Genomic DNA, 115343 nt, shown 5'->3' with positions numbered 1-115343 from the left:
AAACGCATCACAATATAATAAATAAAATATTTTTGGTTATCATTTTTAAAATTTATTATATTTTTAAGTCATTGATATTTAATGTTTATGTGTATTTTATGAATGTTTTTGCATTTATTTTTAGTTGGAAATATAAATAGATCATCATTAGTTTTAAACTGAAGGTGATTATGAAAAATATAACTATTTTAATGATGGCTTTGGTTTTTATCTTAATTTCAGCTTGTGCAAATACCACGAATTTAGGGACAGCAGGTGCAGAGCGTAAACAGTTTTTTATCGTTCCTCAAAAGTTATTAACTAAACAGGCGGATAGAACCTATCAACAATTTATTCATCAAGCGAAAGACAAGCAACTTTTGATCATAGATCCGAAATTGGATCAAATTTTAAATAAACTCAAGCAAAATGCGGAGTTTTACCGCCATGGTTCGAGTCAATGGGATTGGCAAGTCAGTGGGAATCTCAATAAAGATTTAAATGCACATGGTTTCCCGAGTGGGAAAATTGTTATTAACACGGGTTTGTATTGGAGTCTAAAGCTGACTGAAGATGAATTGGCATTTGTGATGGCGCATGAAATGGCACATGCATTGCGTGATCATCATCGTGAGAAGATTTCCTTGCTGTTTGCTAGTCAGGTGGCGATGATTTCTTCAACTGCAGGTATCGGCGCGCTTGCTACTGCGGCCAGTAGTGTGACTGGGCAAGCTGTTTTTTTGCCTAAAGTTTCAAAATTTGAACTGGAAGCAGATGTCCTTGCACTTGATCTGATGTCGAAAGCGGGTTTTGATCCAAATGCAGCATTGAGTTTTTGGCAGAAATATCAGCAGGAAACGACACGCCGTCAAATGCTTGATGTAAAACCATTAATGACTCAAGACAGTATAGATAAGCGTAAGATTTATATTGAAAAATATTTACCTGAAATGCACATTCAATTTCAACAGGCGCAGGCTTTAATGTTGAATAAAAATGCGATAACTCATGGCACATTCTAGGTTGATTTAAACTAAAGCAAAGTTACAAATGATTTATTTAAATCTTGTTTTATAGTCGTGCTACAGCACGATTACATCTGATGTCTATATAAAACAATTCAATGATTCTGTAGCTGTTGTATAAATTATAATCAAGCATGATGAATGGAATTCATGGTAAAATGATCGGCTTTCATCTTCTTTGATCTTTTTTCAGATCATTCCATCTGCCAGCCGAGAATTGCTAGCCATGTCTACTGCTTATACTATGCAGACTGCGCCAAAAGCGTTGTTTGATTACGACAAATATTGGGCGTCTTGTTTTGACCCTGCGCCATTTTTGCCGATGTCACGCGAAGAAATGGATCAACTCGGTTGGGATAGCTGCGACTTTATTTTGGTTTGCGGTGATGCCTATATTGACCATCCATCATTCTGCTCAGGCATTATTGGTCGTACTTTAGAAGCGCAAGGCTTCCGTGTCGGTATTATTGCACAGCCGGATTGGACAGATGTTGAAGCTTTCCGTGTGTTAGGTAAGCCGAATATCGCTTGGGGCGTGACTGCCGGCAACATGGATTCTATGATCAACCGCTATACGGCAGACCGTAAAATCCGTTCGGATGATGCGTATTCTCCAGATAATCAACCGAATAAACGTCCAGACCGTGCAGCAACGGTATATTGCCAGCGTGTGCGTGAAGCATATCCAGATGTGCCTGTATTATTGGGCGGTATTGAAGCCTCGCTGCGCCGTATTGCGCATTATGATTATTGGTCAGATAAAGTCCGCCGTTCAGTATTGATGGACTCGAAAGCCGACCTATTGATGTATGGTAATGGTGAACGTTCAATCACGGAAATCATGCATCGTTTGGCCCGTGGTGAAAAAATCCAAGAGATTACGGATGTCCGCGGTACCGCATTTATTGTGAATAAAAATAACCGGGCTTCAAAAGCGAAGTTTGTTGAAATCGCATCAAATGATGTCGATGCGATTGGCCGTGTCGATCCGATCATTAACCCGTACGTGATGACTGAAGACCTTGAAGGCTGTGAAATCGAGAAAGGCAAAGACAGCGTTACGCAATATCAGGGCTTCCAAAAAGAGGCGGTAGCAAATCCGATTGTTCGTGAAGGCGATAATTTAGACGCCGACACGCAAATCGTGCAGCTGCAACCTGCATCAAAAGCCATTAAGCATAAATTGCCGCCGCGTGAATTGGCGGTGATTCGTTTGCCTGCCTATGAAGATGTGGCGAATGATCCTGTGCTGTATGCACATGCCAACCGTATTTTGCATTTGGAAACCAATCCGGGCAATGCGCGCGCGATGGTACAAAAGCATGGTGAACGTGATGTCTGGTTAAATCCACCGCCGATTCCATTGACTACAGAGGAAATGGATTATGTGTTTGACTTGCCGTATGCACGTCTGCCGCATCCAGCTTATGGTGAAGCGCGTTTTCCTGCTTTTGACATGATTAAGTTCTCTGTAAACATTATGCGTGGCTGTTTTGGCGGCTGTACCTTCTGCTCAATTACAGAGCATGAAGGGCGTATCATTCAAAACCGTTCTGAAGAATCGATTTTGCGTGAAGTTGAAAAAATTCGTGATACCGCACCGGGATTTACTGGGATCATTTCTGACTTAGGCGGCCCAACGGCCAATATGTACCGTTTGGCATGTAAAGATCCTGAGATTGAAAAGAACTGCCGTAAGCCGTCGTGTGTATTCCCGGGTGTATGTCAAAACTTACATACCGATCATGCACCTTTAACGCAGTTATACCGTAAAGCACGTTCATTGCCGGGGATTAAAAAGATTCTGATCGGTTCTGGTTTACGCTATGACCTTGCGGTGTTAAACCCAGAATATGTCAAAGAATTGGTGACACATCACGTCGGCGGTTACCTGAAGATTGCGCCTGAACATACCGAAAAAGGTCCATTATCGAAGATGATGAAACCGGGGATCGGGACCTATGACCGTTTCAAACAAATGTTTGATCGTTTCAGTAAGGAAGCAGGGAAAGAGCAGTATCTCATTCCTTACTTTATTGCAGCGCATCCGGGTACGACGGACTATGACATGATGAACTTAGCGATTTGGCTGAAGAAGAATGGTTTCCGTGCCGATCAGGTGCAAACCTTCTATCCATCACCAATGGCGACTGCAACGACCATGTATTACACCGGTAAAAACCCGCTGGCTAAAGTGGCGCGTTATACCGAAAATGTCGATATCGTGAAAGGTGAAAAACGCCGCCGTTTGCATAAAGCCTTCTTGCGTTATCATGATCCAAACAACTGGCCATTGCTACGTGAAGCGCTCAAAGAAATGGGGCGTCAGGATCTGATCGGGAACTCAAAACAGCATTTGATTCCGACGTATCAGCCTGCGGGTAGTGCTGAGGGCCAATACCAATCTGCACGTAAAAAGAACTCAAGCATTGCGGGTGATTCACAAAAACGTACAGGCGAACAAGGTAATCGGACGAAGGCTGCTCAATCGCGTCCTTCAAATACCAAGAAGCGTCCTGAGCGCGGTCAAATCTTGACGCAGCATACTGGTCTGCCGCCGCGTGAAACGGGTGAAGCGAAAAAACCTTTTGGCGGTTCGAAACCCAAAGGAAAATCGAAGCCTAAATCACGCGCTTAAAATGATGAAATAAAAAAAGACACTTCGGTGTCTTTTTTTATGGCTGATATGCTCGGCAGCATCAGACAGTTTGCATTTTTATATGTTGTTACAAGCTCAATGCCATATGTGCGTCGGTTATCTCAATGAAATACGAGCAAAATTTGACAGCTTATCGGAATTGTCAGACAGTGAGAGGAAATGCACTTGCTGTCGTTTTAGCGAATGATCTAAAGTATCAATATATAGCAATGGATGCTATTACTCTGAACGAAGTGGCATGTGATGTTTGACGCTTTAAGTTTGCAACTTTTTGTCAGTTTAAATACGTATTGTGTGAAAGTTAGAGTTATTTTTTTTAATAGGAAATTAAAAAAATAATACTGGTTGTATACTTCGTATTCATAAGAAGTATGTCAAAAACCAAAAATATAAGAAATATAAAGGATTATGAGATGACTATATACATAGTAATAGGGAGTATTTTACTCTTCTGTGTGCTCATAATGGCTTGGAAAAGTTTAGAAGGTGATTCTAAGCAACAAGATAGCGCATTGAAACAACGTGCTATTTTCAACATTAATGAGCAATTAACCTACACGCGTTTAAAAGAAATTTTGCCTAAGCATACAATCCTTGCGCATGTGTCTTTTGATGCACTGTTGACCACGAAATATTATCGGACGCGGAACAAGTATCGAAATATGGTGGCGGACTTTGTTGTCCTCGATGAACAGCACCAAATCTTAGCGATCGTCGCTTTAGATGATCCAATGGTACTCAAACGGATGCAGCAGTCGCAATATCAAGATGCTTTGCTCGCTTTGGCAGGCTATCGTGTCATTCGTTATGATGATGTGCCTGAGTACGTTCAATTACGCGAAGATTTCTTAAATGAGCAGCGTGTACAAGCGCCATTTGTACCGGTTAATGATTTGAAAAAATATCATTTATATTCAGATTTGGAACGTAAAAAGATCAAAATTATTGGATCTTAGGGATTCAAAGAGCAAAGCCTTTTGCAAAAAAAAGCGTGTCTTTAGACATGCTTTTTTTTAATGGTTATTTAGGCTTAATGATTATTCAGGCTTAACGGCTACGACGGTTAATTCTACCAGTACACGCGGGTCGTATAATTTGGCTTCAACACAAGTTCTGGGTAATGCTTCAATGTCTGACACCCACGCATCCCATACTTCATTAAATGCTGCATAATCCTGTTCAATATCTTTCAGATAAATGGTCACTGACATAATCTGGCTTTTATCTGTACCGGCATCTGCAAGGAACTGATCAATAAGCTCAAATGTTTGCTGTGTTTGTCCTTTGATGTCTAAATCAAGGTCTGTTGCCAATTGACCTGCTAAATGGACCAATTGACCTGAAATAGCGATTTCGGAAAAGCGTTTTGAAACATGCAGGCGTTGGATGGTCATGCGGAATATCCTGAAAGCAAAAAGGTCACTTAATCTTGAGTTTTAGGCATTGTAGCTGCAACTAAGGCCGTCAATAAACAGCCGACAGCAAGGTAAATTGCCACATAATGCCATGAACCATCACCCCAAATCACCAAAGCTGCTGCAATCATTGGGGTAAAGCCACCACCGATAATACTGGCCACTTGATAGCCGACACCTGCGCCACTGTAGCGATAGGCGGTACCAAACAAGGAGGTAAAAATCGGCTGGTGTACACTCACCACCATATCATGGGCAATATTGGCAAGGAAAATTGCACCGACAATAATCAGCCAAGTATTTTGAGCATCAAGGGCCATGAAGAATGGAAAGGCAGAAAGCGCACCAATCAATCCACCCAGAACACACATTTTACGATGATCAAATCGATCTGCTAGCCACGCAAAGAGGGGAATGCTGAAGCAGCTAATGGCACCAACCATTAAGGTGATATTGAGGAAGAACTGTTTGTCCATGCCCAATTGAGCGGTGGAATAATTCAGTGCAAAGTTCGTCACCAAATACATGGTGAGTAACTCGGTCAGGCGCAGCGCAATAATGTAGAAAAAGGCTTTTGGGTGTTGGCTAATCGCTTGCAGAATCGGTAATTTTTGTAGCGTTTGTTGAGCTTTGACCACATTGTCGACGAATTCTTGTGATTCGTCTTGATCACGTCGAATCCACATCGCGATAGCCAGCAAGATAATACTGGCAATAAAGGGAATTCGCCATGCCCAATCAGCAAAAGCATCTTCGCCCAAAGTGGCAATAATCAAAGACACAGCGCCTGTTGCAAGAACAAGTCCTACGCCATAGCCAATTTGTACACCACTGCTGTAAAAGGCTTTTTTGCCTTTCGGGGCATTTTCTACAGCCATCAGGGCAGCGCCGCCCCATTCTCCACCAACCGCAAAACCCTGTATTGCTCGAAGTGTCACGAGCAGGATCGGGGCCCACCAACCGATGGCCGCAAAATTGGGTAATAAACCAATGCCGACCGTCGAAATACCCATCAGGATGACGGTGAGCACCAACATTTTCTTACGACCCAGCTTGTCACCAAAATGTCCAAACACAATGCCGCCTAAGGGGCGGAACAAGAAGCCAACGCCAAAGGTCGCCAAGGCAGCAAGTGTGCCCATATTGTTGCCAATACTGGGGAAAAACTGATCTTTGAAAATGAGTGCGGCAACAATGCCATAAAGTAAAAAATCGTACCAATCGACTACGGCACCAATGAAGCTACTTAATGCGGCTTTACGAGCGCGTTGTTCTTGATTTTGTGAAATATTTTGAGGATTTGGAGCAGATTTTTCAGAAGGCATACAGCGGGGTATTCCATGATTGACAACAGAGTTGCCCTGTAATATTCGGATTTGATCGTCACGCCAATCACAGGACAGCATGCTGAAAGTAAAGGTGATTTTCAGCATCTCAGCGCATACACGGATAATGTAGTGCGCTGATAGAGTACTCTAATTTTAGGCTTTGTGAATAGCTAATTGCTTTAATTTTGTTCTTCTGCCTAAATCTTAAGCAAATACGATCTTCTTGAAGTTTTTAGAGCAGCGAAAGTTGTGCTTCTTGGTTTTGCGCACTTAATTGATAGACCCCTACGCCAATCAGGCGAAATTGATCTTCCTCAGAAATATGCATTTCATGCAGTAATTGCTGTAACACCTGCGCAAGGTCTTCACGATGATTCAGTGACGTTTTAAAACTCTTACTGTGCTGTAGCACTTGGAAATTCTTCAGTTTTAATTTGGCCGATACACCACGTGCGCTTAACTGCTTTTTTTCTAAACTAGACCAAACTTGGTCAATCAGTTTGGGCCAATAGGGCCGACATTGGCTCAGGGTGAGATCATCATCAAAAGTGGTTTCTTTGGAAATCTGTTGACGCTCGCGGCTAGATTGGACCGGTCGTTCATCAATGCCTTGTGCATACAGATAGAGTTGCCGTCCATATTTACCGAAATGATGAATCAGAACGGCTTCTTCAATTTGTTGTAAATCACCTAATGTATTGAGTTGCATGGCTTTTAATTTTTCTTGAGTGACTTTTCCCACGCCAGGAATTTTTTTCAGTGCCAAGTCATGGATGAAATGCAGAACTTGTGAAGGTTTGATAATACAAATGCCATTGGGTTTGTTCCAATCAGAAGCGACTTTAGCCAAAAATTTGTTGGGCGCGACACCTGCGGAGGCAGTTAAACCAGTGCTTTGTAAAATCTCTGCCTGAATTCGCATAGCGACTTCGGTGGCGCTCGGGATGTGTTGTAAATTTTCTGTGACGTCCAAATAAGCTTCGTCTAAAGATAGTGGTTCAATCTGCGACGTATAGCGTTGAAAAATGGCATGAATTTGTGCCGAAACGGCACGATATTTTTCAAAATTAGGTTCAATCACCACGACCTGTGGGCAGAGTTTACGGGCCTGTGCCATCGACATTGCAGAGCGTAAACCAAACTCACGTGCAGGATAGGACGCGGCACAGATGACTGCACGAGGGTGATGTGAAGACACAACAACAGGAAGCTGCTTGAGTTCTGGACGTTCCCGCAGCTCTACAGATGCAAAAAATGCATCCATGTCGATATGTATGATTTTCCTCATGCCTAGTTAGATCAGTGCCTAAAAATTGAATGTCAGTATCGCACAGTCAATCCATCGCTTTCCTCAATTTTTTAACTCGAACGACACAGGTTGACTGAGTAAAACCACCTTGGTGTTTTGAGTTGCTGCCGACTGTATTAATAGATTTAGGCTTTGAGGGGTGTCATCGGCAAAGCGGGGCAAAAATTCGAGCTCTGGATTCAGTGGTTTGAAAAAATTATCCCAATGAATTGGAATCACGGTGCTGGGTTGAAGAGTCGCTAAGGTTTCTTTGAAATATTGCTGTTGAAATGCTGCCGTTTGCTTGGAAAGCTGGGCGATGCCTAAAAATAAGGTATCGACTTTTAGTTTTTGCAACAGTTTGGGCACAGCACCTGTACTGGCTTTGACTAAACTGTAATGCGGCCCATGTTGGATGAGATAGTCATATGATCCACCTTCTTTAAACTGACTAAAATGTGCAGGGAGTTGCAATGGCTGTGAAATTTGTTCCCCCAAATCATCATTAACGGCCGTTGGCGGAGTATGTTGCGCGGGGATCGCAGTAATGGTGAATTTACCGATTTGCATCGGTTGCCAAGCTTGAACTTCGTGTAGTTGTGATTCATTGATTGGCATCGCCCGTGCGATATTTAAGGTGCTTTTAGAGCCGACAATCATGGCCTTGGGGAGTTGGTGGGCCAACATTGGAATATCGAGCGCATGATCATAATGTGAATGAGTCACGAAAATAGCACGTGTACGTTTTAAGTCGTATTGGTCGATATAGCTTTTTAATAAAGGCTGATCACTTTGAATCTGAGTGAATATGGTCTGACTAAGCGATGGACGAGTAAAGAAGCCATCGATGAGGATTTGCTCTTGGCCATCGTCAAAAAGTAAGGTGGAAACGCCAAAGAATTTGACGTGATAGGGCGCCGCTGAGTGAGTATCTGTAGTGCTTTGTGCGGGATGTTGATAATGCCACGTTTTAAACGCTGCCAAGGTCCCTGAAGGTTGGATCAAATATGCCAATATCCCGATGGCGAGGATCATAAAGACTGAAAATATAATAAGAAAAGTTTTTAAAATACGCATCCTGCGACTCAGTTTTCATGGATTATTTGCTTCGATGTTGTCCTGAGTCGGAGAATAAATCAACGGGGTTTGATCGGGGAAACGCCATTTTTGTCTAAAAAATCAGTCCATGCCTTGGCATCACCTGAAAATACATTTAAATCGACAGTGGTCGAGATACCTTGAATTTGTCCTTGATTGGTATGTTGCCAAATCAGCCATTTCGGATTGTTTTTTAGATCGGGTGGGCCTTTATATTCACGGACCCACAGCGGCGTCTGTTTAAACTCGCCAGCTAAGACAATATTATAAAAAGACTTCGAGGTATAAAAAATCGGTTGTTTGCCATAATGGTGGTGCAAGCGATCATGCATATAAGTGATTTCTTTGAGTAACTGCTCTTTGCTGTAGGTGTTAATGCAGTTGGTGTCATATTCCAAATCAATCACTGGGGGAAGGGCATCGGCTTTTTTCGGCACGGAAGCAATAAAATTTTCTGCCTGAATCCTGCCATCACGGCACAGACGGTAAAAATGATAGGCCCCAACTAAAAAGCCGTTTTCCCGCGCTTGCAGCCAGTTATCTTGAAATTTCCGATCTTTAAAATCACCACCTTCTGTGGCTTTGAGATAAACGAATTGGTATTTTTTAGGTGAAATTTTTGACCATTGAATATCTTTTTGATGATGGGAAACATCAAAACCTTTGACGGGATATTCTTCTGCAGATGCAGGGCGATGCGGCATAACGGCTAAATAACCCAGTCCTGCCACCACCAAGACGCCGCTGATAGCGCTGAGTGCAATAATCGGGCTGTATTTTTTGAGTGAACTTTTTGTGGTACGTGATTTGGCTTTTTTAGGCATGAAAATGTATCCAAGTATCTCTTTTATCATAACCCTTTAATGGCTGAACTGTCATAGATTTGCCCGATGACACGGATTTAGACATCCACATGTTTAGGAATCTGCCAAAAAATCGCTGCGGTAATCAGGTTAATGCAGCCGAGTAAAATCAAGGTGCTATGGAATGCTGTTTCGATTTGTGCAGCACCATCATAATAGGCCGTAAACACGTTGACTAAAGTCCCAGCCAAAGCCACACCGATACTCATCGACACCATCATAATCATCGACAAGAAACTGTTGCCACTGCTGGCATCTTGTTGGGGTAAATCTTTGAGGGTTAAGGTATTCATCGAAACGAATTGCAGCGAATTTAAAATACCAAAAATAAAAAAGTGTAAGGCACGTAACCACGTGGGGGTCTCAGCCGTAGAGAGCGCAAAACTGCAAATACAAGCGCCGACCAAGAAGGTATTTACCAATAACACTTTGCGATAGCCAAAGCGTTGAATAATTTGACGAATAATCGGTTTAGATGCCAATGAGCCGAGTACAGTCGGTATCATCAATAACCCTGTGATAAATGGCTCAAAGCCAAAAGCCACTTGTAGCATTAAGGGAATCAAAAATGGCATGGCATTGCCGCCAAGGCGGGCAAAGAAGTTGCCGATAATGCCGATGGCATAGATCCGATTTTGAAATAATTTACTGCGAAACAGCGCATTGGCGTGGGTATGTGCATGAAAGGCATAGATCAAACTGGCGATGATCCCCGCAGCGACTAATAGCAGGCTCCACCATAGCGGCAGATGCGGGCTAGCAAAGTTTTCAATGCCTAACGATAAACCCACCATGGCGATGACCAATAAGAAAAAACCCATAAAGTCGAAGCGTTGTACGCTCGGTTCGGTCACATTGGGCATGGCTTTAAAGGTAATAAGTACTCCTAACAGTCCCATTGGAATGTTTATTAAAAAGATCCAATGCCATGTTGCGACTTCCACCATCCAACCGCCAAGGGTAGGACCAATTAAGGGGCCCATTAAACCAGCAAGGCTCATCAGACTCATAGCCGATAAAAACTGTGTCCGAGGAATCACTTTGAGCATCGCCAAACGCCCAACAGGCAGCAGTAATGCGCCACCTATACCTTGAATTACCCGATAAACCAGCAGCTCATTCAGGCTATTGGCCATGCCGCAGCCTAGCGATGCTAACGTAAAAATAATAATGGCTGTGAAATACGTATTTCGTACACCAAAACGATCGGCCAACCAACCACTTAAAGGAATACACGCCGCAACGGACAAGACATAGGCCACGACCACACTATGCATTTGTAGCGGGTCTTCGCCCAAACTTCTTGCCATCGCTGGGATTGCTGTATTGACGATGGTCGTATCCAGCCCTTGCATAAAAAAGCCAATAGAGACCAATAGCACTAGAAGTCTAAATTCGGGTTGTAAAGCCTGATGCGTTGGCGTGCTATTCATAAGTCAATAAAGCTGAGATTTTTAAACAGTTTAAATGAATATTGCCATTCGGATGTAGTAAAAGCTTTGCATAATTGAGCCAAAAAATTGCAAGAAAAATGCAATGAAAGTTTCATCTCTATGCAACCTAATGTTTATAAATTGGTCATATTTAAATAAAAGACGAATGAAAACATGAAACTACAAATTTCGGCGCTGATGTGTGCCATGTTGTCTGTGGGGCTAGTGGCGTGTAATGACAGCAATGATGATGCGCAAGTGCAAACACCTCCTCCAGTGGTCGAAGAAGTCACGCCAAACACTATCGTGTTGGAACAGATTGGGCGTTATGAATCGGGTATTTTTGGCGCGAGTGCAGCAGAAATTCCTGCTTATGATGCTCAAAGTCAGCGCGTATTTGTGGTCAATGCCAAAGCTGGTGTGGTTGATGTACTGGATTTAAAACAACCAGCACAGCCTACATATTTACAATCTTTAGATGCTAAAAAATATTTGGCCGATTCTGAGGTGAACAGCGTTGCTGTACACAATGGCATCGTGGCACTCGCGGTGCAAGCGGCCGATAAAACGCAGCCGGGCATCGTGGCCTTTTTTAAAGCACAAGATTTAAGTTTTATCAGTCAGGTCGAGGTTGGGGCTTTGCCAGACATGCTGACCTTTAGCCCAGATGGCAAAAAAGTATTGGTCGCTAATGAAGGCGAACCAAATGAAGGTTATGCAGTCGACCCTGAAGGTTCAGTCAGTATTATTGATCTAACTCAGATTGAAAAGCCAACGGCGAAATTGGTGGATTTCCGTGCGTGGAATGCTCGTAAACAAGAGCTAATTGATGCTGGCGTTCGCATTTTTGGACCCGACACCGCACAATATGCCGATGTGAAGACGCAAGGTGTACAAACCACGAGTGTGGCTCAAGACCTAGAACCTGAGTACATTGCGGTGAGCCAAGATGGTCAAACGGCATGGGTGAGCTTACAAGAGAACAATGCGATTGCCGTGCTCGATCTAGTGAAAGCGGAATTTATTGATATCTTTCCGATGGGCTATAAAGATCACAGCTTGCCTGAAAATGCACTCGATGGCAGTGATCGTGATTGTGTGGTTGGTGCGACGGACAGCGTAGGCCGTCAGGTCGAGAGCTGTGCAAAAGATGCAGGGATGATCAATATTCAGGCATGGCCTGAGCTGTATGGTATGTATATGCCTGATGCCATTGCACATTATCAAGCGGATGGAAAAAGTTATTTGGTCACTGCCAATGAAGGCGATGCCCGAGAGTGGTTAAAAGACGAAACGCAGTATTTTACGGGCGATGATTTAAGCCAAGGCTATACCGAAGAAATTCGAGTTAAGCATCTGTTTAAAAAAGCCGGTTTTGATGCAAAAGGGGATTATGCAGCCCATTTACGTCATTTGGTGCCTGGTGTCGTTGGTGCAAAACTCGATCCGAGCGTCTTTAAAGCTTGTACCACCACAGCGTCGACAGAAATTTGTGCGGATAACTTGATCAAAGATGCACAGATTGGCCGTTTAACCATCAGTTGGACACAAGGTTTTAAACGTGATGCTGCCGGAAAACCTGTATTGGAAGACGGTAAGTTGGTTTATGACAAACTGTATACCTATGGTGGGCGCTCGTTCAGTATCGTCGATCCAATCAGTCGAAAAATTGTTTGGGATTCGGGCAGTGAGTTCGAACGCAAAATTGCTGAATTGTTCCCAGCCCAATTTAATAGTAATCATGAAGCCTTTAAATTTGATGACCGCAGTGACAATAAAGGCCCTGAACCTGAAGGCATCACACTGGGTAAAATTGGTCAAAAAACCTATGCTTTTATCGGACTAGAGCGAGCTAGCGGGATCATGGTGTATGACATCACACAGCCGCAACAGGCGAAATTTGTTCAGTATTTTAATACACGGGATATTGCGCAAACCGATATAACTAAGCAGGGCGATTTAGGGCCCGAAGGTCTGATTTTTATTGCGGCCAAAGATTCACCTAATGCTCAACCTTTGTTGGTGGTTGGAAATGAAGTGAGCGGTAGCACGGCGGTTTATCAGATTAAATTGAAATAATTAAAGTTTAAAGCAATTGTTTTATTTGAGGTTTTTATTTTAGTGTCGAGAAAAGCACGGCACGAAATTGTATGAACGCCAGATAAACTGTCATAATGCGCTCAAGTCCTTCATTTATTGGAGGGCTTTTTCTTTATGGCAAAGGTGTTTTGTTTTTATGACAATCGAAATTCTGATGGTCATAGGCTTCTGTCTCGCGGCCTATTCTATTGTCGGTAATGATGTGCCACAGACATTGGGAACCTTTATTTCATCCAATGCGCATCGCCCTTGGTGGCTGTTGTGGATCTATGTCAGCAGTATTCTAGCCATTGTATTGGTTTATGGTTGGTACAGTTCTGGCGTGGGGGATGCATCTTATGGTCGTTTAGAAACGATTCCATTTCCCGCAGAAGGGGTCACGTGGCTCTATATTGTGCCACCGATCTTACTGATCATTTTGACTCGCTACGGAATCCCGGTCAGCACCACATTCTTAGTGTTAACGATTTTCTCTCCGAGTAGTCTTGGCTCGATGTTAACCAAGTCCATGATGGGTTATGCGGTAGCTTTTGTTGTTGCGATTATTGTTTATCGTTTTGTGATTAAAGGCATCTCGGTTTATTTCAGTAAAACACGTGATGAAACACCCTCGAATATTTGGGTGGGACTACAGTGGGTTTCGACGGCATTTTTATGGAGTCAGTGGCTGATTCAGGATTTGGCCAATATTTTTGTCTACGTCCCTCGTCAGGTGCCGCTGGAGTTCCTGATTTTTGCAATTGTGGTGTTTATCGTACTGCTTGGGATCATTTTGTACCAACGTGGTGGGGCGATTCAGGGCATTATCGACACCAAAACGGGTGTGGCTGATATCCGCTCGGCAACCATTATCGACTTTATGTATGCCTTGATTTTATTGGTGTTCAAAGAGTGGAGTAATATTCCAATGAGTACCACTTGGGTGTTCTTGGGCTTACTTGCAGGACGTGAATTTGCCATGTCCATGCATTTACATGAAGTGAATAAATATCGAACTTCACGAAATGTCAGCAAAGATGCGATGAAGTTGATGCTTGGTTTATTGATGAGTATTTTCTTAGCGACAACATTGCCATGGTTCTATCGTGTGGTGTCGGGTTAAGTCGGCACGATCTCGATTTGAATTAGGACATCGAGCAATAAAAAAAGGGGAATAATTTATTCCCCTTTTTGACATCTAAAATACAGTTAAACCACGAAATTTTTCGGGCAATCTAAATTTTTCAGTGCACTAAAGATCTGCTTCGAAGAATTACATACGATCAGTTTGGCACGATGCTGCGGCGGCAAGAAACCTTCAGCGACCGCATGGTCTAATTGTGCAATCAGTGCATCATAGAAGCCATTGACGTTATAAAGCATCATCGGCTTTTGGTGTTGATTCAACTGTCCCCAAGTGGCGATTTCTAAAATTTCTTCGAATGTGCCGAGACCACCGGGCAGGGCAACAAAGGCACTGGCACGTTCTGCCATCATGGCTTTACGCTCATGCATACTGCGCACGACGTGTAATTCAGTCAAATGATTATGTGCAATTTCATAATCCAACATAAACTCAGGAATCACACCAACGGCTTCGCCGCCATGTTCGACCACAGCGTCAGCGACTTGACCCATCAGGCCAATACTGGCGCCACCATAGACCAGACCAAAACCATGTTCAGCCAAGCCTTGCGCCAACGCGATGGCTTTTTCTTGATAAATTTGATTGTTTCCAGAGCGGGAGCCGCAATACAGTGCGATTAAAGGTTGTGTTGTAGCAGGAGAAGGATTACCACGTTTTTCTGTCATTTTTAATCCGCTATTCATTACGTTTTAATTTTACCTTAGCATGTTATTTTTTATGACACTACATTGGCAGCTAAATATGACAATTTAATGTCATCACTGGGTTTAAATTCTTCCATACTGAGATTGTACTTTGGTAAAAAAGGGTGAATTTTTACCTTAACTTGCTATACTTAAAACTTCATTTCAAGCTAAAGAACCGTCATGGGTAGTGGTTGTTGTCACTCAGCACACATCAAAATATTAGAAAGAACGCCATTAAAAGCGTTTGCGCATGTCCAATGCATATCATCTTCAAATCAGCATGATCCACGTGTGAATAACATTCAGGAGATACAACCATGATCTTTGAATGGATGTCCGATCCTTCTGCATGGGTGGGTTTATTGACACTGGTGGTGCTTGAGATTGTTTTAGGTATCGATAACCTGGTTTTTATTGCGATTCTTGCGGAAAAATTACCGCCAGAACAGCGTAATACCGCACGGATTGTCGGCTTATTGCTTGCACTGTGTATGCGATTGGTCTTACTGGCCTCAATTGCATGGGTGGTGACTCTAACCAATCCACTGTTCCATATTTTCGACCATCCATTCTCCGGTCGAGACCTAATCTTACTGTTTGGTGGGGTGTTCTTGCTATTTAAAGGCACCATGGAACTGCGTGAACGTCTTGAAAACAAGCCTATGCTCAAGGAAGAAAATCCTGTGCATGCGACGTTTTGGATGGTGATTGTGCAGATTGTGGTGCTCGATGCTGTGTTCTCGCTCGACAGCGTGATTACCGCTGTCGGGATGGTGAAACACCTGTCAGTCATGATGATTGCGGTCATTATTGCTGTCGGCATCATGCTGTGGGCATCTAAGCCTCTGATGAACTTCGTGAACCGTCATCCAACGGTAGTGATTCTGTGCCTGTGTTTCTTGATGATGATCGGTTTCTCGCTCTTAGTCGAAGGCTTTGGTTTCCATATTCCAAAAGGCTACTTATATGCAGCCATTGGTTTCTCCGTACTGATTGAGTTTTTGAACCAAACCATGCGTCATAATCAGGAAAAAATGGTGACAACCACAGACTTACGTTATCGCACAGCCTCAGCGGTGATGCGTATGCTTGGTGGGAGAAATGTTGCAGACAATCAAAATGAAAATGAAGATGTGCTTGCAACACGTGCCTTTGCCGATGAAGTCTTTGATGAAGACAACGGGGTTTACCACAGTGTCATGGTACAAGGGGTACTGGGTTTATCTGAACGTCCAGTGAAGTCAGTGATGACACCTCGTCCTGAACTAGAATGGATTGACTTGGATGAAGCGCCTGAGGCGATTCGTGCTCAATTACTCAGTACCACGCATTCACGTTTGATTGTGGCACACGGCGAGTTAGACAATATCGCGGGTGCGGTACTGACTCATAAAGTCATGAATGACTATATTGAAACAGGCGTACTTGATTTTGAAAAGCATCTCCGTGAGCCTGTAGTGGTGCATGAAAATGCACAAGTCTTGATGGTGATGGAACAACTGCGTCAAGCGCCGTTGCAAATGGCCTTGGTGTTGAACGAATACGGTTCAATTGAAGGGATTGCAACACCAATTGATGTCTTAGAAGCGATTGCTGGTGAGTTTCCCGATGAAGATGAACCGGAGACAGCAGCAGAAAGTCTCGATGATGGTTCATTGTTACTCGATGGCTCAACTGACATTCGTCATGTGTCTTTATTGTTGGGTCGTGACTTGGTGGATGATGCTGAACAGTATTCGACATTGTCCGGATATATCTTATTTCATTTGGGCCGTTTACCAGCCAATGGTGAAAAATTCAAAGCGGATGAACACATCTTTGAAGTGGTCACAATGGATGGTCATAAGATCGAAAAAGTGCATGTCATTCCCATGCCAACTGAAGATTAAGTTGCGTATCGGGGGGTAATCTATATAGATCACTGATGTTACGCACGTAAAAGTAATTACGCATTTTTAAAATGATTTTTAAGTCTATTCGACGGAGTCTTACATCTAGGGTTTAAATAAAGGGATTAGCCTTCGGCTGGAGGTACTTTTGTTTCGGCAAAAGTACCCAAAACCATTGTCATCCGCAAAACTCGTTCACTACCGTCAAATTATTCAAAGCATTGCAAAAACATTTTTGATTAGAAGTAGTCCTGTCTCAAACACTTGCGGATGACCTTACCGTGTATCATTCTTTTATTTGAATCGATACGGATCTACTGATGAAAATTGTGTGGAAAGATCCGTTAAAATAGCCTGCATTGTCAGGCTATTTTTTTATGGAAACAAACATGTCACAAGTCCAGTGTCCGTGTGGCAAAGGTGAATATGGTAGCTGTTGTCAGCCCTTACATACGGGGCGTGAAAATGCACAGACTGCAGAGCAGTTGATGCGTTCACGTTATAGTGCTTTTGCACTGCATAAGATTGATTATATTGTACAAACAACTGCGTTTGGACAGCAGCAAGCCTTGGATGTCAGTGCCATTGCAGCGTGGAGTCAGGCCAATCAGTGGTTAAAACTTGAGGTGGTACAGGCTCAAGAAAAACTCGATAAAAACCATGCTCAAGTTGAATTTAAAGCCCATTATCACGATGGGCAGCAAGCGCAGGTACATCATGAAATTTCACACTTTGTGAAGTTCGAGCAGCGCTGGTATTTCCTTGATCCGACCACAGAGATGCAAATCACCATGAAGCAGCCCTGTATTTGTGGTTCTGGACGAAAATTTAAACAATGTTGTGCGCAATTTTTATAACATTTGAGCAGATTTAGCTTAGAATAGCGCGCATCTCAACCCTCAGTGGAAGAAGGGCGATGTTACTTACCGTTATTTATATTATCGCAATCACGGCAGAAGCAATGACAGGTGCATTGTCTGCGGGTCGGCGGAGTATGGACTGGTTTGGGGTAACATTGATTGCCTGTGTCACGGCACTGGGGGGCGGTTCGGTTCGTGATGTGCTACTTGGGCACTATCCACTGACATGGGTTAAGCATCCCGAATACCTCATGCTGACCTGCTTTGCTGCATTTGTCACCATCCTGATTGCAAAGTGGATGCGTCATCTTCGTAATATCTTCTTAGTTCTCGATGCCCTTGGTCTCATTGGCTTTACCATTATTGGCTGTCAAATCGCTTTAGAAATGGGACATGGTTTTGTGGTTTCTGCGGTAGCAGGGGTACTAACGGGCGTCTCTGGCGGTATTTTACGAGACATCCTTTGTAACGATGTCCCGCTGGTGTTCCGTCGTGAACTTTATGCCAGTATTTCTTTTGTGTCCGTGATTTGTTATTGGCTCTGCATTGAGATTGGCTTATCGCTAGAATTGACCGTCATTGCGACGCTCATTTTCGGTTTCACCTTACGTCTGATCGCCATTTACTTTGGCTTAGAAATGCCTAAATTTATTTATAAAGATGATGATGATCAGTCGGTATCTTCAAAAGATTTGTCATAGCCGCGTTGCTATAACATCACATTAAAATGCTGAAAAGACGGATCAATGGTCGGTCTTTTGCATGGATCTATACTAAAAAACGCAAAATCATACATCCTGTTGGGAAAGCAGTGTTCATCCTTCCACCAGTTCAGAGATCTTGTTATGGACTTAGTCTCACGTATACAACGCTTACCCATCGGTAAGTTTCACTACACTTTACTTTGGGTTATTGGCCTTGGCTGGATGTTTGATGCCATGGATACGGGACTCATTTCCTTTATCTTAGCGAAAATGGCTGAAGATTGGGCCATGACGCCAAATGATAAAAGTTGGGTGGTTTCGATTGGTTTTGTTGGGATGGCGATCGGCGCGGTGTTTTCTGGAGGACTGGCAGATCGCTTCGGCCGAAAAACAGTCTTTGCATGGACATTGGTGATTTATAGCTTAGCCACCGCTGCATGTGCGTTTGCACCTAATCTAACTTGGTTGTTGGTATTTCGTTTTATTGTCGGCTTAGGTTTAGGTGGACAACTCCCAGTCGCGGTGACTTTGGTCAGTGAATATATTCCAGCGCATGTGCGTGGCCGTTTTATTGTCTTACTAGAAAGTTTTTGGGGACTGGGCTGGTTGGTTGCAGCGTTGGTCTCACGCTTTATTATTCCTGATTTTGGTTGGCATGCAGCGTTCCTGATTGGCGGTATTCCTGCGTTATATGCGATCGTGATTTGGAAAATGGTGCCCGAATCGGTGCCTTATTTAATCAACCGTGGACGTTTTGATGAAGCACATGCATTGGTGAAAAAGATTGAAGCCAAATGTGGTGTAGAAGTTGTTGAAATCTTTGAAGTCAAACCAGTTGCAGAAAAGCACAACATCAGTTTTTCACAGCTTTGGTCAGGCATTTTTGCACGTCGTACTTTAATGCTTTGGCTCATTTGGTTCGGTATCGTTTTTTCTTACTACGGTATTTTTACGTGGTTACCAAGTTTATTGGTCAAAGAAGGCTACACCATTGTTCAATCCTTTGAATATGTCTTGGTCATGATTTTGGCACAATTGCCGGGTTATATTGCAGCGGCATGGTTGGTCGAAAAATTGGGTCGTAAAGCTACTTTGGCGGGCTTCATTGGGATGTGTGCCATTTCGGCATATTTCTTCGGTCAGTCTGGCAGTGTGACAGAGATTGTGATTTGGGGCTGTTTAATGTCCTTCTTTAATCTCGGTGCTTGGGGCGTACTTTATACCTATACACCAGAACAATATCCGGCCAATATTCGTGCCTTTGGTTCGGGCTGGGCGGGTGCCATTGGTCGGATTGGGGGCATTGCAGCACCTTTTGCCGTGACACATATGATGGATATGGATCATGGTTTTAGCTATGTCTTTATGATGTTTACAGCAGTCTTAATTGCAGTTGCCGTGGTGATTTTGGTTTTAGGTGAAGAAACTAAGGGCAAAACTTTAGAATCCATCGGTCTATAAAGACTGTTGAATTTTTAGTTGATCATGGTGAATAAAATGGATATTTTTACGCCATAAGACACAATTTGTCGCAGAGTGTTAGATCATCCCCTTGTATAGGGGACACCTGCGACATAGCATAAGAACCCAATAAAGAACGAACAATTTAGGATTACAGGTTGTTATGACAAGCCTTGCGCATCATGCGACAGAAAACCGTTCCGTAGCAGAATTTACCGAACAAGCATATCTCAACTACGCCATGTACGTGATTATGGATCGTGCATTGCCACATATCAGTGATGGTTTAAAACCCGTTCAGCGTCGTATCGTTTATGCGATGAGCGAGCTCGGGTTAAAGCCAACGGGTAAGCCAAAAAAATCTGCACGTACGGTTGGTGATGTACTGGGTAAATACCATCCTCACGGTGACTTAGCTTGTTATGAAGCCATGGTCCTCATGGCGCAGCCGTTTAGTTATCGCTATCCATTTATTGAAGGTCAGGGAAACTGGGGCTCACCAGATGATCCGAAATCCTTCGCAGCGATGCGATATACCGAAGCAAAACTGTCTGCGTATAGTGATTTATTATTGTCTGAGTTAGGACAAGGAACCTGTGATTGGCAGGATAACTTTGATGGTTCGATGAAAGAGCCAGTGAATTTACCGGCACGTGTTCCGAATATTTTACTCAACGGCACAACGGGTATTGCTGTGGGTATGGCAACGGATATTCCACCGCATAACTTACGTGAAGTGGTGAAGGGCACCATCGCCTTAATTCGCAATCCAAACTTAACCGATGAGAAAGTCGCAGAATATATTCCTGCACCTGATTTGCCGACACGTGCGGAAATTATTACCTCTCCAGAAGAATTACTCAAAATACAAACCACGGGTCGCGGTAGTTATCGAACTCGTGCGGTGTACAGCATTGAGAAAAATGAAATCGTGATTACGGAGCTGCCGTATCAGGTTTCAGGTTCAAAAGTGATCACGCAGATTGCAGATCAAATGCAGGCGAAGAAGTTGCCATTGGTCACGGATTTACGTGATGAGTCAGATCATAAAAACCCAACACGTTTAGTGATTGTCCTGCGCTCGAATCGTATTGATGCTGAATCGGTGATGAGTCATTTATTTGCAACCACTGACTTAGAGTCGAGCTATCGTGTCAATATGAACATGATTGGCGCTGACGGTCGTCCGCAAGTGAAATCGATCCGCCGTATTTTGTTGGAATGGATCGAAATCCGTAAAAATACCGTGACACGTCGTTTGACTTATCATCTGAATAAAATTGAAAAACGGTTACATATACTTGCAGGCTTGATCATTGCCTATCTGAATATTGATGAAGTGATTCGTATTATTCGCGAAGAAGATCAGCCTAAACCGGTGTTGATGACGCATTTTAATATCGATGAAATTCAAGCCGAAGCGATTTTAGAACTCAAGTTACGTCATTTGGCAAAACTTGAAGAAATGGAAATGCGCCGTGAACAAGAAGAATTGGAAGCCAAAGCTGCCATTATTCGTGAACAATTGGCGAATCCTGAATCATTAAAAGCCTTGATCATTAATGAACTGAAAGAAGATGCGAAGAAATTTGGTGATGACCGCCGTTCTCCAATTGTGAAACGTGCAGAAGCCCATGCGATTAATGAACAAGATATGCTTCCTGCAGATCCTGTGACTGTGGTGTTGTCTGAAGCGGGTTGGATTCGCTCGGCGAAAGGTCATGAAGTCGATGCTGAGAACTTAAATTTCCGTGCAGGTGACCAATATCTCAGCCATGCGCAAGGTAAATCAAATCAACGTGTGTATGTATTAGATGATGCCGGTCGTAGCTATGCTTTGGGCATCAATACCTTGCCATCTGCGCGTGGTTTAGGTGAGCCTCTGAGTTCTAAGCTTGCACCTGCAAGTGGTGTTGGCTTTAAACAAGTGTTTATTGCTGAAGATGAAACAGAAGTCTTGGCAATGAGCAGTAAAGGCTATGGCTTTAAAACCCAAGCGAAAAATCTCGATACCAATGCCAAAGCGGGTAAAGCCTTCCTTAGCTTGTCTGAAGGGGCGGCGGTTATGAATTTAACGGCAATTGAGAATGCAACACATCTTGCACTCCTCAGTTCTGCGGGGCGTTTGCTGTTGGTTGAGCTTGATGAATTACCAGTGCTGAATAAGGGTAAAGGTAATAAATTGATACAACTTGAGGCAAAAGATCAAATTGTATCCATGACAACTTTGAATTTAGATGAAATAATTCAAGTGCTTGCAGGTAATCAACAATTAAAGCTTAAAGGCGACGATCTGCAAAAATATGTGGGCAAACGCGCATCGAAAGGCGTGTTGTTACCACGTGGATATCAAAAAGCAAATAAACTGTTCATTCAAAGATAATACTAGCATCCATGGAACGAAATACGTTATATATGCTGTTATTCGTGAAATGGATGCAATATTAAGCACAAACAAGTTAAATAATGACCGCTTAATATTGAAAAAAAACAGTTGGATTATTAAGGATTACGACAGGAGAATTGGGCGTTATGGAAAAGATTTGGTTCGCTGAATACCAAAAGACAGGGATTCCAGAAACTGTAGAATTACCCGCAGAAAATACCTCATTGGTCGATATTTTTGAGCGTAATTTTCAGAAGTTTGGCTCAAGAGATGCCTTTATCTTCATGGATAAAGTCTTAACTTTTAAAGAACTTGATGAAGCAAGCCGTAAATTTGCAACCTATTTGCAAAGTTTAGGTTTGGCACAAGGTTCACGCGTTGCAGTTATGATGCCGAACGTTCTTCAATATCCTGTTGTTGCATTAGGTGTATTCCGTGCTGGACTGGTATTGGTCAACGTGAATCCATTGTATACCTCTCGTGAGCTTGAACATCAATTAAATGACTCTGGTTCAGAGGCATTGGTTATCATTGAAAACTTTGCATCTGTTTACCAAGCGATTATTGGTAAAACCCCAGTAAAACATGTGATCGTGGCATCTGTGGGTGACATGCTTGGTACGCTGAAAGGCACATTGGTTAACTTTGTATTACGTTCAGTACGTAAACAAATTCCAGCTTGGAACATTCCAGGTCATATTCGCTTTAATGCAGCAATGTCTAAAGTGAGTGCAAATAATTACAAGCGTCCAAACCTAACTTTAAGTGATACTGCAGTACTTCAGTATACTGGTGGTACAACTGGCGTATCTAAAGGCGCAGAATTGACACATCGTAACCTTGTGTCAAACATGTTGCAGTGTGATGGTATTTTCCAAAGTAAATTTGGTCAGCAAGATGGTCAGCCAGATGATCGTATCTTCTGTGCATTACCGCTGTATCACATCTTTGCATTTATGGTGTGTGCACTTTACGGTATGTACAAAGGTCAGGCAAACGTATTGATTCCTAACCCGCGTGATCTACCTGCGGTAATGAAAGAATTACGTAAATACCAACCTTCATTCTTCCCAGCAGTGAATACATTATTCAACGCTTTGGTGAACAATGAAGAGTTCAAGCAACTTGACCACAGCAAGCTAAAAATGGCGATGGGTGGTGGTATGGCAGTGCTTCCTTCGACTGCAGAAGCATGGAAGAAAGTTACCGGTACCAATATCATCGAAGGTTATGGTTTATCAGAAACTTCACCTGTTGCAACCGCAAACCCTCCAGCATCAATGGAATTTAGCGGTACGATTGGTATTCCATTGCCACTGACTGAAGTTGCTATTCTAGATGATGATGGCAATGAAGTTGCTCAAGGTGAGCAAGGTGAAATTTCGATTCGTGGTCCTCAAGTCATGAAAGGCTATTGGAACCGTCCAGATGAAACTGCCAAAGTAATGACGGCGGACGGTTTCTTCCGTACAGGTGACATTGGTGTCATGGATCCACGCGGTTATGTGAAGATTGTAGACCGTAAAAAAGACATGATTTTGGTGTCTGGCTTCAATGTTTATCCTTCTGAAATTGAAGAAGTTGTTGCAAAACATCCAAAAGTACTAGAAGTTGCTGCGATTGGTGTTCCTGATGAAAAATCAGGTGAAGTACCTAAATTATTCGTTGTGAAAAAAGATCCATCTTTAACGACTGAAGAAGTTTTGGCATTCGCAAAAGAAAACTTAACTGGCTATAAACGCCCACGTTATGTTGAATTTATGGATGAATTACCAAAATCGAATGTTGGTAAGATTCTACGTAAAGATTTGCGTAAAACAGCATAATATAATGCATAAAAAAAGCGCCTTCGGGCGCTTTTTTTATCGCTTTTAATTTAGATCATTAAAGCTTGCCTTTATTCATCGACCAGCGATCAAAGTAGCGACGTCCTACACCAAAAACACCTAAGAAAATAAACATCGCTCCGAACTGACGACTAAAGCCAGATTGGTTATAGCTGCCATAGGTTAAAATATTGTCGACTAAACAATATAGGGCAATGACAATGACCCAATGCCAAAGGGGAAGTTGCTTGATGGAAACTGCATAGAATGCAATCCACATGATGACAAAGCTGAAAACAGTCGACCATACATTTAAGTTGGCACAGATCACAGCAAGTAAAAATGCAGTCACAGGAATGACAATTTTTAAAACACGATCGACGCGAAGCTGATGGCGTTTTTGCTCTTCAAGAACTTCAAATAATTGATCTTGATCAGAAGTACTCATAGAGGATCCTTTCATCTGCCGATTATAAAAACACTATATTTAACAAAAATTATTCACGAAATGCCATGGTATTATAGCAGCCATAAAAATCTTCCTGAGAAAAAACACATGCACAGCATCAGTGGGATCATCTATCTCATTTTGGCCGCTTGTTTATTGCCATATGTATTTACATTTATTGCGAAGCGAGCTGCAGGTTTTAAGTCGAGTGATAATCAAAATCCACGTGAAGTTTTAGCGCGCTCTACAGGATTGGCGAGCCGCGCACATGCAGTGCAGCAAAATAGTTTTGAAAGTTTACCTTTATTTATTGCGGCTATTCTAATGGCCGAATACATGGTGATTCATCAACAATACATCATGACCTTTGGGATTGCCTATCTCGTTTTACGCGTTATTTATGGGCTATGTTATTTAGCGAATTGGGCAACTTTACGTTCAATCATTTGGACCTTGTCGATGTTATGCCCAATTTGCCTGATGTTATTGGTCATTAAATTAAGCTAAATGTTCAGCTTGATGATTAAATTATCAGCATGATCGCTAAAATCACAAAAAAAGCGATAAAACCGTTATAATTGTGCCGGATTAAAAGATTTAACTTGTTTAAAGAGTGATGCTATGAGCTACAGCAATATCCCAGCGGGTAAAGATGCACCAAACGACATCTATGTCATTATTGAAATTCCTGCAAATGCAGCACCAATCAAATACGAAATCGATAAAGATTCTGATGCGTTATTTGTAGACCGTTTCATGGGTACTGCAATGTTCTACCCAGCAAACTATGGTTATGTTCCAAATACATTATCTTTGGATGGTGACCCACTAGACGTACTTGTGGTAACTCCACATCCAGTAGAGCCAGGTTCTGTAATTCGTTGCCGTCCTGTTGGTAAATTGAACATGGAAGATGACGGTGGTGTTGACGCAAAACTGGTTGCTGTTCCACACGACAAATTGACTCCGCTTTATAAAGATGTTCAAGAATATACAGATCTTCCTGCATTATTGATCAATCAAATTGAACATTTCTTCCAACACTACAAAGACTTAGAACCTGGTAAATGGGTTAAGTTAAGTGGTTGGGAAGGTGCTGATGTTGCGAAACAAGAAGTACTTAGCTCAATTGAAGCTTACAAAGCTGCGAACAAATAATATTTATTGTTTTAAGCTGAGCATCGTTTTTAGATGAAATCGATGCTCATAAAAAAAACCTGCACAGTGTGCAGGTTTTTTTTCGCTATCTTAGAGTAGCTGCGAAATTAAAATAATTTCACAGGGATGTCTAACCAAATACGCCATTCATTGGTATCACCAATATAGTTGTTTTGGTAGTTATTACTAGCGCGGTAGTAAGAATGACGAAGGCGTAAGCTTGCATCTTTGGCAAAACCAGATTGAACGGTATATTTCACTTGGTTAAAGAATTCGCGTTCTTCTTCATTGTCGCTAATCATTGTGCCAGCATTATTAGTGGCTTTAATATCCCAACCGTAAACAAATGCTGAAGTCCAAGATAGGCCTGGAACATTTAATGCGCCAAAGTCATAGGTATATTGAAGTTGTACAGACTTTTCATCATTACCAATAAAGTCAGATAGATACGAGTTTGGCATGTAAATAGATTGTTTACCATCACCAACGTTTGTACCTAAGCCATAGTCGTAACCGGTATTACCAAAGTTTTGTTGGTAAGCAACCATGACATTGTGTGGACCACGATTATATGTTGTAGAAAGGGCAGCGATTGAGTTATCGAATGAGTCGTTGCTTTCACCAATTTGAGAATATAAGTATTGATTAGCATCTTTATCCCATTTTGTGTGATAAGCGCTTAAATCATAAGTCAATGAGCTTTTATCAGCTAAACCTTGAGTAAAATTTGCATTGATATAATGACGATCTAAACGATCTTTAATATCTGTACCATAGTAAGCAAGATTTAATTGATCATTTGCTTTATATTTTGCACCCCAAACAATTGCGCGGTCTAACTTAGCACCATCAGAATTAATTTGATTTGATAATTGATTTTCAGTGAATTTACCAGCGATCAGGTTAAGATTATTAATCTCATTACTTTCAACCAAAACACCTGTGTAGTATTCAGGTACTAGTCGTGCAGTATTACTTGCTAAAACAGGGATGTCGAGAAGTTGTGTACCGTAAGTTGCAGTCGTATTTGAAATACGTGCTTTTACATATGCACCGCCACGCGCCCAGTGATCATAAGCATCAACTTTACCATTCGCATCTTTGCTACCATGCGTTGGAATCATATCGTTACCGGTATGAGCATTTTCACCAAGTTTGATTGATGCATCGCCTATGATACCCGCTGCAAAACCAACAGTGCCTTTGGTAAAACCTGAATCAAGATTTACGATAGCAGTTTGCGCAAAAGAGCTAGTATCATCTACGCCATTTTTTTTATCACGATGTAAATAACCTGTACGGAACAATACAGAGCCTTCGGCATCTTCCACAAAGCCTTTAGATTCACTTTGTTCGCTAGCAAAAGCAGTAGAAATAAGAGCAGCGTTTACTAAGACTGCAAGTGTTAGTTGTTGAGCTTTAAGCATTGGGAGAGAGCCTCATGCAAATTTGGTTAATATGTAGTGCGATTGTATATTTTTTCTTAAAAAAATCACTATTTTTAATGCGCTTATTACACTAAAGTTAGAAAACCTTCAGATCATCGGTCAATCTGTAATAAGCAAATTTTTCGTATGTTATTGTTGTTTAACAAATAGTTTATTTAAATTGAATGTATATTAATCTAAAGAGAAGTTTATTCATTGCTTATCATAAAAAAATATAAAAAATGGTAAAAACTTTCATTTAACTTGCTGATTTATCATCACTCTTTGCGACAAATTGTGCTGAATCTAAATTCGTATTTTGATCAAAAAGTATAAAAACTGCTGAGGTGCATGGCATCAATGTTCAGGCTAAGTAAGCACTGTTGGCGTGTTTTTTTGTAAATAGAGAATGACTTTTAGCGAAGTCGTCAGAAATGTTTTCCTTAAAATCTAGCTCAATAAAAGATGATAATAATCGTGATAAATACATATAAATGAAAACATTAAATCATTGTTAAAGACTGGAACACGATAAAAGACATTTTATGAATCAAAAGCTTAGTTTTTACTGTTTTATATAATCTTACCTTTGTTTTTAAATGATTTAATTTATCAAAATAAGAAAAAAGGGGCTATACAGTGCGGTAAAATCGATTAAAATCGGCGCTAAATTTTACTCAACCCAATCCACGATCGATCCGATGTGGGGACTAAACATGATTCAATTTTATAAAATAGCAATTTTAAGTATTTTAGTGACCCTAGGTACAATCCCTGCATTTGCAGAACAAACTGAACAAGCCACAACTGCACAAGGGAATTGGTCTGGAAGTTTGGGCGTGGTAAACAAATATGTGTACCGTGCGAGTGAAGAAAATGATCAAGCTGCATTACAAGCCGGACTTGAATATGCACACAACAGTGGGCTGTTCGCGGGCTATTGGGGGTCTACACTCAACTATGACCCTACGGACGACAGTCAGTCACATGGTTTTGAACATGATTTCTATGTTGGATATGGACGTGAACTGAATGAAGATTGGAGCTATAAGTCACAAGTGATGGCTTATGTCTATCAAGGTGGCGGTTCAGTGTATAACGATGACCGCTCTGAAAAGCGTCGCACAACGGGCGTCGAATTTATTCAGGACATAAGTTATAAAGATTTAACTGCAAGCATGGCTGTATTGTTGTCTGATGTTAATTATGGCAACGCAGGAGATGTATATCTGAATGCTGCTTATAGCTATGCATTACCTTATGATGTTTCATTAAATTCATCGCTTGGTGTTTCTGTTTTTAATGACAGTCGTGATGATAGCCTATTAACAACCACAGAAGATGTGGTGTTCACTGAAGCACGTCTGGGCTTAAGTAAACCGATTGCAGATACTGGATTTGAAATTGCTGCTGACTATGTATGGGGCGGTAAAGATCGTGAAGGCGAGCAATTAGATGATAACGTTGTGGTTGGATTGACCTATTCTTTCTAACATTAACGAGTTGACCTTATTCGGTCATATTCTTGAAAGTGCATAATGGTGATTGTGCACTTTTTTTATGCATTTTTGAGATCGGTGTTGAAAAAATATACTCAAAAAAGCGCATTTTTAAAATCCTGTTACATCTATCAACCCGAAGATTTAAATAATCTATATAGATGAAAATCTGCATTCTAAAATAAATTAAAGAGAAAAAAGGCCAAATAGGATAATTAAAAAATAATAAATAAAAACAGTAATATATTGGTTTTTGATAAACCAAAATGGTGGCTTCTATAAAAAAAATATGCGCTTATTTTTAAACATGGCACAGCGCTTGCTAATACATCATTGAGTTCAACGAAATAACCAAAAAATACGTCGTCGCACGATGTGGGGGAACAAACCATGAAATTTGCACTTAAAGCTTTATCAATCGCTGTACTTGGAGCAGCATCGACGTTTACATTTGCTGAAGCACCTGCTTCAGAGCATTCTGTATCTGGAAATATCGGCGTACTGTCTAGCTATAATTTACGTGGTATTACCAATGTGCCTGAAAATAAAGATGCGACAATCCAAGGTGGTTTGGATTATAGCCATGCATCAGGCTTCTATGCAGGTTGGTGGGGTTCAACATTAAACTATGGTGATGACCTACCGAATGGTTTTGAAAATGATTTTTATGCGGGCTATAACGGTTCAATTAATGATGATCTTGGTTACACAGCAGGTCTAACTTACTACTATTACTATGATATTGATACAAGTGATGCAAACGGTTTAGAAACAATGCTTGGGCTAAGCTATAAAGATTTTGGCTTAACAGCGCAAACTTTGCTTGAAGATGTTTCATGGGGTAATGCAGGTGATACTTATATCAAAGCATCATATAGCTATGCACTTCCTAAAGACTTCAGTCTAGATACCGCGCTTGGTTTATATGCATATCAAGATTCAGGTGATTTTGAAGATAATTTAGGAACAACAGAAAGCTTTGGTTTCCGTCACTTTGATATTGGTCTAAGCAAGCCTTTAGCAGATACAGGTGTTACCGCAAGCATGAATTACACAGTTGGTGGTTATGACCGTCTGGATGAAAAACAAAAGAATAAAGTCGTATTTGGTTTGAAATACGAATTCTAATTTTAAAGAGCATTAAAAATGGCGACCTAGGGTCGCCATTTTTTTAAGCATTGAGTTGGCTTCGATAGGACAGCGCTTCAGAAACGTGTTGAGCTTTAATGTGTTCACTTTGAGCCAAGTCGGCAATGGTTCTGGCAACACGTAACACCCGATGATAGGCACGCGCAGATAAATTCATTCTCTGCTGGGCTAACTGTAAAATATTCTGTGCAGTAGCATCCAAAACTGCTTGTTGCTCCAATTGCGTCGGCGTCAGTGCCATATTAGATTTTTGCTGGCGATCTATTTGTAATTCATAGGCACGAATGACACGTTGCCTAACCGTACTTGAGCTTTCAACCTCTTGCGAACTTTGTAATTCATGTGCTGCTAGTGGCGGGACATCTATATGTAAGTCAATACGATCTAATAATGGACCTGAAATACGGTTTTGATAGCGTTTAATACTTTCAGCACTACATTGACAGCGGCTGTCTTGATTAAAGGCATAGCCACATGGGCAAGGATTCATTGCCGCGATCAATTGAAAATTTGCGGGGAAGGTGATTTGACGAGAAGCCCGTGAAATCACAATTTCTTTGGATTCGAGTGGTTGCCGTAACACCTCCAATACCTTTCGATCAAATTCAGGCAGCTCATCTAAAAATAAAACCCCTAAATGTGCCAAGGTGATTTCACCCGGTTTAGGATTTGATCCTCTGTCATTTACAATAATAGAAGCTAGTGGCATTATATAAATTCAGCTAGTTGCATGTCGTTTTGTACAGAAATAAAAGCTAGTTTTTACAATAATAAGGGCTAGTAGATTACAAAACTACAATAATAGGGGCTAGTAGATTACTCTTGAGGTCTGATATGAAAAGAATAAGTGATGAATATAGTCCCGTTAGAAAAGCCCAAACCGTTTACGGAAGTATTTCGGGGAATTACTCTTTTAGGGGAGAAAAAACGATTTGGTTTGAATCCACTTTGGAGCGTGATTTTCTTTTTAAGCAAGAATATAACAGTAATGTTATTGATGTGGTTGAACAGCCTATTTCTATTCCTTATATAACTGAATTAGGAAATGAATCGGTATATACCCCTGATTATTTGGTGCAATTTTCAAGTGCAATTTATAATGATATTGATTTCTTTCCTGCACCATTATTGATTGAAATTAAGCCTAGAAAAAAATTAAAGGAAGATTGGAATACCCTTAGACCAAAATTTAGGGCAGCTTATGCTTTAGCTTCTGAAAAGGCATGGAAATTCAAAATTATTGATGAGTCTCGTTTGTATGATCAATATTGGGAAAATATCAATTTTTTAAAAAGATTCAGACGTTCTCATGTTGATGAGGTAGATCAGAGAGTATTAATTGAAACTTTATTAAAACTAGGCTTTTCAACAGTTAATCAATTGCCTGCTTATATTTTTAAAGATGAAAAAAATGTATTAAAGGCTATTCGCCAAATATGGGTTTTAATTTCAAAAAATATACTTGCTTGCGATCTATATAACCCTTTTACTACTGAAACTGTTATTTGGGTAAATGATGGCTCTAAAGCACAAGGAGTTATTTAAATGATACAGGATGATTCAGTAAAGATTGATAGAAAACGCCTAGTTATTAAACCAAATGCAATTGTTGGTTATAAAGGTAATAAATATAAAATTATCAATATTTTAAATGCAAAAGATGTCGTGATTGCAAATTTGGAATCTGCTCGAAGTTTACAAGTGAACATAAGGGAATTATCTGTTTTAAGTGAAGATAATTCTAAGCTTAACCAAGGTGAGGATATTTCTGCTGAGTCATGGCAAATCGCTTTAGATCATTATGAAATTATTAGGGAACTCATTGACTATTCCACAGTTGAGGCGGTTAAGAAGACTGCAAGTGAACATAATCTTCATGTAAATACTATTTGGAAATGGCTTAAAGCTTACCGAGAAAACAAGTCTATCTTAGCTTTAGTCCCAAAAAAACGTGGTTGGACAACAGAAAAAACAAGGTTGTCGCCTGAATTAAATCATATTATTCAACAAGCGATCCATACTAAGTATTTAACAAGTTTAAAGCCAAGTGTTGCCAAAACAATTTTGGAAGTGAAGCTTGAGTGCTTCAAAAGAAAAATTGAACCACCTCATGACAATACGATTCGCTATAGAATTGAAGCCCTTAATGGCTATGAAGTGACTAAGGCAAGATACGGAAAAAAGGCTGCTAAAGATAAGTATGAAGCATCAGCAGGGACTTTTCCGAATGCAGACTATCCTTTGGCGTATGTGCAGATTGATCACACTCCTTTAGATATAGAAATCGTTGATGAACAATACCGTGAAACAATAGGCAAGGCATATTTGACATTAGCAATTGATGTTTTTAGTAGAATGATTGTTGGTTATTACCTTTCTTTAGAAGCTCCAAGTGCAACATCGGTAGCAATGTGTATTTCATCAGCCATTATTTCAAAGAAAAGAAAACTGCTTGAGTTAGATGTGGATGGTGAGTGGGATATCGAAGGTATTATGGATTCAGTCCATTCTGATAATGGTTCTGATTTTAGAACAAACCATCTGCATAAAGCATGTCTAAAGTACGATATTAATTGGGAGTATCGACCTATTGGTGGTGCAAAATATGGTGGGCATATTGAGCGTTTACTTGGAATCGTAAATCTTGAAATGCATGTTTTAGATGGAACGACTAAATCTAATATTTTTGAAAAAGGAACTTATGATTCCGCTAAGAATGCTTGTTTAACACTTCGTGAATTAGAACATTACATCGTCTATTGGATTGTAAATGTTTATCATAAAAGCAAGCATTCAATACTTGAAATTCCGCCACAACAAATGTGGGAAGAGGGTATTTGGGGAACAAAATTTAAAGTTGGTACTGGTTTAAAAGAAAGGGTTGCGGATGAAGCAACACTATTTTTGGATTTCGCCCCTGAATTTGAATCAACCATTCAAAGAACGGGCGTAAAAAAAGATAAACTTTTTTATTTTGCTGATTGTTTAAGACCTTGGATCAATGCGATTGATCCAACTGACGATGAGAAAAAGCGTAAAAGAAAGTTTATTTTTAAAAGAGATCCTCGTGATATTTCAATGATTTGGTTTTATGAACCGAATACAAATACATATTTTAAAGTACCTACAGCCAAACGTGAAATTCCATCAATCGGATTGCATGAATATAGACAAGTCCAAGCATATCTTAAGAGTGAGCGATTAGATACAGTTGATCAAGATGCTATTTACAGAGCAATTATTTATCTCCGTGAAAAAGTAGATCAAGCCGTGACTTTAACTAAAAAGCAACGCCGAATGAATCAAAGAAAAAAAGAGAATGGTAAGATAGTTGCTGCACTACACCATGAAAATAAAAATAATTCAGTTATCCATACAAATGTAGATGCTCCAAAGTCACAAAATAGTTTATGGGATCAAAATTTAACTGCTTTTGACGATTTGAGGTAAGACCATGAAACAATATGATTACCTTGCTGAGCATGTCCTTGACACTATGATTCTTAGTGATGCTGAAAGAATTAATATTCTTTATGAGGATCGGTGGATTGGTTATCAGAAAGCAATTGCAGTTTTGAATACACTGACTGATATTTTGAAACGACCTAGAAAATTAAGACCAGAATGTCTTTTAATTGTTGGTGATTCAAATATGGGAAAAACTAAGATTATTCATGAGTTTGCAAAAGAATACTATACTAAGAGAGTTGATGATATGGACATGCAGCTTATGTCATTGACTAAACCAGTCATTCCTATTCAAGCCCCTGCTAGGGCAAATGTAAAAGATTTATATATTAATATCTTAGATCATTTTTTTGTCCCTTTTCGTGTCACTGATCCTGAAAGCAAATTAAGGTATCAAGCAACCCATCTACTGCGTAAATATGAAACCAAAATGTTAATTATTGATGAGTTGCATAATTGTTTAAGTGGGAGTGCTAGGCAACGGCAAGAAGTGATGAATACACTTAAAACGCTAAGCAATGAACTTAGTATGAATATCATTGGTGTTGGTACTCGTGATGCATCTCTTATTCTTCATACGGATACTCAGTATGCCAGTCGCTTTGAAATTATAGATTTGCCTTTATGGAAATTGGATGCGGATTTTTTAAGACTTCTTTTAAGTTATGTTCGCTTACTTCCCCTAAAAAAATTATCAAACTTGGCATCACAAGAAATTGCGACCTTACTCTATGAAATTTCAGGTGGTAATTTTGGTGATTTAAATCGTTTATTGGTGGAATGTGCAAAAGAAGCAATATTGACTGGTAAAGAAGAAATTACCCTCGAAATTGTTAAAAAATTCAAGTGGCTTAAACCAACAGAGGGTGCTCGTAATATTCGCACTATTCAGCTTAATTCTATTTAGTATTATTGAGGGTGTAATATGCCTAATTATGCTCAAAATTGGTTTATACATACCCCCATTGAACAAGGTGAAGTATTATCATCATGGCTCATTCGTTCAGCCTTAGACATGGGATGTTCCCCTTTAACACTTATAGAAGCATTGTGGGGTAGATGGAGAGCATTAACGATTGATCTTGATCGAGGTATGACGGAAGATCGGCTTGAATTATTATTTGTACATTCTTTTGATGATAAACAAAAAATTTTGAAAACAATGCTAACTAATGTGGCTCCCTATCTAGTTAAGAGTTCAAATAGTGGATGGGTTTTAAGTTTAGGTCAGCGTAGTAGATCAAATTTTTCAGGTCGGCAGGTGTGTACTCAATGTTTTGAAAGTGATGGTAGATCAGCTTATTTACGGTTAATGTGGCGAATGGGGTGGCATTGTTGTTGTGAAAAACATCAAATAAATTTAATTGATCATTGTCCGAATTGCGGTGTAGTCATTCAGCCATTTAAAATAGATTTAGAGCATGGATCATTAGCAGTATGTTTCTCATGCCATTTTAATTTGACTTTATATCAGCCACAACCTAGCAATATTCAAATTTTAGATTTTCAAAAAAATGCAGATAACGTTTTAAAACAAGGCTCAGGTTTATATAATAATCAAAATATTTCAGCTACCGAATGGTTTGCGATTGCTCGTGCATGGATAAGTGAAATCAGATTACTTGTAGATACAGATAATATTCAACTTATTGAAATGTTTAAGAGCTTTGGTATAAATTTAAATACCATAACTCCTTTCACACCAATTGCTTTCGAATATTTAAATACAAACGAACGTATAATTTTGCTTTCCATCTTGAATGAAATTATGAAAATCCCATGTGAGTTGATTATTGACCGCTCTTATGAGTACGGGATTAGTAGTGCAAATTTTTGGGATAAGCGTAAAAAACTACCGATTCAACTTCAACAAATGAAATCAGCAATGATCAAGCCTATAAGAGTATATGCTTTACAACGTGTGAGTTCTCATAATGGAAAACCAAAAGCAAAAAAAACCGTGCAACGTAAGTGGCTTAATTTGTTAAGAAAATCAAGAAAGAAACGGAGTCATAAGCTTGGCGGAGATTAATATTGAGCAGTTATGTAATGGGTGTGAAAAATCAGTTACCCAACTAAAAAAAAGATATAAAGGGAAAAAATATTGCTCAACTTGTTATGCTCGAATTTTTAAAAAATGTCTTTGCCCAAAATGTGGGTTATCTGCTCGATTACCTAAAAATGATGATCAAGCGATCTGTAATGAATGTATTAAAAAACAACCTTGTATAAGATGCAATCAAGTTAACAGACCGATAGGAACGCTTACAGAGTATGGGGTCGTTTGTAATAGTTGTTCTGTTTATTTTAGAGAGGTTGAACGATGTGAGCGATGCAATGTTCAATCGCAAAAATTAACGAAAATATCACGCTTTAATGATGACCTCAGAGTTTGTCCGAAATGTTCAACAAGGGATTATGAAACATGTCCTTCATGTCATAAATATCGCTTGTTAGAGTTAGATGAAAAAGGAAATAAAGTTTGTAAAAAATGTATAACTCAACCGAATAAACCTTGTATTGAATGTAAAACGATGATCTCAGCAGGATGCGGTGATCTATGTGATGATTGCTACTGGATTAAAAATCTATGGTCAAAGTTCCATCAAAATATTTATTTGTTCGAGTCATCTTTTTTAAAAAAACAATATGAAAACTACGTGCTTTGGTTGGTCGATTTAGTTGGAGCACATCAAGCAGCTTTGTATTTGAATAAACATACTCATTTTTTTATTAAAACAGAAATGTTATGGGAGAGTAATATTCCTGATGCAGACCAATTATTGTTGACTTTACGGACGAGTGGACTTAGAAAGTTTGAATTAGTAACACAGTGGCTCGATCAAATGCATGGGGTAAAAATCTCAACTATAAATAAAAATGAATGTTCTGAGATAGATCAAGCCAATAAGTTGATTGATCAGTTACCGCAGCCCTCATTGGCTTTTGATGTTGTATTTGCTTATAAGCAAAAGCTCGATGAAAAAATGCATCAAGGAAAAACATCTGCTCGATCTGTAAGGCTTGCAATGAAGCCTGCTGTTGCATTGATGTTATCTATTCAGGATAAGCAATTACTGCCAGATTTGGCAAAAGTAAAAGCTTATTTAAATGAGTATTCAGGTCAGGCTGCTGCATTAACAGGGTTTATTAATTTCTTAAACGATCAATATGATACGGATATTGATTATATTTCCTTAAAGCATTCTAACTTCATAAAAGAAGCAAGTAAGCGGAAATTGGAAAAAGAATTGATCTCGATGCTCAGCCCAAATACTGATTTCAATGTCATGGTATGGGTGAAAAATGGCTTACAACTATTCCATGAGATGAGTTATCAGGATTCATTGAAGATCAAGTTGGAAATGATCGTTGAAATAAAAGATGGCTATAATGTTTTGTACAATAACCAAAATTATTGGTTGCCTAAGAACATTGATCCATCTTTTAAAAAGTAAGTCTAAAGTTTCAATACTTCGATATATAATTTAGTTTAATATTTTGATAATTCATTAATTAAGAGAAAAAAATGGGCTTAAAGGATTTGCTTGGTCTGAAAGAAAGTGATGAAAAAAAACTACGTGAAGGATTAGCACAACTTAGGGCTTTAAATGATCATTTATCATCCATGTATTCTTTGAGGTCTGACTTAAGAGATTTAACAGATAATCGGCATACTGTTAGTTCACTTTTACAAGGTGAATTAGATAAGATTAAAGCTCACCAACAAAGTTTAATTAATAAAACGAATGAGTTATCTCAACTAAAAGCCAAATTAGATGAGTCTCTAATTGCTATTGAAAAAATTCAATCTGTTTTAGCTAATGATGAAAATGGTAGTTCTATTTATTCTCGTATATTAGAAGTAACCAATGAAGATAATCTAGATATTTTGGAAGTTGAGTCCGAAAAAATTCACACAGCTTATAGTCAATTATTTGATCGAAATGGTGAGGATACTTCTAAAGTTGATCGAGTAAATTATGTAATTGATAAAATTTTAGATCAATATGACAAATTGTTTGATGAACTAAATGATAATGGTGAAACGAAAGTTAAAGAATACGAAAGAAAAATTAATGAGTTAGTTGCATACTATGACGATTTATTTATTTCTGATGATCCTGATAATAAAAGTAAAAATGAGCAGATAAATTTTCAGTTATCGAGAGTCCAAAATTTTTATGACAAAATTTATGGTAATGAAGAAAAAAACATTACTGCATTAAGTGAAGATTTGGATAAAAGGTTAGAAAATTTAAAAAATGTTGAGGAGCGAGCAAAATCAGTTATTGGATTATCAAGTGAAGCAGGGCTTGCAGGTGGTTTTGTTGTAAAAGGACAAGAAGCCAAAAAAGGACAATTCATCAGTATTATTGTATTTGTATTAGTTGTATTAGCAATTTTTGGATTTAATTTTTATTTGTTTGATAAATCAGATTTTTTGAATATGAAGTGGGATACATTCTTATTCAAATTATTGATCAACGCACCTTTGATTTGGATTGCAACAATTGCGAATATAAATTTAAATCGTTTTTCTAAATTAGAGCAAGAATATTCTCATAAAGAAGCATTGGCTAAATCTTATGAACGGTACAAAACAGAAATTCAAGAGCTTGAAAAGTTAGGAGTTACTGGTTCAGAGGAGCTTAAATTAAAACTTTTAGAAATCAATCTTGAAGCATTTAAAGTTAACCCTGCGGAACATTCTGATAAAGCTAAGCCTGATTTCTCTATATGGGATTTGATTCAGAAGAAAAAAGATGAGAAACCTAGTGAGTAATTGAAGCTCAGGTACATTTTTCTCAATGTATTGGGTAAGCAGAAGTAGAATTCAGTTATTCTGAAATTTACAATTCAAACTGTTAAACTATTTACTTACCAAGATTTTATCCGAATAACTTGTATGTATCAGAACTTACAACATAGCTTTGAAAATAGCGTAATTCTCGTTGTAGAAGATGATTATGATATTGGTGACATTCTTGAAAAATACATAAAAAATGAAAACATGAAGGTCATCCGTGCATTGGATGGACAACAAGCTTTAGAGTGCTTAAAAGCCAACTCTATAGACCTGATTCTCCTTGATATTAAATTACCCAAACTAAATGGCTGGGAAATTCTACAAATCATCCGTCAAACAAGTCATTTACCTGTCATTATGCTGACTGCCTTAGATGATCAAGTGAATAAGATCATGGGGCTAAAAATGGGTGCTGATGATTTTATTATTAAACCATTTAACCCAAATGAAGTGATTGCGCGAATACAAGCCGTACTTAGACGAAGTACAAGCCAAAATACGGAAATAACTAATATTATTCGTTATAAAAATATTGAAATTAATCCAGATCATCATCAAGTTTACATTTCAAATGGTCAAAGAAATCAGCTGCTCAACCTTACGTTAACTGAGTATAAGATACTGGTTTTGATGGCAAAAACACCAAATAAAGTCTTTACACGCAATGAATTGATCCAAAACTGTATGCCTGAAAGTGATGCTTTAGATCGCACTGTAGATAGCCATATCAGCAAATTACGCAAAAAACTTGAAGAAAATTATGTAAATGGTTTATTAATCAATGTCCGTGGCGTGGGGTATCGCTTAGATCAAAATCATGAAATTTAACTTTTTTAAAAATTCAGTTGGAATTAACTTCCAGTTTATTATCATGATGAGCCTACTCAATTTAGGCATTACGCTGTTATCTTTCATGATTGGCTATTTTGTTTATAGCTGGGCGATAAAAATAGGTTTTCTAAATACGCAAGTTATTAATTCAAATGAATTTTCAGTTACCTATGTTGACTTTATCTGGCTGTTTTTAGTGCTATTAACAGGCTTTTTTCTTTCTACTATCCTCGCCTTTAAATATGGAAAACGCTATACACAGCCAATTAGTGATTTAGCAGATGTTATTCAACAAATTCAACAAGGTAATTTAGCACTCAGAATTAAACAGCCACATCATGATATTCCACATGAAATCAAGTCCCTTATTGAGAACTTCAATGAAATGGCAAACCAACTTGAAGTATCAGTTAAGAATTCAACTGTTTGGAATGCTGCAATTGCACATGAATTACGAACACCTGTGACAATATTACAAGGTCGCTTGCAAGGTATTGTCGATGGTATATTTATTGCCGATCAAGCTTTACACCTAAGCTTATTGAACCAAGTCGAAGGCTTATCTTACCTTGTGGAAGATTTACGGACACTGACACTTATTGAAAATAAACAATTACGTTTAGAACTAGAAAAGACCAATTTAAAAGATAGTATTGAAAAATGTCTGCAGATGTTTAATGAACGGTTTCAGGTTAAAGGTTTAACTATTATTTTAAATTTGACGGATAAATTGGTTTGCGTTGATATAAGAAGGATGGAACAAGTCTTTATTGCATTATTTTCTAATTTTCTAAGATATTCGAATGCTGGACAAATCAATATTACAACGATGGCCACAGCAGAACATTGGCTATTAATGTTTGAAGATGAAGGTCCTGGTATTGATGAATCGCATCTTGCACATCTGTTCAAGCCATTCTATCGTCTGGAAGACTCTAGATCACGTCTAGATGGCGGTACTGGATTAGGCTTGGCAGTGATTGATGCAATTATTGAAGCACACCAAGGTCATATTTATTATTCTAAATCCAAAAACTTAGGTGGCAGCTGTTTTACTATTCAACTAAATCGTATAAATCGTAAGACATCAACTCATTTATAATGTGTTAAGTTCAGATCAATACGGCTTCATTTAAACCATAAATTTAAGATAAATTGATGTCTGAACTTAACCATTCTGTTTGATGATCCTCAAATAAATTTCATTACAATGAATTCTCATCTCGATATTTCGCTAGCATAAAAAATACCACAATGGAGAGTATGCCGATGATAATCCCTGCTGTTAATAATAAATTAACATGAGCTGAACTGAAGGCAATTTTACCTGCGTTAATCAATGCTGTACCTTGTTCAACGGGTAACTGGCTCGCCACTAAATAGGTATCACCAATCGATAGTCTGGCTTTTTCTGCTAAAACAGCAGTTAAATCTGACGGCACTTGAAGATGACTGCCAAATATATAGGCCATGAAAACACCAAATAAAGTAATACCTAGTCCTGTACCCAGTTCATAACCTGTACTTTCAAGTGAACCTGCCGCACCGCCCTTTTCTGCAGGTACTGAGCCCATGATCGCAATGGATGAAGCTGTTAAACCGATACTTAGAGTGAGTCCAATTGAAGCTAAAATAAAGGGAACAATAATTCCCGGATGATGAAAATCTGAATAACTCAAACTGATCAACGCAATTGCTGCCAATATTAATGAAAATGTTGCAACTAGACGCAGTCCGAATTTATTAGATAAAAATCCAGCAATAGGCCCACCAATAGCAGCAGCAACCATAATCGGAACCATAAAAAGACCAGCTTGTAGTGGTGTTAAACGAATGACATATTGCAGCTCCATCGCTAAGGTTAATTCCACACCTGCCAAAGCGCCTGCAGCAACCATTGCCATAATAATGCCTGCTAAAATAGCAGGGCGTGAAAATAGTGAAAGATCTAGCATCGGTTGAGGAGAATTCAGCTGTTTGCGTACAAATATGGTTAATAATCCAATAGAAAAAATGACTAAAGGAAGGACAATTAACAACGACTGTTTACCGCCTAAGCCTGCTTTGAGCGCATATACAAATGAAACCAAACCGAAAATTAGCAATAGCGCCTGACCAAATGCCCAATGTCCAGAGGTTACAGCTTCATTTTTGGATAATAAGAAATAGCACATTGGGGCGACAACTAACATGATTGGGACATTAATGAGGAAAACTGAACCCCACCAGAAATATTCTAACAATCCACCACCAATGAGCGGTCCAATGGCGGCACCGGCTGATCCGATTGTGCCCCAAATACCCAGCGCAATGGCACGTTCGCGACTGTCTTCGAAGGTTCTGCGAATAATACCCAATACACAGGGCATAATCATGGCACCGCCTAATGCTAATAAAGCACGTGCGGCAATCAGCATAGAAGCCGTTTGGGAAAATGCCGCAAGGACTGAGGCAATTCCAAATATAACCAAGCCAATCAGCAGAATCTTACGATTGCCGACACGATCAGCCAAAGTTCCCATCGGAACTAAAAGTCCAGCCATAAGTAATGGATAAATATCAATAATCCATAAGACTTGGTTGCTTGAGGCACTCAATGATTGGGTTAATGATGGAACCGCAACATGCAGTACAGTCATATCAATCACAATCGGCAGAAATGCAAGCACGACAGCGAGCAATATCCACCAGCGTTTCGGATCAAGATTCGTAGCTTTCATGATCAAACCTATATTGATGGTTTATTAAATCAATTCTGAAATAAAGATGTAAATGAAAGATTTGTTGTGGGCTAAACTCGTTAACCCACAGCTTTTATATTTAGCTTTTATTCTCAGTTTTGATGCTTAATGTGCCGCTTTACGTTTCGAGAATTTCTCAACCATGCTCATGACGACAATAAAGAAAATCGGTACAAAAATAACAGCTAGAATTGTTGCGCTGATCATGCCGCCAAAGACGCCTGTACCAATCGCTTTTTGAGTTTCAGAACTAGCGCCACTGGCAATGACTAAAGGAATAACGCCACAGGTAAATGCCAAAGATGTCATTAGGATTGGACGTAAGCGCAATTTAGCGGCTGCAACGGTTGCCTCCACTAAACCCATTCCTTCTTCTCTTAATGCTTTTGCAAACTCAACAATCAAAATGGCATTCTTTGCAGATAGACCAATAATCGTGATCATGCCGACCTTAAAGAAAATATCATTTGGCATACCACGTAACATTACTGCTAAAAAGGCGCCAATCAACCCTAGAGGGACAACTAGCATCACAGAGAATGGAATTGACCAGCTTTCATAAAGTGCTGCCAAGACAAGGAAAACGACTAACATCGACAACAGTAATAAAAACAAGGTTTGTGATTCCGACTGTTTTTCTTCTAGAGAAATCCCAGTCCACTCATAACCCACACCTTTCGGAAGCTGTTTAATCAAATTTTCCATCTCAGTCATGGCTTGTCCTGAAGATACACCTGCTGCTGGACTGCCAGAAATACTCAATGATGGACGACCGTTGTAACGATTGTATTGTTGTGGTGAATGTTGCCAAATGGGTGTAATTATTTCAGACATTGAAACCAATTTACCGCTTTGACTGTTCACTTTAATCTGAAGAATATCTTCAATACTCATGCGTGATTTGGAATCAAGCTGCACTATGACTTGCTGCATGCGGTCTTGATTTGGAAAGTCATTGATGTACATCGAACCCATTGAGGTTGAAATAATATCGGTCACATCACTGAAATTAACACCTAATGCCTGCAATTTATCTCTATCAATTTTAAGCTGTACAGAACTGCCATCTGGCAAACCTTCAGGATAGACCTCCGCCACGATTTTACTTTGTGCTGCTAATGCTAAAAGCTGATCTTGCGCTTCTCTTAAAGCAGGCATGCCAATATTGCCACGATCTAATAATCTCAGTGAAAAACCAGATGAGTTACCTAATTCATCAATGGCTGGTGGTAACACAGACATGGTTTGACCTTCTGAACTTTCAGCCATCGCTATATTTGCATTATTCACGACTTCTTGTGCCGTAATAGTACGCTCTTCGAATGGCAATAGATTAGTAAAATACATCGCTGTATTCTGACCAGAACCACTAAAACCAAAACCTAAGACTGCCATATTGTCTTTAATACCCGTTTCTTGGTCTAAATGATTTTGAAACTCAGCAACGACTTTACGGGTACGTTCTTGAGTTGCATCCGCAGGAAGCTGAATTGAAGTCATAAACCACCCCTGATCTTCTTCTGGCATAAACGCAGTCGGAACGTGTTTAAAACTAAAAATCAGCACAATGACAATGCCTAAGAAACATAACATTGCGAGGGTTTTATGTTTAATTACTTTAAATAAACTACGTTCGTAGCGATTGTTCAGCTTCTCAAAACTGCGATCAAACCATGCAAAAACACCTTTTTTCTGATGGTCTTGATCAATCGGTTTTAACATTGTTGCACATAACGCAGGGGTTAATGTCAATGCAAGGAAAGCTGAGAATAAAATGGAAACTGACATGGTAATGGTGAATTGGCGATAGATAATCCCCACCGAGCCTGACGCCAATGCCATCGGCAAGAATACAGCGGCTAACACTAAGGTAATACCAATAATCGGATTGGTAATTTCCTTCATGGCTTTAGATGTGGCTTCAACTGGAGATAAACTTTCTGTCGCCATAATTCGTTCAACATTCTCAATGACCACAATCGCATCATCGACAATAATCCCAATCGCAAGCACCATGCCGAACATGGTCAGCACATTAATCGAAAAACCTGCAAGTAGCATGACTGAAAATGTGCCAAGCAATGCAATCGGTGCAACGATCGCTGGAATTAAGGTGTATCGAACATTATGTAAGAAAATAAACATGACAATAAAAACTAAAGCCATAGCTTCAAGCAATGTCATGATTACTTTTTCAATCGAAACTTTTACAAAAGGTGCAGTGTCGTAAGGTATAGAGAATTTCATACCATCAGGCAATGCTAGACTTAATTGTTCAATTTTTGCTTTTACACCCTCTGCAGTCTTAACAGCATTGGCACCAGGACTCATTTGTATCGCCACAGCTGTAGAGGCTTTACCATTTTCTAAAATCGCAAAGTTATACATTTGCGCACCAATTTCGACACGAGCAACATCCGATAATCGAACAATGGCACCATTTTGTTGAGCACGTAAACTAATGTTCTTGAATTGCTCTACAGTTTCTAATTGACCTTGAGCAGTCAAAGGAATGGTGATTTGTTGCCCCTTCAACGCAGGAACATCACCAATACGACCCGGTGATATCGGCAAGTTTTGGTTTTGGATGGCTGTATTCACATCTTGAATACTCAATCCATAAGAGACCAAGCGGTCTGGATCGACCCAAATTCGCATGGCTTTCTCAGCACCAAAGTTTTGGACTTTACCAACACCTTCGACCCGTTTTAATTCTTCAATTACATAGCGAGTCATATAGTCACTGACATCAATTTCACTATATTTGCCATTTGGTGAACTCAACCCCACCATCATTAAAAAACCAGATGATGCAGCATCAACCATCAGCCCCTGTTGTCGAACTGTTTGGGGTAGGCGCGACTCAATGGCTTTAATTTTGTTTTGTACATCAACTTGTGCCAGTTCTACATCTGTGCCTGGTTTAAAGGTTGCGGTGATTGTTGCTGTTCCAGAACTATCCGAACTTGAACTGTAATACAGTAAGTTCTTGACACCTGACATTTCCCGCTCAATCAATGTCACAACACTATCATTCAGTGTCTTTGGGGTAGCACCTGGATAGATTGCAGTAATACTGATCTGTGGTGGCGCAACACTCGGAAATCTTGCAATAGGTAACTTGGGAATACTGAGTACACCTAACAAAATAATAAATAAAGCGATCACCCATGCAAAAACAGGACGCTTAATGAAAAATTGAGACATTATTTCTTGCCTCCACTTTCCTGAGTATTTGTAGGTTGCCACTGCTTAATTTTTAGTTTTTGCTCAGGCTGTATACGATCAGCGCCTTCAACAATAACTTTTTCGCCTGCTTGTAATCCTTGTGTTACTACATAGCTATTTTGATAACGTTGACCAAGCTGAATAGGCTTGCTTTGCGCTAAACCTTTTTGATTAACAATCGTAACATTGGCTTTACCATTAATATCATGTTGAATCGCTTGTTCAGGTACTAACAGCGCATTTTCAACTTGAGCTCGGCTCATATTGACTCGAACATACATGCCTGGCAAAAGTTTTTGATTTTGATTATTGACTAGAATACGAATCGTGACATCACCCGTGTCAGGATCAACTTTAGTATCTGAAAATAGGATTGCACCTGTGACATTATAAGGTTTACCCTGACTATTCAGGATTTCAACCGTATGTTTGATGTTTGACACGTCACCTTGCTGCAAAGCTTCCTGTAGCTTTTCATAATCACTAATTGATTGCTTTACATCGACGTAGACTTTATTAATCTGTTGTATTACGGCCATCGCATTGCTATCGCCTTGACCAACCAATGCACCTTCAGTCACTAAGATTTCACCAATCGTTCCTGAGATGGGTGCTGTGACAGTGGCATATTTAAGATTGAGCTGCTGTCTACTTAACATAGCTTGCATTTGCGCCACATCGGCTTTTGCTTTTTTATAATCTGCTTCCGTATTGTTGTATTCCTGCTGACTAACCGCATTTACTTTTACCAATTCAGTGTAGCGTTTTAACAGCACCTGCAAACGTGTCACCTCAGCTTGTGCACGGTTTAAAGTAGCTTGATTGCTTTTTACATCTGCCTGAAAGATTTCAGAATTTAATTTAAAAAGTGGTTGACCTGCTTGCACATAAGAGCCTTGTTTAAAAAGCACTTTATCAACAATTCCACCTACTTGCGGACGAATTTCAGCAATCCGGTAAGCTGTAACACGGCCGGGAAGATTTTCAATTAAATTCATAGATTGCGGTAATACAGTGATGGTACTGACCACCACCGGCGGCATTTCTGCTGCGGACTGTTCAGCATCTTTGGATTGTGTACAGCCGATCAAAAGTACAGTTGTAATAAGTATTGAACTTATTAAATGATGACATGTTTGCATGTTTTTTCAGAGAGAGTTTTAGATGCTACTATTTTGAAATAGCAGTGTTTATGAATTGCTAATGTTATGTGGAGATTGTGTGGAGAAAACTGTTAAATGGGAAGTAATTTTAATTTGGCTGAAACTATTATTAATAATAAACACTTGATTTTGTTAAGCTAAATTATTGTTTTATAATAACTTTATTAATATTGGTTGATTGAGAAACCTGTTGGAAGTTTTAGATATATTTCATACTATTCTTTATATGAGTTATCTATTTAAAAAGAAGTAATAAAGAAGCTAATGGATCATTTTGAAGTAGAAGTTTTAAAACAAGCTGCTTCGTAATTCTTCAATAAATACGAAGCATATTTTAGTAAATTTAATTCTCTATTTATAATTTTTTCTTTTTTATTAATATTTTGAAAATTTTATTAAAACTTGCAACCCAATCAGCTTGGTCAGTATGCATGTGCTTCATGGCTCTTTTTTGATTGAAGTTAGTCTTGCAAATATCGAACCATTTTTTTGTTCCTTTTTTCCCCTCAATTGCTTCACAAATCATGGTTATATTTTTTTCATTAAGCATCTCTTTGGTAATAAATAGAAAAAAACAAAATGCTTCATTATTTTTGTTATTTTTCTTAATATCAATAAGGTAAAGATGATCATGAAATTCGGCTAACTCTAACTTTAAAAACAAAAGTAATCTTCCAACGTCATCGTTAATCCAAGTATTATGAATAGGGAATTTAACGATGGGCTTTATCTGTAAAAGTGAAAAGGTGTCTGAAAGATTTCCACTTTGATCAATGTAAGATACTTTAGTTAATTTAGTAGAATCTTTTTTAGCTTCAATGTTTTTTAAACTACTAAATATAAGAGCAAGATCATCTACATCTAGTTTATTCGGTTTTTTTTCTGAATTTTCAGATTTTGTAGGTTTATTCTTTCTATTGCCATAACGGTTGCCTGATGATTCTTCATCTTTATTTTCATTTTTTTCTTTACTTTCAATATATTGTATATTTGATTCAGTTTCAATTACTTCTTCAATAATCTCAATATCGAAGTCAGTAAAATCTACTGAAATATCAGTCTGTTTTTTATTTTCACCTCTGTTGTGAGATGGGTCTTCTTGGGTGTTGATACGAGTGTTATTGCGTTTTTTTTTGTTTCGACCTTGTCTATGAACTTTATCTTTATCAATGGTTTCTATCTGTTCCTCTGATTCTGTTACAGGTGCATAAGCTACTATAGGAAAATCAGCAATAGGAGAAACTTTAGATACGTGTGTAATTAAAAATCGTTTTCCATTTTCAAGCCAAATACCTTCGGCAGTTAAGCTCATTGTTGTTGAATGCGGAGGAATTACACTAGGAAATCTAGATGGATATGGCTTTCCAGTTTTATCGAGTTTTATGTCATTTAACGAATTTCGTATATTTAGCACTTTTTCTTGGGTGTTTTTGTTTAGTGCTAGATTTGCCAAAAATGTGATCGCTTCTTTTCCTATGGTTTTAACCATATTTTTTTTCAGTACAACAGATATTTTTTCAACATTTTCAACATTTTGAATTTCATATTTTTCTAAAAATAAATCAACTATATGTGAAATACTGTAATTTTCATTGATGATATGGCCTCTAATGTCCTTTCTTGCAGGGATATAAAAAGCATGGAGTGAATGAATACAACTTGTAAGTACTTCGATATTATCATTTGATTTTAAAATACAATATTTACTCATTAAAAATGGGTAATATCTAAAAGGCACATTTGCACTGTATTCATTTTTAGGAATGAATATTTTTTCATTATATAAGTAGTATTCGTCTGAATCAGGAATCTTAGCATCAAATCTAATGATCTTTGGTTCGTTAATGGAAAAATCAAACTCAAAATTAACTGTTCTCAGACAGTTATTAAAAGAGAATTTTCTTCCCTCTATTCGTGTTTGGCCTTTCCATATTGTGCCAATTTGTACTGTATCCAAATCTCGAAAAGTGACATCATATTTGTTGTAAGAATTTTCAGATACATTTAAACGATTAGGGTTTGCCGCATCAAGCTCAACAAGTAGAACTTCAATTAATATATTGTCAGATTCAGAACTCGAATTTAACTTTAAACAACTATATAGGTAGACAACTCGTTCGATTTCATCATCAGGAAATGAGTCAATAGAGGTCATATCAGAATATACTCTAATAAAGGTTATTATAAAAAAGAAATTATGAGTTATTAATAGTCTATTTTTATATATTTGACTAGCTTCTATTTTTGTAAACTAGCTTTTATTTTTGTAAGTGACATCCTCCACCGACGAGGGCAATCGCAGATGCGGTATGGTGTGGCGCACGAAATGGACGCTGCCCAAAATGATGATTTGCACCTGCAATGGAATAAATACTCGCGACTTGCAAATTTTCTTGCATATCTAAGGGCGGAAGAATGCTGGCCAAACGCGAGGCGAGTAGGGTTTTGCCTGTGCCCGGAGGGCCACGAAATAGCAGGGAATGACCGCCAGCCGCCGCAATTTCTAAAGCACGACGTGGTCTCAGTTGACCTTTCACATCAGATAAATCAAAAGGGTAACTGTGTTGATTGGCTGACGATGTCGAGGGGTGGCTGCTGATTAAGGCTGAACGACTCAAATGTTCACATACATCCTTAAGATGCTGAGCAGGAAAGACTTGGAACTCCGGCAGTTGCGCCGCTTCATCGGCATTGAGTGCCGGTAGAATCAGATGATGCCCGATATGCTGACAGGCAATGGCTATACTTAAGATGCCACTGACAGGTCGTAAATAACCATCAAGTGCCAATTCTCCAATAAATTCAAAACCATCTGCTGCATTTTCAGGAAGTTGTCCCGACGCGATCAGAATCCCTAAAGCAATGGCGAGATCTAAACGTGAACCATCTTTGGGTAAATCTGCGGGTGCTAGATTAATGGTCAGACGTTTGGTCGGAAACTGAAAGCCGCTATTAATAATCGCAGAGCGGACACGGTCTTTACTTTCACGGACGGCGGCCTCAGGTAGGCCCACAATGGTCAATGACGGTAGGCCTTGGCTGACATGAACTTCAACTTCAATTTGGGGTGCATTTAAGCCGAGCAAACCCCGAGTATAGATTTTGGCAAAAGACATATTATTGTTCCGTTATGGTGCATTATTTTTAATCGTTATGCGTCTTTTGTTGCACTAAAAAGGTGCTTATTTTTTGTTCTGAATTTTTTGTTCGAGTTCTTCGACGTGTTTCAACAATTCATTTAAACGTAAATTGGCATTATTCAGTGCAGTACGTTGGCGTTCGATTTCTTCTTTAGATACGAGATCCATTTTGCTCACAGCTTCATTGAGTAAGCTGCGAAGATTATGTTCGACGTCTTTTTTCGGCTGATCGATTTGTTCTAATATCGCTTGTAATAAGGTTTCAATCATTGTTTTGACCATCCTCAGTGAATTGGTGGCAGCAGTTTAACATCGCCACATTCATGACCATAGTGCTTTTATTTAAATATGCGTTTAATCGATCAGTAAAATCGTAATTCTTCTAGTAAAAACGTCTATTTTTATAAGCATACGCAAGATTATCCGTATAAAATAGGTTATAAAGAAATCTCATGCTGGGCTGACTATTTTCCCCCGACTGTAGTCATATTGGCATGAAAATTGAACATAAAACCTTACAGGTGAAATAAGCCGAAGGAAAACAAAACATGAAGCTCGTAACTGCAATTGTAAAACCTTTTAAATTAGATGACGTGCGTGAAGCACTCTCTGAAAATGGTGTTCAAGGGATCACTGTCACTGAAGTTAAAGGCTTCGGTCGCCAGAAAGGTCACACTGAACTTTATCGTGGTGCTGAATATGTGGTTGATTTCTTACCAAAAGTAAAAATCGAAATCGCAATCAGTGATGAAATGGTCGATACCGTAATTGAATCAATTACTCGTGTTGCAAGCACAGGAAAAATTGGCGACGGTAAAATTTTTGTAAGCAATCTGGAACAAGTCATCCGTATCCGTACTGGTGAAACAGGTGCAGATGCCGTTTAAAAAATTGGCATGAAGTTTGCTGAGTAGCTAATAACTCAGAAAATCAGGTCGGGGGATACGAATGAAAAAAATGCTAATTGCACTCGGCTTGTCCAGTGCACTTTTAGGTGGTTCTGTTGCGTGGGCTGAAGAAAGCGCAACAGCACCTACAGAAGAAGTCACAGTAGTTGATACTGCAAATACAACAACGCTAAATACAACAGAAGCTGCAGTTCCAGTTGAAGCAGCGCCAGCACCTGCAGAAGAAGAGCCTAAGCTCGATACAGGTGATACAGCATGGATTTTAGTATCCACTGCACTTGTTCTACTTATGACAATTCCCGGTTTAGCATTGTTTTACGGCGGTATGGTCCGTAAGAAAAATGTACTCAGCACCATGGCACACAGTTTTGTTGCGGCAGGTGTCGTGAGTTTAACGTGGGTGATTGTGGGTTATACCTTAGCATTTGGTGAAGGCAATGCCTTTATCGGTAGCTTAGACAAATTTATGTTGTCGGGTATCACTACAGAAGCGTTGACGGGTACGATTCCAGAGATTCTTTTTGTTATTTTCCAAATGACATTTGCCATTATTACCGTTGCCATTATTAGTGGGTCGATTGCAGAACGTATGAAATTCGGTGCTTTTGTTGCGTTCATCGCAATTTGGAGTGTCGTGGTTTATGCACCAATTACCCACTGGGTATGGGGCGGTGGTTGGTTAGGTAACGACGGTGCGCTTGATTTTGCGGGTGGTACAGTAGTTCACATCAACTCGGGTGTTGCGGGTCTCGTTGCAGCGTACATGCTTGGTAAACGTATGGGGCTTGGCCGTGAATCTATGGCGCCACATAACCTAACTTTAACCGTCATCGGTGCAAGCCTTGTATGGGTAGGTTGGTTTGGTTTCAACGGTGGTTCTGCACTGGGTGCAAATGGTTCGGCTGGTTATGCATTGGTGGTAACACAAGTTGCAGCAGCGGCAGCAGCAGTGGCATGGTTAATTACTGAAAAAGTGGTTCGTGGTAAAGCGTCTGTCTTGGGCGGTGCTTCTGGTGCAGTAGCAGGTCTTGTGGTGATTACACCTGCGGCAGGTTTCGTAACAGTTGGCGGCGCTCTAGCGATGGGTCTGATTGGTGGTGTGGTTTGCTTCTGGGGTATTACTGCGCTGAAACGTGCCTTGAAAGCGGATGACTCTTTGGATGCGTTTGGTCTACATGGTGTCGGTGGTATCGTGGGTGCGATCCTTACAGCATTCTTTGCCAGCGAATTCATCATGGGTGACAATGCACCGAGTAACTTAATGCATCAATTATGGGTTCAAGTCGAAGGCGTACTAGCGACTATTGCTTACTCAGCAGTGATGACATTCATTATCTTGAAAGTGATTGATCTGGTGATTGGCATCCGTGTTGAAGCTGATGACGAACGTATGGGTCTAGACTTAAGTCAACATGGCGAACGTGTAGAATAATAAGATCACAGTAAATCAATATATTGTGTAAAACAGCCCGAAAGGGCTGTTTTTTTTCCATATCTAGCGTAAAGCTCTACAAATTTCAAAATTTTTGCTACACTCTAAATCCATTCGGATTTGTTCAATTTAACCGCTATGCATTGTCCATTTTGCAACGCTGAAGACAGTAAAGTGATTGACTCACGTCTTGCTGCTGAAGGCTGTCAGATACGCCGCCGCCGTGAATGTATTAGTTGCGGTGAACGTTTTACAACTTTTGAAAGCTATGAAGTGGTGATGCCGCGTGTCATCAAGTCTGATTCCAAGAGCGAACCTTTTGATGAAGCCAAGCTCCGCCGCTCGCTGATGCATGCCTTGCAAAAGCGTCCAGTAACGCAAGAGCAAATTGAAACGGTACTCAGTGATATTCAATTGCAAATTCGCCGTTTGGGTGAACGTGATGTGAAATCACGCACCATTGGTGAAATTGTCATGCAGTCATTATTCGCTTTAGACCATGTGGCTTATGTGCGTTTTGCTTCTGTGTATCAAGACTTCCAAGATGTAGAAGCTTTTCGTCGTCAAATTGAACAAATGCAGCAGCGTGAGCACTAATGCACATCTGCTTCCATTTTTATCATGAGTGATTACATGTCTGAGTTAGATCAAGTGACGTTGCAGCAGCATCAACAGTGGATGCTGCGTGCAATTGCATTGGCACAGCAGGGGCAATACAGCACTCGTCCCAACCCCAATGTGGGCTGTGTGATTGTCAAAGATGGTCAATTGGTTGGTGAAGGCTTTCATCCCAAAGCGGGTCAGCCGCATGCAGAAGTCTTTGCAATGCGTGATGCAGGTGAGGCCGCACGTGGCGCAACCGCTTATGTGACTTTGGAGCCTTGCGCACACTATGGACGTACGCCACCTTGTGCCAAAGGTTTGGTGGAAGCAGGTGTTGCTCAAGTCGTTGTGGCCTGTCCCGATCCCAATCCATTGGTTGCGGGTAAAGGTGTACAAATCCTACGTGATGCTGGCATTGAAGTCATTACGGGTATTTGTGAAGCAGAAGCGCATCAATTGAACTTGGGCTTTTTAAAAGCCATGGCGACGGGCATGCCTTATGTCCGGCTCAAAGTCGCATCGAGCCTGGATGGGCGTACTGCCATGGCCTCGGGTGAGTCTAAATGGATTACCGGTGCAATGGCGCGACAAGATGTACAGCATTGGCGTGCGATATCAGGTGCTGTGATTACTGGGATTGAAACAGTATTAGCAGATGATTGCTTACTCAACGTACGTCAACTCGATGATGCTGTTGATATGCGAAGCGTGGTTCAGCCGAAACGTATCGTGCTAGATCGCCAAGGCCGCTTGCCATTAAGCGCAAAAATATTGCAGCAACCTGAAACCGTGATGGTCATGGGGCCATATCGTCAGGAACTTGCTGACTTGGGCGTGGTACAATTTGAAATTCAGCCTTTGGCCGATCTGTTAGCAGCATGCGTTCAACAGTTCCAAATTTATGATGTCCTTGTGGAAGCCGGTGCGACACTTTCGACCGCTTTCTTACAAGAACATTTGATCGATGAAATGATCAGTTATGTTGCACCGACCTTGTTGGGTCAGTCAGCACGTGCGATGTTTAATGCGGAATTTGACCGCATGGCAGAGCAGCTTCGATTTAAGCTGAAAGATGTCACTCAATTGGGTGATGACATTCGCTTAAGGTTAATCCCTTCTCAAGAGACGCTATGAATTCAGAGTCTACGGTTTATCACAAACGTCGTCATGCGGCTCGTACCACAGACGAATATCTTTTCCATCAGTTGGTTCCTTATTTGGGAAACAAACGCCGCCTATTACATCTGATTTTAGAAGCACTTGAGCAAACGGGAACCTTAAAACGCGAAGATGGTCGTGCGCCGATATTTGCAGACTTTTTTGCAGGTTCGGGTGTGGTATCACGGTTGGCTCGTCAAAACGGCTATCGTGTTATTGCCAATGACTGGGAACCCTACAGCCATGCCTTGAACAGCGCGATTCTCTCTTGCGTTGAAGCACCAGCGTTTAAAGAGTTGGGTGGCTATCAAAAAGCCATCGATTATCTGAACCGTTTGCCAGAAGTTAAAGGTTGGGTGACCCATAACTTGTGTCCACGTAATGATGAAATCTACGATCCTGCACGTGACCGTTTATTCTTTAAACGCCGTAACGGTATGCGTATCGATGCGATTCGTCAGCAAATTGCAACTTGGCAAGCTCAAGGCGCGATTGATGATGTGGAAATGAGTGCTTTATTAGCACCGTTATTGTATTCAGCAAGTTTTGTCAGCAATACCAGCGGTGTATTTAAAAGCTTTCATCATGGTTGGGGTGGTAAAACCCAAGCAGCCTTAGATCGTATCGGTTCATTGTTATGGCTGACCCCAAGTCGTTTTTGTGAAATTGGTGATCCGAAAAAAACCGCCGCGGAAATGTGGTGTGTCGACGCACAGCATTTGGCCAATCAAATGAGCGGCTTTGAAGTAGATGTGGCTTATCTCGATCCACCATATAACCAACATGCTTATAGCAGTAACTACCATGTGTTGAATGCCTTAACGTTATGGGATCAGGTGGATTTACCAACGCCAGATACCAAAGGCTTTAAGAGCGGAATCGACCGTGCATGGCGTAAAGAACGCCCAAGTCCATATAATTCTTCGAAGCATGCGAAAGAAGCTTATGAAAAATTATTAGAAACCATCAATGCACGTTACATCCTGACGAGCTATTCAACCGATGGTAATATCAGCGCCACAGATTTGTTACAAGCCAATTTAAAACGTGGCAGAGTAAGCTTATTGACGCAAGATGTACCACGTTACCGCGTGAGTAAGCAGCGTCAGTCTGAACGTGCACGCGTACTAGAGTTTATTGTCATCACGGATACGCATGCCAAATCAGGTCCACCAATCCGTCAGTTGTTGAGTCAATTGCACCATTTTGCAGAATTAGGTGGTGTCGATACCTCTGGCGTGAGCACGCAACTTGATTTGTGGTAAAAATCATCGCCCCATATTTTTCAGGGATTGAACATGTTTACAGGCATTATTGAAAGTCTAGGTAAAGTTGAAAGCATTCTAAACGTGGGTGGCGATGTCCGCTTGCGTATCCAGACAGATTTAGACATGTCGGATGTGCATTTGGGGGACTCGATTGCCACCAATGGCATTTGCTTAACCGTGATCGACTTTGGCAGCAATTGGTATGCAGCCGATGTTTCACGTGAAAGTTTAAATCGAACCACCTTGGAACACTGGAAAGCAGGGCAGGCGGTAAATGTGGAAAAAGCTATGTTGCCGACTACGCGTTTTGGTGGACATATTGTCAGTGGTCATGTCGATGCAGTGGGTGAAATCACTCAAGTTCGTTCAGATGCGCGTTCTATTTATTTTGAAGTGACCGCACCGAAAGAAATTGCACGCTATTTAGCGGAAAAAGGCTCTGTGACCGTGGATGGTATTAGTCTGACAATTAACCATTTACGTGGCAATGTGCTGAGCTTAAATTTAATTCCGCACACGGCTGAACGAACCAATATCTGTACGTGGAAGGCTGGGGCTAAAGTGAACTTGGAAGTAGATGTTTTAGCACGTTATATTGAGCGTTTATTGCTTGGTGATAAAGCCGCTGAGACCACAGCGCAATCGAAAATTAGCTTAGATTTTCTCGCTGAAAATGGCTTCTTGAAATAAGTTGATACCGAAGAAAACCAAACAGTCTGATTGAAAAATTAGACTGTTTTTTTATTTTTGGTGATAATGCGTCGCGGAATGACATATATGATGAATAATCAGACAGGTGATAATGATTGATTTCTTATTGAATCTGGAACAGTGGTTACCCATGTTATTGGAAAATTATGGTGTGTGGATTTATGCCATTTTATTTCTGGTGATATTTTCAGAAACGGGTTCAGTATTTATGTTCTTCCTGCCGGGAGACAGCCTATTGCTTGCCATCGGCGCATTATGCTCAACGACGGAAGTGGTGCATTTACACACCATGGGGCTGATGTTATTTGTCGCATCGGTCTTGGGCTACTGCGTCAATTACTACACGGGCAGCGTGCTAGGCATTAAGTACTTTAATAAGCACACACGTTACTTTAAGCCCGAATATATGGTGAAAACCAATAAATATTTTATGAAGCATGGTGGTAAAACGATTTTAGTCGCACGCTTTGTACCTTTTGTACGTTCTTTTGCGCCTTTTGCTGCTGGATCTGCACGCATGAGCCTCGGTACATTTATGTTTTATAACGTGCTGGGTGGTTTCATCTGGATTGGATTATTACTTGGTATTGGTTATTTCCTAGGACATACCGTTTCTGCAGTTGCAGATTTGGTCTAAGCCAAACTTAGACTGAGAAAAAGCCCACTGTTGTGGGCTTTTTTTATGGAGTCGATGACAACTTAGTGTTTTGTAACGGTCACCACATCAAGGGTTTGAAAAATCGAGCTGCGGGGCAGTTGCTGAATGCTAAAACCACCTTTTTCTGATTCACGGCTGAGATACACCGAAATACTGTGAAAGTCTGAATGACTCAGCCAAAGATCTTTGGCACGAATGTCCCATTGTTCTCCAGCAGATAAAGAGGATATTTTCTGGGTAATCTGGTGAATGATGTCCATATTGAATTCCCATCTGGATGCATGATTATATCTTTAGGATGCCTGAAGCATTGTGTTTTGAGGGACAATGCTTCAGCCATATGAACATCATGTTGCAAATACATGTCAGTTTAATGACAGTGACCAGATTTCGATGCACGGCTTAAGATGCTTGGGAAGATGTAGATTCTGTCGAAAAATTGGAGTTTTCTAAGATATAGTCAATTTCTTCTTGTGCGGCAGCTTTCAATTTTGCACGAAAATCACTGACTGCCATTTCGATTTGCGTTTCTGCCTCAAGTTCCAAACGCACGCGTACACTTTCAAGTTCTGACAACATTTGTCCTTCGCTCACCGATAAGCTTTGGCTTAATCCCGCTAAACCCGTTTCAGGGTTTTTATGATAGCGAGCGGCATAGTGTTGTACTTCACGATCAAGATTATGCTGCATCATGGTGAGCGCTTGCGTTTGTGCAGCAAAGCGTAACTCTTCGTCGCGTCTCAGTTGTTCTGCATAGGCTTGTTCAGCTTCACGTTTTTCTTCTAAGGCTTTTTCTAAAGCCAATTGTTTGCGAATACGAGCATCTTCAATCAGCTGTGCTTTCAAATCTGCATAAGCAGACTCAATTTTGTCAAAAGACACTTGCTGTTGCTGTTGGTCATTGACCAGCCAGTGTTGAATGTCTGTACTGGGATTGAGTACATCGCAAACGCGACCAAGGTCATCAATAAAGGTCTGACGAATAGCTTCAGGTACTTTTAACCAGCGCTGTTTAAAGTCTGGACCGACATTCAATGCCATGGTGCACCTCCTTGCAAATAGGGTAAAACCAATATCACGTTAAAGTTTATGGGTCTGCGGTTGAACGCCCAAACGTCGATATTGTTTATATTTTTCACGCCCGATAATTTTAGCGGGTTCGTTATTTTCAATAATTTCGATAATGTGACTAAAACTTGCGAACTGTTCAAGTGCTTGATCGTTAAAATTAAACACAATCCAGTCGGCTTGCTCAGGCAATTGGGCAGAAATACAGACCGTTGCCTCGGCTTGATCGATACCATGGGGAATGAAACCTGTGTGATCGAAACTCCACAGGCGTTCATCAAGTTGTTGCTGTAAGTCTGGGTCAGCACAATGTAGCCAAATACGTACAGGCTGACGCAGGATCTTACGGCATAAACGACAAGTGCTTTCGACTTGTCGTTCAGGACTTTTTTCAAATAAATAAAAGCTAACTTTAGCCATTCGCTTGAGCACGATTCGCTAAGAATTGCATTAATAATGGCACAGGACGACCTGTTGCGCCTTTATTTGCACCAGAGTTCCATGCAGTCCCAGCAATGTCTAAATGCGCCCAACGGTATTCACGCGTAAAGCGTTGAAGGAAGCATGCAGCGGTCACAGAGCCTGCTTTTGGACCACCAATGTTGGCAATATCTGCAAATGGAGAATCAAGTTGTTCTTGATAATCTTCAATTACTGGCATGCGCCATACGCGGTCAAAGCTGTGTTGACCCGCAGCAGTCAATTCAGCCGCAAGTTCATCATCCGGAGTGAACATACCGGTGAGGACTGAACCCAGTGCTACGACACATGCACCAGTGAGGGTTGCAATATCAATCACCAGTGCAGGGTTAAATCGTTTTACATAGGTCAAGGTATCGCACAGCACCAAACGACCTTCGGCATCGGTATTTAAAATTTCAACGGTTTGACCGCTCATGGTTGTCACGATGTCACCCGGGCGAGTGGCATGACCAGACGGCATGTTTTCTGCAGCAGCAATTGCGCCGACAACATGAATCGGTAATTTCGCTTCACACAGCGCACGGATTGTACCCAAAACTGATGCAGAACCGCACATGTCGAATTTCATTTCGTCCATGCCAGCACCCGGTTTAAGTGAGATACCACCAGTATCAAAAGTCACGCCTTTACCAACAAGCACCACAGGTGCTTCTTCACGGTTTGAAAGGTATTCGATGGTAATAATACGGCCTGGACGGTCAGAACCTTTGCTCACAGCAAGGAAAGCACCCATACCGAGATCAGCCATTTGCTGTTCATCGAGTACAGTCACTTTGAGTTGATCCGGAAATTCAGCTGCAAGTGCTTGAGCTTGTTCGGCTAAATATTCAGGAAAACAGATATTGCCCGGACGGTTACCTAAGTCACGAGTAAAACTTTGACCTGATTGCACTGCAGAAATTAATTCAAGCTGTGCAGTGGTTAATGGGCTTTCAGTAGCGATTAAATGGATCTGCTCCAAAACAAATTCATTTTTCTTAGACTTGTATTCATCAAATGCATAAGCCGCTTGCGTCAGGCTAAGTGCAAATAAATAATGTTGTTCTTGTGGTAGGGCAGAGATATCGACACTGATCTGTTTGAATTTTTTTTGTGACGCTTTAATAATGGTTTGTGCAATTTTTGCAAATTTATTGACCTGTAATTCAGCAACTTTGCCGAGGCCTAAAAGAGCGCTATTGCGACAAGCGGCAATGTTCGCCACCAAAGGCAGGCTTTCATTGAGTGCTGCTTTAAATTGAGTCGCTTCAATTAAATTATCTAAATCATTGATTTGATATGAAGTAGCTGCATTTGTAACGTACTCAGAATCTACTAATATCAACAAATATTGGCTGGACGCATTCGCTTGGAATGACGTATTAATAGAAAGTTTCATGTGCGGTATTTATGCCTTTTTAAATTTATAAACCATTAAACCATTGAAACATTTATATGAATAGAGTTTCAATGAGCAACAAGGGTATAGGTTTTATATTTTCTACATTCGGGTAAACTAACGCTAGTTTTTATTGGCCCTATTTTTGGAAGAATTAATTTGATTATTCGGCGTTATCTGGTCAAGCAAGTGGTGTCGACATCACTGGTTGTGATTGCCTTATTGACCTTGATCATGATGGGTGGTCGTTTGATCAAGTACTTTGGTGTGGCGGCTCAGGGCCGTTTAGATGCAAGTATTTTATTTAGCATCATTGGCTACCGTTTGCCTGAATTTTTAACCTTAATTCTTCCGCTCGGTTTCTTTATTGGTCTGATGTTGGTCTTTGGTCGTCTGTATGTCGATCATGAGATGGCTGTGCTCAATGGTAGCGGTGTCAGTCGTAATCAATTGTCACGTTTATTGGTGCCGATGACCGTGGTCTTTATGGCTGTTCAAGCATTTTTGATGCTGTGGGCGTCGCCTTGGGGCATCCGTCAGTTTGAAGCATTAACGACTTCACAAGCTGTACGAACAGGCTTTGACTTGGTTCGACCGAAAGAGTTTATTTCCTCTGGGCCCTATACTATTTATGCAGGCGACTTGTCAGAAGACCGTAAAAACTTAAAAGATATTTTCTTCTATCAACGTGCAGAAAAAGAGGGTAAACCCGATGTCATTATTTTGGCGAAAGAAGCCACGCGTGTTGAAGTGCCCGATGACAATGCCAATGTGGTTGACCTAGTTGAAGGTCGTCGTTACGAAATTTATCCGGGGCAACCGCGTTATTCTCAAGCAGAATTCCAAAGTTATCGTTTACGTTTAGAAAATGATAAAGAAGCAAAATTTGAAAGTACTGAAGTAGAAGCTTTACTAACCTCGAAGTTATGGGATAACCGTCATGATCCTGTGGTTGCCAGTGAACTTGGTTGGCGAATCTTTGTGCCGTTCGCTATTTTGGTGGCGTTATTGCTTGCCACCGCTTTGTCTGAGGTCAGTCCTCGTCAAGGGCGTTACCTAAAACTGTTCCCAGCCTTACTTATTTTTGCCAGTTTAATCGTGGCTTTAATGGCGATCAAAACGCGGATCAGTAAAGATGAAATGGGCATCTGGGCTTATCCACTGGTCTTAGTGATTTACGGCATTGCAGCGGCATTGTTCTCGCGTAAACAAAAATTAGCGCCCAAAATTAAGAAACAAATTCAGCGAGTGAGGTCTTAAAATGTTGGCACGTCGTATAGTTGCAAAACATGTGACCAAAACTACTGCTTTAGCCATGCTTGGTGCGACCGCGGTATTGGCTGGCTTACAAGTGCTTTTTACCTATTTAGGTGAATTGGGCTCGCTGAAAGAAGGTTATAACGCATGGAATGCTTTGCAGTATGTGTTATGGAGTTCACCGAATTATTTATATGAAATTTTACCGATTTCAGCCTTGATTGGCGCGGTATTGGGTTTAGGGACTCTAGCTTCAAACAGTGAATTGATTGTCATGCGTTCGGTCGGCATCAGCCTTTGGCGGATTGTGGGCTGGGTGATTCGTTCGGCACTCATTTTGGTGGTTTTATCCTTTGCATTAAGCGAATGGGTCATTCCCTATACCAATGAACAAGCCAAAAGCGTCAAAAGTCACCGCACTGCGGCTGAGTTGGGTGAAGTCAAAGGCTATTGGTCGCGTGAAGGTCAGCGCTTTATTTATATTGACTATGCCAATTCACAAGGTCAAATTAAAGATGTTCAGGTTGTTGATTTTGATGAAAAATATCGTTTGCGAGGCACTTTGGATGCGGAGCAAGGGAATTTTGTCAAAAATGGCTCTTGGTCGCTGCAAAATTCAACCCAAGTCGATCTCTTAGCGACGGGTGATGCTGTAGCTAAGCAAAATGCTGAACAGCCGCTTTCATTGGCATTGCAACCTAAATATGTGCATATGGTTACCATTGACCCTGAAGATTTATCACCAAGTCAATTGGTGAGCTTTATGAGCTATATGCATGAATATAGCCAAGTCCCGAAGACCTACCAATTGGCGTTTTGGCAAAAGTTTGGTTCGCCCTTTGCTTTAATTGCCTTAGTGGTGATTGCGTGTTCATTTATTTTTGGACCTTTACGTCAACAGTCGATGGGTTTCCGCTTGGTGATTGCCTTATTTGCTGGACTGGGCTTTTACTACTTACAAGATTTCTTGGGTTATGCAAGTTTGGTGTACGCTCCATCGCCTGCATGGTTCGTCTTTATACCAATTATTTTGATGTTTGTAGCGGGTGGCTATCTGCTGCACCGCGCACGTTAAGTGCATGCAAGATTGAGTAAAACAATGTTGATGACCTAGATAAACCATGGTTGTCACATAGAGTCTTCACCGAAAATTCGGTAAGATAGTATGATTAATTTATAAACGAAAGAGTGTTCATTATGACGGATGCAACTGCTGGCAAAATCCCACACGTATTGGTAATTATGGATGGTGTGGGTCATCGCGAAGCGGTCGAGGACAATGCCTTTTTAGCAGCAAAACGACCAAACTTGACTGCAATGCAGGAAAAGCATCCGCATGGATTGATTTCAGGCTCTGGCGAAGACGTTGGTTTACCTGATGGTCAAATGGGTAACTCTGAAGTGGGTCACATGAACCTTGGTGCAGGACGTGTGCTGTATCAAGACTTTACTCGTATTACCAAAGATATTCGTACCGGTGCGTTCTTTGAACATGACGTTTTAGTCGATGCGGTCGAAAAAGCCAAAACAGCAAATCGTGCTGTACATATCATGGGCTTGTTGTCTGAAGGTGGTGTGCATTCACATGAAGATCACATTGTGGCGATGGCTGAATTGGCATTAAAACGCGGTGCAAAAGTGTATCTTCATGCATTCCTTGATGGTCGTGATACACCGCCAAAAAGTGCACAACCTTCGCTTGAAAAATTAGATGCGCTGTTTGCTGAGTATCCGGGTCAAGGTCGTATTGCCACCATGATTGGTCGCTACTTTGCAATGGATCGTGACAACCGTTGGGATCGAGTTGAGCAAGCCTATCGTCTTTTAACTGAAGGTGAAGCGGTGCGCACTGCAGCGACCGCTGTTGAAGGTCTAGAGCAAGCTTATGCTGCTGAAGAATCAGATGAATTTGTGAAAGCGACGCGTATTGGTGATTTAGCACCGATCCAAGATGGTGATAGCGTTGTCTTTATGAACTTCCGTGCTGACCGTGCGCGTGAAATTACCAAAGCTTTTGTGGAAAAAGATTTTGCAGGTTTTGAACGTAAAGTGGTTCCCGCTTTATCAAAATTTGTCATGTTGACACGTTACCAAGCAACAATTGATGCACCTGTGGCTTATATGCCAGAAGTGTTGCATAACTCGATTGGTGAATACCTGTCTAATTTGGGTAAAACACAACTGCGTATTGCTGAAACTGAAAAATATGCACACGTGACTTTCTTCTTCAGTGGTGGTCGTGAAGATGAATATCCGGGTGAAAAACGTATTTTGATTCCATCACCAAACGTTGCGACTTATGATTTAAAACCAGAAATGAGTGCTTATGAAGTCACTGATGAGTTGGTTGCCGCAATTAATTCAGGTGAGTACGACTTACTGGTGGTGAACTATGCCAATGGTGATATGGTTGGCCATACCGGCGTGTTTGATGCAGCAGTCAAAGCAGTTGAGGCCGTAGACACGTGCTTAGGTCGTGTATATGAAGCTGTGATGGCAAATAAAGGTCACATGCTCGTGACCGCCGATCATGGTAACGTAGAGCAAATGCAGGATTACCAAAGTGGTCAGGTGCATACTCAACATACCACTGAACTTGTGCCGTTTATCTATGTTGGCCCGACCAATGCAACAATTGCAGAAGGTGGTGTTTTGGCTGACGTAGCGCCGACAATGTTAACGCTTATGCACATTCCTGTACCAACAGAAATGCAAGGTCGTAACTTGATTACTCTTGAAGCTTAAAATGTAAGGAAGCATGAATGACTAAAGCACACTGGACGTCAGTTGTAAGCCTTACAGCCTTGCTGCTGTGTTCTAGTCATTCGACATGGGGAGCCGATAAAGCAAAGTCGGCTTTCGATGAGTTTGATGGCAGCTATGAACAAAGTTATGCCGAAGTACCTGTCGAATCGATCCAACAATTTGTTCAAATCTATGGCATTGTCAAAGAAAATTATGTCGTTGAAAAAAATGACGATGCATTATTCCAACAAGCCATCAAAGGCATGGTCAGTGGTTTAGACCGTTATTCACGATATCTTTCACCTGAAGACTATAAGCAGCTTTTGCAATACACCGAAGGGGATATTGCGAGTGTCGATTTCAATTTGCGCTTTGATGTAGGTTTACAGCAATGGGTCATCACCAATTTAAAGCCTGATGCCGATTCAGCGAAGCTAGGTCTGAAAAATGGCGCAGCGGTGTTTAAAATTGATGATCAAGAACTCAAAAAACTCAATCAAGATCAAGTGCGACACCTGCTTACCGGCAGTATCGGCTCGACGCTGAATCTACAGTTGATAACTGCAAGTCAACCGATCAATTTGGTCAGAAACACTAAAGTTGAAACAGATATAGAATCTAAATTATTAAATAATCAGGTTTTAGTTTTACACGTTAAAGTTTTTCAACAAGATACAGCCAATGAAATAAAGCGTTTGATTGAAAGTCATGGTTCGCGTGTCAAAGCCGTATTGTTTGATTTAAGAAATAACCCTGGGGGGTTACTGTCCGCAGCAGTAGAGTCTGCCGATTTATTTTTGAATCAGGGCATTATTGTGTCGACTCGAAGTCGATCTGAGGGTGACCAACAATTTCAGGCTTTACCAAGTTTTGAATTTCAAAATATGAAAGTCGGCATCTTAATCAATAATCGTTCTGCTTCTGCCGCAGAGGTCTTTACCGCAGCATTAAAAGAGCATAAACGTGCATGGGTAGCGGGTGAGAAAAGTTATGGTAAAGGTGTGGTTCAAAAACTATTTCCATTGAGTAATGGTGCGGCTTTACAAATGACTGTGTCGCAATATCTGACACCGAATGGCAAAATGATTGAAGGAATTGGGGTGCAGCCAGACTATAACTATCCGCTGCAACATGATGCACGTGAAGATCACTATGTCGATCATGTTGCAGAGTTATTGCTGAATCAAAAATAAACAGCAATACGCTGGAAAGCTTTTACTCTTCGTCTTCGGTATCTAAACCGAATTTTTTCAAACGATAGCGCAATGAACGGAATGACATGCCTAATTTTTTTGCGGCAAGGGTTCGGTTCCAGTGGGTGATGTTCAACGCATTCATGAGCACTTCTTTTTCGATATTTTCTAAAAAGAGCTCTAAGCCTTCTTCAGGTAGTTTACGAGGAACCACACTTTGTTCATTGCTATTTGCACCCAACTGAGCAGAGTCATTCGTTGTTGGAGCGGAATTGAACTGAGCACTCGGCTGTCTTAATGGCGCACTTTGCAGATGTTGAAGGTCAATTTGATCATCATCGCAGAGGGTCATAGCACGTTCGATAATATTGCGGAGTTCACGAACATTACCCGGATAATATTGGCTGAGTAGGAAATTTTTCGCACGTTCAGTCAGAGGCTTAGTGGCAATTTCCCATTCATGGCTAATTTTTTGAATAAAATGTTGCGCCAATAAGAGGATATCGTCGCCACGCTCACGTAAGGCAGGCAACACTAAATCCATCACATGGATGCGGAAAAATAAATCTTGGCGGAAGCGACCTTGTTGGACGAGAGCTTCTAAGTCCTGATGACTGGCACTGATCACACGGAAGTCGACATCAATTTCACAGTCTGAACCTACAGGACGAATACGTTTTTCCTGTACTGCGCGTAGCAGTTTAACTTGCATGGCTAAAGGTAGTTCGGCAATTTCGTCCAGAAATAAGCTACCACCATGTGCAGATTGAATCAAACCTTGTTTGTCTTGGGTGGCACCACTAAAGCTGCCTTTTTTATGGCCAAAAAGTTCACTTTCCATTAACTCTGTGGGAATTGCCCCACAGTTAATAGCAATAAAGGGCCCTTCATTACGGTTGCTTAAACGGTGAACCAGATTGGCTACGACCTCTTTACCCGTACCAGATTCACCCGTAATAAAAACAGGTGCTTGTGAACGTGCAATTTTCTTTAGAGTTCGACGCAATTGCTGGATTGGAAGCGATTCACCAATCAACATTTTATGTTCTAAAGCATCTTGCGAAGTAATGTCTTCGGCCAATGGCTTATTCAGGGCTTTTTGTAGCAGTTGTTCAAGATGTTTGGGATTGATCGGTTTGCTGACAAAATCGAATGCTCCCGCCTTTAATGCGGCAATGGCAATGTCCATGTTGCCATAGGCTGTAAGCACAGCAACGGGCAGGGCAGGACAGTGTTCATTCATCCAATCTAAGAGCTGTAGACCATTACCATCGGGTAAGTTGAGATCGGTTAGGCAGGCATCGTAGCTATAGGTAGACAAGGCTTTTTTAGCTTCGTCGAGGCGATGTGCAACATGCGTTTTAACCCCCATCCTTGATAAAGACATCTGCATCAGCATACATAAGTCTTCTTCGTCATCAACTAACAATACCAGTGGTTGTGAATCCACAGTTTTCCCCTAAAAACAATTAAATAACAGCTTGTAAGCACTCAATCCTAAAGCAAGCTCCCTGTTTTTTTTCTACATAGGAAAGCTGTGCTTGATTCGCTTCACAGAAGCTATGAGCAAGATATAATCCTAAACCAGTTCCAGTAATTTCGGTACTAAAAAATGGTTGAAATAACTGTGCGCGGTTTTGTAAAGCAACCCCATGACCGAAATCTCGGACATCGATCTGGACTTTTTTCTGATCCGTACGCGCCACCACTTCGATATACGACATGTCCGGATTGTTATGGCGAATCGCATTACGAATTAGGTTGATTAAAATTTGTCTGAACTGTGCCTCATCAAAATCGATCAAAGTTTTGGCTTGTACATTGAGCCGAATGTTCTGTTGAATATCTGCCAGATCTTCTTGCAGGAACAACGGTAAAAATTTTTCTAGATTCAGACGAGTCGGATGGGTTTCCTTATTGCGCACCATATTTAGAGTGTCTTGAATAATTCGGTCAATCCGCACAGCTTGACGTGAAATCATATGATTCAACATGTGCTGTTGTTCGGTATCACTTTGCGGATATAAATCATTGGCATGCACAATTGCGGCTAAAGGATTACGAATTTCGTGGGCAATACTGGCGGAGAGTTGCCCTAAAGCAGCTAATTTTAATTGTTGCACTTGCTGATTGAGTTTTTGTGCATCTTGTAAAATCAGCAAGGTCAGCATTTGATGTGGCACAACGAGTTTTTGTACGAGTACCTGAATGTGGTATTGGCTTTGTTGGGATTCAAATTGGAATTTTTCACCACTTTTTAAATCTTCAAATTTGAGTAATTCAAATAAATCGGGCTGCGTGGTGTACAGCGGATATTGGTCATGATGATAAGAATTTGGCATACCGAGTAAATGGCAAGCAGCAGGATTACTCAGCACCACATGACAGTTTTCATCCAACACCAAATAGCCCGTATCAATCTGTTCTAAAATATAGCGGTTAATGTTTTGTAGCCGATGGAGCTCTAAGGATTGCGAAAAATTCAGATTTTCTAGTAATTGGAAACGTTTCACGGCAATTTGCGCACTGCCATACACCACACAAAATAAAAAAGCCAAAATCGCACTGTTGGTTAAATTTTTGAGTGAGGTAAATTCAAGAATTGAACCTAAAAACAGTTGATACACCACGCAAATCACAGCGATGAGGGTGATGACCAAAGCTTTTTGGGCATCTAATAACAGGGATGCTGCAAAAATCGTAATCACAAACAGCAAACTCAAATGTAAATTGGGTCCATCGATGGCTAAGGTCAGTAAGCTCAGCGAAATGACATCTACAATGAATAACAGTAGTAACTGGTTTGGGATCCGGACTTTGAAACGTCCAAGTGACATGAATTGAATGCTGGTAAACAGCAAATAAATCGTCAATACATATAGGTATAAACGTGGGTATTCATAATCTGAACTGAATTGAGTGTAGGTCAGTAAAAAGACCAGTAACAGACAGGCACTGATGATAAAGCGATAAGCACTGTACCAAAGGCCCAAATGATACTGGTTCAATTCACTATGAATTGAACGCTGTGTCATAAGTAACAGGATGTACGTTGTGTTAAGGTTTGATTAACCCGTAGCGAATCGCCAAGTGAGTTAGTTTGACATCACTATCAATATTCAGTTTTTCAAAAATGCGGTAACGGTAGGTATTCACCGTTTTAACGCTAACAAATAATTTATCGGAAATTTCTTGTGCACTAATACAATTGACCACCATCATGGCAACTTGCATTTCACGCTCAGACAGGGCGTCAAAAGGTGATTGTTGTGTATCAGACAAATATGAGCTAGCCAGTTGTTCCGCAATGTCTGCACTGAAATATTTGCCACCTTGCATCACTTTATTAATCGCACGGACCATTTCAGTAACTGGTGCACCTTTGGTGATATAGCCTTTGGCACCTGCTTTTAACAATAAAGACGGGTAGGGTTCTTCAGCAAGTCCACTGACTGCGAGGACTTTTGTATCTGGCGCTGTTTGAAGTAGGCGACGTGTGGTTTCTACACCTCCGATCCCCGGCATATTGACATCTAATAGAACGACATTTGGATGGTGTTGGCGAACAAGTGTAATCGCATCTTCACCCGATTCGGCTTGTCCAATGACTTGGACATCTGCATGGTCTTCGAGCATACGGCAAATACCAGTACGGACTAATTCATGGTCATCTACCACCAAAACTGTGATCACCTACACTCTCCCTCAAATCAAAATCTGTTTTTTTTGTTACATAAAGCAAAATAAGCTTGCAATGAAACGACAAAATTAGCAATCCTATTCTTATATGAAATGAAAAACTTCATACACAATGTGTGAGCAAAAAATGTTCGTAGTTGTGACCAATGTACGGCATATTGCTGGTCTTGCGCAAATGTTTAGTATCCTGAGTTGAGTGAGCAATGGTGAAAAAATTAAATAAATCCTTCATGCATGTTTTGGGCATGTCAATTTTATTCAGTATGAGCAGTTTCAGTTCTGCTGAAATTGTGATGAATAGTGCTGCAAATCAGCAGTCAAATATTAGCTGGTCATCTGAAGATGCAAACCAGTTACTCAACGGTGACGTGTCTTATAGCGCTGAAGAGCCATCTCCTCAGGGATCGACGAAAGTGACTACTTCTGTACGTAGTACAGGCGGTGTGGTACAGACAGCACCATCGAAAACGGTCCGTATTATTGATACCAATCAATACGCAGGACAGCCCTCTGTAAATGCGCGTGCAGCACTGGTTATGGATGGTCAAACTGGTGAAGTGCTATATAGCAAAAATAGCAATACCGCTTTACCGATTGCATCAATTACCAAACTCATGACAGCAGTAGTGATTTCAGATGCCCGATTAAACATGTCTGAAAAGATTACCTTACAACAGTCTGATTTCTCATGTTCAGGCTGTAAAAGCTCAAGTTCAACGCTGCGTGCTGGCGACAGTATGAACCGCGCAGAAGCTTTGCTATTTGCTTTGATGAAATCTGAAAACCCAGCGGCTTCGGCATTAGCACGTACTTATCCAGGTGGTCGTTCTGCATTTATTTCAGCGATGAATGCGAAAGCACGCTCATTAGGGATGAACTCGACTCATTATATGGAATCGACTGGCTTGCACCCAGGCAATGTCGCTTCGGCACGTGACTTGGGGATTTTGGTGAATACCGCTTCGCAGTATGGTTTGATTCGTCAATTTTCAACCACACCAAGTTATGACTTTAATTTGGGCTACCGCGTGTTGAAATCAAACAATACCAATGCTTTAGTACGTAATGGTGGTTGGAATATTAATATTTCAAAAACTGGATTTATTAATGAAGCAGGGCGCTGTGTTGTGATGCATACCACACTGAATAACCGTCCAGCGGTGGTGGTGTTATTGGGTGCGGATTCTTCAGTGGCACGAACCAATGATGCGACTCGTTTAATGAATTGGGCGAGCCAGTTACCAAAACGTATTTAACAAGATTTCAGATTTTTCATTCTTTCAGTATTTAGATTTACTCAACGTTTAAATGCTGAAGTGAATGCAAGATATAAAAAAAGCCCTGCAAGAGCAGGGCTTTTTTTTATTCAGTCAGCATATAAATTACATATTTGACAGAATTGAATCACGAACTTGATCCATAGTTGCATCAATTGACAACATCACGGCATCTTGGCATTGCTTGATGGCAGTGTCAGGATCTTTTAGACCGTTACCTGTTACAGTACAAACGATCACAGAACCTTCAGCAATTTTACCTGCTTTGATGTCACGAATCGCGCCACCGATAGACGCTGCAGAAGCAGGTTCTACGAATACACCTTCGTACATAGACAATAGACGCTGTGCTTCTAAGATCTCAGCATCTTGAAGTTCGTCAAACCAACCTTCTGAGTCGCGGACTACGGCTTTTGCATGGTTCCAGCTTTGTGGGTTACCAATACGGATCGCAGTTGCTACAGTTTCAGGGTTTTCTACAGGTGCACCGCGTAGGAATGGTGCCGCGCCAGCAGCTTGGTAACCCACCATTGTTGGTAGACCCGCAGGTTTTGGACCTGTGAATTGATCAGTTTCAGGATCATAAACCACTTGTACAAATTCTTCTTTAGGCTGATTCGCCACAGCTTCGGTATAACCCATCCAGTGTGCTGTGATGTTACCCGCATTACCTACAGGTAGGCAGTGGTAATCTGGCGCACGACCTAATTCGTCAACGATTTCGTAAGCAATGGTTTTTTGACCTTGCAGACGGTATGGGTTGATTGAGTTTACAATCGTAACTGGTGCTTGATCCGCAACTTCTTTTACAAGACGCATACCGTCATCGAAGTTACCGTGGATTTGCATCGTTACTGCGCCATACATCATCGCTTGTGCCATTTTACCCATGGCAATTTTGCCTTCTGGGATGAGCACAAATGCTTTAATACCCGCACGTGCAGCATAAGCCGCTGCGGCAGCAGATGTATTACCTGTAGAGGCACAAATAATCGCTTTTGAGCCTGCTTCCACTGCTTTTGTTACGGCCATGGTCATACCACGGTCTTTAAATGAACCAGTCGGGTTTAAGCCCTCGTACTTCACATAAATTTCAACATTTTTGCCAATAATGCGTGGAATGTTCTCAAGCTTAATCAGTGGCGTATTACCTTCGCCCAAAGAAATTGCGCGAGTAGTTGCAGATACGGGTAAACGGTCGCGATAGCGGTCAACTAAACCAGTATAACGATTGGCATTAGACATGATGATGTTCCAATTGTGTGTAGAGCTTGGCGAGAGGAACTGAAATATTCCCCTCGACCCGATTAATTATCAAGCGATTCTAAACGAATTCGTACAATTTCGCCATGAATGACAGGCAATGCTTGAATTTGTTGAAGGGCTTCATCCATTTTAGATTCTTTGACTGGATCAGTCAGAATCACGATAGGAATAAGGTCTTTTAAGCGCGGCTGTTGCATGATCGCATCGATGCTGATTCCTGCACGGCTTAAAATCGTAGTGACATCAGCAAGAACGCCAGTTTGATCTTCGGCATTAATACGGATGTAGTATCCTGTGGTCATTTCTTCACATGGAAGAATTGGTAAATCGGTCAGTGCTTCAAAAGCAAGCTGTGGAATTGTACCAGCGCCATCTTCGGTATATGAGATGTCACGGACAATATCGACAACGTCAGCAACCACCGCTGATGCTGTCGGGCCTGCACCTGCGCCTGCGCCATAGTAAAGCGTTGGACCAACAGCATTGGCTTGAACCAATACAGCATTTTTAACGCCATTTACATTGGCAATCAGTTGGTCTTCAGGGATCAGCGTTGGATGAACACGAAGCTCAATACCCGTTGCAGCACGACGTGCAATACCTAAATGTTTAATACGGAAACCAAGGTCTTCTGCATATTTGACATCTTGCGCAGTGACTTTGCTGATGCCTTCAGTGAAGACTTTGTTAAACTGGAGTGGGATACCAAAAGCAATAGAAGCCAGCAATGTTAACTTGTGCGCTGCATCGATTCCTTCGACGTCGAAAGTTGGATCTGCTTCGGCATAACCGAGTTCTTGCGCTTCTTTGAGAACGTCTGCAAAGGCACGACCTTTTTCACGCATTTCAGTCAGGATAAAGTTACCTGTACCGTTAATAATACCTGCAAGCCAGTCAATTTTATTGGCTGCCAAACCTTCACGGAGGACTTTAATAATTGGGATACCGCCTGCGACAGCTGCTTCATAAGCAATCTGAACGTGATGATCATCGGCCAATTTAAATAATTCATTGCCGTGTTCAGCTAATAAAGCTTTGTTGGCTGTAACCACTTGTTTGCCATGAACGATTGCTTCACGAATTACTTCATACGCAGGGTGAATGCCGCCCATAACTTCAACCACAACGTCTACATCGGGTTGACGGACGATATCCAATAAATCAGCACTTTGCTTCACTGAAGCAGGCAGTTCTAAATCAGGACGAGGGCGACGCGTACCCACATGGGTAATTTCAATTTCACGACCGGTGCGACGTTTAATCTCAGCAGCATTTTCTTTTAGTAGTTTAAGGGCACCACCACCCACAGTACCAAGACCGAGGATTGCCAGACGAACTGGTTTCACGTCACACTCCATTTATTTCATCATTGCTTTAAGTGAGTTTAGATCATAGCTAAAAAAACGTTCGGACTCTAGGGTAGAAATCACTTTATTCCTACCCATAAAAAACATTCATTTAGCCTATAAAAATTAGTTATTTAAGCGCACTTTCAAGTTCGGAAGCCGACATGTAAGCACCGATGTGTTTGCCTTCTGCGTTATAGATCGCTGGCGTACCATTCACACCAATATTTAGACCCATTTCATACATGCTGCGCACTGGGTTTTTACATGATGCTGGCTCGATTTGCTCACCGGCAATGGCTTTATCAAATGCGGCACGACGGTCTTTGCTACACCAGATAGTTTCCATCATTGGCATGTGTTGTTCACCACGTGGCCAAGCGATGTAACGGACTTCAATGCCACGGGCATTAATATCATCCATTTGTTCATGTAACTTATGGCAATAAGGACAGCTGACATCGGTAAACACATAAACCACGTGTTTGGTTTTACCTTTGGCTTTATAGATTAGTAAGTCTTCGGTTTTTAATTGATCAAATAGTTTTTTGTTGGCGTCTGCTTGTAGCGTATCGCCTACATTAAAGAGTTGTTTTTCACCCAAACGAACCACGTCGCCTTGGAAAATGTATTTACCATCAGCTGTAGCATAGACTGCAGGCATGCCTTCAAAACTCACCCAAAACAAATTAGGAACTTCAGTCGCTTTCACCCCAGTGACTTTGGCATTGATATTGGCTTTTTGCAGATTGGATTGCAAAGTATCAATTAAACGCTGCTGAGCATTACGTTCAGATAAATTCGAAGCTTCACCAGTTGCAGGTGTACTTGCCGTTAATGTCGCGTCTTTCTTTTCGTCATTATTTGAATTAGAACAAGCCACTAACGCCATACTGGCAACAAGTGTCGATGCGAGAAAAATTTTTGAACGGGTAAATAACATAAACAACCCTTTTCTTTTAGCTTTATCAAACAGGTGAGTAAGCATAGCAAAAAATATCGGGCACGATAGAACTTCTTGGTCTGATATTTCCTGCCGTTAAGCTCTTGGATGATAGTCTGCATGTAATTTTTGCATACGAACTTGCGCGACATGGGTATAAATTTGCGTGGTAGACAAGTCACTGTGGCCGAGCAGCATCTGCACGACACGTAAGTCGGCACCGTGGTTGAGCAAATGCGTGGCAAAGGCATGACGCAAGGTATGTGGTGATAATTCGGCTTGAATACCTGCAATGAGCGCATAGCGTTTAATCGCGTACCAAAAGTTTTGGCGACTCATCATTCCACCGAGTTGAGTGAGAAATAAAGCATCGGTTGCGCTTTTGTATAAGACGGGACGTGCTTCAGCTAAATATTTCTCGATCCATTCCACCGCCATTTGTCCTAATGGGACCAAACGTTCTTTATTGCCTTTACCGGTAATCCGTAAATAGCCTTGTTTAAGATTGATCAGTTCTAATCTTAAATTTAATAACTCAGAGACACGTAAACCACAGGCATACAGCACTTCGAGCATGGCACGATCACGTAGACCCAATGCGGTGTTGAGGTCTGGGGCATTAATCAGGGCTTCAACATCTGCTTCAGATAAATCCTTTGGTAGGGCACGACCCAATTTGGGTGTTTTATGGATTGCAACAGGATTGTCACTGCGTATTTTTTGTTCACGCAAGAACTTGAAAAATGAACGCAGTGCAGAAAGTGAGCGGGCGATCGAGCGAGGGCTTTTTCCTTGTTTAGTCAGACTAAGCAAGACATCTGAAATGTCGTCACTGCTCCAATCAGTCATGACATGCATATGACACTCACTGCATTGAATTAAATCAGATAAATATGCATTTCGAGTGTGTGGACTGACGGTTTGAGCTATTAAATGATCACGATATCCGTGTAAAAAACTGAGTGATTCTGGAATTTGGACTGGGGTTGGAATACGTGGTTTTTTATTTAACATGTGCCGCTCATTTTCGAAATTAAACCAAGAAATCACAATGGTTTAATGCAATGTAATTTAAAAAAATAGTCGTGTCGATGCTAGATTGTTAAATGAGAATTGAAATCGAATCCGATTTGTTAATTATTCTCATTTGTTTGTATAATGTTCAAAATTTTTTAGGGTTAGTTGCGTGCGATTATCTGATTTGAAAGTGAAACAAAGCGCAGTCATTCATAAGGTACATCGTAACCAGAATGGCAACAATGCTCCGGCTGATTTAGTCGCTAGCCGTTTAGAGACTTTGGGTTTTGTTCCCGGAACAAAAGTACAGGTGATTACCAAAGGTATTTTTGGTGGTGACCCGATTTTAATTCAAGTTGGGTTTACTCGTTTCGCACTGCGAAAAGTAGAAGCTGAAAAAGTGGAAATAGCAATGGAAGGGGCATCAGCATGAGTGATGCGTTACGTATTGCCCTCGTTGGTAATCCAAACTGTGGTAAAACTTCATTATTCAATCATTTAACGGGTACACGTCAGAAAGTTGCGAACTATGCTGGAGTAACGGTTGAGCGTAAAGTTGGTCAATTTACTTTGCCATCGGGTAAATCTGTTCGAGTTTTGGATTTGCCGGGGACGTATAGCTTAGAAGCGACGAGTCCTGATGAAGCGATTACGCGTGATGTCGTGCAAGGTAAAATTGCAGAAGAAGGGCATCAAGATGTCTTTTTATGTGTAGTTGATGCGACAAACTTAAAATTGCACCTCGGTTTGGTCATGGAAATGATCGATTTGGGTCGTCCAATTTTACTTGTCCTCAACATGATGGATGAAGCACGTCGTCGTGGCATGCAAATCAATACCCAAAAGCTGTCTCAGCGTTTGGGGGTGCCTGTCGTAGAAACCGTTGCTGTACGTAATGCAGGTATTGAAAACTTAATGGGCGCTTTGGATGCCGAAGGCTTCAGAAAACCAGATGCGTCATTAAGTGATACCAATCTTTCTGGGACTAACCACGAAAAAATTGAACAAATTTTAAAAGACGTGGTGGTGTTTGTTGATCATGAAGATAAACGCTCAGACTTTCTCGATAAAATTTTTCTACATCCAGTCTTTGGTTTAATTACCTTAGCGGTGATGATGTTTATTATCTTCCAAGCGGTGTTTGCGTGGGCTGCGCCGTTTATGGACGGTATTGAAACCTTCTTCGGTTGGTTCGGTGAATTGGTTGGTGAACACATTTCACATCCACTACTGAACAGCTTGGTGGTTGATGGGATCATTGCGGGTTCAGGTGGTGTGGTGGTGTTCTTGCCGCAGATTTTAATTTTATTCTTCTTTATTTTGGTTTTAGAAGAATCAGGTTATTTACCACGTGCAGCATTCTTGCTAGATAAGCTGATGTTTAAAGCCGGACTGAGTGGTCGCGCTTTTATTCCTTTGCTGTCGAGCTTTGCCTGTGCTGTACCGGGCATCATGGCAACTCGGAGTATTCAAGACCCCCGAGATCGTCTGGTAACGATTTTAGTGGCGCCATTGATGACCTGTTCGGCACGTTTACCGGTTTATGCCTTGCTGATCTCAGCATTTATTCCACAGCAAATGGTCTGGGGCGTCTTTAACTTACAAGGCTTGGTGCTATTTGCATTATATGCAGCAGGGATTGTGAGTGCCTTAATTGTGGCAACAGTCCTGAAATTCTTCCAAAAAGATAAATCACAGCATGCCTTATTGATGGAACTTCCAAGCTACCGTTTCCCAGATATTAAGAGTGTTTGGATTGGTTTACTGGACCGTGCCAAGATTTTCTTGAAACGTGTCGGTGGCATCATTTTCGCTTTATCGATTTTGTTATGGTTCTTGTGTACCTTCCCGCAACCGCCAGAAGGCGCAACCTTGCCGGATATTGATTATTCATTGGCAGGTATGCTTGGGCATGTATTACAACCGATTTTTGCACCATTAGGGTTTAACTGGCAGATCTGTATTGCCTTAATTCCAGCGATGGCGGCACGTGAAGTTGTTGTAGCGGCATTGGGTACGGTGTATGCCTTGTCTGCAACAGATGAGGATGCCATGTCTCAAGGTCTGGCAAATTTAATTAGTAGCGATGGGTCATTGGGTTGGTCATTGGCAACCGGTCTATCATTATTGGTGTGGTTTATTTATGCGCCACATTGCTTGGCGACACTGGCGACAGTTAAACGTGAAACTGGCTCCTTGAAAACGGTGAGTTTCATGACTATCTATTTATTTGGTTTGGCTTATCTAATGGCATTCATCACGTATCAAATTGCAACACGCTATTTTGGATCGTGAATTGTGAATGGCAAAAGCTGAACAAAGGAGAGAGACATGCTTGAATCAATAATTATTGCGGTATTGGTGATTTGGAGTGCTGTCGTGGTGTTTAAGAAGGTATTTCCAAAAACATCGAACTCAGTCTTCACAACTTTATCTGAGCACTGTGCAAACCGTGGTTGGAACAGTCTAGCCAAATGGTTAAAGCCAAAAATGGCAGCAGGCTGTGCAGGCGGTTGTGGATGTTCAGCTTCGGATAATTCATCTGCAAAAAAAGCTGAAGTACAAGCGGTGAAGTGGAAATAAGCTCACCGCCCGTTGCGTGAAGAAACCGCCCGAGATGGGCGGTTTTTTACGAGCGGACACAAAAAAACTGCGAGAAAGTGAAAACATAAAAAGCATTCAAAACAGCAAAGTGCTAACATTTTGTCAGATTTAAAAACCGACCAAAAAATGGGGCGAAAATGTTAATACAGCGTGGTGGATTGAAGGTTGTTGCCGGATTAGGGATTTCTGGTGTTTCCGCAGTGAATTTCTTACATAGCCATGGCTACCGCGTTGCAGTCACCGATTCACGAGCAGTCCCACCGGGTTATGATCAAATTCCAAGTGATGTACAAACCAGTTTCGGTCAGTTGGATCAAGATTTATTACTCCAAGCAGAAGAAATTATTATCAGCCCGGGGCTAGATCCAAAATTACCGCAAATTCAGGCGGCCATTGCAGCCAACATTCCTGTGGTTTCAGAAATTCAAATTTTACGTCGTGCGACGGATAAGCCAATTGTCGCGATTACAGGTTCGAATGCGAAAAGTACTGTAACGACTTTATTTGGTCTTATGGCAGCAGATGCAGGCAAAAAAGTGGCAGTGGGTGGTAACTTGGGTCGTCCAGCTTTGGATCTCACCAAAGATGATCCAGAGCTTTATGTTTTAGAGCTTTCAAGTTTTCAATTAGAAACCACGTCGAACTTGGCAGCAGAAGTGGCTGTTGTATTGAACATGAGTGAAGACCATTTGGACCGTCATGGCGATATGATGGGCTATCACACTGCGAAGCATCGTATTTTCCAAGCGGTGAAAAAAGTGGTGTATAACCGTGATGACTCATTAACACGTCCATTGGTTCCAGATGTCACCCCAATGCAAAGCTTTGGCCTAAATGCTCCAGATATGAATCAGTTTGGTATTTTACGCGATACTGATGGCACAATTTGGTTGGCACGTGGTCGTGAGCGTTTACTGAAAAGTGCAGATATGTATATCCAAGGGACACATAATGTGGCAAACGCCTTGGCATGTTTAGCTTTGGGTGAAGCGATTGGTTTGCCACTAGCAGGCATGTTGGAAACTTTGAAAACATTTAAAGGTTTAGAGCACCGCTGTGAATTTGTCAAAGAAGTGCATGGTGTTCGTTATTATAATGACTCTAAAGGCACCAATATTGGTGCGACTTTAGCTGCGATTGATGGTCTAGGTGCTGCGATTGAAGCTAAAGGCGGTAAAGTGGCGATTATTTTAGGTGGTCAAGGCAAAGGGCAGGACTTTACTACGCTGCGTGATTCACTTTCAAAATATGCCAAAGTTGCGGTATTGATTGGTGAAGATCGTCCAATTATTGAAAAAGCGATTAAAGGGACAACCACGCTGATTCATGCTGAAAGTTTGAAACAAGCGGTTGAGCTGTGCCAACAAAATGCGGTAGCCAATGATGTGGTGTTATTGTCTCCAGCGTGCGCAAGTTTTGATATGTTTAAAGGCTACAGTGAGCGTGGACACCAATTTGTTGATTGTGTGAATGCACTCGTTTAAAAGAACGATAAGGAAAGTTGTATGGCTGGGTTGGCTCAGACGACCATAAATAGAATAAATGAAGTTGTAGAGCGTTGGCTTCCTCGGTTACCTGCCGAGGTCAACGTGCGCAATGTTCTGGTGTTCTGTGTTTTGGCATTGTTGTGTATTGGTTCGATCATGGTGGCATCTGCATCTATGCCCTATGCAGAACGCATGCATGAAAATGCCTTTCATTACATTTCACGACACGGTATTTCGATTGCCGCCGCCGCCGCCGCCGCCTATATCGCCTATAAAGTGCCGTTGAATGTTTGGTTTAATAACACTTTCTTTTTATGGATTATCACGATTATCTTACTGGCTGCTGTATTGGCTGTCGGGACAGAGGTCAATGGTTCTAAACGTTGGATTCGTATTGCCGGTTTTACCTTACAGGCATCCGAAGTCGCCAAGGTGATGATGGCGATATTTACCGCGGACTATGTGGTACGACGTGCTGAAGAAGTCCGCAATAACATTAAGGGCTTGGTACGATTGGCAGTGATTATGGCTGCAACTGTCGGTTTAGTCATGGCAGAGCCAGATTTAGGGGCGACGGTGGTGATTGCCTTAACTATGCTAGGGGTATTCTTCCTCGCAGGTGCACCGTTGATTCAGTTCGCAATTGCCTTTGGTGCGATCATCATGGCCTTTGTGTTCTTGATTTTATTTGAACCCTACCGTTTAGAACGATTGATGTCGTTCTCAAATCCATGGAATGATCCACTAGGTGCAGGCTACCAGTTATCAAATGCATTAATGGCTTTTGGTCGCGGTGAATGGTTTGGTGTCGGATTAGGTCATAGTATTCAAAAAATGTCGTATTTACCTGAGGCACATACCGACTTCATGTTGGCGGTTTTGGGTGAAGAATTTGGCTTCTTTGGGATTTTGACCGTATTGACGCTTTCATTTGTGATGTTGGTCTGCTGTATTCGCATTGGTCATCGTGCTTTACGTCATCAATACTTGCGTGCAGGCTACTTGGCTTATGGCATCAGTATTATCTTCTTGCTGCAAATTTTGGTGAATGCCGGCATGAACATGGGCATGCTTCCAACCAAGGGTTTGACCTTACCGTTTATTAGTTATGGGGGATCTTCTCTGATTATCTGTGCGGTTATGGTGAGTCTGATCTTAAAGATCGATGCGACGACCAAAGAAGTGAACCCAAGTAAAGAAGAATCAAGCTTCTAAATTGGTATCTCGTTGCGGATCGGGAGATGCATGGTGGAGTACACTGGCCGGCATCTCCGTTCCACAATGGAGACATTTGACAAAGCTCGCCTTGGCTTTAGATAGTGGAATCAATGGAATAAAAAATAAAGAAAAATAATTACGTTGCTGTTTCAACTCAAACTGAGTTCTGCTGCGGCAGACAGGGCAAGTAAATTGGCTCTTTTCAATGACTTTGGTTTTCGGACCAACTCCAAAAATAAAAAACATTAGGCTCTCCAATGGTCGATTGATCACTTTATTAAAGCATAATTCAATTGAAAATCGAGTGATTGGCTTAGATCCATATTTGGGTTTATTGATAGATTTGAGGCAATGCTGTGCCATGGGGAATTTGTTGAATATCCCACTGCGCAATCGCCTGTTGTAGCATAATACGTGGCGTATCCAAGTCGACTGGCGGTTGGTGTAGGGCTTGCAATGCTTGTTGTAATAAAGGTGCCGCTTGGTTTAAATCAAGAGCTTGAGCCATATTCTGTTTTGACAGTTTTTGTCCCTGATTATTCATTGCTAATGGCAAGTGCATGTATTCAAGGCGCGGATAACCCAAAACCTGTCCGAGCCAAATTTGACGTTCGGTATTGTCCAAAAGATCAGCCCCACGTACAACATGGGTCATCCCTTGTAGGTAGTCATCAACCACGACAGCAAGTTGATAATTGATAATGCCATCACGGCGTTTTAAGACAAAGTCACCCAAATCCTGTTGCAGATTCGAGCAATGCGTCCCTTGTAAGCGGTCGGTAAAACAAATGTTCTGTGCATCGACTTTGATTCGAATGGCCTGATCCTGAAGGGGAAGGCCGAGATTGCGACATGTGCCTTGATAGATATGATTCGAACCAAGCATTTTTCGGGTGCATTGACAAGCATAGACCAAGCGTTGTGCATGCAAATGCGTAATGACTTGCTCATAAATTTCGAGGCGGTCTTTTTGGAAAATGATCTCGGCATCTGGTTCGAATTGAAATGCATCAATACAACGTAAGATGTGTTCTTCGCTGCCGGGAAATATACGTGGAATGTCGGTATCTTCGATACGAACCACCCATTGCCCCTGATGGGCACGGGCATCACAGTAGCTTGCGACTGCTGTAATTAAAGAGCCAAAATGCAAAGGGCCGGTTGGCGATGGCGCAAACCGGCCCACGTAATGCTCTGCAACTTTCCCTCCCTTATCTAAAGGGAGGGCTAGAGAGGAATTACTCAACACAGAATTAACCGTTATTTTGCTTCTCTTTGATCTCTGCAAGTGTTTTGCAGTCGATACATAAAGTCGCTGTTGGACGCGCTTCTAAGCGACGTAAACCAATTTCGATACCACACGTTTCACAGAAACCGTAGTCATCATTTTTGATCGCTTCAATTGACTGTTCAATTTTACGGATCAGTTTACGTTCACGGTCACGTGTACGAAGTTCAATCGCAAATTCTTCTTCTTGCGTTGCACGGTCGTTCACATCTGGAAGCGCAGTATTTTCGTCTTGCATGGTATTCAAAGTACGGTCTACTTCTGACATTAACTCAGCTTTCCACGCCAATAAGATGTGGCGGAAATGCTCAAGTTGCCCTTCAGACATGTATTCTTCATTCTTTTTAGGCTGATAAGGTTCAATACCAAATAAGCTTGCAGTAGAACCACCTTCAGTCGCCTTTGGCTTTGATTTGCGCACGCGTTTGGTAGACTTTTCGTCTACTACATCAGTTTGTTCGTCTAAGACTTGATTTTGGTTGTCATTCGCCATGTAGGGCATTCCTCATCATATGCATATATCTATACGCAAAAAATATGGTGATATGCAAGTTTTTTATCCACCCAACACAGAGTTTCCTTCTGTGGGGGTCGTCATCATATAGACTTTTTCTGCTTATTGATAGTCTTTGATGTTTGGATTCTAACTATCACTTTTCCTTTAGAAGCCATAAAGTAAAGCAAAAAAATCAAATTGAAAAGTTAATAACCTGAAATTTCAACATTAATTTGAGGTTGTTTCAATTTGACCCGAACAACTTCAGTTTTAAATTCACCATTATCATTCAGATAGAGTGCACGATACCCTGGTAAAGCCTCATCTAAGGCAAAATTTTCACTATGTGGTTTGAACTGAACACTGGTCGAAGGTGTCGATAAAAACTGAATATTGTGCCATTGATTAGACGAGTCTTGATGCACATGTCCGCACAGTACAATTTTGACATTGTCGTGGCGTGAAAGCACATCCATCAGATGTTCAGCATTCTTTAGTTTATGCTGATCTATCCAATGCGATTGCATGGCAAAAGGGTGGTGGTGGCATGCCACAATGATATGTTGCTGTGGGTGTGCTGTGAGCAACTGATCTAATTGTTCGAGCTGCTGTTGTGATACCCAACCATCGACTTTTCCCTTGACCGCACTGTTCAGTAAAATCAGACACCAATTGCCTAATGCGATGCAGTGTGCCCGATCTTCCTGTTGATGAAATGGGAAGCAAGACGCTTCGTCATGGTTCCCCGGAATCTGATAAAACGGAAACGGCTGCTGTTGCATATATTCGCGATAACGCGCATAGGTGCGCTCTACCGGCACTTGTGCAAGATCGCCAGTATGGACAAGCGTATCGATGTGATGATGGTTCAACTGAATTTGTTGAATCACATCGTGAAAACTCTGCTCTGGATTCATGCGGACAAACTCAAGATCTTCCTGATCCATTAAATGTGTGTCCGAGATCTGGATCAGTGTCCAGTCGTATTGTGGTGTATCCCTTAAAGTCATGTCCTTCCCCTTAGACATTCCTTGTAGTATGTATTTGTTGTTGTAACCATTGCAAGGCCATAATGACAGGTGCGTTTTTTAGCCGACCATTGGTTAATAATTCAGGAATATCAGCATAGTTTAAGATATGCAATTGAATATTTTCTCCTTCATCAGGCATGCCAAAGACTCCTCCATGTTCGGGAAGTTCAGATTCAGCACTATAAAGGTGGAATAATTCCGCGCAGGCACCCGCAGAGGGATAAAAACTAAATAAATGCTGTAGTGCATCTAATTCACAGCCTGATTCTTCCAAACTTTCACGGCGGATGCAGCTTTCAGCAGATTCATCACCATCGAGCACGCCGGCAATAATCTCTAGTTGCCATGGCGAAGTTTCATCATCAATCGCCCCAATGCGGAATTGTTCAATTAAGGCAAATTTTTGTTGTTGATGACTATAGATCAGCACACCTGCTGCTTCAGGACGATGAATCAATTCACGCTGAATGGTTGGAATCATGCTGTCTTGATGGAATAAGCGGTGTCGAAGCTGAACTTTTTCAACTTGAATAAAGCCTTTATAAAGATGTTCACGCCCTTCAATGCTGTAATCTTTTTTGTTATATGTGGCCTGTTTAATAATATTCATAAGCGCTAATTAGGATGAAATCTTCCATTTCATCCTAACCGAGATTTTGTTGAATACAAAAGATTTTTTTTAAGCTTTACACTTTATGGTACAACTTTTGACCATGTTCATGATAGGCCGCTTTCATGCTTTGTAAACCTGTCTCAATTTCAGGATTAGATTCTGAAGAAAGCTGCATATCTTGCTGATTTTTTGCATAATCTCTCACATTTTGTGTGATTTTCATCGAGCAAAATTTAGGTCCACACATGGAACAAAAATGGGCCGATTTATGTGCTTCTCTCGGCATAGTTTCATCATGCATGCTGCGTGCTGTATCAGGGTCTAAGCTCAGATTAAATTGGTCTTCCCAGCGGAATTCAAAGCGTGCTTTCGACAATGCATTATCACGGGCCTGCGCACCGGGATGACCTTTGGCAAGGTCTGCGGCATGGGCTGCAATTTTGTAGGTGATAATGCCATCTTTGACGTCTTTTTTATCTGGTAGACCAAGGTGCTCTTTCGGGGTCACATAACACAGCATCGCGGTGCCGTACCAACCAATCATTGCCGCACCAATCGCAGAGGTAATGTGGTCATAGCCCGGGGCAATATCGGTGGTGAGCGGCCCAAGGGTATAAAAAGGTGCTTCTTTGCAAACCTCGAGTTGTAGATCCATATTTTCTTTGATCATGTGCATTGGGACATGGCCTGGGCCTTCAATCATGACTTGTACATCATGTTCCCATGCCCGGTGAGTCAATTCACCTAAGGTGCGTAATTCACTAAATTGAGCTTCATCGTTAGCATCTTGAATACACCCCGGACGTAAACCATCACCTAAACTGAATGACACATCATAGGCTTTCATGATTTCGCAGATTTCATCAAAATGCGTATACAGGAAGTTTTCTTCATGATGCGCTAAGCACCACTGCGCCATGATGGATCCGCCACGTGACACAATACCTGTTAAACGGTTGGCGGTGAGTGGAACATAACGAAGCAGTACGCCTGCGTGAATCGTAAAATAATCGACACCTTGCTCGGCTTGTTCAATCAGTGTGTCTTTGAAAATTTCCCAGGTTAAGTCCTCTGCGACACCATCAACTTTTTCTAAAGCTTGGTAAATCGGCACGGTGCCAATCGGTACAGGGGAGTTGCGAATAATCCATTCGCGGGTCTCATGGATATTTTTACCTGTCGATAAATCCATGATGGTGTCAGCACCCCAACGAGTTGCCCAAGTCATTTTTGCCACTTCTTCATCGATGCTTGAACCAAGTGCTGAGTTACCAATGTTGGCATTGATTTTCACCAAGAAGTTACGACCAATAATCATCGGTTCACATTCAGGGTGGTTAATGTTGGCAGGGATAATGGCACGACCTTCAGCCACTTCTTGACGTACAAATTCTGGGGTGATTTCAGTTAAATTGCGTGCGCCAAAATTTTGACCGGCATGTTGGCGCATATCAACACCTTCATGTTGGCGCTGATTTTCACGAATCGCAATGTATTCCATTTCAGGAGTGATGATGCCTTGTTTGGCATAGTGCATTTGAGAGACATTGTGTCCACGACGAGCGCGACGGGGTTTTGAAATATGCGCAAAACGAATCTCTGCAGTACGAATATCTCGAAGACGCTCTTGTCCAAATTTTGAAGTTAAGGTATCGAGTATTTCCGTATCATTTCGAGACTCGATCCAAGATTCACGGACATTGGGTAGACCTTGATTCAGGTCAATTTGAATATTGGGGTCTGTATAAGCACCAGAGGTGTCATAAACCATGATCGGCAGATTTTTTTCTCCACCCAGACCTGTAGGCGTATCTGTAAGGCTAATTTCACGCATTGGTACGCGAATATCTGGACGTGAGCCTTGGATATAGACTTTCTTTGACGCGGGGAGAATACGAGTGAGATCTTTAGCATCTTGTTCATGTTGAGCAGCGCGATCTGAAGCGGTGAGATTCGTTAATTGGTTCATTGCGATGATCCTTATGAATGACATCAACGAATCAAGCACGACCAAAAACGTGGCAGTTTATCTGATGGATTCACCTGAAAATAAAGGCGTAAAACCAAGAGATAAGAAGGGCTTAAGTTTTTAGATGGCTTGATTCCTACGCAGGTATTAACCTGATCAGGTTCAACGGTACTCATCCTTAAATTTAGCGAACTAAATTTAGATGATCTCAGCAGGAAATTACCTGCGCTCCGTCAAGCTTTGTGCGGATATTAGCATGAAGGCTGTTTTAAAACAGTGTTATTTTTCATCGATTTTGCAGTGCAGAATTTTGGCTAGGCCCGTGTGCAATTGAACTTGCATTGGCTAAGTAGAGGACTGATTTACACAGATGGCGTCACTAAAACAGTCTTTCTTATAATGCGGATCAGGATTGCGGACACCAATTAAATTCAACAGCTGCGCTTCTGATCGCTGATTAGATGCAGCAGTATTTTGATCTAATAATTTTAAAAATAAACGCGCCTGATCTGCCAATGTGGAGTTTTTTAGTTGAGCCAAGCGTTCAATTTCTTCTAAAGAACTGGCTTGAATACTGAGGCGGTCTGAAAAATCATTAGAAACGGGACTATGTGTCGAACCAATAAATAACAATTTGCTATATTGATATAGCAATTGTTGTGCATCTTTTTTGTAGGGGCTATCTGGATATTGTTTGAGATAGTCTTCCCAAAAAATTGCACGTGTCGCAATCTCTTGTGGCTCAATGGCTAAACTTTGTTGCAGCAAGGCAGGTTGTGCATTTTGTTCAGCCAGTTTTTCAATGAAGACCTGCTCAGATTCTTCCATATAAGGCGCAAAAATTTTGGCTAAATATTCAGGACTGCGGCGATAGCGTAATTGTCCTTCACCTGCATCGAACAATTCCACATAGGCTTGGCCTTTATGTTTCAGTAAATACTGATCTCGGGCGGTGAGCTGTTCATAATGATTTTGTTGAATGGTGGGATGCTGAGCCATATCAAAGGCAAATTGTTCGAACGCCATTTGCTGTTGAGCGGTACGTTCAACATGTAAAAAGTTACGATACATTTGATTGGACAAGCGCAGTAATTTTTTTTGTTCGTCCGCTTTTAAAAGCGGCAAGCAGACTTTGAGATCTTGGTTGATTTGTTCTAAAGCGAAAGTTGTGCGTTGATCATCAATTTCCAGCATATTTTTTTCAAGTTTTTTGCACAGCAAAGACAAATCGACTGCTTCTTTTTGAACAGTCTTATTGTTGGGAAACTCTGGTGCAGGTTGTGGTTCAGGCTGTTGTTGGCATCCATTCAACATACTGAAACATAAAAACATTGCACTAAACTTTGCAGGCAGCTGAAAAATTTTTGACACAGGAACTCGATGCGCTATAGAAGTGGTATTGTCCGATGGAATGTCGACTATTTTATAGATGAAACACGTGCAATATGTGTACTATTGTACAGTTCTTTGTTATAGCGTTGTGAGTAGTGTCCGAAAACGACTGAAATTATCCGGTTTTGTCGCATTTGATATAAAAAATTAATAAAAATCATACGGAAATTTGCAAGGATATGATTAGTATCTGCTTAGTTTTAGGCTTGAATATTCAATCTCGGGCATTTGAATATTAGGAATTAACAAAAAAATGAACAAAAAAGTTGTGGTGGGTCTTTGTTTGCTTTTCACGAGTCAATGGGCGTGTGCGCTAGATCTTGTGCAAGCTTATGAACGTGCAAAACAAGAAGACCCCAATTGGCAAGCCAATAAACTACAATATGAAGCGGATAAATTGAATTTGGGGATTGCCAATGGGAACTTACTCCCGACGGTAACAATCTCCGGAAATGTGACCCGAAAAAATCAAAATTCCAACCAAAGCGGCGCTCAAGCCGGGCTGATCATGCCAGACAGCACCACAACAAGACAAATTGCGCTCACTGCCCGTCAGCCCATTTTTCGTTGGGATGCATGGGAAGGGCTGAAGCAAGTCAAGACCTCGATTAATTTAAGTGAAATTAATCTGCGGATTCAAAAACAAGATCATATTTTAAATGTCTCTGAAGCTTATTTTAATGTCCTACGCCAACAGGCATTAACGGTTGCCAACTTACAAGAAGAACAGGCGCTATCGGAACAGCTGCGCATGATGAATGCTAAATTAAAAGAAGGTTTGGTGGCAAAAAGTGATGTCAGTGAAGCCAATGCACAATATCAAAATGCTCGGGCCAACCGCATGGCGACTAATGTTCAATTGGTTTTGGCGCAGGAACAATTACAACAGTTGATTGGGCCATATCGAGAAAATTTGGCGGTGTTACGTGAAGATTTTCAGTTTGAAAAACCGATTCCAAACAATGTACAAGCGTGGGAAGAACTGGCTCAGGAGCAGAACCTAGGCATTTTACAAGCGCGTATGCAACAACGTTATGCGGAAGATGGTAAACGTGTCGAAAAAGCCGCCTTATATCCTCAGATTGAAGCGGTAGGGACCTATGGGTATAACAAGCAAAGTCCACAATCCATCATGTCGCAAGATGGTCAATTTGATCAGGTGGGGATTGAAATGAACTGGAATGTGTTTAATGGCGGACGGACACAGAAATCCATTAAGCAAGCAGCGATCAATGTTGAAAAAAGCCAAGCTCAGGTGGATGCAGCGATTCGAAAAGCACAAACCGATGTAAAAAAATCTTATATGCAAGTCGAAACGGATCAAAGTAAATTACAGGCACGTAAAGCCGCGATGGATTCTTCCGCGCAAGTGTCTTTGGCCTCACAAGCCCAGTACCAAGAAGGCCTGAAAACCATGGTTGATGTGCTACTGGCACAGCGTAATGCCTTTTCAGCCCGTCAAGATTATCTGAATTCTAAGTACGATTATTTAATACATGTACTGCAACTCAAAGCCTCCGTTGGGAAATTAACGGAAGCTGATTTAGTGGAAATGAATGCATGGTTGGTCGATCAGAAAAATCAGCCATCGATCCTACTAAAGAAATAATCCATGGTCATAAAAGTTTCACAATCAATATGCTTTAATATGGCACTAAAATCTGCCGATTCACTTTGTAGTGGAGACTCGCTTTGCCTAATAATCCTGTTTTAAATCATCACATTTCTTCGCAATTCAATGAAGAGTTGCAGGATGTGCATACCAAATTTATGACCATGGGTGGTTTGGTGGAGCAACAGGTTGCAAATGCCATTCATGCCTTATTGGATACGGATGCAACAATGGCGATTGATGTTCAATTTCAAGACAATACGGTGAACCGTATGGAAACTGAAATTGATGAAGCGCTTACCCTAATTTTGGCGCGTCGTCATCCTGCTGCGATTGATCTACGCATGGTGATTGCGATGTCGAAAGCCAACACCGATTTAGAACGGATTGGTGATGAAGCGGCAAAAATTGCCCGTATTGCACAAAGCTTGTGTGAAGAGGGTGGTTCACCGCGTGGTTATATGGAAACACGTCATATTGGCAACCAAGTCCGCGTGATGATTCATGATGCGCTCGATGCCTTTGCACGTTTGGATGTAGATCAGGCTTTACGTGTCCTTTTGGCCGATGCTGATATTGACCGCGAGTACCAATCGGCAACCCGTACCCTCATGACGTATATGATAGAAGATCCACGCCACATTACTCGGGTGATGAATGTACTTTGGGTGCTGCGTTCACTTGAACGTATTGGTGACCATGCTCGAAATATCTCTGAACAAGTGATTTATATGGTGAAAGGTCTAGATGTCCGTCACACCAGTGTTGAAGAAATTGAGCAAAAAGTTCAGCGTTAATTGAATAAAACAAATATGAACGAAGCCCATCAAACGATGGGCTTTTTTCGGTCTAAAATTAACTATGTGTTTCTTCGTCTTCCTCAAAAGTCCGGGCAATTTTGTCAATATTTAAACTTTTCGCCATCGCATCGAAGATTTGCTTATAAGCACCTTCTTTATGGTACAAATCATGATGCTCCCCGTGTTCTACGATTTGTCCGTCTTTCATCACATAGGTGTAATCGGCATCGATAATTTGCGACAAACTATGTGAAATCATGATGACGGTACGCCCTTGTTTAATTTGATCCAGACTATTTTTAATTTGTTCAGCAGCGATCGCATCTAAACTTGCAGTCGGTTCATCTAAGAAAATAATCGGCGGATTTTTTAGGAACATACGTGCCAAGGCAATACGCTGTTGCTGTCCACCTGAGAGCAGTAAGGCATCGGCTTCATAGGCATGCGGCAGTTTTAAAATCTGATCATGGATCGAGGCTTTCCGTGCTGCATCAAAGACTTCTTGCTCTGTGGCTGTACTTTTGCCATAGCGAATATTTTCAAAAATTGAACCTGGGAAAATATGATTTTTTTGTAAAACCAAACCAATATTTTCACGTAAATACTGCGTATCAATCTGTTCTAAATCGATGCCATCGAGTTTGATATTGCCCGCTTGAGGATGATAAAACTTATCCAGTAAGCTAATTAATGTCGATTTACCAGCGCCAGATAAACCAACCAAGGCGGTAATTTTATTTGGTTGGATGGTCATGTTGATGCGGTGCAATGCCTGAAAGCCATTGGGATAACTAAAGTCGACATTGCTTAATTCAAACTGACCTTGAATCGGAGGTTGGGCAGTGCCACTGGTTTCAATTTCATGATCCGCTTCTAAGATGTTAAAGAAGCTTTCTGAATAAATCATTGCAGAGTTAATTTCATCATAGATACGATGCAGCGAGCGAATCGGGGCAGAGACATTATTAAATAACAACACGTGATACATAATCATCCCGATACTCATTTGCCCATCCAAAACAAAATAGGCCGTCAGAATGATGATCAGCACTACACCGACCTGTTCAATAAAGGTTTTGAGTCCGTCAAAGATATAACTGGTTTGCCGTGTCTGCATCTGGTTTTCAGTCAGTGACTTTTGCAGATTTAATTGCTTTTTCGATTCGACGGCTTCTTTGTTAAAAGATTTAATGACCGTTATCGAATTGATAATACTCAGAGTACCTTGATTTTTCTTTTCAAAATTATCGCGTAGGGCACGGCGTTTGCCTGCCAGTTTTTGTGATTGTTTGAAGGTCAGCCAAAAATAAATCGGCACGATAATTGTGGCCACCACGCCAACCCAAACATTGGCATAATACATTAAGCCCAGTGCAATAATGGCACTGGTAAATAACGGTAAAATATCAATAAAAAAGATTTGAACCAGTCGTGTGAGCGAGCTGACACCCCGATCAATTCGAGTTTGGAGTTTGCCTGCTTGGTTGTCTTGTTGATCGAAGAATGCCAATCGATAGGTGATAAATTTTTCAATAATGCCTTGGGACAAATCCTGAGAAATTAAAATACGTAACTTTTCACCAAACGATTTTTGTCCAAATTGCACGATGGCATTGATGACTTCTTTTCCCAGTAAGACTACGGTGATGGTGATTAATATATGCCAACCATTGGCTAGACCGAGGCCTTGTTGTAAAAGCTGATTGATGCTGTCTACGGCATATTTGAGTGTCAGGGCATTCACCTGTGCCGTGAGTGAGCCAATTAAGGTCAAGATCAGCGTCACGACCACCAGCCAGCGGTATGGCTGTACGAATGGACGTAATTTTTGGAAAAGCTGCCACAGGTTCATAAGCAATTATTTTTATTGTGAATATGAGCTTTAGTCTAAGACTGAAAATTCTATGCGACAAGTAATGACAATGTTTTGATTTGTGACGAGCGTTTTTCAGCTAAGATATTTTTAAATTTATTCACGACATCAGCATCACGCTGCTGTGCCAAACAGTGTTGAGTTGAAACGATGAATTTTGAATTATTTACGCCTGAACCGCATGCAAATCTGTTGCCCTATGATGGTGAAGTTGAAGATTATGGATTGATCTTCAATGCTGAAGACAGTGAAAAATATTTACACTATTTCCTCACGCAGTTGGCTTGGCAGCATGATGAAGTCATTTTGCATGGACAGTATTATCAAACGGAACGAAAAGTGGTTTGGTATGGAGATGCTCATTATGAGTATCACTATTCAGGCATGCAAAAGCAGGCATTGATCTGGAATCCAGCTTTACTGCGCTTAAAGCAACATATTGAGCAACGGGTGGGTCAGACGTTTAATTCCTGTTTGGCCAATTTATACGAAAATGGTACGCAAGCGGTGGGGTGGCATAGTGATGATGAGCCATCATTGCTTTCACCCACACAGCAGGTGGTGATCGCATCTTTAAGTTTTGGCGCAAGCCGAAAGTTTTGCTTTAAACATAATAGCACTCAAGAGAAAGTACAGCTTTTACTGCAAAGTGGACAGTTGATCGTGATGCGTGGGAAAACCCAACGGTATTGGAAGCATGCCCTAATGAAGTCGATGAACGTGACCGAGCCGAGGGTGAATTTAACCTTTCGTTATTTCTATGATCAACAGCCGTAAAAAAAGCCCATATCTAGATGAGCTTTTTTCTTTCTCTGAGGAAGAGTATAGCGACAATCAACTGAAATCATGGAACACATGATTGAGATGACTGCTAAAGAACAATAATCATATTATGATAATCTTTCTGGAATTTATAATTAATAAATTCAATTAATAATATGAATTTATCAGATTAATTAAATATCATCTTTACAACATCGCATCAGTTGTGCGCAAACTGATCAGATTTAAATGGCGTCCGATTCTTCCATCATACTGCTGTATTTTTTCTCAATACGCGCTGTACAGTCTTGCATCATTTCTACGACTTTTTGAAAGTTCATAAATTCAAAACGATTTTTAGACGCCAATAGGGTCAAAGCAAGTGGGGGTTCTTTACTGGAAAATTTAATCGGAATCGATAGGCTCGACATATTCGGGTCAACTTCACCATTGGAAAAATAATAACCCTGCTTTTTAATCTTTTTCATTTGCTGCATAAATTCTTCTTCATTATGCGCAAAACCAACTTGAGATAACTCGTCCGCAAAACGGTGGTAATAATCTAAAATCCGTTGCTTAGGTAACTGGGACAAAATCACTTTAGATGATGAGCCTTTATACATCGGACGCGGGCTACCTCGACCATAAGCCAATGCGGCATAGTCTTTGTAAAGTTCATGATGCACATCAATACAAGAGTCGATATTCAGATGCGTCAATAAGCAACAAGACTCTGTGCGTTCCACAATTTCTTTCATGAAGGGAATGCTAATTTGCACCAATGGATCGGTGGTGCGAGAAATAAAATCAAGCACAGCAATTTTTGAACCCAGTGTGTAATCGCCAGAAGTCCCACTGAGGCGCTGCAATAATTCAGCAGAAACCAGTTCTTTTAAATAGCGATAGCTCGTTGGTTTAGATAAGCCTAATTCTTCACTAATAATGTCGACATTGATGATGGGACGAGCAACTGAAAATAAGTCGAGTACGGTGAGAATTTTACCAAAACTGGAAAGCGCCATAAGAACCTGCTTGGTCACAATAAAAAATGAATCGTTAAGTTACTTTATAACAAATTGCTCGGCCTGATGTTGCGATTTTCTACACTGGAAATGAAACAAATCTGAAATATCACAGGGTTTCTTGGGTCATCCTGATAAAAGCATAGTAAAAACCTGAAATACTCATTTAAAATATAGTTGAATTATCAAAATAAGATATTTTTATTAACTTCGGTTTGTTTTTTTAGCAAAATTGCTATGAAAATATCCTATATTGAATAAATATTGCCCATCTGTTCGATGCGCAGGCAATGTTGCACATTACTTTTTGTATTCAAATGGTTTGAAATACGATTTGAATCGCTTCTTTACTTATTGAAATTTCTAGTCATTCCTGTGCCGTGATACAGGTTGTGCTGTCGAATGTTTAAGCATTCGATACGAGGTCGTTTTCACTAAAAAGAAGCAAACCACCGAGATCCATCATGCTGCTGACGAAACAAATACTCGCTTTTCGGCCCAATAAAATGGACTGGATTTTTGCGACCAAAACGTTCATCGCGGGCATGTTGGCATTGTATGTGGCCTTTGTACTGAATTTGGCTTATCCGATTTGGGCGATTGGCACCGTTTTCGTAATCGCGAATCCATATTCAGGCATGACGTCTTCAAAAAGTTTGTATCGTGTATTAGGGACGTTCTTAGGGGCGGCCGTGTCGGTGGTGGCACTGCCACATCTCATCCATATGCCAGTACTGTTTACAGTGTTTTTGGCGGTTTGGGTTGGGTTTTGCCTGTATTTGTCACTGCTAGACCGTACGCCTCGTAGTTATGTTTCCATGTTGGCGGGTTATACCACGGTCATTATCTGTTTTAACGTGGTGTATTTTATTGATACCGCTTCGATTTTCGATATGGCTTTGGGGCGTTTTCTCGAAATTACGGTGGGTGTGGTCTGTAGTGCCATCGTGACCACGACATTATTTCCAATGCATATTGGCCCTGCAGTCGAAACACGCGTGAGCAAAACCTTTGCCGATACCAAAGAAATTTTTGATCAGATTTTATTAGAGCCTGCTGAGCTAGAAAATTATTCTAAAAATCTTGGCAATATTGCACGAGATATCGCGGATATACATGTCATGGCGGTGCATTTGTCTTATGAAACATCCACCTTAAAAGGCATGACACGTCCATTGCAGGAAATCTTGCATCAGTTGAGTTTGTTGGTCAGTAACTTGGTGGCCATGTCTGAACGGATGAAACAATTAGACGGTCTGGACACACATTATCGGACGGCACTCAAGCAAGCCCATGAACATATTGCCGCGTTTTTATTAGATCAACATCAGATTGAGGAAAGTGAACTTAATCAATTGCCTGAACAATTTGAGCAAGATTTTCAACAGATTCAGGCACAGGCATTGCCATCACAGCAGGTGATTTTGGGCAGTCTAAAAATGGATATTCGCCATTTTATTCTGAATATTCGTGCGATTCGTCTGCTTTGGCAGCGGGTACAGCAAGGCGACTCCACTTTACCGGCTACACTGACCGCCTTGGGCAATAGTCATTATCCGACTTTGCACCGAGATGCGGGGGTTGCCATTCGTGGCGGGGTGTCTGCATGTTTGATTATTTTAATTTCTACGGGTTTTTGGATCGTTAGTGGTTGGAAAGCTGGATTTATGATGGCCGAAATGGCTGCGATCAGTGCCTGTATTTTAACTGCAATGGATAACCCTGTTCCTGCATTGAAAATGTTTATTCGCGCCAATATGTATGCGGCTTTCATGGTGTTTATCTACGCCTATGGCATTTTCCCGCATGTGACCGCTTTTTGGCAGTTGATCGTGGTGTTAGCACCGTTTGTGATGTTCTGTCTGATGCTGTTTTTACATCCGCCTTTGATTGGGATCAGCTTGCCATTACTGATGGGAGCGATTATGGGACTGAATTTTCAAAACCGCTTTAGCCTCGATCAGGTGTTTTTCTTTGATGCATCGATTGGGACGGTTTTGGGACCCATTATCTCGGTATTTATTATTCATTTAGTACGTGCAATGTCACCAGATATGACGGCCCAACGCATACTTTCACAGCACTACAAAGCACTGCGTCAGGCTTTATATCTGCCGTATGGCTTACCGTTTCGGGTGCATTTACGCAGTATGTTGGACCGAATCGGCATCCTAAACAGCAAAATGGTGCAATCAGGGAACTTGAAACAACAGATCGAGTGGGCTTTGGTGGAAGCCAGTGCGGTGATTGATTTGACCCGCTTGCAAGAACTCATGAATAAACTCGATCCGAATGAAGCACTGGTCAGCGAACTCGAAGAGTTACAACAAGATTTAGATGACTATTTTCGGGCCATGGAACAAGGGCAAAAGAATGTGTATATGAGCTTGAAACAGCAAATTGTAGAGCGAATTCAACGATTGAATCAGGCCGTTCAGGGTATTGAGAATGATGATGTTTTACATCGTATTCAGTATTCACTGAACAATATTCAAAGCAGTTTGTGTCATGTCCTAACACAGCAGATTCCAAATCATTTACAGATCGAGGCACAACATGGGTGAGCTAAATGTGTATGGCGTCTATGTGCCCATTCTATTGATTCAAGCGGTATTGGCCTATCTGTTATTGCGGATCATCATGCGTTTGCTTGACCGATGGATGGTGCAAGATTGGGTGTCGATGCCCAATATTTTTTATTTGGGTGTATTTGTGATGTTGCTTTGGCTGGTGCATGAAATCTTTATTTTCTGCCAGTTCTAAGCCCCTAAAAAAATGAAATGATTGAGGTAATCGTATGACCAATTTGAATGTCCGAAAATATGTTCGGCCTGTATTGTTGATAATCGTGCTATGCGGCGCATTACTTGCGCTGAAACATATTTGGGACTATTACAATTCGGAACCATGGACGCGTGATGGACGGGTACGTGGTGACGTGATTCAAGTGTCATCGGATGTTTCAGGTTTGGTCACAGACGTTTTAGTTCAAGACAACCAACAAGTGAAAAAAGGCCAAGTGCTGTTTCGTATAGATGTGGCACGTCAAGCCTTGGATTTTGAGCAAGCCAAATCTGACTTGGCGAAAGCCAAAGCAGGATTAGCAGGGGCTGAAGCACAGCTTGCTGAAGCCAAAGCAAATCTAGTGAAGTCACAAGCCAATATCAACCTTGCAGATAAAAATGCAAATCGTTATGCAAGTTTGATGGACGGTGCAATTTCAAAACAAGAACAAGATCAAATGTTTGCAGTACGTGATCAATCACATGCAGAGCATGAACAAACTCAGGCAGCGATTGAACAAGCCAAAGCCAGTGTGGTGCAGCAAAAAGCCCTAATTGAAGCGGCAAATAGCAGTTTGCATTTGGCTGAATTGAATTTAAACCGTTCGGAAGTGGTTGCACCGACTGATGGAACATTGTCTAACTTTGAGCTCAAAGCAGGGAATTACGTCAAAGTCGGCCAAGCCGTAGCGGCCTTAATTGACCGTCAACAATTGTATGTTGTGGGATATTTTGAAGAAACCAAACTGGATAAAATCTATGTTGGCGCACCTGCAACAATCCAACTGATGGGAAGTTCTGAAGTTTATAAAGGCCATGTACAAGGCGTTGCTACGGGGATTGAAGACCGTGAACGTACATCGACTGATGGTTTGCTTGCTAATGTTAATCCAACCTTTAGTTGGGTCCGTTTGGCACAGCGTGTACCAGTGAAAATTGTACTGGATGAAGTGCCGCATGATCAGTTGGCTTTTGTCGCGGGTCGAACCACCACGATTCATATTGTGGATAAAAACTAAGTTATCCCCAATCATTTCATTTGCGCAGCATTGAGTGATCAATCTTGCGCATAAAAAAGCATCCTCTTTTGGATGCTTTTTTATTTGCCTGTTCGTTGAAAGCGCTTAAGGTTTTAGTCCCACTGGATTTCGATACCAACTTTCAATAAACAATGCTGCAGCAAGGCTGTCGGCAGAAAGATTCTTCGCACGGCCTTGGGCTTGATAATAATCTAATTCATCACGCGCTTCACGTGTCGTTAAGCGTTCATCGACCATCAAGGTTTCAATATTGGTTTGGTGGCGAAGACGTCGTGCAAATTTACGCGCACGTGTGGAGAGTTCAGATTCGCTATCATCCATATTGAGCGGTAGACCCACGATGAACAAATCCGGCTGATACTGTTTCACAATCTTGAGTAAATTATCCCAATTGGGAATACCATCTTTCATGGGAAAGAGTGGCAGGGGATTTGCACTTTCAATCAGGGCTTGTCCTACAGCCATTCCTGTTTTTTGTGTGCCAAAGTCAAAGGCCATAATCATTTGATATTGTGGTAAATCAGGCATGTCCAATCTCAGATGATAACCACATGCGGTCTACGCCCATTTTTTTATAGGCAGCGTCCCAGCGGTCGTCATAAGGTAAGTTAAATATTAAATCCATGTCTGAGTCACAAATGAGCCAATCACCCCGAGCAATTTCTTCTTCTAATTGGCTTTTACCCCAACTGGCATAGCCTAGAGCCACCTGATAACGACCCACACCTTCATTGTGCGCAATCGCATCTAAAATATCTTTAGACGTGGTAATACAGACATTTTCACCTACAGCAATAGACGAATGCCATGTCGGTTGACCAGTATGAAGAACAAAACCTGCCTCTGGGCGCAAAGGACCACCTTGCAACACTTCATGAGGATGCACATTATCTGCCTCAATTTCTAAATCATTCAAGAGTTCTTTGATCTGCAAGCCCGAAGGACGATTAATAATGATGCCTTGAGCGCCATCTTCATCATGTCGCGCTAAATAAATCACCGTATTGGCAAAGAATTCATCGTTCATTTCGGGTGGAGCAATCAGGCAGCGGTGTGTGAGGTATTGTTTAGTCACCTAATGGCTTCTCCTTATTGGGGTAAGTTTCATTCTTGGGGGGAATTGCATTCGAATAACGTTGTATTTATCAACATACTAGACTCACAAGTTTTCAACAATGAGTTTTTCTGCAAATTCAATATTTGTCATGCTCGACCAGTGAGGGACATGCTAAAAATCTTCATCGTGCAGGCGGGTCTGCAATGTGGTGAATTGTGAAGCGATGATTGGTGATTTGAACAACAGCAGTACAAAAGTGAGGAGAAGATATACGTGATGGATGACTGAGATTGCTTAAAATAGCAGGATAAACTGAGGGTGAAACAATGACACATTTTTCAAAAATAATAGGGATGGCACTCTGTGCAAGCCTACCTATTTCAGGCTTTGCAGGAAGCGCTGACTTACAAAAACATGAATCTCAGGTGATTAAAAAATATAAAAAATTAAATTTTTATGAGGTCAATGAAGCGATAGAACGTGAAATTGTGGATGTCATTGCGGCAGATCCGAGCAGTTTTCACTACGGATTTACGCAACTCGAAAAGCAAGGTTTTGTTCATGTCCAATATTCACCAGATAAAAAACTTAAATTTTATAGTTTTGATGTGTCTGGCGGAGGCACCATGGGGGAGTGGAGCAGCTATGTGCAATATGCAACGGGAAAAACGCAACATTTAGATCAATTTGACTCAGGCTATATCAATCAAATTTTGCCGGTCAACATCCAAAATAAAACCGTATATTTGGTGAAGAGTTATTATAAAGGTGATAATTGTAGTGGACTACATCATCTAAGAGCTGTTGAAGTTGGACCAAAACAGTTACTTAAATCTTATGTATTTCAAACTAAGCAAAAGAAACTAGATCAAATCTCGGTAGATTATGACTGCCATTATGAAACCAATCGTCGTAGCGGTAATGAATATCTCAAAATCAGTCCGAAACACGTGGATGTTATGTTACTCAATCAACAACATCAGCCGCAGTATAAATATATACGCTATAGCTTAGGCTCGAAAGCCTTTGTGTATCAGGGGATTGTCAAATAGTGTATTTAAGAAAAAAGCCTGTGTACTTTGAATACACAGGCTTTTTTGAAAGCATCAAAAATTAACTATGTTGAAATTTTAATTGTCGCAACTGTTTTGCGTGTTGTAAGGTCGTTTGACTAATCTCCACACCACCAGTCATTCGAGCCAGCTCTTGGATCCGATCATCTTCTTCTAATTCGATAATTGTACTGCTTGCAGGATCCGTTTGACGTTTTTTCACCAAAAGATGTTGGTCAGATTGAGCAGCGACTTGGGCTTGGTGAGTAATACATAAAATTTGAACATGCTGCGCCAAATCAGCCAACAAACGTCCGACAATTTCTGCTGTTCCGCCACTGATCCCGACATCAATTTCATCAAAGACCAAGACTTCTGATTCAGTTTTTTCAGCATTCATCACTTGCATGACTAAGGCAATACGTGACAATTCACCCCCCGATGCCACGCGTGCTAAAGGCTGAGCAGGAATCCCTTTGTTTGCGGTGAACAGCAGTTGAATAAAGCTCAAACCTTCACTTGAAGCTTGTTCTAGAGGCTCAAATTTAAATTCAAAATGTGCTTCTGGGAGCGCGAGCTGCTTCACTTGTTCAGTCAATTGCTTCGCCAATGGGGTAGATGCTTCACGACGAATATCATCCAAATGCTGTGCTTTGGCTAAAAAGTCTTGATGAGACACTTCTACTTGTTCAGCTAAGGTTTCAGGATCTTCAAGTTGATGTAATTGTTCTAGCTCAAGTTGCCACGCATCATAATCATTTTTTAAATCTTCAGGCTGAGTACGATATTTACGCGCTAAGCGATGAAAAACTTCGAGTTTAGTGTTTAATTCGTCCATACGTTCAGGATCGAAACTTTGACGATCAATAAACTGACGTAAATTTGCGGTGGCATCTTCAATTTCACTTTGAGCGTTCAGTAGCGACGTATAAATTTCAGAAAGTTGTTCACTACGTCCTGCATGCGATTCAATCCGACGAATGATCGCGCCCATTTCTTGATTGATATTTTGCTCTGCGTCATCGAGGGCATTTAGACCATAGCTACAATCTTGCATGATATGTTCATGATGACTGAGACGGTCAAATTCTTGCTCGATTTCTTTGTAGTCCGTTTGCACAACGTCTTCAAGTTCTTCCAATTGAAGTTCAAGCGTTTCTATCCGTTGCTTACGTGTTGCTTGGGCGTCGAGTGCTGCTTGGTGCTGACGAATGTCCTTTTGCCATTTGCTATAAGCATCACGCACGGCTTGAGCAGGCTGATAGAAATTATAATAACGATCCAGCCAATGCTTTGGGTAGGGTGGTTCTAAAAGTTGTTGTTGGCTGTGTTGGCTATAGAGTTGAACCAATAAGCGGCCAATTTCTTTTAATTCGGATAAGCTGCTCGGACGTCCATTAATCCATGCCTTACTACGACCTGTTGCAAAAATCACGCGACGTAAATGGATTTCGCCAGACTCATCATCCAATTCGTGTTCTTTGAGCCAAAGCGCTTCAGGACTGTGCTCTTGATAGCTAAAGGTCGCTGTTACATCGGCTTTGTCTGATCCATAGCGCACATAGTTGGTGTCTGTACGTTCACCTAAGCAAGCTGATAATGCGTCTAGAAGTAAAGATTTACCTGCACCCGTTTCACCCGTCAGGACATTAAAGCCTTGTTCAATGTCGATGGCTAAATGGTCGGCTAATGCAAAATTGATCAGAGTTAAATGTGTCAGCATAAACGCATCCGAGCTGCGAAAAGTTCTAGTTAAAGATAATTAAGTTTTGTTTTGGTCACAAGACAAGTTTTATTTTAAGATGACGAAAAACCTCATAATTCTATCTTAAATTTCAGTTTAACAAGAAATTAGTTTCTTATCCGCTGTATCCATGCAGTGTTGTGATGTAAAGAGTAGGTGATCTTGCATAACGTGAGCTGAAACCATCAAATGTCCTGCCAAGTCCTCACAAAACACGTTTGTGTATGTATTCTTGTATTTAATCTAGCGTGTTATTGCCATAAAACGTCATGATTTGGTCACTCAAATCCACCAATATGATTCATCACGCTGCTATTTTTTTGAAATGATTTTGCAGCGTTTCAATTAACCCTAACTAGGACTTTAGTGGATGAAACAAAAAAGTATTTTGTACAACAGCACAGCTTGTTTTAGACTCTCAATGTTGAGGTGGTGGGATGAAATAGGGGCACATCCAGTACTCAGATTTTTGTAATTATCTATCGCACAGTTTTCAACACAGATTGATTAGTTTTTGCAGCACAATTAAACTACATCTATCAAAATATTATAAATATGCTTTATCTGGAGAAAACGCATGTCAGCACAGTTTGATCATGTATCAGTCATCAAAAAATCAAATGTTTATTTTGGCGGTCTATGCATCAGCCATACTGTGCAATTTGAAGATGGAACAAAGAAAACACTGGGTGTGTTGCTTCCAACTGAACAAGCGCTGACTTTTGAAACTCATGTACCTGAACGTATGGAAATTATTTCAGGCGAATGTCGTGTTCAAATTGCAGATAGCGAAGAAAGCGAATTATTCCGTGCGGGCCAATCGTTCTACGTGCCAGGTAATAGCCGTTTTAAAATTGAAACAGATGAAGTCTTGGACTATGTGTGCCACTTAGAAGGCTAATGATTCAATCAATTTAGGCACAGTTTTTTAACCTTAAATCGGTTAAACTATGTGTCATAGCATAAATCCTGTAAAGCTTGCTTTGCAGGATTTTTCTTTTTGGCAGCCTATGCTGTGCTCTAGGGATATCATACCCTGTTCAAAAGTTTATCGAAGTTTGCAATTTAGAGGTCGTTCATGGCGAAACCGGAATATTATTATGGCGTTCATTCAGTGGAGTCATTACTGGAACTTGAGCCAGAACGCGTTTTAACTTTATTTGCGTTAAAAGGACGTGATGATCAGCGTTTAAAACGTATTTTTGAGCTTGCAGAACCGTTTGGTGTCAGCATTCAAAAAGCTAGTCGTGATAGTTTGGAAAAACTTGCGGGACAACCGTTCCATCAAGGTGTGGTCGCGGCTGTACGCCCACATCCAGTCTTGAACGAAAAAGATTTAGAGGCTTTATTACAAGCCAATCCAAATGCGTTGCTATTGGCATTAGATCATATTACAGATCCACATAACCTTGGTGCATGCATTCGTACAGCGGCAGCCATGGGTGTTGAAGCTGTGATTGCACCGCGTGATCGTTCAGCGACGCTTACCCCAACAGCCCGTAAAGTGGCTGCAGGTGGTGCTGAAAAAGTGAAGTTTATTCAGGTGACGAACTTGGCACGTACCTTGGCTCAAATCAAAGAAGACTTTAATGTACGTGTGGTCGGCACTATGCTAGATGAAAAAGCATTGCCGATTCAAAATTTTGACTTCACAGGTACGGGTGTATGTGTGGTGATGGGCGCTGAAGATACAGGTTTACGTCCTATTACGCAGGCGCAATGTGATCAAACTGTTTACATTCCAATGGCTGGTAATTTGCAAAGCTTAAATGTCAGTGTCGCGACAGGTATGGCATTGTATGAAGCATGCCGTCAACGTAATAATAAATTGAAATAGCAGTGATGATGTCTCCTCAAAAGCAAGGTTATTTATATGTGTTCATTACCATGTGTATTTGGGGTGGATTTACCTTAACGGCGCGTTTAAGCGCCAATTGGGGAATCAGTGCTTGGGATATCACGGCGCTCAGGTTTGCTTTGGCATTTTGCATCTTAATGCCAATTTTGATTTATAAAAAAGATACGGCTTTTTTATGGAAGAAAGAGCCTTTTATCCTCGCTATGCTCGGTGGGGTGACCTATTGTTTAACGGCCTATAGTGCATTTCATTATGCTCCTGCGGCCCATGCGGCAATTTTCCTCAATGGTTGTATTCCCTTATGTACGGCTATAGCTGCATTTCTGATCTTCAAGCAGCCGCTCGATAAGCATACTTGGATCAGTGTAGTGATTATGGTCTCTGCCATTAGCTTAATGAGCTATTTGATGTATGTGGAAACCGGTGTAGCGTTTGGTCTCGGTGATTTGCTGTTTTTTATCAGTGCCATTTGGTGGGGGATATTTACGGTATTGCTTAAACAATGGAAGCTCTCTGCTTGGCATGCCATGGCGGGGGTTGCAATTTGGTCCGCCGTGGTATTTGTGCCAATTTACCTACTATTTTTCCCAAAACATTGGTCCGAACCAGAGCCGCTGCAGCTCGTTGGGCAAGTCATCTTTCACGGTGTTTTTGTGGTGATTATTGCGACTTTAACGTATGTAGAGGCGATCAAGCGCTTAGGTGCATTTAAAGCCGGAAGCATCGTAACTTTGGCACCTTTTATTGCTGCGATTTTAGCGGTGCCGTTGCTAAATGAACCTTTAAGTTTTGCAATCGTGTGCGGATTAGTCGGGATGGGGATTGGAGCGATTCAACCGTGGAAATGGTTGGGGCGAAAGGACAGTCTAGAGCAGCAACTCGAACAACAAAAAAAGCAGTCTGAGTAAGACTGCTTTTTTATTTAGCTTTTTTCAGCGTGCGCTAAGTACTTGAGATGCAAGGGTCGAAGCTGCGCATATAGATGATCTAAATGACCATCATTCAGCACGATATCATCGGCGATTTTTTGCTTTTCCTGACGTGACATTTGAACTTGAATAATTTTTTGGATTTGCTCGATATTTTGACCATCGCGCTGTGATGCACGCTGAATTTGCAATTGTTCTGTGGCATCAATCAGCAAGGTGTGATTGGTCAATTCATGTTGATTGGTTTCAAATAATAGTGGTGAAACCAAGATGACATAGGGGCTAGTGGCTTCGTTTAATTGTTGGATAATGGACTGGCGTATTGCAGGATGGGTAATGGCTTCAAGTGCTTGACGTGCTGTAGGATCTTTAAAGATATGCTCACGTAATGCACGCCGATTTAACTCACCATTTTCCAGTAAAACCCAATCACCAAATTGTTGTTGAATTTGATTCAGTGTGGATTGCCCCGGTTCAACAACTTCCCTTGCAACGATATCAGCATCGACGACTTGAATGCCTTGGAGTCCAAACCAATTGCTTGCAGCAGATTTACCGCTACCAATACCACCTGTTAAACCCAAGACAAATGTCATACAACGACCTTACTGACCCAAATAAATTTTCATAATTTGATCACCCCATAAAAAGGCGATCCATCCGGCGATGGCAATATAGGGACCAAATGCAAAAGGTTGGTTTTCTTTACGAACCTTGAGCAAAATAATGCCAATGATTGCACCTACCAGTGAAGAGAGTAATACAATCAGTGGAAGCAGGAAAGGGCCCATCCATGCACCCAAGGCAGCTAAAAGCTTAAAGTCACCATAGCCCATACCTTCTTTGCCAGTGATAATTTTAAATAAATAGTAAACGATCCATAGGCATAAGAAGCCGATGATATATCCCCAAATGGCTGAGGTTGCAGAGGTATAAATGGCATAGCTATTCACGCCAAGCCCGAGTGCAGCTAAAGGAAGGGTATAACGGTCAGGTAAAAGTTGGGTGTCAAAATCAATAAATGTTAATGCAATCAATACATAAGTCAGCACCAGACCAAACAGCATTTGGATGGTTGGGCCAAAAACAGCAACAACAATCAGCGCGCAGATCATGGTGAGTAGCTCGATCAGTGGATAACGGCTACTGATCGGGTTTTGGCAACTTCCACATTTTCCGCGTAACACAATCCAACTGATGACCGGAATGTTTTGATACCAACGAATGGGCGTTTTGCATTTTGGGCACGTTGAAGCAGGTGTACTCAGGGTGATCTTTGTTTCATCAATAATCGGTTGGTCTGGATGTAAAAACAGTTGGCAATCTGTGCGCCATTCTTGTTCCATCATCTTTGGTGTGCGGTAAATCACCACATTCAAAAAACTACCGATGCAAAGACTAAAAATCCCAACTGCGATATACATCGCAATTGGGGTATTGATTAAATATGTTATTAATTCTTGCATTAAACCACAGAACCCATTTGGAAGATTGGAAGATACATTGCAATCACAAGACCACCAACGAGGACACCCAGTACCGCCATAATTAAGGGTTCCATCATCGAGGTTAAGCCATCTACGGCATTATCAACTTCGTTTTCATAATGCGTTGCCACTTTATCTAGCATGGCATCTAAAGCACCTGATTCTTCACCAATAGCCACCATTTGAACCGCCATAGAGGGAAATTTATCGGTGACACGCATGGCGAATTGCAATTGCTGGCCGGTCGCCACATCTTCACGAATTTTTAACACAGCTGTTTCATATACCACGTTGTTGGTTGCACCTGCAGTTGATTCAAGCGCATCAATTAAGGGTACACCGGCTGCAAATGTGGTTGCCAAGGTACGGCTGTAGCGGGCAATAATTGCTTTATAAACCAAATCACCAAAAATCGGTGCTTTCAGTGCAGCTTTGTCCAAGAAGTCACGGAAAGCCTTGCTACGTTTTTTCGCTTCCATGAAACCAGCAATCACAGCTCCAATTCCAATGATGAGGAAGAACCAATATTTTTGCATCCATTCCGACATGTTGACCACCATTTTGGTAAAGGCAGGTAAGTCTGCACCAAATGATGAAAACAAGTCTTGGAATACGGGAACCACTTTTACCATCAAAATAATCGTCACAATAACGGCGACAACGATGACCGCTGCTGGGTATTTCATGGCTTTTTTGATTTTTTGCTTAAGCAATTCACTTTTTTCTTTGTAAATGGCAACACGGTCTAGCATGGTTTCCAATGCACCCGACTGTTCACCTGATTCAACCAAGGAGCAAAATAGGTTATCGAAATACTGCGGATATTTGCGCAGCGCACCAGCAAAGGTATTACCGCCTTCAACTTCACCTTTGATCCCCAAGACCACTTCACGCATGGCTGGGTTTTCTAGGCCTTCCGCCACGATTTCAAAACCCTGAACGAGCGGTACACCGGCTTTCATCATGGTTGCAAGTTGGCGCGTGAATACCGTGATATCCAAAGTGGATACTTTCTTTTTCATCAAGCCTTCGAGAATATTTTTGCGTTTTTCTCGAATGGTTTTAATGGTGATGCCTTGCTTACGTAAAGTGACTTTGGCTAAAGCCATATTACGCGAAGGCATTTCCCCTTTGATTTTCGCCCCTTTGCGATCCACGCCTTCATAACTGAAGGTTGGCATCATCTGCGCTTTTTTTACAGCCATGAATTTATCCTTATTTTTAAATACTAATTCACTTACTCACTGGTCACACGATTGACTTCTTGAAGTGAAGTCACCCCCTGCATGACCTTAATTAAGCCTGAACGGCGTAAATTGTTAAAACCTGCTTGATTTGAAGCTTCGGCAATTTGTAAGGCATTGCCATCTTCCATAATAATTCTTGAAATTTCAGGTGTCACTTTCATGACTTCATATATACCGACACGACCTTTATAGCCTTCGCGGCATTCGGAACAACCGACAGGTTGGTATATTTGAAATTCTGGTGTATTTAAATCGTCTTCAGTAAAACCAAGTTCCAGTAGACTTTGTTTTGGTACCTCTACTGTTTCTTTACATTGTGAACATAGGCGACGCGCAAGTCGCTGCGCAATGACAAGGTTCACGGATGTCGCAATGTTAAATGAGGGCACGCCCATATTGCGTAAGCGTGTCAATGTTTCAGGTGCACTATTGGTATGTAGTGTAGACATCACCATATGACCCGTTTGAGCTGCTTTAATGGCAATTTCAGCCGTTTCTAAATCTCGAATCTCACCGACCATCACAATATCAGGGTCTTGACGTAAGAATGACTTCAATGCTGCAGAGAAGGTGAGGCCGACTTTATTATTTACGTTGACCTGATTGATCCCTTCTAAGTTAATTTCCACAGGATCTTCGGCCGTTGAAATGTTGGTATCTTCACGGTTGAGAATGTTTAGACCTGTATATAAAGATACGGTTTTACCGGAACCCGTTGGACCGGTAATGAGCAACATGCCTTGCGGTTTTTCTAAAGCCTGCATGAACAGTTCTTTTTGATCCGGTTCATAACCCAACGCATCAATCCCTAACATCGCACTAGAAGGGTCAAGGATACGTAGAACAAGTTTTTCACCAAACAAGGTCGGTAAGGAGTTCACACGGAAGTCGATGGCTTTGTTCTTTGACAGCTTTAACTTAATACGACCGTCTTGAGGTATACGTTTTTCAGAGATGTCCATTTGTGACATGACTTTTAAACGCGAAGCAAGTCGAGTAGCGAGCTGCAAGGGCGGATTGGTAATTGTTCTTAATACGCCATCGACACGGTAGCGGACGCGGTAAGACTTTTCATAGGGTTCGAAATGTAAGTCGGATGCACCCATGCGAATGGCGTCGACTAGTAGTTTATTGATGTACTTAACAATCGGTGCTTCATCACCCGTTGCTTCATCTTCATCTTCTTGAGATGGATCGGGTGTTTCACTATCTAAATCAAGATCAAAGTCATCATCAAAGTCAAAAGTACTTTCTTCAGCGAAGTTCTGTTCAATTAACTTTTCAAGTTTGTCATGTTCAACAATAATGGTTTCGGTATTCAGCTTACTACCAAATCGGATAGCATCTACAGCTTCAATATTGGTGGGATTACTGATCGCAACGAATAACAAATTGCCATGTTTAAAAATGGGCAAAATACGATGCTTGGTAATTAACTTATCTTCAAACTCATCACGAATGATTAAAGACGTGTCATAAGTTGAAATATCAAAAACCGGTTCACCGAACTCTATCGAGATGGTTTCTGCAATCAGGCGTGCTGAAAGTTGATATTCCTGAATCAAATGCGGCACGATATCTTGATGAGCCTTTTTTGAATTTTGCAGCGCTGTTTGCATTTTTTCGGCAGACAGATGCCCTTCGTCAACTAAGCGACGAATAAACCCCGTAAATCTTGAAGAACCTTGAACTGCTGTCATGCTTTTACTTGCCTATGCTTCAGTCTGTTTATAATTGGTATAGCAAAATTATACTTTTGTTGCACAAAAATACCATATCTTAAAGTGTTGTCACTAGCTAAGAATTGGTAAAAAGCATGAACCAGTCCTTAAATCTGCTTAATTTTTTTACAGAAAAGTGAAGATCTTGGAATGACTAGAGTCATTCGAACACGCAAATGTGTTGAAATTTATCTTCAAAATTATGAATTACGTGTAGAATGTGCCCGATTTCATCTTTGTCATGTGGGATAAATATGTCGGGTTCGACGATTACGCCTTGGGTAGTGGGTAACTGGAAAATGAACCCATTGCAAGCCGATGCTGGCGCACTTCTTAAGAATTTTAAGCAATTATTAGATGAACAAAATATTGCTGAAGCGGCATGCCATATTGGGGTTGCACCAACAGCTATTGCTCTGACCACGGTGCAAAATGAATTAGCACAGGCTAGCCGTCATATTATGACTGTTGCACAAGATGTTTCTCGCGTCGCAGGTACAGGTGCATATACGGGTGAGCTCAGTGCTGAGCTATTAAAAGATTATGGTGTTGAATTTGTACTGATTGGTCATTCAGAACGCCGTGAAATTTTTGCTGATCAACCGCATATCATTAATGAAAAAGTAAAAAATGCATTAAACGCGGGTTTAACTGTGATTTATTGCGTGGGTGAAAGCTTAGAACAACGTGAAAGCGGCCAAGCAGAACAAGTTGTGTTACAACAAATATGTGATATTGCTGCTGTCGTACAAGCAGAGCAGTGGAAACAAATTGTGGTGGCTTATGAGCCAATTTGGGCCATTGGCACAGGGAAAACAGCGTCACCTGAAGATGCACAAGCGATGCATGCTAAAATTCGTGAAGGTTTAAGCCAAATCACCCCAATGGGACTTCATACTGCAATTCTTTATGGTGGTAGTGTAAAACCTGAAAATGCAGTAGAGTTGGCAGCCTGTCCAGATATCAATGGTGCGCTCGTCGGTGGTGCATCATTAAATGCAGAGTCGTTTTATAAAATTGCTCAAGCATTTGCAAATACAAAATAATTAGGAGTTCAGCATGCATACGTTTGTGCTGGTGGTACATATTATCTTAGCGATTTTAATGATCGTGCTGATTTTAGTTCAGCATGGTAAAGGCGCAGATGCGGGTGCATCTTTTGGTGGCGGCGGTGCTGCAACTGTATTTGGTGCATCTGGTTCGGGTAACTTTATGACCCGTTTGACTGCAATTTTAACGGCTTTGTTCTTTGTTACGAGCTTGACACTTGCTGTGTTTGCAAAGAAACAAACGACAGATGCTTATAGTCTGAATGCGATTTCTTCAGTACCGACTGCGCCAGCAAAATCGGCTGAAACTTCGCCAACTGCACCAAAAAGCGCTGAATAATTTATTTAGCGCTTTCTTTTTTGACGTGTTGCGACTAGAATGCGTCACAGCTGCGGTGGTGGTGGAATTGGTAGACACGCTACCTTGAGGTGGTAGTGCTTTCGGGCGTGGGGGTTCAAGTCCCCCCTTCCGCACCAACTTATAATCCAGAACATAAGTTGGTGTATGCAGCAAAACTCTGTTGATGCGGGATGGAGCAGTCTGGTAGCTCGTCGGGCTCATAACCCGAAGGTCGTTGGTTCAAATCCAGCTCCCGCTACCAATCAATTCTATTTTTAAGATGCAAACTTTTAAATGGACAGCTTTTAAAGCTGAGAGAACTATTTGCATATTGATGCGGGGTGGAGCAGTCTGGTAGCTCGTCGGGCTCATAACCCGAAGGTCGTTGGTTCAAATCCAGCCCCCGCTACCAATCTTATATAGCGCACAATCTATATAAGCAGTTTGTCTGAAAGTCATTGTGATGTTGATGCGGGATGGAGCAGTCTGGTAGCTCGTCGGGCTCATAACCCGAAGGTCGTTGGTTCAAATCCAGCTCCCGCTACCAATCCTCTGAGATGCAACTCAGTAGGGCAATTCTTCAGGTTGTTTTAGATTGAAAATGGCCAAGAAATTGTATATAATTTTTGCATGTTGATGCGGGATGGAGCAGTCTGGTAGCTCGTCGGGCTCATAACCCGAAGGTCGTTGGTTCAAATCCAGCTCCCGCTACCAAGTTTCTAAAAGAGGCTCACAACTAGGTGGGCCTTTTTGCACAGTGGACTATGGTTTTCTGTGTAATAATGGGGCGATTTACGCCCTTTTTTATTGGCTATCGTGTAGTGTCGACAGTATTTTGGTCAAACCGTCATGTTTCACTACTACTATAGTTTTGCATTGGTCTGTAGTGGTCATTTCGACCATCGAATCGCACAAATTTGACGAGAGTAAATGAAGCTATCAAATAAAACTCAAGCACTTCAGGACTTAATTGCCCCAGCGGTGCAAGCATGTGATGTAGAACTTTGGGGGATTGATTTCCAACCTCAAGGTAAGCGTTCACTGTTACGTATTTATATCGACCGTGAAGTTGATGAAAATGCAGAACCTGTCATCAATGAAGATGGCGAAGTTGAGCAAGGCCGTGGTATCGGCGTGCAGGACTGTGTTCGTGTCACTCAGCAAGTGGGTGCGATGTTGGATGTACATGATCCAATTTCAGGCGAATATGCATTGGAAGTGTCATCTCCAGGTTGGGATCGTCAGTTCTTTAAATTGGAACAAATGACGGCATACATTGGTCAGCAAGTCGCTTTGCGTTTGATCAGTGCTGTGGATAATCGTCGTAAATTCCAAGCCAAACTTGTAAGCGTAGACCTTGAAAGCGAAATGATTCAGGTTGAAGTTGAAAAGCAACAAGTGTTGGATATTGACAGCCACAATATTGATAAAGCAAATCTGGTTTTCCAAGATTAATTTAATAAATAAGAATCTGAACGAATAGGTGACTTATGGCTCGTGAAATTCTTACCGTAGTAGAAACGGTTAGTAACGAAAAAGGTGTAAGTCGTGATGCAATTTTTGAAGCGCTTGAACAAGCTTTAGTTGCAGCGACTAAGAAGAAATTCTACGAGGGAACTCACTCGGAAGAAGCTCGTCTACGTGTAGAAATCGACCGTCGTACTGGTGATTACCGTACTTTCCGTCAATGGGAAGTGGTTGCCGACGAAGATCACGAAATGCCAGCATGCCAAGATGCGATCTCTGATGTAGATCCTGCAAAATGGGCAATTGGCGATATTCGTGAACTTGAAGTTGAATCGATTGATTTCGGTCGTATTGCGGCACAAATTGCGAAACAAGTGATTGTTCAAAAAATTCGTGAAGCAGAACGTGCATTAATTGCAGATGCTTACGAGTCTAAAGTTGGTGAACTCATCTACGGTGAAGTGAAAAAACAAACCAAAGATGGCTTTATCATTGACTTAGGTGACAATGCAGAAGCATATCTTGCGCGTGAAGAAATGATCGCTAAAGAAATTCTACGTCCTAAACAACGTGTAAACGCGATTTTGTTTAATGTGAACCGTGAAGGCCGTGGTGCTCAGTTATTACTTTCTCGTTCTAAACCAGAAATGCTCATCGCATTGATGAAGAAAGAAATTCCTGAAATTGCTGAAGAAATCATTGAGATTAAGGCAGCTGCACGCCAACCTGGCGTTCGTGCTAAAATCGCTGTGAAAACAAACGATCACCGTATTGATCCTGTAGGTGCATGTATTGGTATGCGTGGTACACGTATCCAAGCGGTTCAGTCAGAGTTAAATGGTGAGCGTATTGATGTAGTCGTTTGGTCGGATGACGCGGCACAGTACATTGCAAGTGCTTTAGAGCCTGCTGATGTATCAGGTATCGTGATTGATGAAGAAGAACGTACTGCAGATATTATTTTTGCAACGAGTGATCAGTTAGCGCGTGCAATTGGCTCTCAAGGTCAAAACGTACGTTTAGCATCTGAATTGACTGGTTACAAGCTCAATATGATGCTTGAAGAAGAATATCACGCACGCCAACAAAACGAAGCGCAACAATATTTAGATATGTTTGTTACACGTCTAGATATTGATGAAGACTTAGCGATGGCGTTGGTTGAAATGGGCTTCACATCATTAGAAGAAATCGCGTATGTTCCTTCGGAAACATTCGATGAGATCGAACTTGATGCTGAAACTGTTGAAATGCTACAAGGTCGTGCAAAAGAAGTTGCATTGGCTGATGCATTGAAACAACAAGAGAACATCCAAGAGCCAAGCGAAGAGCTTGCTGCAATGGAAGGCGTGACTAAAGAAATCGCGTATGCGCTTGCCGCTCGCGGTGTGGTAACTGTAGATGATCTTGCAGATCAAGCCACTGACGATATCTCTGATATTGAAGGTTTAGGTGCTGAAAAAGCAGGTCAACTTATTATGAAAGCGCGCGAATCATGGTTTAACTAGGAGGTAATATATGACGGACAAGTCGATTAAGGAGTTAGCTCTCAGCGTGGGTCGTCCAGTTGAGAAGCTGCTGGAACAGGTTCGTGATGCAGGTTTAACACAAACTAAACCTGAAGATATTATCTCCACTGAACAACAAAATGCCCTCGTTAACCATTTGAAAAAAGTTCATGGTCAGGATGCGGGCAATGCAGGACAAATCACGTTGAAACGTAAAACTACCAGTACTGCTAAAGTGGCGAGTACATCGGGCAAGGCAAAAACGATTAATGTAGAAGTTCGTAAGAAACATACATTTGTTAAACCGGATCCTGAGCAAATTAAAGCTGAAGCATTAGCGAAAGCACAAGCTGACCAACAAGCACGTAAACAGGAACCTAAGTTTGAAGCGAAAGCTGAAGAACCGAAGCAACAACCAGTATCTAAAGCGAAACAAGCTTTAGAAGCAATGCGTGCTGCTGCGAAGCAAGAACATGCGAAGCAAGAAACACCGAAAGCTGCGGTTGTTGTAAAACGTAAGTCAAACAACAAGCCAATTACAAAACCTGTTGAAACTCTAGAACAGAAAAAAGCACGTGAAGCTCAAGCAGCACAATTGAAAGCTGTAGAAGAAGCGGCGCGTCGTAAAGCCGCTGAAGAAGCGCAACAACGTACGCTTGAGCAAATGCGTCAAATGGCGTCTAAGTATTCTAACGAAGACACTACTGCGACCATTCGTGTTGTAGATGATTCTCCGCTTGCTGCCGGCCTTGTAGGTCAGGCATATGAAGATTCATTTGCGAAAGAAGACCGTGAAATTAAACGTGGTACCAATACCAACAATTCACGTTCACCTAAAAAAGGTGGTCGTCGTGGTGAAGAGCAATCTTTCCGTGATAACTCACATAAACGTGGTTTAAAAACAAGTCAAGCGAACAAGCATGGCTTTGAAAAACCAGTTAAAAAACAAGTTTATGATGTTGAAATTGGTGAAACAATTGTTGTTGCTGACTTGGCTGCGAAAATGGCGGTTAAAGTTCGCGAAGTTATCAAATCACTCATGAAAATGGGCGAATTGGTTACTCAAAACCAAGCGATTGATCAAGAAATCGCAGTACTTGTTGTTGAAGAAATGGGTCACAATCCAGTACTTGTTTCGGATACACAAGCAGAAGACAACTTACTTGAAGCAGCTGAAGAAGCGCGTGGTGTCCAAACCACTCGTCCGCCAGTTGTGACAATTATGGGTCACGTTGACCATGGTAAAACATCACTTCTTGACCGTATTCGTCGCTCTAAAGTGGCTGCAGGTGAAGCAGGTGGTATCACACAGCACATCGGTGCATACCATGTGAAAACTGAAAAAGGTATTATTACTTTCTTAGATACACCGGGACACGCAGCATTTACTGCAATGCGTTCACGTGGTGCGAAATCTACAGATATCGTAGTGTTGGTTGTTGCAGCAGATGATGGTGTTATGCCACAAACTGCTGAAGCGATTGACCATGCACGTGCAGCAGGTACGCCAATTATTGTTGCTATCAACAAAATGGATAAAGAGTCTGCTGATCCAGATCGCGTATTGAATGAGTTGACGACGAAAGAAATCGTACCCGAGCAATGGGGCGGTGACGTTCCAGTGGCAATGGTTTCTGCGCACAGCGGTGCAGGTATCGACGAACTTCTTGACTTGATCTCAATTCAAGCCGAACTTCTTGAGCTTAAAGCATCTGAAGAGGGTGCGGCACAAGGTGTTGTAATTGAAGCACGTGTAGACAAAGGACGTGGTGCGGTAACATCGATTCTTGTTCAAAACGGTACATTGAAAGTGGGTGACCTTGTTCTTGCAGGTTCGTCATACGGTCGTGTACGTGCAATGACAGATGAAAATGGTCAACGTATTAAATCTGCTGGTCCTTCGATTCCTGTGGAAATCTTGGGTCTACCAGAAGCGCCAATGGCGGGTGATGAAGTTCTTGTTGTAAATGACGAGAAAAAAGCACGTGAAGTTGCTGATGCGCGTATGGATCGTGAACGTCAAAAACGTCTTGAGCGTCAATCTGCGATGCGTCTTGAAAATATCATGGCGTCTATGGGCAAGAAAGATGTGCCTATTGTCAACGTGGTATTGAAAACAGACGTACGTGGTACTTTGGAAGCATTACACGTTGCACTTGCTGAACTTGCAACTGATGAAGTGAAAGTACGTATTATTGGTTCAGGTGTTGGTGCGATCACTGAGTCTGACGTAACACTTGCTGAATCATCAGAAGCGGTTCTTCTCGGCTTTAACGTACGTGCTGATAATACTGCACGTCAAAAAGCTGATGCTGATGGTATCGACATTCGTTACTACTCGATCATCTATCAATTAATTGATGATGTGAAAGATGCGATGAGCGGTAAATTAGCGCCTGAACACCGTGAAACAATTCTTGGTGTTGCTGAAGTACGTGAAGTGTTCCACTCAAGTAAATTCGGTGCTGCTGCAGGTTGTATGGTACTTGAAGGTACATTACACCGTAATAAACCGATTCGCGTATTACGTGATGACGTGGTGGTATTCCAAGGTGAGCTTGAATCTCTTCGTCGCTACAAAGATGTGGTTGAAGAAGTTCGTGCCGGTATGGAATGTGGTCTTGCGGTGAAAGGCTATAAAGACATCAAAGCACAAGATAAGATTGAAGTGTACGATGTTCAATTGATTAAACGGAGTCTTTAATGGCGGGTAGTCAACGTCTGAAGCGTATGGCGGATACAGTACAACGTGAGTTGTCAGAACTGATCCGTCAGGAGCTGAAAGATCCACGCTTAGGTGGTCTTGTGACCATCTCTGCCGTGAAGGTGAGCCCAGACTTAGGATATGCCGAAGTTTATGTGACTGTAATGGGTCGTGAGCTAGGCGATGAGCAAAGTGAAGCCGCAAATAAAGAAACTTTAGATGTCTTGAATAAAGCATCTGGTTTCTTGCGTCATGAACTGAGCCGTCGTATCAAAACACGTATTACGCCACGTTTGCGTTTCCATTACGACAAAACAAATGCTTATGGCAACTATATGTTTGGTCTAATTGCGGAAGCAGTCAAGGACTTACCTCCTACTGACGAAGCAAAAAAAGATGATGAATAATTCAGTTCGCTGAATGAAAAAAGCCACCTTCGGGTGGCTTTTTTATGTTTGAATGGTCATTATTTAAAAATACCCAATAACACACAGAATTATAACTAGATGATAAAACTAAGCTTGAAAATGACATTGGATAGTCCAGTCTATACACACAATATAATAAAAAAAATCATGCTATTGAGCAGCATATTACTCATCACTATGCCAAGTTGGGCATGTTTAAATACCTATGTAGAAGATTTTTATACATCTGATTCAGAAAAAGAAAATCAACACGAAGAACATCATGACGAAAAATTGAAGAACTTTGTCTCAAGGCATCCTAGCCCAATAGACTATCAGGCAGAAAATGATTATGCCGTACATCAGATCTACGCAGGCCGTTACGATTTAGCCATTAAGGTTTTACGTGCAATTGAAAATGAGCATCCAGGTTTACCGAAGACGGCAGTGAATTTAGGCACAGCTTATGAGTTGATCGGCAATATTTCACTAGCCAAAAAATGGATTGCTGAAGGTATGAAGCGTGATCCATCGATTCATCTTGGCAGTGAATGGATTCATCTGAATATTTTAACAGCCAAAGAAAAACGTGCGACGGCAAAATATTTTCATGAATTTCCATTGTTGAATGTACATTATGGAACAGGTTATGTACCTGATGCGCACTGGAAGAATCAGCGAAAACTCACAACAGCAGAATATGATGCTATACGAGAGCAGGCCAGTTTACAGATTAATGAGCGGAAAAATTTTGTTTCAAGACAGAATGCCGTGATGGCACAGCTGTTTTATCAAATGGAGCGTAAAACTCAGTCCTTCAGGTCAGAGATATAAGCGACACGACATGAAGTGTCGTTTGATTTAACTAAGGACTATTTTCCTTGAGTTTTGATTGTTAATATAAGTACATGAAAACCCTTAAATTACGTATAAAAGACAAACATTGCAAGGTGTTAGACCAACTAGCATCAGAAGTGAACTTCGTCTGGAATTATGTCAATGATTTAGGGTTTAGGCATTTGAAGCGGAAAGGTGAATTTCTCTCTGCTTTTGATATGGCCAAATATACGAAAGGCACATCCAAAGAATGTAATTTACATAGTCAAACCATTCAGGCTGTAACTGAAGAATTAGTCACCCGAAGAAAGCAATTTAAAAAGGCAAAGCTGAAATGGCGTGTCAGCA

General features: G+C 41.2%; 98 protein-coding genes, 5 tRNA genes, 3 pseudogenes and 1 riboswitch. Of the genes and pseudogenes, 63 read left to right on the top strand and 43 right to left on the bottom strand.

Annotated features, from left to right (window positions below; all coding sequences use genetic code 11):
* Positions 1–170: 170 nt before the first annotated feature.
* The 3 genes from FTU05_RS04715 to FTU05_RS04705 all read left to right on the top strand — a co-directional run bounded on the left by FTU05_RS04715 (position 171) and on the right by FTU05_RS04705 (position 4619).
* Positions 171–1001 carry a M48 family metallopeptidase gene (locus tag FTU05_RS04715; protein ID WP_180164379.1) on the top strand — a complete coding sequence of 277 codons (831 nt, stop codon included), beginning with the start codon at positions 171–173 and terminating at the stop codon, positions 999–1001.
* A gap of 229 nt (positions 1002–1230) precedes the next feature.
* Positions 1231–3642, top strand: a complete 2412-nt coding sequence (locus tag FTU05_RS04710) for a YgiQ family radical SAM protein (RefSeq protein ID WP_180109409.1) — start codon at positions 1231–1233, stop codon at positions 3640–3642.
* 434 nt (positions 3643–4076) lie between these two features.
* A complete protein-coding gene (locus FTU05_RS04705) occupies positions 4077–4619 on the top strand; it encodes a DUF2726 domain-containing protein (RefSeq protein ID WP_078189487.1) in 543 nt (180 codons plus the stop codon).
* Positions 4620–4700: 81 nt separating this feature from the next.
* Here the strand turns inward: FTU05_RS04705 and FTU05_RS04700 are convergent, their stop codons facing one another.
* The 6 genes from FTU05_RS04700 to mdtD all read right to left on the bottom strand — a co-directional run bounded on the left by FTU05_RS04700 (position 4701) and on the right by mdtD (position 11088).
* The gene (locus FTU05_RS04700; RefSeq protein WP_180109410.1) at positions 4701–5057 is read right to left on the bottom strand and encodes a RidA family protein; all 357 of its coding nucleotides are present in this window, start codon (positions 5055–5057) and stop codon (positions 4701–4703) included.
* A gap of 29 nt (positions 5058–5086) precedes the next feature.
* A complete protein-coding gene (gene shiA / locus FTU05_RS04695) occupies positions 5087–6403 on the bottom strand; it encodes a shikimate transporter (protein ID WP_180105651.1) in 1317 nt (438 codons plus the stop codon).
* Positions 6404–6638: 235 nt separating this feature from the next.
* A complete protein-coding gene (gene dinB, locus FTU05_RS04690; protein ID WP_180164377.1) occupies positions 6639–7694 on the bottom strand; it encodes a DNA polymerase IV in 1056 nt (351 codons plus the stop codon).
* Between the two features lie 63 nt (positions 7695–7757).
* Entirely contained in the window at positions 7758–8771 is a 1014-nt protein-coding gene (locus FTU05_RS04685) for an MBL fold metallo-hydrolase (protein ID WP_180164375.1), read from the bottom strand.
* 59 nt (positions 8772–8830) lie between these two features.
* Positions 8831–9616, bottom strand: a complete 786-nt coding sequence (locus FTU05_RS04680; protein ID WP_180005210.1) for a GH25 family lysozyme — start codon at positions 9614–9616, stop codon at positions 8831–8833.
* 77 nt (positions 9617–9693) lie between these two features.
* Positions 9694–11088 carry a multidrug transporter subunit MdtD gene (mdtD, locus tag FTU05_RS04675; RefSeq protein ID WP_180164373.1) on the bottom strand — a complete coding sequence of 465 codons (1395 nt, stop codon included), beginning with the start codon at positions 11086–11088 and terminating at the stop codon, positions 9694–9696.
* A gap of 174 nt (positions 11089–11262) precedes the next feature.
* On the opposite strand from mdtD, the gene FTU05_RS04670 reads away from it, so the two are divergent.
* Positions 11263–13167 carry a choice-of-anchor I family protein gene (locus FTU05_RS04670; protein WP_180164371.1) on the top strand — a complete coding sequence of 635 codons (1905 nt, stop codon included), beginning with the start codon at positions 11263–11265 and terminating at the stop codon, positions 13165–13167.
* 157 nt (positions 13168–13324) lie between these two features.
* Positions 13325–14290: a hypothetical protein gene (locus FTU05_RS04665; protein ID WP_078189479.1), complete on the top strand. Its 966-nt coding sequence runs from the start codon at positions 13325–13327 to the stop codon at positions 14288–14290.
* Between the two features lie 86 nt (positions 14291–14376).
* Here FTU05_RS04665 and FTU05_RS04660 read toward each other — a convergent pair whose 3' ends face one another.
* Positions 14377–14997 (bottom strand): TIGR00730 family Rossman fold protein, encoded by a 621-nt coding sequence (locus FTU05_RS04660; RefSeq protein ID WP_218953241.1) that lies wholly within the window; start codon positions 14995–14997, stop codon positions 14377–14379.
* A gap of 320 nt (positions 14998–15317) precedes the next feature.
* Between FTU05_RS04660 and FTU05_RS04655 the strand changes: the two genes are divergently transcribed.
* The 6 genes from FTU05_RS04655 (at position 15318) to FTU05_RS04630 (ending at position 24126) form a co-directional block, all read left to right on the top strand.
* Positions 15318–16889: a TerC family protein gene (locus FTU05_RS04655; RefSeq protein ID WP_180022085.1), complete on the top strand. Its 1572-nt coding sequence runs from the start codon at positions 15318–15320 to the stop codon at positions 16887–16889.
* Between the two features lie 389 nt (positions 16890–17278).
* Positions 17279–17746 (top strand): YchJ family protein, encoded by a 468-nt coding sequence (locus tag FTU05_RS04650; RefSeq protein WP_180022084.1) that lies wholly within the window; start codon positions 17279–17281, stop codon positions 17744–17746.
* Positions 17747–17805: 59 nt separating this feature from the next.
* Positions 17806–18450 (top strand): trimeric intracellular cation channel family protein, encoded by a 645-nt coding sequence (locus tag FTU05_RS04645; RefSeq protein ID WP_078189475.1) that lies wholly within the window; start codon positions 17806–17808, stop codon positions 18448–18450.
* A 144-nt stretch (positions 18451–18594) separates the two neighbouring features.
* On the top strand, positions 18595–19914 hold the full coding sequence (locus FTU05_RS04640) for an MFS transporter (protein ID WP_078189474.1): 1320 nt from the start codon (positions 18595–18597) through the stop codon (positions 19912–19914).
* 163 nt (positions 19915–20077) lie between these two features.
* Complete coding sequence (gene parC, locus FTU05_RS04635) at positions 20078–22297, top strand: DNA topoisomerase IV subunit A (protein ID WP_180005204.1); 2220 nt, start codon at positions 20078–20080, stop codon at positions 22295–22297.
* A gap of 149 nt (positions 22298–22446) precedes the next feature.
* A complete protein-coding gene (locus FTU05_RS04630) occupies positions 22447–24126 on the top strand; it encodes a long-chain-fatty-acid--CoA ligase (protein WP_078189472.1) in 1680 nt (559 codons plus the stop codon).
* A gap of 58 nt (positions 24127–24184) precedes the next feature.
* Here FTU05_RS04630 and FTU05_RS04625 read toward each other — a convergent pair whose 3' ends face one another.
* Positions 24185–24574 carry a hypothetical protein gene (locus FTU05_RS04625; RefSeq protein WP_078189471.1) on the bottom strand — a complete coding sequence of 130 codons (390 nt, stop codon included), beginning with the start codon at positions 24572–24574 and terminating at the stop codon, positions 24185–24187.
* A gap of 108 nt (positions 24575–24682) precedes the next feature.
* On the opposite strand from FTU05_RS04625, the gene FTU05_RS04620 reads away from it, so the two are divergent.
* A complete protein-coding gene (locus FTU05_RS04620) occupies positions 24683–25081 on the top strand; it encodes an MAPEG family protein (RefSeq protein ID WP_078189470.1) in 399 nt (132 codons plus the stop codon).
* 114 nt (positions 25082–25195) lie between these two features.
* Positions 25196–25732 (top strand): inorganic diphosphatase, encoded by a 537-nt coding sequence (ppa, locus tag FTU05_RS04615; RefSeq protein WP_078189469.1) that lies wholly within the window; start codon positions 25196–25198, stop codon positions 25730–25732.
* A gap of 107 nt (positions 25733–25839) precedes the next feature.
* Here ppa and FTU05_RS04610 read toward each other — a convergent pair whose 3' ends face one another.
* Positions 25840–27159: an OprD family outer membrane porin gene (locus FTU05_RS04610; protein ID WP_180026517.1), complete on the bottom strand. Its 1320-nt coding sequence runs from the start codon at positions 27157–27159 to the stop codon at positions 25840–25842.
* Between the two features lie 716 nt (positions 27160–27875).
* Between FTU05_RS04610 and FTU05_RS04605 the strand changes: the two genes are divergently transcribed.
* Positions 27876–28652: a TorF family putative porin gene (locus FTU05_RS04605; RefSeq protein ID WP_180164367.1), complete on the top strand. Its 777-nt coding sequence runs from the start codon at positions 27876–27878 to the stop codon at positions 28650–28652.
* 396 nt (positions 28653–29048) lie between these two features.
* Positions 29049–29786: a TorF family putative porin gene (locus tag FTU05_RS04600; protein ID WP_180164365.1), complete on the top strand. Its 738-nt coding sequence runs from the start codon at positions 29049–29051 to the stop codon at positions 29784–29786.
* A 43-nt stretch (positions 29787–29829) separates the two neighbouring features.
* Here the strand turns inward: FTU05_RS04600 and FTU05_RS04595 are convergent.
* A pseudogene (locus FTU05_RS04595) lies at positions 29830–30483 on the bottom strand (ATP-binding protein); the annotation flags it as partial.
* A gap of 158 nt (positions 30484–30641) precedes the next feature.
* On the opposite strand from FTU05_RS04595, the gene FTU05_RS04590 reads away from it, so the two are divergent.
* From FTU05_RS04590 to adeS, 8 genes are all read left to right on the top strand, one after another.
* On the top strand, positions 30642–31352 hold the full coding sequence (locus FTU05_RS04590; RefSeq protein WP_038346575.1) for a TnsA endonuclease N-terminal domain-containing protein: 711 nt from the start codon (positions 30642–30644) through the stop codon (positions 31350–31352).
* On the top strand, positions 31353–33257 hold the full coding sequence (locus FTU05_RS04585; RefSeq protein WP_107008552.1) for a Mu transposase C-terminal domain-containing protein: 1905 nt from the start codon (positions 31353–31355) through the stop codon (positions 33255–33257).
* 4 nt (positions 33258–33261) lie between these two features.
* The gene (locus tag FTU05_RS04580; protein ID WP_020752720.1) at positions 33262–34182 is read left to right on the top strand and encodes a TniB family NTP-binding protein; all 921 of its coding nucleotides are present in this window, start codon (positions 33262–33264) and stop codon (positions 34180–34182) included.
* Between the two features lie 18 nt (positions 34183–34200).
* Positions 34201–35307 (top strand): TniQ family protein, encoded by a 1107-nt coding sequence (locus FTU05_RS04575; RefSeq protein ID WP_020752721.1) that lies wholly within the window; start codon positions 34201–34203, stop codon positions 35305–35307.
* Positions 35294–36733: a hypothetical protein gene (locus FTU05_RS04570; RefSeq protein ID WP_020752722.1), complete on the top strand. Its 1440-nt coding sequence runs from the start codon at positions 35294–35296 to the stop codon at positions 36731–36733. The genes FTU05_RS04575 and FTU05_RS04570 overlap by 14 nt, the downstream gene beginning before the upstream one ends.
* A 71-nt stretch (positions 36734–36804) precedes the next feature.
* The gene (locus FTU05_RS04565) at positions 36805–38061 is read left to right on the top strand and encodes a hypothetical protein (protein WP_020752723.1); all 1257 of its coding nucleotides are present in this window, start codon (positions 36805–36807) and stop codon (positions 38059–38061) included.
* 123 nt (positions 38062–38184) lie between these two features.
* Positions 38185–38913, top strand: coding sequence for an efflux system response regulator transcription factor AdeR (gene adeR, locus FTU05_RS04560; RefSeq protein ID WP_020752724.1), 729 nt, complete (start codon positions 38185–38187; stop codon positions 38911–38913).
* Positions 38903–40018 carry a two-component sensor histidine kinase AdeS gene (adeS, locus tag FTU05_RS04555; RefSeq protein ID WP_107008550.1) on the top strand — a complete coding sequence of 372 codons (1116 nt, stop codon included), beginning with the start codon at positions 38903–38905 and terminating at the stop codon, positions 40016–40018. Before adeR ends, adeS begins: the two co-directional genes overlap by 11 nt.
* 103 nt (positions 40019–40121) lie before the next feature.
* On the opposite strand, the gene FTU05_RS04550 is transcribed toward adeS, so the two are convergent.
* The 6 genes and pseudogenes from FTU05_RS04550 to FTU05_RS04525 form a co-directional block, all read right to left on the bottom strand.
* On the bottom strand, positions 40122–41636 hold the full coding sequence (locus FTU05_RS04550; protein WP_020752726.1) for an MFS transporter: 1515 nt from the start codon (positions 41634–41636) through the stop codon (positions 40122–40124).
* Between the two features lie 126 nt (positions 41637–41762).
* Positions 41763–44867 (bottom strand): multidrug efflux RND transporter permease subunit, encoded by a 3105-nt coding sequence (locus FTU05_RS04545; RefSeq protein ID WP_269465455.1) that lies wholly within the window; start codon positions 44865–44867, stop codon positions 41763–41765.
* Positions 44864–46027: an efflux RND transporter periplasmic adaptor subunit gene (locus FTU05_RS04540; protein WP_180164361.1), complete on the bottom strand. Its 1164-nt coding sequence runs from the start codon at positions 46025–46027 to the stop codon at positions 44864–44866. Before FTU05_RS04540 ends, FTU05_RS04545 begins: the two co-directional genes overlap by 4 nt.
* Before the next feature lie 376 nt (positions 46028–46403).
* Complete coding sequence (locus FTU05_RS04535; protein WP_180164359.1) at positions 46404–48203, bottom strand: hypothetical protein; 1800 nt, start codon at positions 48201–48203, stop codon at positions 46404–46406.
* 121 nt (positions 48204–48324) lie between these two features.
* Positions 48325–49164 (bottom strand): annotated as a pseudogene (locus FTU05_RS04530) (YifB family Mg chelatase-like AAA ATPase); the annotation flags it as partial.
* Positions 49165–49230: 66 nt separating this feature from the next.
* Positions 49231–49458: an accessory factor UbiK family protein gene (locus tag FTU05_RS04525; RefSeq protein ID WP_078189551.1), complete on the bottom strand. Its 228-nt coding sequence runs from the start codon at positions 49456–49458 to the stop codon at positions 49231–49233.
* 278 nt (positions 49459–49736) lie between these two features.
* On the opposite strand from FTU05_RS04525, the gene glnK reads away from it, so the two are divergent.
* From glnK to FTU05_RS04490, 7 genes are all read left to right on the top strand, one after another.
* Positions 49737–50075, top strand: a complete 339-nt coding sequence (gene glnK / locus FTU05_RS04520) for a P-II family nitrogen regulator (protein WP_067763174.1) — start codon at positions 49737–49739, stop codon at positions 50073–50075.
* A 61-nt stretch (positions 50076–50136) separates the two neighbouring features.
* Positions 50137–51528, top strand: coding sequence for an ammonium transporter (locus FTU05_RS04515; RefSeq protein WP_180164357.1), 1392 nt, complete (start codon positions 50137–50139; stop codon positions 51526–51528).
* 138 nt (positions 51529–51666) lie between these two features.
* Positions 51667–52125, top strand: a complete 459-nt coding sequence (gene nrdR, locus FTU05_RS04510; protein WP_067763170.1) for a transcriptional regulator NrdR — start codon at positions 51667–51669, stop codon at positions 52123–52125.
* Between the two features lie 36 nt (positions 52126–52161).
* On the top strand, positions 52162–53265 hold the full coding sequence (ribD, locus tag FTU05_RS04505) for a bifunctional diaminohydroxyphosphoribosylaminopyrimidine deaminase/5-amino-6-(5-phosphoribosylamino)uracil reductase RibD (RefSeq protein WP_180164355.1): 1104 nt from the start codon (positions 52162–52164) through the stop codon (positions 53263–53265).
* The gene (locus FTU05_RS04500; RefSeq protein WP_180022076.1) at positions 53262–54554 is read left to right on the top strand and encodes a DNA adenine methylase; all 1293 of its coding nucleotides are present in this window, start codon (positions 53262–53264) and stop codon (positions 54552–54554) included. Before ribD ends, FTU05_RS04500 begins: the two co-directional genes overlap by 4 nt.
* A gap of 33 nt (positions 54555–54587) precedes the next feature.
* Entirely contained in the window at positions 54588–55247 is a 660-nt protein-coding gene (locus FTU05_RS04495; RefSeq protein ID WP_180164353.1) for a riboflavin synthase, read from the top strand.
* Positions 55248–55359: 112 nt separating this feature from the next.
* Positions 55360–55905: a VTT domain-containing protein gene (locus FTU05_RS04490; RefSeq protein WP_078189460.1), complete on the top strand. Its 546-nt coding sequence runs from the start codon at positions 55360–55362 to the stop codon at positions 55903–55905.
* Between the two features lie 62 nt (positions 55906–55967).
* On the opposite strand, the gene FTU05_RS04485 is transcribed toward FTU05_RS04490, so the two are convergent.
* The 4 genes from FTU05_RS04485 to FTU05_RS04470 form a co-directional block, all read right to left on the bottom strand.
* Positions 55968–56186, bottom strand: a complete 219-nt coding sequence (locus FTU05_RS04485) for a hypothetical protein (RefSeq protein ID WP_180035948.1) — start codon at positions 56184–56186, stop codon at positions 55968–55970.
* A 142-nt stretch (positions 56187–56328) separates the two neighbouring features.
* Positions 56329–56967, bottom strand: a complete 639-nt coding sequence (locus FTU05_RS04480; protein WP_180077183.1) for a hypothetical protein — start codon at positions 56965–56967, stop codon at positions 56329–56331.
* 39 nt (positions 56968–57006) lie between these two features.
* Positions 57007–57414, bottom strand: a complete 408-nt coding sequence (locus FTU05_RS04475) for a DNA polymerase III subunit chi (protein ID WP_078189457.1) — start codon at positions 57412–57414, stop codon at positions 57007–57009.
* Positions 57407–58855, bottom strand: coding sequence for a leucyl aminopeptidase (locus FTU05_RS04470; RefSeq protein WP_180164351.1), 1449 nt, complete (start codon positions 58853–58855; stop codon positions 57407–57409). The genes FTU05_RS04475 and FTU05_RS04470 overlap by 8 nt, the downstream gene beginning before the upstream one ends.
* Before the next feature lie 159 nt (positions 58856–59014).
* Between FTU05_RS04470 and lptF the strand changes: the two genes are divergently transcribed.
* The 4 genes from lptF to FTU05_RS04450 all read left to right on the top strand — a co-directional run bounded on the left by lptF (position 59015) and on the right by FTU05_RS04450 (position 64050).
* Positions 59015–60115: an LPS export ABC transporter permease LptF gene (gene lptF / locus FTU05_RS04465; RefSeq protein WP_180008067.1), complete on the top strand. Its 1101-nt coding sequence runs from the start codon at positions 59015–59017 to the stop codon at positions 60113–60115.
* 1 nt (position 60116) lies between these two features.
* The gene (lptG, locus tag FTU05_RS04460) at positions 60117–61187 is read left to right on the top strand and encodes an LPS export ABC transporter permease LptG (RefSeq protein WP_180039929.1); all 1071 of its coding nucleotides are present in this window, start codon (positions 60117–60119) and stop codon (positions 61185–61187) included.
* A gap of 122 nt (positions 61188–61309) precedes the next feature.
* Positions 61310–62857 carry a 2,3-bisphosphoglycerate-independent phosphoglycerate mutase gene (gene gpmI / locus FTU05_RS04455; protein ID WP_180164349.1) on the top strand — a complete coding sequence of 516 codons (1548 nt, stop codon included), beginning with the start codon at positions 61310–61312 and terminating at the stop codon, positions 62855–62857.
* A gap of 17 nt (positions 62858–62874) precedes the next feature.
* Positions 62875–64050: a S41 family peptidase gene (locus FTU05_RS04450; RefSeq protein ID WP_180035951.1), complete on the top strand. Its 1176-nt coding sequence runs from the start codon at positions 62875–62877 to the stop codon at positions 64048–64050.
* 22 nt (positions 64051–64072) lie between these two features.
* Here the strand turns inward: FTU05_RS04450 and FTU05_RS04445 are convergent, their stop codons facing one another.
* The 3 genes from FTU05_RS04445 to FTU05_RS04435 are packed head-to-tail and all read right to left on the bottom strand — an operon-like array spanning position 64073 to position 67743.
* Positions 64073–65500 carry a sigma-54 dependent transcriptional regulator gene (locus tag FTU05_RS04445; RefSeq protein WP_180164347.1) on the bottom strand — a complete coding sequence of 476 codons (1428 nt, stop codon included), beginning with the start codon at positions 65498–65500 and terminating at the stop codon, positions 64073–64075.
* Between the two features lie 19 nt (positions 65501–65519).
* Positions 65520–67085 (bottom strand): PAS domain-containing sensor histidine kinase, encoded by a 1566-nt coding sequence (locus tag FTU05_RS04440; protein ID WP_180164345.1) that lies wholly within the window; start codon positions 67083–67085, stop codon positions 65520–65522.
* Between the two features lie 22 nt (positions 67086–67107).
* On the bottom strand, positions 67108–67743 hold the full coding sequence (locus FTU05_RS04435) for a response regulator (RefSeq protein ID WP_078189449.1): 636 nt from the start codon (positions 67741–67743) through the stop codon (positions 67108–67110).
* 212 nt (positions 67744–67955) lie between these two features.
* Here FTU05_RS04435 and FTU05_RS04430 point away from each other — a divergent pair, with 212 nt between their 5' ends.
* A complete protein-coding gene (locus FTU05_RS04430) occupies positions 67956–69005 on the top strand; it encodes a serine hydrolase (protein ID WP_180004717.1) in 1050 nt (349 codons plus the stop codon).
* Positions 69006–69131: 126 nt separating this feature from the next.
* Here the strand turns inward: FTU05_RS04430 and thrC are convergent, their stop codons facing one another.
* The 4 genes from thrC to xerD form a co-directional block, all read right to left on the bottom strand.
* Entirely contained in the window at positions 69132–70271 is a 1140-nt protein-coding gene (thrC, locus tag FTU05_RS04425; protein WP_078189447.1) for a threonine synthase, read from the bottom strand.
* Positions 70272–70333: 62 nt separating this feature from the next.
* The gene (locus tag FTU05_RS04420) at positions 70334–71638 is read right to left on the bottom strand and encodes a homoserine dehydrogenase (RefSeq protein WP_180164343.1); all 1305 of its coding nucleotides are present in this window, start codon (positions 71636–71638) and stop codon (positions 70334–70336) included.
* 130 nt (positions 71639–71768) lie between these two features.
* Positions 71769–72581 carry a DsbC family protein gene (locus FTU05_RS04415; protein ID WP_180010679.1) on the bottom strand — a complete coding sequence of 271 codons (813 nt, stop codon included), beginning with the start codon at positions 72579–72581 and terminating at the stop codon, positions 71769–71771.
* Between the two features lie 96 nt (positions 72582–72677).
* Positions 72678–73595, bottom strand: coding sequence for a site-specific tyrosine recombinase XerD (gene xerD, locus FTU05_RS04410; RefSeq protein ID WP_180164340.1), 918 nt, complete (start codon positions 73593–73595; stop codon positions 72678–72680).
* A gap of 172 nt (positions 73596–73767) precedes the next feature.
* Here xerD and FTU05_RS04405 point away from each other — a divergent pair, with 172 nt between their 5' ends.
* The 5 genes from FTU05_RS04405 (at position 73768) to ftsW (ending at position 78904) form a co-directional block, all read left to right on the top strand.
* Entirely contained in the window at positions 73768–74031 is a 264-nt protein-coding gene (locus FTU05_RS04405) for a FeoA family protein (protein WP_078189444.1), read from the top strand.
* The gene (gene feoB / locus FTU05_RS04400; RefSeq protein WP_180164339.1) at positions 74028–75893 is read left to right on the top strand and encodes a ferrous iron transport protein B; all 1866 of its coding nucleotides are present in this window, start codon (positions 74028–74030) and stop codon (positions 75891–75893) included. The genes FTU05_RS04405 and feoB overlap by 4 nt, the downstream gene beginning before the upstream one ends.
* 36 nt (positions 75894–75929) lie before the next feature.
* Complete coding sequence (locus tag FTU05_RS04395; protein ID WP_180008057.1) at positions 75930–76181, top strand: DUF6587 family protein; 252 nt, start codon at positions 75930–75932, stop codon at positions 76179–76181.
* Positions 76182–76339: 158 nt separating this feature from the next.
* A complete protein-coding gene (gene murD / locus FTU05_RS04390; protein ID WP_180164337.1) occupies positions 76340–77686 on the top strand; it encodes a UDP-N-acetylmuramoyl-L-alanine--D-glutamate ligase in 1347 nt (448 codons plus the stop codon).
* A 21-nt stretch (positions 77687–77707) separates the two neighbouring features.
* Entirely contained in the window at positions 77708–78904 is a 1197-nt protein-coding gene (gene ftsW, locus FTU05_RS04385; protein ID WP_111884862.1) for a putative lipid II flippase FtsW, read from the top strand.
* On the opposite strand, the gene FTU05_RS04380 is transcribed toward ftsW, so the two are convergent.
* The 7 genes from FTU05_RS04380 to FTU05_RS04350 form a co-directional block, all read right to left on the bottom strand.
* Positions 78893–79153: a zinc-ribbon domain-containing protein gene (locus tag FTU05_RS04380; RefSeq protein WP_180124106.1), complete on the bottom strand. Its 261-nt coding sequence runs from the start codon at positions 79151–79153 to the stop codon at positions 78893–78895. The two genes, ftsW and FTU05_RS04380, sit on opposite strands and share 12 nt — an antisense overlap.
* A gap of 85 nt (positions 79154–79238) precedes the next feature.
* Positions 79239–80156 (bottom strand): tRNA glutamyl-Q(34) synthetase GluQRS, encoded by a 918-nt coding sequence (gene gluQRS / locus FTU05_RS04375; RefSeq protein WP_373685262.1) that lies wholly within the window; start codon positions 80154–80156, stop codon positions 79239–79241.
* A 4-nt stretch (positions 80157–80160) separates the two neighbouring features.
* Entirely contained in the window at positions 80161–80688 is a 528-nt protein-coding gene (gene dksA / locus FTU05_RS04370) for an RNA polymerase-binding protein DksA (protein ID WP_078189438.1), read from the bottom strand.
* Between the two features lie 209 nt (positions 80689–80897).
* Complete coding sequence (gene cpdA / locus FTU05_RS04365; RefSeq protein ID WP_180164333.1) at positions 80898–81701, bottom strand: 3',5'-cyclic-AMP phosphodiesterase; 804 nt, start codon at positions 81699–81701, stop codon at positions 80898–80900.
* A gap of 10 nt (positions 81702–81711) precedes the next feature.
* Entirely contained in the window at positions 81712–82332 is a 621-nt protein-coding gene (locus tag FTU05_RS04360) for an NUDIX domain-containing protein (protein WP_180055461.1), read from the bottom strand.
* A gap of 76 nt (positions 82333–82408) precedes the next feature.
* Entirely contained in the window at positions 82409–84304 is a 1896-nt protein-coding gene (gene thiC, locus FTU05_RS04355; protein ID WP_180164331.1) for a phosphomethylpyrimidine synthase ThiC, read from the bottom strand.
* A gap of 116 nt (positions 84305–84420) precedes the next feature.
* Positions 84421–84547: riboswitch (TPP riboswitch) on the bottom strand.
* Positions 84548–84649: 102 nt separating this feature from the next.
* Positions 84650–85636 (bottom strand): hypothetical protein, encoded by a 987-nt coding sequence (locus FTU05_RS04350; protein WP_180164381.1) that lies wholly within the window; start codon positions 85634–85636, stop codon positions 84650–84652.
* Positions 85637–85949: 313 nt separating this feature from the next.
* On the opposite strand from FTU05_RS04350, the gene FTU05_RS04345 reads away from it, so the two are divergent.
* Entirely contained in the window at positions 85950–87305 is a 1356-nt protein-coding gene (locus FTU05_RS04345) for a TolC family outer membrane protein (RefSeq protein WP_180116046.1), read from the top strand.
* An 83-nt stretch (positions 87306–87388) separates the two neighbouring features.
* Positions 87389–88105 carry a phosphate signaling complex protein PhoU gene (gene phoU / locus FTU05_RS04340; RefSeq protein ID WP_078189433.1) on the top strand — a complete coding sequence of 239 codons (717 nt, stop codon included), beginning with the start codon at positions 87389–87391 and terminating at the stop codon, positions 88103–88105.
* 58 nt (positions 88106–88163) lie between these two features.
* On the opposite strand, the gene FTU05_RS04335 is transcribed toward phoU, so the two are convergent.
* Entirely contained in the window at positions 88164–89960 is a 1797-nt protein-coding gene (locus FTU05_RS04335; protein WP_180164328.1) for an ABC transporter ATP-binding protein, read from the bottom strand.
* 171 nt (positions 89961–90131) lie between these two features.
* Between FTU05_RS04335 and FTU05_RS04330 the strand changes: the two genes are divergently transcribed.
* Positions 90132–90758: an alpha-ketoglutarate-dependent dioxygenase AlkB gene (locus tag FTU05_RS04330; RefSeq protein ID WP_180164325.1), complete on the top strand. Its 627-nt coding sequence runs from the start codon at positions 90132–90134 to the stop codon at positions 90756–90758.
* A gap of 230 nt (positions 90759–90988) precedes the next feature.
* On the opposite strand, the gene FTU05_RS04325 is transcribed toward FTU05_RS04330, so the two are convergent.
* Positions 90989–91765 carry an IclR family transcriptional regulator gene (locus FTU05_RS04325; RefSeq protein ID WP_078189430.1) on the bottom strand — a complete coding sequence of 259 codons (777 nt, stop codon included), beginning with the start codon at positions 91763–91765 and terminating at the stop codon, positions 90989–90991.
* A gap of 464 nt (positions 91766–92229) precedes the next feature.
* On the opposite strand from FTU05_RS04325, the gene FTU05_RS04320 reads away from it, so the two are divergent.
* Genes FTU05_RS04320 through FTU05_RS04310 form a run of 3 tightly spaced genes read left to right on the top strand, consistent with a single transcriptional unit; the run spans position 92230 to position 95567 of the window.
* Entirely contained in the window at positions 92230–94329 is a 2100-nt protein-coding gene (locus FTU05_RS04320; protein WP_180164323.1) for an FUSC family protein, read from the top strand.
* Positions 94322–94528 carry a DUF1656 domain-containing protein gene (locus FTU05_RS04315; protein WP_180164321.1) on the top strand — a complete coding sequence of 69 codons (207 nt, stop codon included), beginning with the start codon at positions 94322–94324 and terminating at the stop codon, positions 94526–94528. The genes FTU05_RS04320 and FTU05_RS04315 overlap by 8 nt, the downstream gene beginning before the upstream one ends.
* Positions 94529–94562: 34 nt before the next feature.
* A complete protein-coding gene (locus tag FTU05_RS04310; protein ID WP_180164319.1) occupies positions 94563–95567 on the top strand; it encodes an HlyD family secretion protein in 1005 nt (334 codons plus the stop codon).
* Positions 95568–95672: 105 nt separating this feature from the next.
* Here the strand turns inward: FTU05_RS04310 and ruvX are convergent, their stop codons facing one another.
* Together ruvX and FTU05_RS04300 are read right to left on the bottom strand one after the other, a co-directional pair.
* On the bottom strand, positions 95673–96116 hold the full coding sequence (gene ruvX / locus FTU05_RS04305; RefSeq protein ID WP_180164317.1) for a Holliday junction resolvase RuvX: 444 nt from the start codon (positions 96114–96116) through the stop codon (positions 95673–95675).
* Positions 96109–96663 (bottom strand): YqgE/AlgH family protein, encoded by a 555-nt coding sequence (locus FTU05_RS04300; protein WP_078189425.1) that lies wholly within the window; start codon positions 96661–96663, stop codon positions 96109–96111. The genes ruvX and FTU05_RS04300 overlap by 8 nt, the downstream gene beginning before the upstream one ends.
* A gap of 308 nt (positions 96664–96971) precedes the next feature.
* On the opposite strand from FTU05_RS04300, the gene FTU05_RS04295 reads away from it, so the two are divergent.
* Positions 96972–97697 (top strand): hypothetical protein, encoded by a 726-nt coding sequence (locus FTU05_RS04295; RefSeq protein WP_180164315.1) that lies wholly within the window; start codon positions 96972–96974, stop codon positions 97695–97697.
* Between the two features lie 61 nt (positions 97698–97758).
* Here the strand turns inward: FTU05_RS04295 and recN are convergent, their stop codons facing one another.
* Positions 97759–99420 carry a DNA repair protein RecN gene (gene recN / locus FTU05_RS04290; RefSeq protein WP_078189423.1) on the bottom strand — a complete coding sequence of 554 codons (1662 nt, stop codon included), beginning with the start codon at positions 99418–99420 and terminating at the stop codon, positions 97759–97761.
* Positions 99421–100018: 598 nt separating this feature from the next.
* On the opposite strand from recN, the gene FTU05_RS04285 reads away from it, so the two are divergent.
* From FTU05_RS04285 to FTU05_RS04275, 3 genes are all read left to right on the top strand, one after another.
* Positions 100019–100342, top strand: a complete 324-nt coding sequence (locus FTU05_RS04285) for a pyrimidine/purine nucleoside phosphorylase (protein ID WP_067763086.1) — start codon at positions 100019–100021, stop codon at positions 100340–100342.
* Between the two features lie 177 nt (positions 100343–100519).
* The gene (rlmB, locus tag FTU05_RS04280; RefSeq protein ID WP_180026537.1) at positions 100520–101278 is read left to right on the top strand and encodes a 23S rRNA (guanosine(2251)-2'-O)-methyltransferase RlmB; all 759 of its coding nucleotides are present in this window, start codon (positions 100520–100522) and stop codon (positions 101276–101278) included.
* 8 nt (positions 101279–101286) lie between these two features.
* The gene (locus FTU05_RS04275; RefSeq protein ID WP_373685266.1) at positions 101287–102207 is read left to right on the top strand and encodes a DMT family transporter; all 921 of its coding nucleotides are present in this window, start codon (positions 101287–101289) and stop codon (positions 102205–102207) included.
* A 14-nt stretch (positions 102208–102221) separates the two neighbouring features.
* Here FTU05_RS04275 and coaE read toward each other — a convergent pair whose 3' ends face one another.
* The 4 genes from coaE to pilB are packed head-to-tail and all read right to left on the bottom strand — an operon-like array spanning position 102222 to position 106662.
* Positions 102222–102824, bottom strand: coding sequence for a dephospho-CoA kinase (coaE, locus tag FTU05_RS04270; protein ID WP_180010660.1), 603 nt, complete (start codon positions 102822–102824; stop codon positions 102222–102224).
* A 9-nt stretch (positions 102825–102833) separates the two neighbouring features.
* A complete protein-coding gene (locus tag FTU05_RS04265; protein WP_180039972.1) occupies positions 102834–103694 on the bottom strand; it encodes an A24 family peptidase in 861 nt (286 codons plus the stop codon).
* A complete protein-coding gene (locus FTU05_RS04260; RefSeq protein WP_168378204.1) occupies positions 103694–104920 on the bottom strand; it encodes a type II secretion system F family protein in 1227 nt (408 codons plus the stop codon). Before FTU05_RS04260 ends, FTU05_RS04265 begins: the two co-directional genes overlap by 1 nt.
* A gap of 32 nt (positions 104921–104952) precedes the next feature.
* A complete protein-coding gene (gene pilB, locus FTU05_RS04255) occupies positions 104953–106662 on the bottom strand; it encodes a type IV-A pilus assembly ATPase PilB (protein ID WP_180026541.1) in 1710 nt (569 codons plus the stop codon).
* Between the two features lie 275 nt (positions 106663–106937).
* Here pilB and tpiA point away from each other — a divergent pair, with 275 nt between their 5' ends.
* The 13 genes and pseudogenes from tpiA to FTU05_RS04190 form a co-directional block, all read left to right on the top strand.
* Positions 106938–107729 carry a triose-phosphate isomerase gene (gene tpiA, locus FTU05_RS04250; RefSeq protein ID WP_180004673.1) on the top strand — a complete coding sequence of 264 codons (792 nt, stop codon included), beginning with the start codon at positions 106938–106940 and terminating at the stop codon, positions 107727–107729.
* Positions 107730–107742: 13 nt separating this feature from the next.
* Complete coding sequence (secG, locus tag FTU05_RS04245) at positions 107743–108072, top strand: preprotein translocase subunit SecG (protein ID WP_078192560.1); 330 nt, start codon at positions 107743–107745, stop codon at positions 108070–108072.
* Positions 108073–108124: 52 nt separating this feature from the next.
* A tRNA-Leu gene (locus FTU05_RS04240) sits at positions 108125–108209 on the top strand.
* Positions 108210–108257: 48 nt separating this feature from the next.
* Positions 108258–108334 (top strand) — tRNA-Met (locus FTU05_RS04235).
* Between the two features lie 73 nt (positions 108335–108407).
* Positions 108408–108484 (top strand) — tRNA-Met (locus tag FTU05_RS04230).
* Positions 108485–108542: 58 nt separating this feature from the next.
* Positions 108543–108619: transfer RNA gene (locus FTU05_RS04225), tRNA-Met, on the top strand.
* A 90-nt stretch (positions 108620–108709) separates the two neighbouring features.
* Positions 108710–108786 (top strand) — tRNA-Met (locus FTU05_RS04220).
* Between the two features lie 216 nt (positions 108787–109002).
* Complete coding sequence (gene rimP / locus FTU05_RS04215) at positions 109003–109527, top strand: ribosome maturation factor RimP (RefSeq protein WP_078189416.1); 525 nt, start codon at positions 109003–109005, stop codon at positions 109525–109527.
* A gap of 35 nt (positions 109528–109562) precedes the next feature.
* Positions 109563–111047, top strand: a complete 1485-nt coding sequence (nusA, locus tag FTU05_RS04210; RefSeq protein WP_180164313.1) for a transcription termination factor NusA — start codon at positions 109563–109565, stop codon at positions 111045–111047.
* Positions 111048–111057: 10 nt separating this feature from the next.
* Positions 111058–113751 carry a translation initiation factor IF-2 gene (infB, locus tag FTU05_RS04205; RefSeq protein ID WP_180164312.1) on the top strand — a complete coding sequence of 898 codons (2694 nt, stop codon included), beginning with the start codon at positions 111058–111060 and terminating at the stop codon, positions 113749–113751.
* On the top strand, positions 113751–114158 hold the full coding sequence (locus FTU05_RS04200) for a ribosome-binding factor A (RefSeq protein WP_078189413.1): 408 nt from the start codon (positions 113751–113753) through the stop codon (positions 114156–114158). The genes infB and FTU05_RS04200 overlap by 1 nt, the downstream gene beginning before the upstream one ends.
* A 168-nt stretch (positions 114159–114326) precedes the next feature.
* Positions 114327–114992 carry a M48 family metallopeptidase gene (locus FTU05_RS04195; RefSeq protein WP_180008039.1) on the top strand — a complete coding sequence of 222 codons (666 nt, stop codon included), beginning with the start codon at positions 114327–114329 and terminating at the stop codon, positions 114990–114992.
* Between the two features lie 74 nt (positions 114993–115066).
* Positions 115067–115343: pseudogene (locus FTU05_RS04190) on the top strand (RNA-guided endonuclease TnpB family protein); the annotation flags it as partial.

This window comes from Acinetobacter sp. YH12049 (assembly GCF_013419875.1).
Lineage (GTDB): Bacteria > Pseudomonadota > Gammaproteobacteria > Pseudomonadales > Moraxellaceae > Acinetobacter > Acinetobacter amyesii.
The sequence above is the reverse complement of the archived record's forward strand: the minus strand, read 5'-3'. Positions and strand labels throughout refer to the sequence as shown.

Bases quoted from the DNA above. Each gene is read 5' to 3' on its own strand.
- FTU05_RS04710 (WP_180109409.1), top strand. From the start codon at position 1,231: ATGTCTACTGCTTATACTATGCAGACTGCGCCAAAAGCGTTGTTTGAT.
- FTU05_RS04495 (WP_180164353.1), top strand. From the start codon at position 54,588: ATGTTTACAGGCATTATTGAAAGTCTAGGTAAAGTTGAAAGCATTCTA.
- FTU05_RS04260 (WP_168378204.1), bottom strand. From the start codon at position 104,920: ATGGCTGTAAAAAAAGCGCAGATGATGCCAACCTTCAGTTATGAAGGC.
- FTU05_RS04680 (WP_180005210.1), bottom strand. From the start codon at position 9,616: ATGCCTAAAAAAGCCAAATCACGTACCACAAAAAGTTCACTCAAAAAA.
- FTU05_RS04315 (WP_180164321.1), top strand. From the start codon at position 94,322: ATGGGTGAGCTAAATGTGTATGGCGTCTATGTGCCCATTCTATTGATT.
- FTU05_RS04625 (WP_078189471.1), bottom strand. From the start codon at position 24,574: ATGAGTACTTCTGATCAAGATCAATTATTTGAAGTTCTTGAAGAGCAA.
- FTU05_RS04535 (WP_180164359.1), bottom strand. From the start codon at position 48,203: ATGACCTCTATTGACTCATTTCCTGATGATGAAATCGAACGAGTTGTC.
- FTU05_RS04485 (WP_180035948.1), bottom strand. From the start codon at position 56,186: ATGGACATCATTCACCAGATTACCCAGAAAATATCCTCTTTATCTGCT.
- thrC (WP_078189447.1), bottom strand. From the start codon at position 70,271: ATGTCTAATGCCAATCGTTATACTGGTTTAGTTGACCGCTATCGCGAC.
- FTU05_RS04600 (WP_180164365.1), top strand. From the start codon at position 29,049: ATGAAATTTGCACTTAAAGCTTTATCAATCGCTGTACTTGGAGCAGCA.
- dinB (WP_180164377.1), bottom strand. From the start codon at position 7,694: ATGAGGAAAATCATACATATCGACATGGATGCATTTTTTGCATCTGTA.
- rlmB (WP_180026537.1), top strand. From the start codon at position 100,520: ATGGCGAAACCGGAATATTATTATGGCGTTCATTCAGTGGAGTCATTA.
- adeR (WP_020752724.1), top strand. From the start codon at position 38,185: ATGTATCAGAACTTACAACATAGCTTTGAAAATAGCGTAATTCTCGTT.
- FTU05_RS04715 (WP_180164379.1), top strand. From the start codon at position 171: ATGAAAAATATAACTATTTTAATGATGGCTTTGGTTTTTATCTTAATT.
- FTU05_RS04565 (WP_020752723.1), top strand. From the start codon at position 36,805: ATGGGCTTAAAGGATTTGCTTGGTCTGAAAGAAAGTGATGAAAAAAAA.
- ruvX (WP_180164317.1), bottom strand. From the start codon at position 96,116: ATGCCTGATTTACCACAATATCAAATGATTATGGCCTTTGACTTTGGC.
- FTU05_RS04585 (WP_107008552.1), top strand. From the start codon at position 31,353: ATGATACAGGATGATTCAGTAAAGATTGATAGAAAACGCCTAGTTATT.
- coaE (WP_180010660.1), bottom strand. From the start codon at position 102,824: ATGACATTTGTCTTGGGTTTAACAGGTGGTATTGGTAGCGGTAAATCT.
- FTU05_RS04630 (WP_078189472.1), top strand. From the start codon at position 22,447: ATGGAAAAGATTTGGTTCGCTGAATACCAAAAGACAGGGATTCCAGAA.
- FTU05_RS04335 (WP_180164328.1), bottom strand. From the start codon at position 89,960: ATGAACCTGTGGCAGCTTTTCCAAAAATTACGTCCATTCGTACAGCCA.
- glnK (WP_067763174.1), top strand. From the start codon at position 49,737: ATGAAGCTCGTAACTGCAATTGTAAAACCTTTTAAATTAGATGACGTG.
- murD (WP_180164337.1), top strand. From the start codon at position 76,340: ATGTTAATACAGCGTGGTGGATTGAAGGTTGTTGCCGGATTAGGGATT.
- FTU05_RS04705 (WP_078189487.1), top strand. From the start codon at position 4,077: ATGACTATATACATAGTAATAGGGAGTATTTTACTCTTCTGTGTGCTC.
- FTU05_RS04645 (WP_078189475.1), top strand. From the start codon at position 17,806: ATGTTACTTACCGTTATTTATATTATCGCAATCACGGCAGAAGCAATG.
- nrdR (WP_067763170.1), top strand. From the start codon at position 51,667: ATGCATTGTCCATTTTGCAACGCTGAAGACAGTAAAGTGATTGACTCA.
- FTU05_RS04685 (WP_180164375.1), bottom strand. From the start codon at position 8,771: ATGCGTATTTTAAAAACTTTTCTTATTATATTTTCAGTCTTTATGATC.
- FTU05_RS04515 (WP_180164357.1), top strand. From the start codon at position 50,137: ATGAAAAAAATGCTAATTGCACTCGGCTTGTCCAGTGCACTTTTAGGT.
- FTU05_RS04540 (WP_180164361.1), bottom strand. From the start codon at position 46,027: ATGCAAACATGTCATCATTTAATAAGTTCAATACTTATTACAACTGTA.
- FTU05_RS04605 (WP_180164367.1), top strand. From the start codon at position 27,876: ATGATTCAATTTTATAAAATAGCAATTTTAAGTATTTTAGTGACCCTA.
- FTU05_RS04475 (WP_078189457.1), bottom strand. From the start codon at position 57,414: ATGGCTAAAGTTAGCTTTTATTTATTTGAAAAAAGTCCTGAACGACAA.
- FTU05_RS04265 (WP_180039972.1), bottom strand. From the start codon at position 103,694: ATGCAAGAATTAATAACATATTTAATCAATACCCCAATTGCGATGTAT.
- shiA (WP_180105651.1), bottom strand. From the start codon at position 6,403: ATGCCTTCTGAAAAATCTGCTCCAAATCCTCAAAATATTTCACAAAAT.
- FTU05_RS04440 (WP_180164345.1), bottom strand. From the start codon at position 67,085: ATGACACAGCGTTCAATTCATAGTGAATTGAACCAGTATCATTTGGGC.
- mdtD (WP_180164373.1), bottom strand. From the start codon at position 11,088: ATGAATAGCACGCCAACGCATCAGGCTTTACAACCCGAATTTAGACTT.
- FTU05_RS04660 (WP_218953241.1), bottom strand. From the start codon at position 14,997: ATGAATAGCGGATTAAAAATGACAGAAAAACGTGGTAATCCTTCTCCT.
- FTU05_RS04415 (WP_180010679.1), bottom strand. From the start codon at position 72,581: ATGTTATTTACCCGTTCAAAAATTTTTCTCGCATCGACACTTGTTGCC.
- FTU05_RS04295 (WP_180164315.1), top strand. From the start codon at position 96,972: ATGACACATTTTTCAAAAATAATAGGGATGGCACTCTGTGCAAGCCTA.
- FTU05_RS04640 (WP_078189474.1), top strand. From the start codon at position 18,595: ATGGACTTAGTCTCACGTATACAACGCTTACCCATCGGTAAGTTTCAC.
- FTU05_RS04470 (WP_180164351.1), bottom strand. From the start codon at position 58,855: ATGAAACTTTCTATTAATACGTCATTCCAAGCGAATGCGTCCAGCCAA.
- FTU05_RS04395 (WP_180008057.1), top strand. From the start codon at position 75,930: ATGCTTGAATCAATAATTATTGCGGTATTGGTGATTTGGAGTGCTGTC.
- FTU05_RS04670 (WP_180164371.1), top strand. From the start codon at position 11,263: ATGAAACTACAAATTTCGGCGCTGATGTGTGCCATGTTGTCTGTGGGG.
- rimP (WP_078189416.1), top strand. From the start codon at position 109,003: ATGAAGCTATCAAATAAAACTCAAGCACTTCAGGACTTAATTGCCCCA.
- FTU05_RS04310 (WP_180164319.1), top strand. From the start codon at position 94,563: ATGACCAATTTGAATGTCCGAAAATATGTTCGGCCTGTATTGTTGATA.
- FTU05_RS04345 (WP_180116046.1), top strand. From the start codon at position 85,950: ATGAACAAAAAAGTTGTGGTGGGTCTTTGTTTGCTTTTCACGAGTCAA.
- FTU05_RS04450 (WP_180035951.1), top strand. From the start codon at position 62,875: ATGACTAAAGCACACTGGACGTCAGTTGTAAGCCTTACAGCCTTGCTG.
- lptG (WP_180039929.1), top strand. From the start codon at position 60,117: ATGTTGGCACGTCGTATAGTTGCAAAACATGTGACCAAAACTACTGCT.
- FTU05_RS04650 (WP_180022084.1), top strand. From the start codon at position 17,279: ATGTCACAAGTCCAGTGTCCGTGTGGCAAAGGTGAATATGGTAGCTGT.
- pilB (WP_180026541.1), bottom strand. From the start codon at position 106,662: ATGACAGCAGTTCAAGGTTCTTCAAGATTTACGGGGTTTATTCGTCGC.
- dksA (WP_078189438.1), bottom strand. From the start codon at position 80,688: ATGGCGAATGACAACCAAAATCAAGTCTTAGACGAACAAACTGATGTA.
- FTU05_RS04360 (WP_180055461.1), bottom strand. From the start codon at position 82,332: ATGAATATTATTAAACAGGCCACATATAACAAAAAAGATTACAGCATT.
- infB (WP_180164312.1), top strand. From the start codon at position 111,058: ATGACGGACAAGTCGATTAAGGAGTTAGCTCTCAGCGTGGGTCGTCCA.
- parC (WP_180005204.1), top strand. From the start codon at position 20,078: ATGACAAGCCTTGCGCATCATGCGACAGAAAACCGTTCCGTAGCAGAA.
- recN (WP_078189423.1), bottom strand. From the start codon at position 99,420: ATGCTGACACATTTAACTCTGATCAATTTTGCATTAGCCGACCATTTA.
- FTU05_RS04320 (WP_180164323.1), top strand. From the start codon at position 92,230: ATGCTGCTGACGAAACAAATACTCGCTTTTCGGCCCAATAAAATGGAC.
- FTU05_RS04330 (WP_180164325.1), top strand. From the start codon at position 90,132: ATGAATTTTGAATTATTTACGCCTGAACCGCATGCAAATCTGTTGCCC.
- FTU05_RS04195 (WP_180008039.1), top strand. From the start codon at position 114,327: ATGCTATTGAGCAGCATATTACTCATCACTATGCCAAGTTGGGCATGT.
- FTU05_RS04580 (WP_020752720.1), top strand. From the start codon at position 33,262: ATGAAACAATATGATTACCTTGCTGAGCATGTCCTTGACACTATGATT.
- ppa (WP_078189469.1), top strand. From the start codon at position 25,196: ATGAGCTACAGCAATATCCCAGCGGGTAAAGATGCACCAAACGACATC.
- ribD (WP_180164355.1), top strand. From the start codon at position 52,162: ATGTCTGAGTTAGATCAAGTGACGTTGCAGCAGCATCAACAGTGGATG.
- FTU05_RS04200 (WP_078189413.1), top strand. From the start codon at position 113,751: ATGGCGGGTAGTCAACGTCTGAAGCGTATGGCGGATACAGTACAACGT.
- xerD (WP_180164340.1), bottom strand. From the start codon at position 73,595: ATGTTAAATAAAAAACCACGTATTCCAACCCCAGTCCAAATTCCAGAA.
- FTU05_RS04490 (WP_078189460.1), top strand. From the start codon at position 55,360: ATGATTGATTTCTTATTGAATCTGGAACAGTGGTTACCCATGTTATTG.
- tpiA (WP_180004673.1), top strand. From the start codon at position 106,938: ATGTCGGGTTCGACGATTACGCCTTGGGTAGTGGGTAACTGGAAAATG.
- adeS (WP_107008550.1), top strand. From the start codon at position 38,903: ATGAAATTTAACTTTTTTAAAAATTCAGTTGGAATTAACTTCCAGTTT.
- FTU05_RS04575 (WP_020752721.1), top strand. From the start codon at position 34,201: ATGCCTAATTATGCTCAAAATTGGTTTATACATACCCCCATTGAACAA.
- cpdA (WP_180164333.1), bottom strand. From the start codon at position 81,701: ATGACTTTAAGGGATACACCACAATACGACTGGACACTGATCCAGATC.
- FTU05_RS04285 (WP_067763086.1), top strand. From the start codon at position 100,019: ATGTCAGCACAGTTTGATCATGTATCAGTCATCAAAAAATCAAATGTT.
- nusA (WP_180164313.1), top strand. From the start codon at position 109,563: ATGGCTCGTGAAATTCTTACCGTAGTAGAAACGGTTAGTAACGAAAAA.
- FTU05_RS04590 (WP_038346575.1), top strand. From the start codon at position 30,642: ATGAAAAGAATAAGTGATGAATATAGTCCCGTTAGAAAAGCCCAAACC.
- FTU05_RS04665 (WP_078189479.1), top strand. From the start codon at position 13,325: ATGACAATCGAAATTCTGATGGTCATAGGCTTCTGTCTCGCGGCCTAT.
- FTU05_RS04500 (WP_180022076.1), top strand. From the start codon at position 53,262: ATGAATTCAGAGTCTACGGTTTATCACAAACGTCGTCATGCGGCTCGT.
- FTU05_RS04480 (WP_180077183.1), bottom strand. From the start codon at position 56,967: ATGGCATTGAATGTCGGTCCAGACTTTAAACAGCGCTGGTTAAAAGTA.
- gpmI (WP_180164349.1), top strand. From the start codon at position 61,310: ATGACGGATGCAACTGCTGGCAAAATCCCACACGTATTGGTAATTATG.
- FTU05_RS04525 (WP_078189551.1), bottom strand. From the start codon at position 49,458: ATGATTGAAACCTTATTACAAGCGATATTAGAACAAATCGATCAGCCG.
- FTU05_RS04655 (WP_180022085.1), top strand. From the start codon at position 15,318: ATGATCTTTGAATGGATGTCCGATCCTTCTGCATGGGTGGGTTTATTG.
- feoB (WP_180164339.1), top strand. From the start codon at position 74,028: ATGAGTGATGCGTTACGTATTGCCCTCGTTGGTAATCCAAACTGTGGT.
- FTU05_RS04350 (WP_180164381.1), bottom strand. From the start codon at position 85,636: ATGTTTTTATGTTTCAGTATGTTGAATGGATGCCAACAACAGCCTGAA.
- FTU05_RS04380 (WP_180124106.1), bottom strand. From the start codon at position 79,153: ATGTTTTTTATTTTTGGAGTTGGTCCGAAAACCAAAGTCATTGAAAAG.
- FTU05_RS04700 (WP_180109410.1), bottom strand. From the start codon at position 5,057: ATGACCATCCAACGCCTGCATGTTTCAAAACGCTTTTCCGAAATCGCT.
- FTU05_RS04275 (WP_373685266.1), top strand. From the start codon at position 101,287: ATGTCTCCTCAAAAGCAAGGTTATTTATATGTGTTCATTACCATGTGT.
- thiC (WP_180164331.1), bottom strand. From the start codon at position 84,304: ATGAACCAATTAACGAATCTCACCGCTTCAGATCGCGCTGCTCAACAT.
- ftsW (WP_111884862.1), top strand. From the start codon at position 77,708: ATGGCTGGGTTGGCTCAGACGACCATAAATAGAATAAATGAAGTTGTA.
- FTU05_RS04325 (WP_078189430.1), bottom strand. From the start codon at position 91,765: ATGGCGCTTTCCAGTTTTGGTAAAATTCTCACCGTACTCGACTTATTT.
- secG (WP_078192560.1), top strand. From the start codon at position 107,743: ATGCATACGTTTGTGCTGGTGGTACATATTATCTTAGCGATTTTAATG.
- FTU05_RS04610 (WP_180026517.1), bottom strand. From the start codon at position 27,159: ATGCTTAAAGCTCAACAACTAACACTTGCAGTCTTAGTAAACGCTGCT.
- FTU05_RS04620 (WP_078189470.1), top strand. From the start codon at position 24,683: ATGCACAGCATCAGTGGGATCATCTATCTCATTTTGGCCGCTTGTTTA.
- FTU05_RS04550 (WP_020752726.1), bottom strand. From the start codon at position 41,636: ATGAAAGCTACGAATCTTGATCCGAAACGCTGGTGGATATTGCTCGCT.